This is a genomic window from Enterococcus sp. DIV0755f (genome assembly GCF_051713725.1).
Lineage (GTDB): Bacteria > Bacillota > Bacilli > Lactobacillales > Enterococcaceae > Enterococcus_D > Enterococcus_D casseliflavus.
Map to the genome: position 1 here is coordinate 2,982,113 of NZ_JBIOQL010000001.1, position 115,343 is coordinate 3,097,455.

Below are 115,343 nucleotides of genomic sequence, written 5' to 3' on the forward strand. Positions count from 1 at the left end.
AGATACGGTGCCTGAGAATTTTGTCAGCAAAGGAAACAGCTACCCATTTTTTGAGATAAGCAATCTAGTTTATAAAACAAAAAACCGTCACGCATAAGACATCCTCTCATGCGTGATCGGCATTCTACTTAGTCATTGCTTTTTAGAAATAGATCGAACGATTTTTTAGAACTTAGTTGCTGACTCTGGGTGTCACAACAGAAAATCTATTAGCAATAAACTAACTTTGTTCTGTTCTTACACTCTGGTCACTCATTGCTCATTTGAGTCATAAAACCTCAATAAACGCTTGTGCTCGTTCAATACAGTCCCTGCTCCAAATAATCCACCAACGGACCCAAGTACTTTTTATCTGTCCAATCACAATCTTGTCCGTTGGCTTCCATGAGTGCCTTCGTCTGTGGGTCATAGGTGTGCGGCGCTTTCTTAGCCGCAGCTTTTCTTAACATTTTCACTAAGTTTCGTTCAAAGAAATTCATTTTGCTTTCCTGCCATTGTCCTCTGCCGTAAAAAAGGGGGATGTCTTTTAGCGGACCCGTGAGATTCTGTTCTCTGAGTTTTTTCACAACATCTTCTTCAGGAGCAGAGGCTCCCACACAAAAGATAAGTATCTCTTTGTCTTTTAGCTGGTTGGTATTCTTTTTTAAAAAGGACAGTCCAGCAATACCCGATGCATAGATTCCCCCACAGAAGATAATTGTGTCATAATCCATTACTTCAGCTATTTTCGCTTTTGGGGTTTCTAGGCTGGAAAAACCTGTTGCATCTTGAAGCCAGTGGACATACTTTTTGACAGCGCCGTATTTCGATTGATAAACAATAATGCCGTTTTTCATGGGGGAACTCCTCTCTGCAGTTAGGACTGCACCTTATGGTTTTGTGCCAGCTATTGCTTGTTCTAAAAACGTTTCGTACGCTTTTTCCTGTTGTGCATAGATTTCATCTAGTGGAATACCAGGTGTCGTTACTGAGAAAATCGTACCGATTCCGATCGTGTAAATGAGCATATGCATGTGTAGCTGTTTGGCGGTTTCTATACTGATAGTCAAATCGGCGGCAATCCTTTGGGCTACTTGAGGATTCGTCTCCAACTGATACAGATCTTCTAATGACGAAACATTCGCTCTTTTTTGTAAGACAAAAATACTCAAAATATGAGGTTCTTCTTTCGCCAATTGCAAATACGCGTGTCCGGTACTGCGAAACAGATCCTGGGGGTCGCTATGGGCTTCTAGATACGCTTGTAAAAATTGCCGTGCTTTCTGCTCTACCTCTGTTCGCAGGCCCTCCATATTGGTGCAGTAACTATAGATGGGCTGGACTGAACAGCCTAACTTCTCGGCAATGTTCTTGACGATCACGTGCTCCATACCGCCTTTTCGTGCAATCTCAAAGGCGGCATCAACCACCATTTCCTTTGTTATTCGTTGTTTCGGCATTCATTGCCCTCCCTAAGCACAAGTTGCGTTATATAAACTCTTTATATAAATCGATTATATTATTTAGTTCCTTCGAAGTCAATTGGGTCCAGGCCACTATCCCTCGCTCTTTCTATTGAATAAAGAGTTGTCTATTTCTCAAAAATCATCGTTCATAGGTTGTAAATCTTCCGTTACTTTCCAATGATTGCTGGCTCTTTTATCCGCACAAAAAAGGTACAGCCCACAGAAAAAGGCTGTACCGTAGATAATACGTATGGACTCTTTTACACTCGAAGCTGCTACACTTTTGGGGTGTCCTCTGGTGGCGCTTCGGGGATCGGTTCTTCCTCTTCATACAAGGAGGAAACCCGCGTATACCATTCAAACACATGGGTAATGACCACTTTAGCTGCCGCATACACAGGAATCCCTAAAATGACCCCAACAAGGCCAAACAGTTTTCCTGAAGTCAAGAGGACTAACAGGATCGTGACAGGATGAATCGACAACTCGTTTCCTAGAACTAATGGCGAAATCAAGCGGCCTTCAATGGTCTGCTCAATGACAAAGACGATCAGCACTTGGATCAGTAACACGGGTCCACCGACGATTCCTAAAAAGACCGCAGGGATCATGGCCAAAAAAGATCCTAAATAAGGGATTAAATTTAGAAATCCCGCTGCAATCCCCAGTGTGATGGCATAATCTAAGCCAATGATACTAAACCCGATCATAAACATCACTGCGACCGCAAACGCCACCGTCAGTTGTCCCCGAATATAGGAGGATACTTGATCGTTCATCTCTTTTAAGACGACCAGTGATGGCTGGCGCATTTTGGTTGGCAGAAATTTAACAAAATAAGGGGCTAGTTTACGGCCATCTTTCAGTAGGTAGAACAAAATAAATGGCATGGTAATGACCGCTAAAACGATCGTTGCAACGGCGCCGAAGAAACTGCCTAGATTTTGAATCGTGCTGCGGGAAAGGTTTTGGACGATATCCGTCAAAGAAGAAATCAGCTTCTCATTGGAGGCTTCGATCTGCTCTTGGACTTGTGAGAAGATTGGATCAGAGAGAATCTCATTCACCTTATTCTCGATGATCGTCAAGTAGCCTGGCAAATTATCCGCAAAGCTCATGGATTGCTCTTGGATCTTAGGGATGATCACCACCACACCCCAGACGATCAGACCAACCACTAAAATAAAGAGACCAAAAATACTGTAGATTCGTTTGATTCCCTTGCGTTCTAAGTAGTCGACGGTGGGGTTCATCAAGTAATACAAGATCCCCGCCAAAATGATTGGCAATCCGACGATGGCTAAAAATTGCCAGACGGGTTCAAACAAATACGACACTTTCGTAAAGAGCAACAAAATCAAGAGAATCAATAAAATGACCAGCAAGCTGGTCACTGCTTGATTGTTTAAAAACCATTTCCAAAACCAGGAATGCGGCTTTTTCTGCGTTTCTTTCATGACATTCTTTGCCTCCTAGTCGTACGTCACCTGCATGCCGACTTCTAGTTTCGGCAGAACAGTTGGCGTTAAATAAATCGCACTTGAAAGCTGATCTTCAGCCGGCACTTCGTCAAAGACAAAGGTCACATGCTGGATCGTTTGCAGGATTTGGTTTACGACCGTCCCTACATATTGGACTTGATAGGTCTGATCACCAAAAGTGATCTGGTCCCCTTTTGTGACGACTAACGCTTGCGAATCAGGAATCGTTTGAATGACTGAATATTCTCGCAGTGTGTCGGTCGCTTCTTCCCCAAAAAAGATGATCATTCTTTCTTGCGAATCGATCGCTTGTGGACCGATTTCTTTGATCGTCCCTTTTTTCATATGACAAACTCCCCTTTCTATCTTCTTGTTTATTATAACATAAAGAGTTTTTCTACCCGCCCAAAACCGCATTCTATGGTAGAATTAAATAGGAATGAAACTATTAGGAGGTTTTTTTATGTTGCAAACGATTTATTTAGGTACGTACACTCGTCGCGAAAGTAAAGGGATCTATTCGATCGCTTTAGATACGGAAAAAGGAACACTGACCGATTTGACCTTATGCGCGGAAGAAAAAAGTCCGACTTATCTTGCCCGCAGTAAAAAAGAAGCAGTTTACAGCGTCACAGAAGTAGATGGCAACGGCGGCGCAGCTGCTTATACCCCAGACTTTACCTTGCTGAATACCGCAACGGAAGAAGGCGCACCACTTTGCTATGTAGCAGTTGATGAAACCCGTCAGCTTTTATATGGTGCCAACTACCATAAAGGTGAAGTGAATGTTTATAAAATTCTAGAGGATGGCAGCATCGAAGCAACGGACAGCATCTACCATGATGAACCCGTCGGCTCTCATGAAAACCAAGACAAACCTCATGTCCACTATACTGACTTAACACCAGACCAACGTTTAGCAGTTTGTGACCTTGGAACAGACCGGGTATATACTTATGATATTTCAGAAGATGGCAAACTGACAGAAGTTTCCGTTTACGTGGCAGAAGACGGAACTGGTCCACGTCATTTGGTCTTCCATCCAAATAACCAATACGCTTACTTAGTGGGCGAATTAGACAGCTCATTGACTGTTTTACGCTACAATGAAGCAGATGGCAGTTTTGAGAAAATCCAAAAGGTGCCAACGATCCCTGCGGACTTTACGGATTTCAACAGTGGCGCTGCGGTACGTATCTCGAACGATGGCCGTTTTGTTTACAGCTCAAATCGCGGCCATAATTCAATCGCTGTTTTTGAAGTAACCGATGAAGGCGCTGGCCTGACTTTTGTTCAATCAATCTCGACTGAAGGCGACTTCCCTCGCGATTTCCATTTGGACCCGACAAACGATTATCTCGTTTGTGCCAACCAAAATTCTGATAACCTAACGTTATACAAACGCGATGAAGCCACTGGCAAATTGACTGTCTTAGAAAAAGACATCTACGCACCAGAATGTGTCTGCGTCTTATTCAAAAAATAAAGTTTTGGAGGATTCCCCCATGTTTGATAAAACACCAAAGGAACTTGTGCTCAAAGATTTTTCTAATATCTACAATAAATGTCAATCAACCTTTGAACTAGTGACGAGCCGCAAATACAATGAATCATTGGTCCTATTAACGACTGCAGAAACGTATGCGATTGCTGAAAAAGCCTATATTCGCTGCGATACTGCCAAAGAGCTGCAAACAGCGGAAGTCATTGCTTTCTTTGATGCTTTTGAGATCTATTATTTTGAATTAAAACAAGTCCTTTTTCATGATGACGATGATTTTGTTTCTTTAAAAAATCGTTTAGAAAAAATGAAAGACACTTACGAAGCATTGACAGCCTCATTTCATTTGTTATGATGAAATCAAATCAAATGTGAAAAAGGTGACGTTATGAACCAAGAACAAGTGTTGGATCGTTTACGAGAAGAATTGGCCATGCCGTTTTTCGAAGCAAAACTAGAAGACAAAGAGTATTCCGAAGAAGACTATCAACAAGTCAAAGCGGATTTGGTAAAATACTTTGATGACTATGTACGCAATGTAGAAAATTAAGAAACAGCCTGCGATGATTCCTTCATCGCAGGCTGTTTTACTGTTATAACGTCACTAGAAAGTTTTGATTCGTCGTAGCTTCGATTTGAGGATGCTGTTTTAAATAGTCAGCAATCAGTTCCGTCATATCGACTTGAATCTCACGAACGATTTTTTCGGCAGAAAACATGGCGTAGTTGCCGCCACCTACTGCACGGTATTGGTTAATGACGATCTCTAATTCTTGATCCATCGCAATGGCTTTTTCTTCAAAGTCCAAGCGGGTGATTCGCTGACCGACGGGTTGACTAAGATCGATCGTATACTCGATGCCTTCATACATATCGTAGTTATAATATTGCGGTTTTGGCTCAATAAAAGCAGGATTGAAGACGATCTGACCGTCAACAACGGCTAAATAATCCGCCGTTTGTTCTAAAGCGGCTTTTAATTCGGCACCTGTTATTTTGACTACAGCTAACGTATTTGGGTAAATATAATTAGTGATCACATCTCGCATCGTGATTGTTGCGCCAAAGCCTTTGCCCTCATTGTTGAAAAGAGCAGTACCAGAAATTTTGGCGCCGCTGGCAGCCATCTGAACACGATTGATAAATTCAATATAAGGGTGCTCTTTCAAGCGTGCCCCCATCGGATCGGTGATTCGCATATCCCCACTGACTTTGCCTAACGGCTGATCTAGCCAGGTTTGTAATTCTTCTTCGATGGGTGCTAACAAAGCCAACGTCTCTTGATCTGGGACAGCATCTGCAACAGGGATCAACGCAGCCGTACTGTTTGTGACATAAACCCCTGTCTGATTTTTTTCAACCGTCAATTCGATGGCGCCGATAAAGCTTCCACGATAACCGGGCTGTACAACGGGGACACCATTGATTTTTGTGGCGATCTCACGGTGCTGGTGTCCTGTGAAGAACGCATCGATTCCTGAGACTTCCTGCAATAATTGATAGCCCTCATTTTCACCAGTCAATAATTCGGTCGGTTCTCCAGTGACTAAATCACGCTCGAAGCCGCCATGGTAGCTGACGACAACGATATCGGCTTTTTCTCTTAAGTAAGGCACATAGTTTTTCGCTGTCTCAACGATGCTGACAAACTGCATCCCGCGAATCGTCGCAGGCTGTTCCCAATGAGGAATATATGGCGTCACCATTCCTAAGATCGCGATCTTTACCCCTTCTTTTTCAATGATGGTGTAAGCTTGGCCAAAGAATGGTTCTCCCGCTTCATTTAAAATATTCGCTGCGAGTACTGGTGTTTGGTAGCTGGCGATCGCTTCTTGCAAATAAGGCAGACCGTAGTTGAACTCATGATTGCCTAAGACATGGACATCAACGTCCAGGTGGTTGACGACAGCGGTCAATGCGGCAACGGAGTGCTGGCTTTTGGCGATGTAATAGCTTAAGGGCGAGCCTTGGATAAAGTCGCCATTTTCGATCGTTACGACCGGTCCGGTGGCTGCTTGACGTAGCTCTTTCATTTTGGTAGCAATTTTTGCCACGCCGAATCCTTGTTCCGTGTCATCGGCAAAATTGGTTGGATAGACATAGCCATGCATATCGCTCGTTTCTAAAAACGTGATTTTCATTCAAAAGACTCCTTTTCCCCTCAATAGACCAAAAGGGCATGCGCATAAGTCGAAAACCCTCGAAAGCTAGCATTTTCTGCTTCCTTGTGTCTTCAAACCTTATGGCACAAACCCTTTTGTCTTTCATTCTCAGGTGTTTCCTTGATTATACCCTATTTTGACGAAGAAATTCAGAATTATTGGTTCCAAGCATCTTCTAATTGTGGTTTTGCGTTTTCAATCAATTGATCGACATCTTGATCTGTATTAGACAAAATGTTTTCCATGATTGAACGCATTTCATTGTAAGCAGGATCAGCATTTTCAATCACTGGGATCGAGAACAATTCTTTGGTTGCATCTTCTAATTTGGCAGCGACTTTTGTTTCAGGATTGTTTTTGTATTCATCGCTTTCCAAAACAGATTCAACAACTGGCATGTAGCCGGTATCGATCGCCCATGTTTTTTGCGCTTCTGGCGAAGTTAGGTATTTCATGTATTCAAAAGCAGCGGTGCGTTGCTCTGGTGTTGCGCTGTTGAACATATACAAGTCAGTTCCTTGTTGCAAGTTGATTGGTTCTGGACGTGCTGCTACGTCATATTCAAATTTGCCTTCGGTATCTTTTTTAACAAAGCCTTCCCCTGCGATTGAGCCGACATACATTGCGATTTGCTCGTTGGCAAATGGACCAGACAAGTATTTGTCAGAACCAGCGATTCGGAAGTAGCCGTCTTTAACACCATCTAGGTAGTAGTTGATGACTTCTTTTGATTCATCGCTGTCTAATTGCAAGTCTTTGTCAAAATCAACGCCTTGATTTTTCATTGCGATGGCATAGTAGTTGTTTAATGAGTCAAAACCAGCACCTACGACTTCACCGTTTGATTTTTCATAGATTTCTTGAGAAGCTTCTTTTAATTCTTCCAGGTTTGTTGGTACGTCAATACCATACTCGTCTAACATGTCTGCATTGTAAAACAGCATTTCTGTAGATTTGTTGAAAGGAATCCCGTATTGCACGCCGTCGATTTGTGCACCATCTAAAAGGGCACTGCGGATCTCTTCTTGGTCACCCCAACCGATAGTATCATCGTTGATGTATTCGCCAAGGTCAACTAGCATGTCATCTTGGGCAGCATTCCATAACCAACCAGGATATGCTTGGGTGATAGTTGGCAGATCTTTTGGTGAAGGCAAGGTTGAATTCACCTTTGCTTGCAAATCAGGATAGCTTGATTGGTTCTGCAATTCGATCTTGATGTTTGGATTTTCGTCCATGAATTGCTCGGTCAATTTCGTCAATGATTCTTCTTGCGCACCATTCATTGCATGCCAAAAGGTGACAGTCGTATCTTCGCTTAGTTCTGTAACGATTTCATCACTTTCGGTAGAACCAGATGAATCGTTGTTGTTTCCACAAGCCCCTAATACCAATGTCGCGGCTGCAGCTGCTGCAAATGCAAGTTTCTTTGTTTTCATTTTTTCCTCTCCTCTATCACTCTAAAATAATTTTTTCACCGCGCTGCGGCAATATTCTTTCACCATACGGATTCACCAGATTTTCTGGTTTCAGCGTATGGATTGGAACCAATCGTTGGGGCTCGATCCATGCAATGATCTGATCTAAATCAGCTGGTTTCGCATGTCCCGAGTTTGGCAAACGGACAAATTCGATCTCCAGTGCTGCCAATTGATCCAAAAAGACTTGATAAGCTGGATCAAAATCGCCTAACGGCTGCGCATCACTGTGAATATACAAACCACCCGTCTGCAAGTTTTCAAAATGCGCGACTGCTTGCCAAAGGTACTGGCTCGTGTCGGCACATAATGCCTGATAAGAAATGGCGAAGGCTGGATCGAGAGTCGCTGGTACTTGATTATCGATCGTATAGAACGGTACATCTTTATTGAAAATTTCTTTCAACAAAGCAGCTTGCGTCGCCTCTAAAACAACCGTCCGCGGCGCGGCTTCAACAAGCGCCATAAAGCGCTCGACATTGGCTGGATAGCCATTGAAAGTAATTTGTCGTTGGGGATTTTCTTTGACCAGACGCACGAAGGTCTCGATCAATTCTGTTTCACTTTCCACTGTGATCGCTTTGGGGTCCGGTTCTCTTTCTGGAAAGCTGATGCTGACCCCTTCCATCATCAATAGATCCGTGTGTTTGGCTAACTGACAGAATTCTTTGGTACGCTCTGGATGATAGCCATGCAAACGCAAATCACCGGTATAAGCGATAAAATGATCTGGCGTGCGAATCAACAAAGCTGCCGCACCGTACGCATCATGATCGACTGGAATGATCTCGACTTCGATTTCCCCGACCCGAATCACATCATGGGGTTCTAAGCCGATCAATTCACGGACAAAGCTTTTTTCTTCATGAGGAACGGGCAGCAAGAAGTCCCCTTTTTGATTCAACACTTCGAGGATCGCTTTGGTTTCCTTCAAGGTGTACATAGGAATATTTGGGTCTAAAAAGTTGATCATCTTGGAATGATCCAGATGGGCGTGGGAAAGAAAGACTGCTGTTTCTTGGTATTCTTTCGTTTCGCTTCCTTGGTACGTGTAATCTAAGCGTGGATCGTAGACATTTTTCAGTTCTGGTATCCAGCGATGCGCAACTAACGTTTGTAATTCTTCATCTGGTAAGGGTGTTTCTGGATGATACTCCGAACCGAAGTCAAAAAAGATATGGGCATCTTTGTACGCAACTTCGATGACGGTCCCTCCAATCGTTAAGATCCCGCTATGAAAGGTAATCGTCGTTTTATCCTTTGATGCCATCTTTAGCCACTCCTTTGATAATTTCTTTTCTAAAGATCAAGTAAATGATCAGAATTGGAATGACGGTCAAGGTCGCTGCCGCCATCTGTAAATGAACATCGCTGCCGCTTTCTGTGGTAAAGGCAGCCAACCCATTATTTAAGAGGCGGTATTTTTTCTCATTGGTTACTAGCAACGGCCATAAGAAGGAATTCCAGCTAGAGATGAACGTCAGAATCCCGACTGTCACCAAGGCTGGTTTAGACATGGGGATCAAAATTCGGCGGATATAAGCTAGGTCGCTGGCACCGTCAATTTTGGCTGCCTTATAAAAGGTATTAGAAATACTCTGTAAATAACCGTTTAAATAATAGATGTAAAAAATACTGGTCAGAAAGGGAATGATCAACGCACTATACGTATTCAATAAGCCCATTCGCGCAATCGTATTGTAATTGGTGAAAATGATCGATTCATAAGGAACCATCAATAACGAGATCATCAATCCGATAACTAACCGTTTGTATTTGAATTCAAGACTAGTCAATGCAAAGGCAGCTAGAATCGCAGTGATCAGCGTCGCGATAGTCGTCACCGCGGAAACGAAGACCGTATTAAAGAAGTAGCGTAAAAACGGTGCTCGGGTAAAAACTTCCCCGTAGTTGCTCCACTGGAAAGACTCTGGCATGATCGTCGGTGGAATACTGGTTGCTTCACTGTAGGTCATTAGACCAGCTAAAATCATATAGACAAAGGGAAACAGCGTGATCACTGCTAAAATTGCTAAAAACAGCATCGAAACAATCGTGACAATTTTTTTCATTCGTTTATTCGCCCACTTTCTTCAAAAGTTTATTTTGGATAAAGGTGACGAGCAAAATAATGATGAACAAGATCACGGTTGCCGCCATTGCAATCCCCGGACGTCCGGCGATATGGAATTTGTCATAAATATAAAAGACTGCCGTGGTTGCACTGCGGGCGATCCCTGGCTGTCCGCCAAACAAGGCATATACTTGAGTATAGACTTTAAAGGCACTGATCAGATTGACCGTTAACAAGAAGGCAAAAGTCGGGATCAACTGCGGAAAGGTGATTTTCCGAAAAATCTCGCCATCGGTGGCGCCAAACATTTTTGCGATTTTGTAGTGTTCTTTGTCGATGTTGCGCATTCCTGCCAACAAGATAATAATGTTGAAGGCGAGGCTCGTCCAAACGCCAAAGATGATCAAGGTCGTCATACTCATATTGACATTATCCAGCCAGTTGACTGGTGGAATGCCGACAAGACTCAACAAATAGTTGATGATCCCGTAAGAGCCATTGAAAAAGTAGCGAAACACGATCCCGATGGCAATCGTACTCGTGACATAAGGCATAAAAAAGATCGTTTCAAAAAAACTTTTGTATTTGACTTTTTCAAAAATGATCCACGCAATCGCTAAAGAAAGGATCAACGCGATCGGTACGACCGCAAAAGCAAAGAGCGCCGTATTTTGCAGTGCTCGAAAGAAGACTGGGTCCGTTAAAACCCTTTGATAGTTCTCAAGCCCAGCATACTGTTGGTTAATCAAGGTTCCTTTTTGGAAACTCATGATGAAGGAACGAAACAGCGGATATACACTGAATAAGAAAATAATGACCAATGAAGGCAGTAAAAACAGCCATGCTTTCGGTTGGTTCTCAGGGTTATAATTTTTTTTGAACATTAGTAGACCCGCTCTCCTTTTTCATCAAAGATAAAGGCTTTTTTGTAATGAAAATCAAATGACACTTGCGCGCCTTCTTCAATGATTTCTTCAATACTAACGATCGATTTCATATGTTTGTCAGCCAGATCAAAGTTCAAGATTCGTTCTCTTCCGATCAGCTCCACACTCTTGACTTCCGTTTGGAACAAACCTGCTTGCAAGGTGGTCAGCACATCTTCTGGACGAATGCCTAACGTGTATTGGCCGTCTGTTAATGGTTTCTTGAAGCGAAGGTCAGTAAAACGGTCAACTGGTACAGTGAAGGCAGGATGGATCATTTGACCCTCTTTGACTTCTACTGGCAAGATGTTGATGATTGGATTACCGATGAATTTCGCTACAAAAAGATTGTTTGGTTCTAAGTAAAGGTTTTGCGGATCATCATTTTGTTGAATGATCCCCTCGTTCATCAAGATGATCTTATCACTGATAGAAAGAGCTTCTTCTTGGTCATGGGTCACGAAGATCGTGGTGATGCCCACTTCTTTGACTAACCGACGGATCTCTTCACGGATCTTCAAGCGCAAACGGGCATCTAAATTACTTAATGGTTCATCCAGTAGTAAGACTTCTGGACTTTGCACCAAGGCACGCGTGATCGCTACCCGTTGCTGCTGTCCGCCAGAAAGGGTTCCTGGTTTTTTCTGACTTAACTCTTCAATATTGGTCAGTTTCATGAACTTTTCAGCAATTTTCTGTGCTTCGTTTTTCTTGATCTTTTTCTCTCCGACTGTCAGTGGAAACATGACATTTTCTAAAACAGTCATATGGGGATAAAGGGCATAATTCTGAAAAACAAACCCGATATTGCGGTCTTTTGGCTCGGTCTTAACAACGGAAGAACCATTAAAGCGGATATCACCATCGGTGGGACTCAACAACCCCGCGATCAAATTCAATATCGTCGATTTCCCACAACCACTTGGTCCCAACAAACAAACCAAATCGCCTTTTTCTATTGTAAAATCTACTGCTTTCAAGGCTTCAAACTTATTATCGAAAACCTTCTTCAACCCGACTACTTCTATCAAAACTGCCCCTCCATTTTCTCTTTTTCCTCCGAATAGTTGACTGGCATTTCAAGTCACAAAAAAAACGAACTCTTGATGTTTCGGTCAAACGCTCAAAGAAATTCGATTTTAATCATAACAAACGAATGTTTTTATTCGATACCATTATTGTAAATGTTTTGTAAAAATCATTGGGAATTATGAAAGAATTTTTAATTAATTTACCTTTTAATGAGAAAACAATGAGCCAAACAACGCAGTTTCTAGCCAGTAAACACGAACATTTTAACGTTTTTAGAAAATTTTCATGAAAAACGGGTAAAAATTATCAATCCTTTAGTATCCATTGATGTTAACACTATTTTTACGCGACTTTTTGTCCAAAAGCACCTTTAGTAATTGTTTACTAAGACCATCAGTATTTCTTCTTTTAAAATAACAAAAAAAGGATGATTATTAAAAAAACAATCGTCCTTTTTTTCATTCTATCCTTCGCCTCAGTCACCCGTCAGCGTCAGCAATTTCGTTGAAACTTGCTCAAGAAAATAACGGTCGTGTTCAATGATCAGCATAGAAGGCTCCACCAAATGGATCACTTCCTCTAATTGCTTTTGATTGAAGACGTCCAAATAATTTAGCGGTTCATCCCAGATAAACAATTCTGCTGGTGTTGCTAATGATTTGGCTAGTTCCACGCGTTTACGCTGCCCCATGCTCATTTGCTGGATCGGCGTTTGAAAGACAGCTCTTTCCAAGCCAAGCTTTTTTAAGTTATTTAGCAGATCTTGATAATTCAAGCCATGCTCTTGGGCAAATTCTGTCAGCATCCCACAGTTGTCCTCGTAGTTTTGTCGGACATAACTGATGGTGATCCCATGGGCTGTTTTGATCGTCCCTGTCTGCTGTCCATCGAAAGTACCTAAAATACTCGCAATCAAACTGGACTTGCCAGATCCGTTGGCCCCTTGAATCCCCAAGCGCTCTTTTTGACGGATCGCAAACGTCAGCGGTTTAAACAAAGGCTGCTCATAGCCAAGCTGAAAATGCTCTGCTTCCAGCAACACATCATGATGGCTAACAAGCGGAGTCATTTTCAGAGGATCAATCCACTCAATGTCTTTTAACAACGCAGACTTGTCTTGAATTTGATCTTCCATCCGTTTAACGATCGCTTTCGAGCGCTTCATGGTCCGTGCCGCTCGGGCACCGATCGCCCCCGTATCATAGATTGCCCCGCTGCCTTTTTTGGTCGGCGACCCTAATTTGTCCCGTTCGCGTCCTCGGGACCACTCCGCTTTCTCGGCTGCCGTCTGCTTCAAACGACCGATTTCTTTTTTCAACTTGCTGTTTTGTTCTTGCTCATACGCATCTTTTTGCTGCTTTTGCAGCTCATAGACTGAATAATTCCCTTTGTACAGCACCAAGCGGCTTTTTTCGATCGCCAATACATGATCGACGACGTCATCGACAAACTGTCGATCATGGCTCACAACGATAAACCCGGTTTTTTGCTGCAAATAGCGGGCAACATGTTCGCGAGCAGTCACATCCAAATGGTTGGTTGGTTCATCGATCAAAGGAAAATTCTCTTCATCAACGAACAACCGCGCCAACAGGACTTTCGTTTGCTCGCCGCCAGATAAAGTGGCAAAGGGCCGCCAAAGAACTTCTGGATCAAGCTGCAGCAGGTTCAATTCCCGTTCCAAACGCCACTGCTCAAATTCGCCAGATTCCTGTAAAACAAAAAGCGTCAGTTGCTGATCGTCAGCGACGGGTAAGGGAAAATAAACGAATTGCTGCTCATGGGTAATCGAGCCGCTATAAGGCAATTCATTGAGCAGCAGACGCAGCAAGGTCGTTTTGCCGCGACCATTTCTGCCAATCAACCCTAATTTCCATTGTGTATCAAGGTTCAAGTTGGCATCCTCAAAAAGCAACCGTTCTTGGCTGTCAAAGCCAAAAGTTAAATGATTAATACTGATATTCGACATAAATATACCTCGTCTCTATTCACGGAATAGAGTAGACCTAAAGCTATTTTCAGAATCAGTTTTTAGAGGTACACAAAAAGATCCCCCATCGAAAAAGTCAACCAATCCTGAAAATCTGCAGACTATCCCCTTGGAGGAACAGTTTCATGCAGCTTTCAACAAATTGGTTAATTTTTCAATGGAGGATCCCTCATTTCGTTTAATAGTGCCCTAAGTATAGCATTGATCGGCAAAAAAGCGCAAGTTCAGTACCCCCTGCTGCTTTTCCTTTATATTTTATTCACAAACTAAACCCGTTGTCGCTGGAAACGTTTCATTAAAAAACACTTGAAACACAAAAAAACCATCAGGTTGGTTAGTCCTGATGGCAAAAGGAGTAAAATGAAAAATAAAAAGGTTGTTGGTTGTGAATTCATTATACCTCCGATAAAAAAACTTTACATGTGAAAAACATAACAGTTAAATTAAATAACTCTTGTTTAACTTGAATGTTTATCATTTTTTTAACAATAAAGCCGTCATCCGTTGAATGGCAAAAGAAATTTCGTCGGTTGCTTCATCTTGCTTGGCTTCTGCCGCATCAAAGGCTTCTTGGTCGATTTTGTTATCGAGACTCAAAATCATCTCATCACAGCCAGCAACATATTTCATATACGCCCGTTCGAATTTTTTATGGATCCCCATCACATTCGCTGGGGGACGCAATTTGCTGATTTTTTCCAGCATCAAGCGGTATTTGTCCGTGCCTTCTTTAAAAATTCTGGTAATCTCAGCTAGCCGCTCAGGTGTTACCTCGGCTTCTTTCTTCTCGTCGATCGCTTTGCGGATCTCTTCATAATTGGGATTCATTTTCTCCCCGATCGCTTCTGTTTCTTTGACAAGATCGTTGATTGTTTGTACATAAAAACCTAAGTTTGGTCGCACAGTGGGTCCCCTACTTTCTTTGTTATTATCTCCTATTTTACCGTTTCTTACTGCAAATGAAAAGGTCAAGTAACAGCCGCAGGGTTTATCGAAAATAAGCCAGCAAAAAATGGCCTGCTGCCCAGGGAGAAGGACAGCAGACCATTGATTGTTTTTCCGTTTATTTTTGGCTTATTTGCGTCCCATTGCTCGTTGGATCGCTTTGACGATCTCAACGACTGGAATGATCGCAAAGGAGGCGCCTAAAACGATGCCCCATTGATACAAGTCAAGGTGTGCAACACGGAAGATATCATTTAATCCTGGCACGATGAAAATCACCAGCATCAACGCAAAGGACAACAGGATCGCCCAGTTGAAGGCTTTGTTTCTAAATGCCCCTACTTTAAAGAGCGACTGATGGATCGATTTGACGTTGAAGGCATGGAACAACTGCATCAATCCTAACGTGGCAAAGGCCATCGTTAAGGCATCGGCATGGATCGCATCGTACGTATTGTGAACGGGCCATTGGATCGCTGACCAATAAACGAACAGCACGGTTGCCGCTTCCAAGATCCCTTGGTAGATGATACTGCTCATCACACCACCAGAGAAGAAATTGGAACTGCGTCCCCGCGGTGCATGTTTCATTAGATCTTTTTCAGCAGGCTCCATTCCTAAAGCAATTGCTGGGAATGTATCCGTTACTAGGTTGATCCAAAGCAAGTGGATCGGCAATAGCGAGTCCCAACCCCACAAGGTTGCTAAGAACAAGGTCAAAACTTCCCCTAGGTTAGCGGCTAGCAAGTATTGAATCGCTTTTTGAATATTGGAGAAGACTTTTCGTCCTTCTTCCACTGCTACGACGATCGTAGCGAAGTTGTCATCTGCTAGGACCATATCGGAAGCACCTTTAGAAACTTCGGTACCTGTGATCCCCATGCCAACACCAATATCGGCTTGCTTCAGTGACGGTGCATCGTTGACCCCGTCACCAGTCATGGCAACGACTTTGCCTTCTTGTTGCCAAGCTTTGACGATCCGAACTTTATGTTCAGGTGATACCCGTGCATAGACTGAGTAGTTCGCTACCTTTTGGGCAAACTCTTCTTCGCTCATTTTATTGAGTTCAGCGCCAGTCAAGACGGCATCATCATCGCCCGGTTTGATGATCCCTAAACGTCCCGCAATGGCTTCAGCTGTATCGCGGTGGTCTCCGGTGATCATGATTGGACGAATCCCAGCTTCTTTGGCTAAACGTACCGCATCGGCTGCTTCTGCCCGTTCTGGGTCGATCATTCCGACTAAGCCAGCAAAGACCAAATCATTTTCGACGATTTCTGATTCTAAGTTTTCTGGTACTTGGTCTACATATTTGTAGGCCATCCCCAATACCCGCAGTGCTTGTTTTGCCATATCGGTATTGTTGAATAAGATTTTTTCTTTTTCTTCATTGGTCATCGGCAGCTCTTGGCCGTCCAGTAGTACTTTTGAGGTTCTGCCTAGCAAGACATCTGGTGCGCCTTTGACAGCAACTAAATAGCGACCGTCTTCTTGTTGGTGGATCGTACTCATAAGTTTTCGGTCAGAATCAAATGGCAGATCTGCTACCCGTGGTTCTTGATTGACAAGATCTCGCACATGGAATCCTTGATCCATCCCGAATTGCACCAATGCGGTCTCAGTCGGATCACCGATCAAGTTGCCTTCTTCACCAAATTTTGTATCATTGGCAAAGTTCATGACTTTTAATGCCATGTTGTCTAACGGAATATCTTCTGAAGCAGCATGTTGCTTGTCATTGACATACAATTTTTCCACGGTCATTTGATTCAACGTCAACGTACCAGTTTTATCAGAAGCGATAATATCGGTTGCCCCAAGGGTTTCAACCGCTGGCAATTTACGGATCACTGCATTTCGTTTCGCCATTACTTGCGTACCTAAGGCTAAGATGATCGTTACGATCGCTGGCAGCCCTTCTGGGATCGCCGCTACTGCTAATGAGATCGAAGTCAATAGCATGTCGACCCATGACGTATTGTTAAAGATCGTTCCAACAAAGAACATGATCACTGCAATGATAATGATGGCGATCGTCAGGAATTTTCCTAGTTCATTTAAGTTACGCTTCAATGGTGTTTCGGTTTCTTGGGCGCTAGCCAGCATGCCAGCGATTTTCCCAACTTCAGTTCCCATCCCTGTATTGACCACGACCCCTTTGCCGCGGCCATAGGTCACATTACTGTTTGAATATGCCATATTGACGCGATCGCCGATCCCGACATCCGTCCCTTCGATGACGGTCAATTCTTTTTCGACTGGTACGGACTCACCGGTCAAAGCAGCTTCTTCAATTTTTAACGAGCTTGCTTCTAAAAGGCGTAAATCTGCTGGTACGACATCGCCAGCTTCTAATAGAACAATATCCCCTGGAACCAATTCATCGCTCTTGATGGTGACGGTATGACCATTACGCAACACATTGGCATTTGGTGTAGACATTTCTCTTAGTGCTTCGATCGCCTGCTCCGCCTTCGCCTCTTGAACGACACCCATGATCGCGTTGATAATGACAACTGCTAAAATAATAATTGAGTCCACGACTTCATGGGAAACGACTGCTGAGATAATCGCCGCCGCTAGCAAAACGATGATCATCAAATCTTTGAATTGTTCAAAGAATTTTTGTACCATCGATTTCTTTTTGCCTTCTTCTAATTCGTTGGGACCATACTCAGATAAGCGTTTTTGTGCTTCATCGTTCGTTAATCCATTGGCATCTGTTTGCATTTCTTCCAGAACATGCTGCGCTTCTTGCGCATAAAACGCCTGCGATAGCTGTTCCTTTTTGTTTTCTTCTGACATGTTTCTCCTCCTTTTATATTTACTCTTCCTTTATTGTACATGATATGAAAAAAAATAGACTTATGTATGCACTGTCTAAGCATACATAAGTCTCACTGTTTAAGACAGCACCAGAAATTTCTTTCAGGATGGTGATACTGCCGCAGATAAAATCCGCCAATTACTCCCTCATGTTCATGTCAATAACCTACATTATACAAAAACTTTTCAGGTCTGGCAATTTTATTTTTGCTGAAACTAGCAGAAGGATTTCTCCTAAGAATCAGGCGATGATCGAGCCGTTTGGCATGCCTTTTGGTGCTTCCACGATTTGCAGACGACCGTCATTGTCTTCTGCTGAAAGGATCATTCCTTGGCTGACTTGTCCCCGCATTTTCCGCGGTTTCAAGTTAGCAACGATCACGACTTTTTTACCGATCAAATCTTGCGGTTCTGGATAAAATTCAGCGATCCCCGATAAAATTTGACGATCTTGATCATCTCCCGCAGCTAAGCGGAATTGCAGCAGCTTGTCGGCGCCTTTGACTTTTTGACAGTCAACGACTTCTGCCACTTTTAATTCGATCTTGTCGAAGTCTTCGTATTTGATCTCAGCTTTTTCGGATTGCAATGTGGTTTCTTCTGGATTCCATTTGACTGTTTCTTCTGGACTTTGCGTCCCTTCAGCCATTTTCTTTTGGATGTAGGCTACTTCTGTTTCAAGTTCCAAACGAGGGAAAATCGGTGTGCCTTTGGCAACGACTTTCGTGCCGCTTGGAAATTCACCAAAGCGTAAATCTTTCAGATCCATGGCAACAGAAGCCAGTCCTAATTGTTGGAAAATATTGGCTGGTGTTTCTGTCATCACCGGTTGCAATAAGATCGCAACGATGCGTAAGCTTTCCGCTAAATGAACCATTACACTGTTTAATTCAGCACGCTTTTCTTCTTCTTTGGCTAATACCCATGGTTGAGTTTCGTCAATGTATTTGTTGGCACGGGAGATCAATGTCCAAACTTCTGACAATGCCGTACTGAATTCCATTTTATCCATGGCTTCATGGTAACGACCAACCACATTGGCCGCAGTCGTTGACAGCTCGCTATCAAAAGGCGTCACTTTTGAGGCATAATCTGGGACTAAGCCATCACAATATTTATTGATCATAGCGATCGTCCGATTCAACAGGTTGCCTAAGTCATTGGCTAGATCGTAGTTCAAACGAGAAACGAAATCTTCTGGTGTAAATACACCATCGCTACCAAAAGGAACCGCCCGTAATAGATAATAACGCAACGCATCTAAACTGTAGCGCTCCACTAACATTTCTGGATAAACGACATTGCCTTTAGATTTCGACATCTTGCCGTCTTTCATCATCAACCAGCCATGACCAAAGATTTTTTTCGGCAATGGCAAGTCTAATGCCATCAGCATGATTGGCCAATAGATCGTATGGAAACGCACGATTTCTTTCCCAACCATATGCACGTCAGCTGGCCAGTATTTTTGGAACAAGGAATCGTCGTCTGAGCCATAGCCTAATGCCGTAATATAGTTGGATAACGCATCGATCCACACATACACCACGTGTTCAGGGCTAGCAGTGACTGGGATACCCCATTTAAAGGTCGTTCTGGAAACAGCCAGGTCTTCTAAGCCTGGTTTGATGAAATTATTCAGCATTTCATTTTTACGTGATTCTGGTTGAATGAACTCTGGGTGCTCATCATAGTATTCAACCAAACGATCGGCATATTTGCTCATGCGGAAGAAATAAGAAGATTCCTTCACCAATTCTACCTCATGACCGCTTGGCGCTTTACCGCCGATGACTTTGCCCTCTTCATCTCGGTAAACTTCTGCTAATTGCGTTTCAGTAAAGTATTCTTCATCAGAAACGGAATACCACCCTTCATATTCACCAAGATAGATATCTCCTTGATCAAGCAATTGCTGGAAGATTTTTTGAACGGCTTTTTTATGGTAATCATCCGTTGTACGGATAAATTTATCGTAACTGATGTCTAGTGTGTTCCATAGTTTCTTGACGTCAGCTGCCATTTTGTCGACGTATTCTTGCGGATCTACGCCAAGTTCTTCTGCTTTTTTCTCGATTTTTTGACCGTGCTCATCGACACCCGTCAAATAAAAGACATCAAAGCCCATCAATCGTTTGTATCGTGCTACCGCATCACAAGCGATCGTCGTGTAAGAATTCCCGATGTGCAGCTTGCCGCTTGGATAATAAATTGGCGTCGTAATATAGAATGTTTCTTTTTCAGCCATGGACGCAAGTCCTCCTTTTCACTAGTAAAGTGTATACTTAGGTAGTATACAGTTCGCAACCCAAAAATGCTATAATTTTAATCAAAAAAGCGGATAACCTAAGACCTTTTTCCATGGTCTACAAGGAACAAAGGAATCGTTTTGGTACTTAATACGCAGCAAATAAACCAGCAGATTTGAGCATTTCTTTTCTACTAGTTATCATAGCGCAGATAGCCGTTCACTTCAATGTTCTAGGGGAAGAATCTGATCCTGACAACGAATCTCTTAGGAAATAAAGGTGTTTTATCTCTCTTTGATTAACAGGTGCTTCTTTTGCTATAATGAGGAAGACTTCACTTATAGAAAGGAACGCTATGACTCGAAAAAACAAACAGCATTTTTTGCTTTTAACTGTGCTTTCTGTGGGACACTTGCTTTTTTCAACCACAAGTTACCCCTTTTTGTTTGCGTACTTCAATAGCCATGATTATGCTGCGCTCTTTGCAACAGCGATGGCAGTCCTCCGTGTACTTTTTTTGCTCTGGATCGCTCTTTGGGGCTATTCAGCACTCAAAGAACACCCGCCGTCTTCTTGGCTTTATCTCGCATTATTTTTCCTTAATTTGATCGTTCCTTATTTTTTCCGTTAAGGAAAACCGTCGCGTTCAGCTACTTACTTTATCTAAGGCAGGAGAAACCAATGAAAGAATTTACCTCAAAATCAGCTGAAAAACACTACTATGAAAAAGAAGCGTCAGAAGCAGAGTTTCTTACATGGTATCAGGCGCAAGATCAGCCGAAATACGAGAAACCTTCCGTAACCGTCGATATGGTTTTGATGTGTTACAACAAAGAAGAAGAACAATTAAAAATTGCGCTGATCCAAAGAAAAGGCCACCCTTTCCGTAATTCTTGGGCATTGCCGGGAGGCTTCGTCAATCCCAATGAATCGACGGGGCAAAGTGTGATCCGTGAGACGCAAGAAGAGATCGGGGTCACCATCTCCAAGCAAAACATCGAACAGCTGCATACCTTCAGCACCCCAGATCGCGATCCTCGCGGTTGGGTGATCACCGTCAGCTATTTGGCTTTTATCGGTGAAGAACCCTTAAGTGCCGGTGACGATGCGAACCAAGTACGCTGGTTCTCTTTAGAAAGAAAAGCCAATCAAATTTATTTGACCAGCGGCGAGATCGAGATCATTCTTGACCTAGTGACTGGCGCCTCTGTTGGAAAAGATACGTTGGCTTTTGACCACAGCGCGATCATCCTCAAAGCTTTCAAACGGGTTGCCAACAAGATGGAACACGAGCCACAAGTGCTGCTCGTGTTAGGCAAAGACTTTACGATCACGGAAGCCCGTAAAGTATTCGCCAAGTTTTTAGGGATCGATTTTAAAATGATCGATCATTCCAACTTCAAAAAATCCATGCTCCAATATTTTACGGAAGTTGGCGAAAAGCCCGTCGGCATCGGGCGTCCCTCAAAGATCTATCGCTTAAATGACGCATTTTTAGGTGACAAAATGTAAAAAAATACAACCCCCTGTCAGACCGTAGTTTGGCAGGGGGTTGCTGGTTAATCATAATTAGTGAACGTGGTTCCTAGAAACAAAAATCAGAAAGATTTTTTCTATACCCTAGGCGATCCCTGGCGTTCCTTCCAGTTCAAGCGGCTCAGCTGCTCATTTCGCCTGAGAGCCGTTCTAGCTTCTGTTGGTCCTGCGTATCCAACGTGACAAACCGCAGTTCTTTGCCGTACCACTGCGCTTTGTACTGGATTTTGCGAACGAATTGATGCCAATCACTGATGCTGTAATGACCAGCTTTTAAAACCGTATCTTCTGCGATTTGTTCCAAATAGATCGTATCGTACTGTTTTACGAGATGGTAGCTGACTTGATCAATGAATTCCCGCTTTTGACAGCAGTGAAAACGATAAAGGCGAGCGACCTTTCCTTTTAGCTTCTGATAATTTCGCGCCTGGGTCAAAAGGATTTTCTTCCGTTTGACCGCCGTCGCTTTCACCTGAAGTTTGCGTTCTGCTCGCGTCAGCTTTTGCTTCGTTTGGATGGCATGCTCACAGGTGATGGGTATCGGCTGGTTGGCTTTGACCAACTGCTGCGGATCATAAACAACAGCGACAGAGGCTTGCTGCTTCGGCAATGGCGGGATCTCTTCCAAACAAAGGATCGAGATGTAAAACTCTTCGTTGTTTTTTGCTGAGATCGTTGCCGATTTGATCTTGCCTTTGATCGCCCGATGCTTTTTTACGGGAACCAATGTTTTAAGCTTTGGCAGTTTGATTTGATCGTCTTCAAAATAAATGGTGTGCTGCTGATTATTGGTGGTATACGATTGCCAGATACTTTTTTTGGTTTTCATTTTTGGAAAGCCAGCCCGCTTTTGAAAGTAATTTCGAAACGCTCGGTCCAGATTCCGTTGTGCATTCGCCAATGCCAAACTATCGGTCTCCTTCAAAAAAGGATACTCCTTTTTTAGTTTGGCTGGCGTCAACCCTTGCTTTGCTTCATTGTTGGCCAGCTCCTCCATCTTTGCCTCTAGCAGTTGATTGTACGTAAAACGTACACAGCCGAAGGTTTCGATGAAAAACTGTTTTTGCTGTCCATTAGGATAGATCCGAAATTTGTATGCTTTTAAAACACCCAGTTTCATCTCCTCCTAACACTCCCTATACCTTTGACGCTAGTTCCCCTTTTTTTGTGCTAACTTTTCTTGATAGATCTTGGCTTCTTTTTTTGTGGCATAAACGAAATGTCCTGGTGCGATCTCTTCCATTGCTCGTTCTTGGTTATCGTTTGGTTCGCTGACGTATTTGATCCGCTTGCGTTGACGCTCATGGTCAGGATCTGGCAGCGGAATCGCTGATAAAAGACTTTCAGTATACGGATGGACCCCGTAATGATAGATTTCATCGCTGGTGCCTACTTCTAGCAGTTTGCCGTTGTGCATCACGCCGATCCGATCGCTGATGTGTTTGACCATCGATAAATCATGGGCGATAAACAAGTACGTCAATTTATGTTCTTCTTGCAGATCTTGCAGCAAGTTGACGACTTGGGCTTGGATCGAAACATCCAATGCCGAGATTGGTTCATCACAGATGATGAATTTTGGATCGACAGCTAACGCGCGGGCGATCCCGATCCGCTGACGTTGTCCACCTGAAAATTCATGGGGATAACGGGTCCCGTGACTTGGGTTTAGTCCGACCGTTTGCAAAAGTTCATCCACCCGATCATTGCGTTCTTTTTCATTTTTGGCTAGTCCGTTGATATCGATCCCTTCGGCAATAATGTCCCGAACTTTCATCCGTGGATTCAAGGAAGCATAAGGATCTTGGAAGACCATTTGAACTTCCCGGCGAAAATCAGCCAGCGGTTTCTTGCCTTTGATTTTCATAACATCTTGTCCATCAAAAAGAACTTCGCCTCCGGTAGGGTTATTCAAGCGAATCACTGTCCGTCCAGTCGTCGATTTTCCGCTTCCGGATTCACCGACTAGACCAAAGGTTTCTCCTTCATAGATTTGGAAGGAGATATCATCGACGGCTTTGACTTCGTCTTTGCGGCCAACGTTAAAATATTGTTTGAGATTCTTTACTTCAAGTAAAACTTTTTCCAACCGTTTCTCCTCCTTTAGACAGATGCCTGAGTATTTTTTTCTTGGAATTTTTTCCAGCGAATCAAGATCTCATCCGGCGGAGTCACTTTCGGTGCTTGTGACGCTAACAGCCAAGTGGCCGCTTTGTGCGTCGGTGAGACGTCAAAGAATGGCGGTTGCTGTTCAGCATCGATCTGCAAGGCAAACTCGTTCCGTGGATAAAAAGCATCACCTGTTGGCGGATCTAACAAATCTGGAGGTGAACCAGGAATCGCGTACAAGCGATCGCCTGTTCCTTCTAACGTCGGCATCGAACCTAACAAGCCCCAAGTGTATGGATGTTGTGGGTTATAGAAGATCTCTTCTGCGGTCCCCACTTCGACGATTTTCCCACCGTACATCACGGCCACCCGATCCGCCACATTGGCAACGACCCCTAAGTCATGGGTAATGAAGACGATGGAGGAATTGATTTTCTTCTGGATATCTTTTAATAACTCTAAGATTTGTGCTTGGATCGTTACATCCAATGCAGTCGTTGGTTCATCTGCAATCAAGATCTGCGGGTAACAGATCAACGCGATCGCAATGACGATCCGCTGCCGCTGACCACCAGAAAATTGATGCGGATAATTTTTCAAGCGTTTCTCAGCATTCGGGATGCCGACAAGGTTCAATAGTTCCAACGCTTGTCGCAAGCCTTCTTTTTTACTGATTTTGTTGTGCTTCATCAATGATTCTGCCACTTGCTTGCCAATCGGCATCGTTGGGTCCAATGAAGTCATTGGATCTTGGAAAATCATGGCGATTTCCTTGCCACGGATTTTTTGCAGTTCTTTTTCGGATTTTTTCAAAATGTCCGTCCCATTGAAGAGGATCTGGCCATTATCGACATTGGCATTGCTGGCTAACAACCCCATGATACTGCGGGTCGTCACGGACTTGCCGCTCCCAGATTCGCCCACGATCGCCAAGGTTTCTCCTTTGTATAGATCGAAACTGACATCGCGGATCGCTTGGACTTTCCCAGCAAAGGTGTCAAAAGAAATTTCTAAGTTTTTCACTTCTAAGACTTTTTTCATAGCAATCACTCTTTCATTTTCGGATCAAAGGCATCACGCAAACCGTCTGCCAGCAAGTTGAACCCAATCATAATCACAGACAAGGTCACAGCTGGTACCCACATTTGGTAAGGCAGGAACAAGAAGGTTTTGTAGCCATCGCTTAGTAACATCCCTAAAGATGCTGAAGGTGGTTTTAATCCTAGCCCAATAAAGCTTAGGAAGGCCTCGAAGAAAATCGCCGAGGGGATACTGAACATCATTTGTACGATGATCACGCTGGAAATATTCGGTAATACGTGTTTCATCGCAATCTTGAGGCGACTTTCCCCCAGCGTCGTTGCGGCTAAAACGAATTCTTGATCTTTTAGTTTCATCGTTTGGGCCCGTACAATCCGCGCCATTGGAATCCAGTTAGTGATCGCCATTGCTGCCACGATCGAGAAGATCCCAGGTTCAAAAACCACCAACATCAAGATCATTACCACTAAGTTGGGAATACCAGATAAGATTTCTAGAAAACGTTGCATCACATTATCGATCCGTCCACCTAAAAGACCAGAGATCAGGCCATAGGTTACACCAAAGATGATGTCAAGCATTGCCGCGATAAACGCGATCAACAAGGAAATACGTGTCCCTACGAATAGACGACTCAATAGGTCACGACCCAAGCCATCCGTTCCTAAAAGGAAATACGTCCCGTCAGGAACATTGGCAGCTGCATACTTATCTACTAGCTCGCCTCCCACCATCGCATAGCCGTTTAAGCCATTGATGTTGATACCAGGAATTTTCGGCGGCAGATTTGTAAAGGTTACATTTTGCGCGGTTGGATCATGCGGCGAGACAAAAATCGTAATGATTGAGATCGCGATAATGATCAGCAACAAAATGATTGAGAAGACCGCGGCTTTGTTCTTTTTCAGACGACGCCATGAATCTTGGAAAAACGTTAATGAAGGGGTTGCGATCGCTTCACGCTCTTCATTGGTATTTTTTTGTAACGGTTGAAATTTGGCTGCATCGATGGCAGCAACATCATTTGCTGTGTAAGGTTTCTCTGCCATTAGCCACGACTCCCTTCTGAAACTCGGATCCGCGGATCAACGATTCCATATAAAATATCAACAACAAGAATAACAAAGACCAACATCGCGGAATAAAGAATTGTTACCGCCATGATCGTTGGATAGTCATTGGTCATGATTGATTTTACGAACTGTTCACCGATACCTGGGATCGCAAAAATATTTTCTACGACAAGAGAACCCGTCATCAAACCGACAGCTAGCGGTCCTAACAGCGTCAATAACGGAATCAAACTATTCCGCAAACCATGCTTGAAGGCAATTTCCCAGCGGCTCAACCCTTTTGCTCGTGCCAACTCGACATAATCACTATGCAGCACTTCCACCATCTCGGTTCGAATAAACCTGGCGGAATCCGCTAACGGCGACATCGCCAAGGCGACGGTCGGTAGGATCGTGCTGGCAAAGGTCTCCCACTTAGCAATCGGTAAGATCCCTAGTTTGATGGCAAAAATGTATTGCAGCAACACGGCAAAGACAAAGTTAGGGATCGAACGTCCTAAGATCGCCACTAAGGTAGACGTTGTATCGATCCAAGTATTTTGTTTCATCGCAGAGATCGTTCCTAAAATGATCCCAAAGAACGTACCAAAGATGATCGCTTGTAGCCCTAGTTGCAGTGAAGGTCCGATTCTTCCTGATAATAAATTCGCTACTGGCTGGTTTTTAAATTGGAAAGAGATCCCAAAGTCACCTTTTAGTAAATTGGTCAAATAAAGCCAATATTGGGTAATGATCGGTTTGTCCAATCCTGCTTGCTCATTTAGCAAGGCAATTTGTTCTGGACTTAATTTTTCAGCATTCGTATATGGTGTTCCTGGCAAAAATTGCATCAAGAAAAAGGTGATCGTGGCAATCAGCCATAATGTTAAGACCATGTAGAACACTCGTTTCAATAAATATTTCAAAAAGCTGTTCACGCAGTTTCCCCCTTAAGTATTTTGACTTCTATTCAATAATTATGTAAATTAACATAGTACGAATCATTAAAAAGGAGTCAGATCATGAAAATAAAAAAAAGTAGTGGGCTCATACCCCTCCTATGCCTCGCAATTTCTGGCGGATGGTTAGCCATAAAAAATGAATTTTCCATAGCAGCTCTTTCAGATGCCCTTTTCTTGTGGGCGCTGTTCTTTTTGATCATTGGCGGTTTTTTATGGGTATTTGCTTCTGGTTTCTTTGACCATTTTCAATACTCCATGAAGAAAGCTTTTTCCAAAAATAAAACAGATTATCTGAAATTATCCCAAGTCGGCAAACAGAGCTACGCCTTTTGGTTATGGCCTGGTGTCTTCTTGTTATTCCTTTCATTGCTCTTTTTAATGATTGCTACTAGTTAATTTCATTCTTATAGTTTTACTCATTGAAATGAGAAGCAAAAGGCTGAGACAAGAAATTGTCCCAGCCTTTTCTTCGGCATTTCAAGTCAACTACTCGTGATTATTCGATTGATGTCCACTTGTAGTCGTATTGTGCGCCCGCTGCGTGAGCAACAACACCTTTGACTTTTGTTGCACGTAAGTGTGCTTCCGCTTTTTGATAAACTGGAATGACACCTTGTTCATTCATAATGATTTTTTCTGCATTGACTAGGTCTTCCCAACGTTTGTCAGGGTCATTGGCATTGGTTGTACCCGCTGCTTCAACGGCTGCATCGTATTCTTCGTTGCTCCATTGTCCACGGTTGTATGAGTTGCCTGTCGTAAACAAGTCAGTAAAGCTACTTGCATCGGCATAGTCAGCACCCCAACCGCCCATTACTGTATCAAAATCACCAGCGTTTGAACGATCCAAACGAACAGAGAATGGTACTGGACTTAACGTGACTTTCACACCGTCCAATGTTTTTTCGATCGTATCTTGCAAGTACTCAATGATTTTCTTCGTTGAGTCTGTATCAGAAGCTAAGATATCAAATTCTAATGAATCGATCCCTAATTCTTCTTTGGCTTTTTCCCAATGTTCTTTGGCTTGCTCTTCATTGTATTCAATGACACTGCCAGCTGCTTCCGTGAAGTCCGTATGATCGCCAGGGCTGAAGGTCATACCTTCTGGTACCAACCCAGTTGAAGCAATCGAACCATCCCCTAAGATCGATGTCACTAAGGCATCACGATCGATCGCATAAGAGATCGCTTTACGTAAGTTTTCGTTACGGAAAGGTGAATCTTCATCACGTTGGTTCAATTCTAGGTAAGAAGTCGTTGCTTCTGGTTGAGAAACGAAGGCTTCATCGTTAGCCATTTGTTGCGCTAATTCACCTGTTAGGATGACATCATCTGCTTGACCATCTTGGAAAAGGTTCAAGGCAGTTGAGGATTCTTTCACGACGCTTACGTTGATCGTTTGTAATTTAACAGTATCTTTGTCCCAATATTGGTCGTTCTTTTCATAAGCCCATTCCGTATCCGTTCCTGGTCCATCAAACCCAGTCAAGACAAACGGTCCATTATAGACAGCATTGTCGCTAGTTGACGCATATTGATCGCCATTTTCTTCTACCACTTTTTGATTTTGTGGGAAGAAGGATGGGAATGCTAATAAATAGTCAAAGTAAGGTGTTGCTTTTGCTAGGGTGATTTCTAATTCATAATCCCCCACTGCTTTGATGCCTAGCTCTGATGGATCCGTATCGCCTGCTGTGATGGCATCTGCGTTCTTAACTGGTGAAAATAGATACGCGTATTCTGATGCTGTTTCAGGTTTGACTGTCCGTTGCCAACCATAGACATAATCCGCTGCTGTAACAGGGTCACCATTTGACCATTTCGCATCTTCACGTAATTTGATCTTGTAAGTCAGTCCATCCTCGCTGACTTCAGCTGCTTCAGCTGCACCAGCAGGTTGTGGTGTACTGTCAGCATCCAAACGATACAGACCTTCATATACATTGTTCAATGCACTGAAGCTGATCGTATCGGTTGCTAATGAGAGATCCGCACTTGGCATTTCTTGTGAAACCACTACGTTAAACACTTGTTCTGCACTGCTGTCGCCGCTTGCTGCTGTGTCATTGCTTGAACTATTTGTTCCGCCCGTTGTACAACCGGCTAACGCCACGCCACACACAGCCACTAAACCATAGGCCCATTTATTCTTCATCCTGTCCTACCCCTTAATTGAATTAATTTTCAGAATAATCATGCGATTTCTGAAGTTAGATAAGATTTTAATTAATAATTATTAAAAAAGCAATCCTTTTTTCGATAAAAAACACCTCTGACAGAAAGTTTTCTTGGTATTTACTTACCTTAATCTCATCAAACATTCGTTAAATGCTATTTTTCCTTTCTTTATTTATAAGAAATAAAGCAAAAAAAATAATAAAAAAACATGGTTAAATGTAACTTACATTCGTTTTCCGTCTTTCTTTTTCATTTGATCCGTCAAAATGAGAAATGTCTGATAGAAGGGTAAACATACAGAAATCGCCAATGATTTTTATCAAAATAGTCCAAAAAAAGACCTGATCGCATGCTTGCTGATCAGGTCTTCTCGCCTTAAAGACATTCGTTTCATCCCCGAAAGGATGTCCTCTTTAATGATTAATGGATCGCGCCGCCAATTGCTTTTAGATCTTCTTTGTCGGCATAATCAACGATGGCTTCCACCGCTGCAGTCAATCCTTTGGCGATGTCTTCGATGCTCATTGCAGGCTGTCCTGCTTTATCGACGACTTGCTGAGGAATAAACGGCACGTGGATAAAACCGCCCTTCATTTCAGGGTATTTTGTATCAATCATGTATTGTACTTGATACATGATGTGGTTGCAGACGAAGGTTCCAGCAGTATTAGAAACGGCTGCCGGTATTCCTGCTTTTTTCATATTTTCTACCATTGCTTTGATCGGCAGTTGTGTGAAGTAGGCAGGCTTGCCTTCTGTTTGGATCACTTCATCGACGGGTTGATTGCCTTCGTTATCAGGAATCCGGGCATCATCCACATTGATCGCCACTCGTTCTGGTGAGATGGCAAACCGTCCACCCGCTTGGCCAATGTTTAAAACGACATCTGGGTGGATCTCTTCAATTTTCTCTGCGACGATCGCTGCTGATTTCCCAAATACAGTGGGGATCTCTGCTTTCACAATCTGTGCACCATGAATTGTATCTGGCAACAATTTCACTGCTTCTAAGGCAGGATTGATTGCTTCTCCGCCAAATGGATCAAATCCGGTAATTAGTAGTTTCATTTCCATCATCCTTCCCTCTTTGTTTTACCACTAAAATGCCCAAAAGTACATTAAAGCGATGTGGATCACTAACAATAATAAAGCAATTGGGGCTTGTGCTTTAATGACGCCATTGGGGTCTTTCATCTCTAACAAGGCCACTGGCAGTGCATTGAAATTGGCTGCCATCGGAGTCAGCAATGTGCCACAAAAACCAGCGGTCATTGCCAACGCACCAGCAACGACTGGGTCGCCGCCTTGCGCCATCACAAAAGGTACACCGATGCCTGCAGTAATAACGGTAAATGCCGCAAAACCATTTCCCATAATCATAGTAAAGATCATCATTCCTAAACAGTAAGCCACGACACCGATAAAACGATTGCCTTCTGGCACGACACCAGAGATTCCTTGAGAAATCACATCACCGACACCAGCAGCGTTAAAAATGACACCTAGTGCTGCTAATAACTGCGGCAAGATACCGGCAGTTCCGACTTGACGAAGCATCCGGTCGGAATCGTCCAGCACTGTTTTCGGTTTAGCGGAAGTCAACACGACTGCCAACAAGAGCGCTAAGATCGATGCGATCCCGATTCCAACTTGGCCTCCTAATGGTGTATAAGAAATCACCACAGCGATCAATGCTAAGCTGATACATGGCACGAAGATCGTACTACCGATCCGTTTAGCCGATGCTTCTGCTTTTTCATCATCCACGTCCACGATTTTACCAATCTGCACTTGTTTGAAGAAGGTCAAACAGCCCATCAAAACGATCAAAATCCCGTCCACAAGATACGGCAAGAAATTCCCGAAAGCAAAGACGATCCCTAGCAGTAACCAAAAAGCAGAGGTGCCTAATCGGGTGGGATGATCCGCTTCGCGAAAAACCCGTACAGCCGTCATGATCGACAGCAATCCGATCAAGATATAAAAGAATTCCAGTAATCCGTTAACGATTCCTTCCATCTATTTGTCCTCCTTCTTGCCATATTTTTTTGCTAATTTACGATCAAAGAGCAAGTTCGACAACGTAGCAATGACTAAGACGATCAATGCGATCGGCAATGAGGCTTGCGCGATCGAACTAGCTGCCACATCGTAGCCAAGAGATTGCAATGTTCCTACGATCAATAGCACACCAGAAGCAGCCACAAAGGTATTTTGGGCAAAGAAATTCCCGAAGTTTTCGTTAGCGGCAGCCCGAGCTTTGATTTTTTCCTGATCTTTTTCATCCAGTTCCCCAAATTTGTTTTCCCCAGCAGCTTGCGCCATCGGGTTAACGATCGGGCGGATAAATTGTGTATGTCCTTGGATCCGAATAGAGAAAAAGCCAGCAAGTTCTCGAATAAACAAGTACAAGCTCAAGAACTTCCCTGGTGTTAAGCCTTTGATCTTTTCAATCAATATGACTGCCTGCTGCTTCAAGCCAAAACGTTCTGACAAGCCGACCATCGGTAGTGTCAGTAAGAACAGCGTAACGAGTCGATTATTGACAAACGCTTCTCCTAACATTGTTAAAAAATCAACAACAGAAATCCCCGACACAAGCGCGGTGACAAAACCAGCAACGATTACGACAGCAATAGTATCTAGCTTCAGCAAAAAGCCGACTAAAATAACTAGAATACCAATTAATTTAATCCATTCCATCAAATCATCCTTTCACGATAAGTTATTTTTAATGGATACCAGCTTTTAGTATAATCTATTTTTTTCTTGTAAAACAATGTTTTTTGAATTTTCTTTCGAGGAATACGCTTTCTTTAATGTGTTTTTTAATTACTTTGATAGTAAATAAAAAAAGAAGAACTGCGCTTGTGCAGTCCTTCTTTTGCTTTTTACGTTTAAGAAGCGGAGGCTTCTTTTTTCATTTGTTTGCTTCGCAGCTGTCCGCAAGCTGCGTCGATATCTGTCCCGTGTTCTTTACGGATCACGCAATTGATGCCGTTTTTCTTTAAAATGTCATAAAAGGCTAGCACATCGGCTTTTTTACTTCGAGCGTATTGGTCATGCTCACTCACTGGGTTATATGGGATCAAATTGACGTATGACAATTTCTTTTTATCCTTCAATAAAGCAGCCAACTGACGGGCATGTTCTGGCCGGTCATTGACATGATCCAGCATGATGTACTCAAATGTGATCCGACGATTGGTTTTTTCTAAATAATAGTCGACCGCTGCCATCAGCTTTTCAATCGGGAAACTCCGATTGATCCGCATCATGGAGGTTCTGACTTCGTTATTTGGGGCATGCAGCGAAATCGCTAGGTTCACTTGCAAGCCGTTCTCCGCAAACTCTCTAATTTTATGCGCTAAGCCGCTGGTTGACACAGTAATATGCCGCGCGCCGATCGCTAAGCCTTTCGGGTCATTGATGATCTGTAAGAAATGCATCACATTGTCATAGTTATCAAAGGGTTCGCCGATCCCCATGACCACCACGTGAGAGACTCGTTCCCCCTCATTGCGTTCATCAAAATAGTGTTGTACTAACATGATTTGAGCCACGATCTCGCCTGCCGTTAAGTCTCGTTGCTTCTTTAATAACCCACTGGCACAAAACGTACAGCCGATGTTGCAGCCGACTTGGGTCGTCACACAAACGGACATGCCATATTCTTGACGCATCAAGACCGTTTCAATCATGTGATTGTCTGGCAATTGGAATAAATACTTGACGGTTCCGTCACTGGCTTCTTGTACCACCATCTGTTTCAGGGGATTGATCACAAAGGCTGCCGACAGTTTCTCAATCAAAGGTTTCGGTAGGTTGGTCATTTCTTCAAAGCTGGTTACTCGTTTTTCATAGAGCCACTCCCACACTTGGTTGGCACGGAATTTCTTTTCTTTTTGTTCAGTTATCCACAAAGATAGATCTGATTTGGTAAGTCCATAAATCGATGGGTTCACTTTTTTCCCTCTTTTCAAACTAGTCGCTACATACTATAACTGAATTCTTTGTGAAAAGCAACCGTACATTGGCTGATCTTCAAAGCATTCTAGCCCCACGCTTTTGTGGTATTCCTCTTTTTTGAAGATGCTCTTTCTTCCATTCATTGAATCTTTGTCCATAGGAAACCTCTCACAAAGACCTGCATGAAAAAAACAAGCAGTGACAGAACCTGCTCCGATGTACGAAACAAAGCGGCTCTTTCCTGCTTGTTTTCATGAGGGGGCTGTTTCCTCGTGCGCGTTACTTTCATTACATGATCACATTTCAAAAGAAAGCACTCTGCCTTCTTTGGCGGTCAACATGCCCCGTTGCGGCGGCTGCAGTTGCAAATAAAGTTGTAGCGACATTTCTAGTATCAGCTCTTTGTCTCCCTGCTGAAAAACGCCGTAATAATGTGTCTGTTCCCGCTTTTCTTCATATGTATGACTCACAAGATAATATCCTTGTTCCATGGTTTCGTTGCGCTTTTTTGTTTCTGAAAGAAAACGGCGAATATGTTTATACGTAAAGAAACTCAATAAAATGACAACTGCTATTAATACTACATACCCCATTGACAGATTTACACCTCGATCGTTGATGTGGCAAAAGTCGGCTCAACACCAATACTGATCATCAAGGCAGCATCGACTTCACACATCACTTTATCGTCTAAGTGACAAACCTTTTCTTTCAAACGGCTTTTGTCGATCGTGCGAATCTGTTCCATCAAAATGACGGAGTCTTTGCCAATCCCTGTGCAGGAAGCAGAAATCCCAATATGCGTTGGTAATTTCGGCTTCGCCATTTTTGCCGTGATCGCCGCAATGATCACAGTGGGACTGAAGTGATTCCCTAAGTCATTTTGAATGATCAAGACTGGACGTATCCCGCCTTGCTCCGATCCAACCACTGGTGAAAGATCGGCAAAATAAATATCTCCCCTTTTTACCATAGGACCACCCTAACTTTTATATTCTCGCGGAACCCTTGCTGAAAGGGTACACGCTACTTCATAGTGAATCGTTTCTAACTGATCTGCAACATCCTGCATCGTAATTTGTTCCCCATGATTCTCACCGATCAAGGTGACTGGTGTACCGACAGCAAATGCCCGCGGCAAACGAATCATCAATTGATCCATACACACTCGACCGACGATCTCACAACGCTCGCCTTCTACTAAGATCGAGAAGCCTTGCATTTTTCGTAACCAGCCGTCAGCATAACCGATAGGCACGGTGCCGATCCATTCCTGACGTGGAGTGATATATGTTTCACCATAGCCAATCCCCGCTCCTTTTTCAAGTAATTTCACTTGTATCAGTTCAGAAACGAGCGAAAGCGCAGGTTTTAAGGAAAATGGTTCGCTCAGCGCATGACCTGATGGGTTCAACCCATACATTGCGATCCCAAAACGGACCATATTTCCTACTGCTTCTTTGTGCCATAAAGAGGTTGCGCTATTGCCTGTATGTATATATGTCGGCAAATAGGGCAAAACAGTTAAGACTTCTTTAAAACGTTGATGCTGGGTTTCCCAATAGCTCGTGTCTACTTGATCCGCTGTGGAGAAATGGGTAAAGATCCCTTCCCACTCAAAAGAGGGGTGATCTTCTAACCAAAGAACGGCTTGGCGCACTTCTTCGACAGTCAAAAAGCCGATTCTCCCCATACCAGTATCCACCTTGATATGCACTTTAAGCGGCTTATTTAGAGGGTTCTCCTCTAAATAAGCGCCTGCTTCTATCAGCCAGTCCATCGAAGCGACTGGAAATGACAAATCATAGGTCGTCAGCAAGGTAATATCACACACATTCACGACACCTAAGATCAAAATCGGGTCAGTAATCCCTGCTTCTCTCAATTCGATCGCTTCATCGATCGTCGCAACGCAAAAACCATCTGCGCCGCCTTCTTTGGCTGCAAGAGCGGTTTGAACCGCTCCGTGTCCGTAACCATTCGCTTTGACCACCGCAAAAAGAAATGTCTCGCTTGGTAAGTGAGCAATCTCATGTTTGATGTTCTCGGTAATCGCAGTTGTATCAATTATCGCTTTCGTTGGTCTATGGTAAGCAACCACCATTTCCAGTTCCTTCTTTCTACTAGTGCTTGATCAGACGAACAAATTAAGTTGGTTTTATGTAGTCGGCTGTTTGTCCATGAAGTATCAAAGTCTTCTTGACTGACAGACTACTTCAACTTGGTTTATTCACTATCTAGTACTTCTAAAATAATTTGTGCAAAAGCAGTATCATTTGTATGGGTGATACTGACAAACGTTTTTTCTAAAGGATGCGGTGCTTTAGTAACGATCGGGGCACCGAATTCATTGGTCAAGACTTCAATATCATGAAAAGAAACTTTGCCGATCCCTGTCCCCCAAGCTTTCGAGAACGCTTCTTTGCAGGCATAGCGCCCGCCAAGGAACTCTACCTGACGTTTCAGCGGCAAGCGTGCAAATAATTTTGCTTCCTTCTCTGTTAAAATACGCGTTATAAACTGAGGTTTTTTTTCAATTAATTCTTTCATTCGAGGCAGCTCGACTGCATCGATCCCGATTCCTTTGATCATTCTTTTCTCTACCTTCACCTAAGATAGGGTTTTCCAAATTGGAAATACCCCTTGTTCAGCTAGTTACCATTCTACCAAAAAAATGGCGAATTACCATTCAAATCTGACGAGTTTATACGGAGATTAAGATTTTTAATCGTTCGTATTTGTTTTTTATATAAAAAAAGACCTTGCAAGTTTCCTTACAAGGTCCACAAACTTAATTAGTCTTGGTTATTTCTGATTACGAAACCGCGTTTTTTGTCGTTGCTGCGGCGATTGTTTTTACGGGCACCATCTTTTGAATAGTTGCCGCGGGCTTTATTGCCGTTGCCGCCGCCACGGTTCCCACCGTTTTCTTTGCGGTTACGATTGCCGTTGCTATTGTTGCTGCGACGACCATTTTTGTTGAATGATTTTTTCCCTTGAGGCAATGGACGCTCTGGTGTGATCTTCACTGGTGCTAAATCAGCAGGATCTTTTGCCATAGTTTTTAGAAGCAATGCTGCTAAATCTTGTGCAGAATAACGTTCTAATAGATCGTCGGCTGCTTGCAAGTATTTATCTAAGCCATTTTCATCCAATTTGGTTTCAACAGATTCGATTGCGGCACCTAATTGACCTTTGAACGCTTCTTTTTCGGTCGGTGGGCGCATTGGTGTCATCCGTTTTTTCGTTAAGTTTTCAATGACGTGCAGATAGCTCATTTCGTTTGGTGTAACGAAAGTCACAGACATTCCACCTTTTCCAGCACGGCCAGTACGTCCAATCCGGTGAACATAGCTTTCAGGGTCTTGAGGGATATCGTAGTTGTAAACGTGTGTAACACCAGAGATATCTAATCCACGAGCTGCAACGTCTGTGGCAACTAAGATATCTAGTTGACCACTCTTGAATGAACGCAAAACGCTCATTCGTTTTTGTTGAGAAAGGTCTCCATGAATGCCTTCTGCTTTATAGCCGCGGGCTTCTAAGCCGCGCGCCAATTCATCGACACGACGTTTCGTACGACCGAAAACGATGGTCAATTCTGGCGTTTGCACATCCAATAAGCGAGTCATGATATCAAATTTTTCGTAGTCTTTTGAACGAACATAGTATTGATCGATCAAATCAGCGGTCATTTCTTTGGCTTTGATCTGTACATGTTCAGGCTCTTTCATGAATTTCACGCCGATGTTTTTGATTGCTGGCGGCATTGTTGCTGAAAATAGCAATGTTTGACGAACATCTGGTACTTGGCTGATGATTTTTTCAATATCTTCCAAGAAGCCCATGTTCAACATTTCATCCGCTTCATCTAATACAAGCGTTTCAACGGTGCCTAATTTCAAGGTGTGGCGGTTGATATGGTCTAACATACGACCTGGTGTACCAACCACGATGTGGGGACGATCTTTTAGTTGACGGATTTGACGGCCGATATCGGCTCCACCGTAAACTGCTTGTACACGAATTTTTTTGTCTTTACCAAGACGGTACAATTCTTCTTGGGTTTGGATCGCTAATTCACGGGTTGGGGCAATCACTAATCCTTGTAGTTGATGGTTCGTTGGGTCAATTTTTTCTAACATTGGCAAACCAAATGCGGCGGTTTTACCAGTACCGGTCTGTGCTTGACCGATCACGTCTTTGCCTGCTAAGGCTAATGGAATCGTTGCTTCTTGGATGGGTGTTGCTTCTTCAAAGCCGGCACGCTCAACAGAAGTCAATAATTCGTTGGATAATTCTAGATCTTTAAATTTCAAATGGATCCTCCTAGGCTGGTCATCTTTTCGATGCCTGTTTTTCTATCATCGAAGCGTAGGTTAGTTCTTCAGAAACACAAGAGTAGTCCCATTTACTCTTATCTTTCTCTCGGTACCGAAAAACCGCTTCACGAAGGCATTATAAAAGGCTAAAACAAGTGTTGTTTGTCTCAGCCATCATTTTATCTCAAAACGTCAATGTTTTTTACAGTAATCATTCTGTGCTTCATCTTTCGGCGTTAGATAAGTATAACACGCTTTGAAAGTTTCAGCAAGATTTCAACTCCCTTTTACATTCCTTTTAGTGCATCAACGACTTCACTCAGGCCCATGCCATTGCTGCCTTTGATCACTAGGCTATCGGAAGGTTCTAAAGTTTCTATTAAGGAGGCGATCAGCTGTGGTTTTTCATCGATCGCAAAATAGCGCACCTTGTCAGCAAGGGCGGTGTTCGCTAGTCGTTTTTGCAATGCCTGCATTTCTTTGCCATAAAGGAAAACTAGCTGGAACGAGTCATCCAAGTGTGCGGTCATCTGCTCGTGCATTTGTGGAGAATCTGGTCCTAATTCAAGCATATCTGCCAATACGGCGATCCGTCGTCCTGCTAAAGGCAATTTGCGGAAGCTATCCAATACAAGACCCATGGCCGTCGGATTGGCATTGTAAATATCGCTCAAAATCGCTGCCCCATTACCAGCAGTCACCCATTGGGTCCGATTTTTCGTCAATTGAAAATGCGCCAAGCCTTCCTTGATCGCTTCATCTGCTACACCAAAATGACGTCCTATCCCAATCGCGATCAAGGCATTTTTGACATTATAGCCGCCTAAGACCGGTAAGGTAAAGGTGGTACCTGCTACCGTAAAAATCGTCTGATCTTGCGATTCCTCCACGATGTCTCCTTGTAGATCTCCCTCAGTTAAGCCAAAAGTTTCAATGGTCTGCGTTAAATTGGGAACAAAGGGCTCTAACAATGGTTCATCAGCTGGCATCATAAAGAAGCCGTCTTTTTTCAATCCTGCGGTGATCTCCATTTTGGCTTTGGCGATCCCTTCTCTGGACCCTAAGTTTTCAATGTGGGCTTCGCCAATCAACGTGATAGCGGCAGCGTCAGGTTCTGCTAAGCGTGAAAGGACTTCGATTTCACCTGCATGATCCATTCCCATTTCTAAAATCAATACTTGGGTATCTTCTGGCGCATGCAAGATAGTCAAAGGCACGCCTAGTTCATTGTTGTGGTTGCCTTGGGTTTTATAGGTCTGGTACTTTTGGGCCATGACCGCTTCCACCATATCTTTGGTGGTCGTTTTCCCGTTACTTCCAGTAATACCGATGATTTTCGGTGCAAGCTTTTCTTTATACGCTCGTGCCAATTGTTGGAACGCTTTGACGGTATCCGTGACAGGAATCACAAGGATGTCTTGCGGCGGTTCGATCGTAGGGTGGCTCCACAGTGTGGCGATCGCCCCATTGTCTTTGGCTTGTTGGGCAAATTCATGTCCGTCACGGGTCCCCGCTAAGGGAACAAAAAGACTGTTTTCTTTGATCAGACGGCTGTCGAATTCCACAGAGGCAAGTGGTGTTTCATTTACAATTTGCTGACCAAATACGGCAGCGGCTTCTTTTACAGTAAAATTCATCAGGTTCGCTCCTTTTTTCTAAAAAAAGAAAGCACAAGATCGCTTCAAGTATTTTCCTTGAGTTGAGCTGGCTTTCTTCCTGCTATTTATTCTGCTTCGTTTTCGTTTTCTGCTTCTTTTTCTGTTGCTTCTACATTGGTCAAGAACGAACGTCTTTGATTGAAACGATTCATCCCTAATTGGATCAATTCTTCAATCAAATCCCCATAAGGCAAGCCGGTCTTCTCCCATAGCAGTGGGTACATGCTGAATTCAGTGAACCCTGGCATCGTGTTCAGCTCATTTAAAAAGAGCTCATTTTTATTGGTCAAAAAGAAATCACAACGGCTCAATCCGCTGCCGCCTAACATCGTATAGGCTTTTTTCGCAAACTCTTGAGCTTTGGCTTGTGTTTCTTCTGGAATTTGTGCAGGAATCTGCATCTCGATTCGGTTGTCAATGTATTTGGAATTGTAATCATAAAAGGCAACATCTTTTACGATTTCTCCCGGCATTGTGGTCCGAACGTCTTCGTTTCCAAGAACGGCTACTTCGATCTCACGAGCTTCGATTCCTTGTTCAACGATCGCTCGGGTATCGTAGCGATACGCTTCTTGTAGCGCATTTTGCAGTTCTTCACGGTTCTCGGCTTTCGAGATACCGACACTTGAGCCCATGTTGGCAGGTTTGACAAACATTGGATAAAGCAGACTACCTTCACATTGATCGAAAATCTTTTTCGGATTTTCTTTCCACGCATTTTTCAAGACTGGTACATAGGGAACTTGCGGAATCCCCGCAGCTTGCAAGATATACTTGGTCATGATTTTGTCCATCCCACAGGCACTAGTCAAGACACCGGCTCCGACATAAGGCATTCCGATGGTTTCTAAAAACCCTTGGATCGTGCCGTCTTCGCCATTTGGTCCGTGAAGTAAAGGAAAGACGATCGCGTCTTCTTCGTAGATTGCCCCAGGTGAAATTTCTTCCCCTTTGGTTTCTTCATTGGTCAATGCCAAAGTATCTGGAGACGTTGGCGCCTCAGTCAATAATGGGCCTTTTAACCAGCGTCCTTCTTTGGTGATCATTACTAATTGAACTTGGTAGTAATTATAATATACAGCATTAACAACTGAAAAAGCGGATAACAGTGATACCTCATGTTCTGCACTGCGTCCCCCGTATAATAAAATGATTTTCAAAAGAATTTCCTCCTGTATTCATTGATTCTACCAAACTAAGTCTTCCACATTTTAGCACAAAATCGACCAACCGGCATTAAATCTTGCAGAAATTTCTTTAAGCTTACACAGTCGTTAGTTGAATGTTTTTCATTTTGTCAGTACTATGAATATATCACGGCACGTTTAAAGAGGTGGGACCTATGACAGAACAAACCGCTCCTTCTAGAAAAGGACGATTAAAACAAATCGTTCAAGTCTTTTTGAAATACAAAGTCGTTCAAAATATCAGCAAACAGCAGCACCCCGAAATGGTGCGTCAAGCGTTTGAAGAATTAGGACCAACATTTATCAAAATCGGGCAGATGCTTTCGGTCCGCAATGATCTGCTTTCCAGCACCTTTGTCGATGAATTCAAGCAGCTGCAGGACAATGTCAAAAGCGATCCATTTCCCAAGGTCAAAGCACTGCTGGAAACAGAACTGCAGCAACCGCTAACGGAAGTTTTTTCCGCTTTTGATGAAATTCCAGTCGCCTCAGCTTCCATCGGACAAGCTCATCGAGCAAACTTGATCAGCGGCAAAGAAGTGATCGTCAAAGTACAGCATCCAGGGATCATTGCGGCAATTCAAGTGGATCTCGATCTTTTTGAAAAAGCCCTGCCGTTGGTTCGCGCAATTCCAGAAGCCAATGTGGTGGATTTAAAAAGCGTGCTAAGCGAAGTCCGACGATCACTTGCCAATGAAACGAATTTTTTGCAAGAGATGAAAAACGCACAGGAATTCTACCGCAACAATCACCAAGATCCGCAGTTGGCATTGCCAAAAGTTTATCCCGAATGGTGTACCCAAAAAGTATTAGTCATGGATTACATGGCAGGTGAAAGCTTGAATTGCTTACTGACCCGCAAAAATCAAGACATCGTATATGACAATCAGTCCGTGAAAGCCGTGAAAAAACAAGTGGGGACGCTATTAGTCGAAAACTTTATGAAACAAGTCTTTGAAGATGGCTTCTTTCACGCTGATCCACATCCTGGCAATCTTTTCTTGCATGTCTTCACGAATCAAGCCAACCGCCCACAACCATTTCAAGTCAAGCAGCGCGTCGGTGTCCTCGGCGGGGTCGATTACTCGTTGAAATGGCAAGAAGAAGCTGTCATGCCGCCTTACCAAGTGATTTTCTTGGACTTTGGGATGATGGGTCATTTGGATCAGTCTTTACGCAGCCGTTTAGCCGATGCGTTGATTGCTCTTTATACCCAAGACACCCAAGAAGTCGGCAAAGCCGTCTTGCGGTTGTGCAACAGCAGCGGCAGTTCCTTTGACGAAGTCGCCTTCTACCAAGACCTGCAAAAATTTGTTGAAAACTACTATAATATGCCGCTAAAGGATATCGACTTGCAAAAAGTGATGGCGGAAGTCATCACGATCTGCCATGATAACCAACTGCAGATGCATCGAGACATCACCTTGCTGATCAAGGCTTTTGGTACCTTGGAAGGTGTGATCAAAGCCTTAGATCCCGAATTATCAATGATGGAAGTCACTCAGCCTTTTGCACAAAAATATTTCCTGCAGCAGCTGAGTATTGAAGACGAGGTGAAAAAAAGCGCCTTGGCAACCGCAAAAAGCTTGCGGGCACTTAGCCATCTTCCCGATCGGACCTTGGCTGTCTTAGACACTTTTGCGACTGGTAAACACCGATTGAATCTAGAGATCCGCGAACAAAAGCAGCTATTGGACCGCTTTGATCAGATGGTCAATCGACTGGTGATCGGTATTATTCTAGCTGCGGTCATCCTTGGCTCTTCCTTATTGGTGGTCGCCAGCCCGCAACAAGGAGCCTTCGTCCATCAGATGGGGATCTTCGGATATACCTTAGCATTTTTCGCGATCGTGGCTTTAGTCAGCAAATACTTCTATGATCGTTTTCGCAAGAAATAAATAAGCACCTTCAATTCCCGTGGTTCATGCAGAAGCTGGGTCTTGAGGGTGCTTATTTTGCAAGGGTCTGTCGCAATTCGTTTTCAAAGATTCGTTTGAAGGCTTCCCGATCCTCTTTCGTAAAGGGCTTCGGTCCTTTTGTACGCTTGCCTGCTTTACGCATCTGCGCACCTAAGTAGCGTTGTCCAAGTAAAAAATCGATCGTTTCTGGCAAATACTCTGTGCCGTTATGGTGAAAAACCCGCGCTTTTTTCGGCAAGACCAAAGAGGCTAACCCATAATCTTGGGTAACAAGAAAATCACCGGGCTCTATTTCCTTCACGATTTCATAATCCGCACGATCCGAGCCTTTGTCGACATAGACAAAGTGAACATGGGCAGGATAATCTTTGGTCGTGTAATGATCGACACTGGTGACGATCACCACCGGCAGCTGATATTGCTGAGCCAGCTCAATCACTTCGTTTTTCACTGGCGATCCATCGCCGTCAATAAAAAGTCGCATCTCCACACTCCCCTCACAAGTTTCTTCGTTTACAATTACTTCTATTGTAAGAGGAGCAAGGCGAAGATGCAAGCAGACTTTACAGCCGTTTCCTTGAGGATGTATTTAAAGCCTCAGGAAGAGCAACTGCCTCCGCCCTAATAACTAGCAGCTACCCTAAGCAAGGCTTATCCCTCAACTTTAGCAAAGGCTCGCTCTTTTAGCTCATAAACGACATCGCAAGCCTTGGCTACTTCTTGTTCATGGGTCACTAAGATAATACATTTTTTTTGCTCATGAGCAATTTCTTGAAATAGTTTGACGATCTCTTTGGACGTCGTTTCATCCAAGTTTCCAGTCGGTTCATCGGCTACGATCAGCTCATGCTCACAGCACAATGCGCGAACGATCGCCACCCGCTGCTGCTGCCCACCCGATAATTGGGTCACTTTTTTCAGTGCCAGCTCTTCCGTGATGCCAACTTTGGCTAAGTTTGCTAAAGCGTAGGCCTTTTTATCGGCTTGCTGCGACTTCGCGATCGCCATCGCTGTCACCACATTGTCCAATGCCGACAGATAAGGCAATAGATTATAGGCTTGGAACACGATGGACACATCTTTGCGGCGGTACTCCCGCAGCCCGATTTTTGCTAACGTTTCTTCGTTGTAGAAAATCTTTCCTTCTTTCGGGGTATCTAGGCCTGTGATCAGCGACAGGAAGGTCGTTTTCCCCGATCCGCTGGAACCTAAGATCGCATACATCTTGCCAGGCTCGAAGGTCAAGTCAACGCCACGAAACAGGGCTTCTGCTTCGCTTTGATACCAATAGCCTAATTGTTCTGTTCGTAATGTCATGTCGTTCCTCCTAAGAAACCAAGATTTTTTTCGGGTTCAGCCGCAAAATGCCCGCCGACGAGAGTAAGATCGAGCCAAAGCTGATCCCTAGACCGAGTAATGCCAATAGACCAATTTGTTGAGGGGAAACGGTAATTTCTAAGGACTCCACTTCTGCTGATTGGGTGAAGGATGGGAAAGAACCGCCACGGTTGCCGCCCATTTGCGGCATCTCTCCGCCTCCAGGTCCAGCGTTTTCAGCAGCTGCCTGATCCGTCGTCGTTTCGGTTTGCTGTGCCAATAATTGCTCTCCGACGGCATTACCGACAAGATTGCCGCTAGCGGCCGCGATCCCTAAAGCAAATACCATGCAGACAAAAATCTCTGTGAAAAACTGTAGGATCACTTTGGCTCGTGACTCGCCTAAAGAGAGCAATACGCCAATCTCATAGCGACGTTCCCGAATCGACATCATCACGATCAACGTCAAAATAATGATACCGGCAGCAGCAACTAAGACAATAATATTTTTGGCAAAGCTCGCGACATTATTCAACGGTGTCAGCATCGATTGATACATCTGATCATTGGTTTGGATGCTATAGGTTTCTGTATCGATCAATCCTTCTGCTTCTTCCACGAATGCCGTCATTTCAGACGGATCACTCAAGGTATAGGTTGCTGAATCAATGGTGTCCTCATTGCCGCTCAACGTATTGGCAAGGGTATAAGAGGCAATGATCGTGTTGGCCGGGTTGAGAAAGTTAAACATTTGGCTCATGCTGTTGCCAACTTCACTCGTTTCATAGATTCCTTTGACCGTCACTTCTACTTCATTGTCCTCTGCATTAGTAATTGAAAACGTATCTCCGACCGCCAAATCATTCGCTTCAGCTAGTGAGGATTCAATCAAGACTTGGTTTGTGCCTTCGTCCTCAGAAGTAATTCCTTCTCCATCCGTGATCGTCGCTGTTCCTTCCGAAAAAGTCGTATACGCCGCACTGGTTGATACGCCAGTGATTTGGAAATCACCTGTACTCATACTCCCACCAGGCATACCGCCTGGCATACCGCCCATTTGCCCCGACTCGCTGCTATCGGTTGCTTCTGACTCTGTCGAGGAGTCACTGCTAGAGATCGGTTCGATCCCGCTGACGGCATCAGCCGAGGTACTGACTTCAAAACTATATGAAGCAACCCCGTCTAAATCAGCGATTGCTTGGGCATCTGTGATCGCTACGGGTGTCGATTGAAAACTCCCTGGATCTGGACGTGTGCTCTGGTCATCGCTGTCAGATGAAGAACTTCTTTGCTGAAAAGCCTGCTCACGGTTGGCTTGCAACGTCACGGTTGCGCCGACACTTTTCTGAGCATTTTCAGTCGCTACTAGCGCTGCACTGCGAATCGTCAAACCCGCCAATACAAAAATCAAGATTGCAGAAAATACGGCGATCAGCAGCAGACTCCGGCCTTTTTTCGCCCATAAACTTTGGAGCCCTCGTTTCAAAAAATTCATCTTTGTTCCTCCTGAATGGCAAATTATTGTATTTCGACTATAAGAACCTTAGCTTAAATTGAACTTAAATCTTCCCCTGATTTTTCAAAACGTTGGAACAGACCGCAGCTGTCTTCTGCGATCTGCACGTTTTATTGATGACCCCCAGGGAATGATCGAGGAACCTTCAACTAACGGCCAAAGCCGCCGCCCATTTGATTGGTTGTCGCTGTCGCTCCTGATTGGGTCAAGTTGGCGATCGTTTCCGTGACGGGCAACGTTCCTAATTCCGTCCCATCACTAAGGGTCCCACCAGCATAATAACCAGAAACAGCTTGCGCATCATTCGTTCCCCCACTGACCAATGTATAGCTGCTATCCGTCAAATCTGGGCTAGAAAGAACCACATGTTGGTAGCTTTTACTTGGTGCATAGGACAAGATCGTCTGTCCTTGACTATCCTTTAAGGTCACAAGGGTCTCTGCTGCTTGGGTTTGATCGAAACTGATCCCGATCGACTGTTGACTTCCCCCACTGACATTCATGGCCATATCGGTCGTACCAGCAGCTAACAAGACACCGCCAGTGATTTCAAACGTCCCGTTATAATCCAAAGCGCCATTGCCACCGGTCGTTGGACCATTTACGATGACGACCCCATCACTCATAGTGACATTGCCGTTACTGTCCAGGCCATCCCCTTCGGCATCGACCACCAACGTCCCACCAGTGATTGTGATTTGTTTGCTGTCATCTGCGGTATCGCCACCGCCAGGACCGCCACCAAAGCTGTCTTGCCCAAATTGGCCAGTGGTTTCCTCTGTATCACTGCCGCCACCGGCATTGATCCCGTCATCGCTAGCCACGACGTGTGTAGTACCACCAGCAATCGTGATCACACTTGCTTCTAGTCCTTCATAGGATTCTTCGATAGCAATCGTCCCATCGGAGATCGTCAATTCATTGTCCGCATGTATGCCGTCGTCACCACTGTTGGCAGTGATCGTACCACCTGTGATGTTGATGGTATCGTTGGCATGCAGGCTATCATCTGCACTATCGATCGCAAAGGTACCGCTGCTGATGGTCATCACACCGCCAGCTTTCAATCCTTTGTAGCTTTCATCCGTCACTAGCGACTGACTTTGTGCCCCGTCAGCCGTTTTGATCGTGAGATCGGCTGATTGGATGCTTAAATTTGTTTCTGCTTGGATGCCATCACGCCCACTTTGGATCGTAAAGGTACCGCCATCGATCGCAACGTAGCCTTTTTCCGCATCTTCCGAATTATTCGCTTGGATGCCATCTCCTTCAGTGGTGTTCAGTGTGTAGTTCCCTGCCAAGATCGACACGGAATCTTTTCCTTTGATGGCATTGTTTTTCGCTGTGATCTCAATCGTGCCACCAGCTAAAACCAAATCATCTTTGCTGCGCAGCCCGTTGCTGTAATTTCCTGTGATCACCAACGTTCCATCACCGTTGATGGACAAATCTTCTTTACTATAAAAAGCGGCATCTGGTTCCGTCTCACCTTCCGCCAAGGTGTAGCTGCTGCCATCTTTCAGAGTATTTGTCGTATCACTGGCTAAGGTCGTGATGACTTTTTCTGCTTGTTCGATGACGACTGCCGCCCCGTCTTCATTGGTGATCGTGACACCCGCAAAGATCAGATGGACTTTTTCTTCTTTATTGACGTTGACAACCAGTTGACCATTACTTAAGGAACCGCTGACGACATAGGTACCAGCTTGCGTGATCGTCACCGTTTGGTCTTCCGCTGCAACGCCATCAACAGCCGTCGTATCGCCGTCATTCAATTCAAGTTGCGTGGCGGTCGCCTCATCGTAGGAGGCATCCACGTCTTCTTCTTCGTAACTGCCATAATAGTCCGTAGCATCATCAAGAGTCGTTGCAACGTTGGTCACTGCGGCAGAACCTGAAACAGCCGCTGCAGAACTGGAGCTGCTGCTCGTGCTACTACTATCGGTTTGCCCACAAGCGCCTAGGAGCAGCGATGAGAGTAAGAGCGGATAAATGAGTTTTTTCATAAGAGGTTCCTCCTTCTACAGCTCATCGCGGTTAGCGGTGAGCTTGCCTAAAACAACGGGTAAATTGCCATTACGAACCCGAACTTCATCAATGATTTGTTTTTCTTGCGCTTGGTCTTTTAACAGCAACTGATAACGCAACTCATATAAGCTCCCCATCGTGGTCGTTCGAACCGATGTCAGTTTGGCAGAATGCGTATATTTTTCAAAGAGATCATCGAATAGTTGCGGATAATCCAAATCTTCTGGAATCGTGACTTTCAGTTCTCGTTCACTCGTGGCTTGTCGATCGCCAAAGGGCACCGTGTATAAAAGGGTCAAGAAAAGCGCCACGATGATGGAAAAAATCACGACATAGCCGACATAGCCCATCCCAGTTGCCAGACCGATCCCCATCGACCAAAAGACGCTGGTGATCTCTCTAGACCCTCCTGGAACCGAGCGGAAACGAATCAAACTGAAGGCGCCTAAGATCGCCACACCTGTGCCAAGATTGCCGTTGACTAGCATGATCACGGATTGAACGAGGATCGGTAAAACAGCCAAGGTAATGACGAAGTTTTTTGTGTAGACATTGCGGATCATATGGATCGCAGCTACCAATATTCCTAAAAGCAATGAGGCGGCGATACAGATCAATAAGCTACGCCATTCAAGGGTACTCGTATCGCCAGAAAACAGACTAGATAACATGTAACCATTCCTCCTTCTTGAACAAATGCCGTTGATACGTTTGGGCATATTTCGAAAAGCTACCTTTGCGCACGCTGTATTTGTTCAACAGCTCCACAAACCATAACGGATAAGCACCGAGGGCTTTCACTTCCATCAACACCCCGATTTCAGGTGCTACCAGCGCCCCCTCACTGCCAGAACCGAACATAAGATCATAGGTGCGAAAGCGAATGTTTTGGTCGAATGTCACGCGAAATTCACTATCATCATCAATAAACAGCGACAAGCGATCATAGGCAATCAACACTTTCGGCAGCAAGTCTGGGTTTTGCTTAAATAGCCAGTGAATCTCTGCAGCGATTTGCGGTGCTTCTGCCATTGACGGCAAGACCCCTGTTTGCAACCAGCCGCAATAGTCAGCATAGGGCATCGGGACTCGGCGTTTGTAGACCACGCCATTGACTTTCTTTTTGATCTCTAAAAAAATTAACTGCTGCTCTGTCGGTATGCCATAGCTGCGGACCCGAAATTTTTCTTTGTATTTCGGTTTGTCCATCGAATGACGAATAAAGCGGTAATCGTGGGTATCGTAATACAAGGACATAATCGTGTGCTGCCCATATTCATCGATCGCCATTCTTTGCTGAAGCTCAGCAAGAAATGCAGGAAATTGCTCCTTGGCTATTAAATATTTTGTCTCTTTTCTTTGAAAGACTTTTTTCAATTTCATAAAAATGTTCCTCCCTTGAAATCCATGCACTGAATTTACGGCAGCTATCTTAAATGCAGCTTAAGGCAAAACAGTTTTTTTAAGCATTTTTTATGCTATTCGTGCTATTCTTATCCTTAAAGAGGTGGGAACATGATTAAACTATTAGTGATCGAAGATGACAAAACATTATCTGATAATATGAAAGAAATCGTCAGCGAGATCGGTGACGTCACACAAGCCTATGATGGCAGTGAAGGCTTATACGAGGCAGAAACAGGGATCTATGATTTGATTATTCTCGACTTGATGATGCCAGAGATGAACGGTTATGAGGTGCTTTCTGCCCTAAGAAAAAAAGGACTCCAAACACCCGTCCTGATTTTAACAGCCAAAGACGGCTTAGAAGACAAAGTGACTGGTTTTCAAAAAGGGGCAGATGATTATTTGACCAAGCCTTTTTATCGGGAAGAATTATTGATGCGGATCAAAGCGTTGCTAAAACGCTCCTTAGGTTTGTTCAATGAAAATACACTGGAATATAACGGATTGCTGTGCAACCTTGGCACCAATGAGGTCAGTTACCAAGGGCAGCTTTTGCCGATCCAAGGGAAAGAATTTGAGCTGCTGCTTTATTTTCTACAAAATAGAAACATTATTTTGACTAAGGAACAGATTTTTGATCGCATCTGGGGATTTGATTCAGAAACGACCTTGACTGTCGTCGAAGTCTATATGAGCAATCTGCGGAAACACTTGCGCCAGACAGGGATCGACAAAGAGATCCGTACGTTGCGAAATGTCGGCTATATTATGCAAGGAGCCTAGTCTATGAATAAAGAACGCTCTAAGAGACAACGGCTGCACTCCTTTCTCCTAAATGTCAGTGCCTTTGCGTTGGTTTTCTTACTTTTAGGAACCATCGTCCTCCAATTGTTCAACCAATCGGCTTATCGGCAAACCGACATTTCTTTGGAACAAGCAGTCAAAGATACCCGCTTGATCCAAGCAGAGATCAGCGCTTCGCAATCCAATCTAGAGGTATTGCCACCAGATAGTGCCATGCCAAAGATCCCTGGGACCAATCGCTTCAATACCCAGTTGATTCTCTGGTCTGAAGACGGTGAGATATTAAACAAGCAGACCTTGGGCGGCCGCTTTTCACAACTGGCAAGTTTATCTTTAGATACAAGCCACTTAGACAGTATCACATCTTTTTCAGTGGTGGATCAGTCCTTGTCAGAGGAAGAAGAGACCCTTTTGTTTCGTTCGATCACCACCAAAGCACCAACAAATGATGCTGGTGTCGGCTATATCCAAGTCTTGGCGAACACTAACCAAATCAAAAATGCGATGAACAATTTCCAAACGATTTTGATTTTATCGATGATCTTTTTCTGGATTCTTTCGATCGGGATCAGCTATTTGCTTTCCAGCTTGAACATGCGCCCCATTTTAGCCTCCTGGAAAAAACAGCAGGAATTTGTCGAAAATGCATCCCATGAGCTGCGCACACCATTGACGATCATTCAAAACAGTCTGGAACGCCTGTTTACCAAGCCCAATCATACGATCATTGAAGAATCTGAAAGCATCGCCCAAGCGTTAGCGGAAACTCGGCGGCTGACTGGATTAACGGCGGATTTGCTGACGATCGCCCGCAGTGACTCCAATCAATTGCTTTTGACAAAAGAAACCATCGAGCTAGCTCCTTTTATCGATGACTTAGTCAAACCTTTCAAAGAAATTGCCGAATTGGATCAAAAACACTTTGTTGTCGAAAACTTTGCCAAAACGACCGCTTGCTTTGACCAAAAGAAAATCCATCAAGTCCTCGTGATCCTCCTAGATAATGCCTTAAAATATACCAGCAGTGGTGATAAAATCACCCTCTTATCGGAGATTTCTAACAAGCAATGGCTGATCGAGGTCAAAAACACAGGACCAGCCATTTCCGATGAAGAAAAAGCCCGTATCTTTGACCGTTTCTACCGCGAGGATCGTTCCCGCTCCAAAGAGACCGGCGGCTATGGTTTAGGCTTAGCGATCGCCAAGCAAATCGTTGAAGAGCACAAGGGACAAATCCAGGTCAAAGATTTGCAGCCACGAGGGGTTATTTTTCAGATTCGTTTACCTAAAGAAGGATAAAGGAGAAAAACAAATGCAGGTCATCACCCTTAAAGAACACCCTGACTACTTAGCAGAAGCCATTCGTTACTTCCAAAAACAGTGGGCTGGTCCCGACTCCCTCATGGTTTATGAGGATAGCCTGACCCATAGTTTTTCAGCAAATCCTTTGCCGCAATGGCTGCTGCTGGTCAACGAAGAAATCGCAGCAGACGGACGTTATCAAATCATCGGCTGCGGTGGCTTGATCCCCAACGACTTCATCAGTCGGATGGATTTGACCCCTTGGCTTTGCGCCTTGTATGTGGACCCTTTGTGGCGTGGCCAAGGCGGTGCCCGCCTTTTGATCGAAACAGCCAAGCAACGTGCTGCTGGAGCTGGTTTTGATTCTCTGTATCTATGTACGGATCTTTCTACTTTTTATGAGAAATTTGCTTTTGAACCGATCGGAACGGGCTACCATCCTTGGGGAGAGTCTTCCACCATCTATCGCTGTTCTCTCACCTAAATGAACAAAAAAAAGCTGTGAACAAAAATGTTCACAGCTTTCTTTACTCGCAGTACTATTGCTAGTAGAATACCCTATCTCCACAAAAGGAATATTCCGACACCCTACAAATCCGGTAGGTTGCTTACGCGGTGTGCCTCTGCTATCAATCTGGTCAGCTAATGCTAGACCTTCTCGACTCGTCGCATGAGGATTACTTTACCATAAAACTAGTCGGAATACTACTGTTTTTTATAAAATTAAAACTGCTGATAAGCATTTCTCAAGAAAGAGTGCCTATCAGCAGTTTTTCATGAATCAATTGTTACTTTTCAAATAGAAACATTCCAATTGATGGATAAAAAAACTTAGGATAAGAAGGTCGCTACTTTGGTCGTAATCAAATCGATGGCTACGTGGTTTTCGCCGCCTTCTGGTACGATGACATCGGCATACCGCTTGGTCGGTTCGATGAATTGATGATACATCGGTTTTACCACCGTCAAGTATTGTTCGATCACAGAATCCAATGTCCGGCCACGTTCTTCCATGTCACGTTTGATTCGGCGAATGATTCGAATATCATCGTCTGTATCAACATAAAGTTTAATATCCATTAAATTACGCAATCGCTCATCTTCTAGAATCAAGATCCCTTCCAAGATAATGACTTCTTTGGGTTCTTGAATGATCGTTGCTTCGCTGCGGGTATGCGCGACATAATCATAGACGGGTTTTTCGATCGTTTGATATGCAAGCAGCTGTTGCAAGTGATCGATCAACAAATCAGTATCAAATGCAAAAGGATGGTCATAGTTGGTGTTCAACCGTTCTTCAAAGCTCAGATCACTTTGGTCTTTATAGTAGGAGTCTTGTTCAAGCATCATAATAGAATGATTGGGGAAATGATTAAAGATCGCCCGACTCACGCTTGTTTTTCCACTACCTGATCCACCTGTCACACCAATAATAATGGGCTTGCCATTCGTCATTCAATTAACCTCTTTCATCTTAAAAAATTCACACTGGTTCTATTATAGCGAAAATTCGGCAAATTACTACTGTTTCTGTAGAATCAGTGCTGCAATAAAGGAAGTAATTGCTGCAAACGTTCGATCTCATAAGTAGGCTGAATCTCACCACTGTTTTTTTTCTTTGGATTGAACCAAATCGTATCGATCCCTGCCAGTTGTCCGCCTAAGATATCTGAAGCCAGCGAATCGCCAATGATGACTGTTTCTTGTTTTTTAACGTTTGGTATGCGAGCAAACACATAGTCAAAATATTCTTTCATTGGTTTTTGATACCCTGTATCTTCTGAAACAAAAATATCAAGGAAATACGGCTTTAATTTGGCATCTTCCAAGCGGCGATATTGGGTTTCAGAAACCCCGTTCGTCACCACGTATAGGTCAAAATGCTGCGCCAACTCCGCTAAGATCTCATCACTGTTGTCTAACAGTTTATGTCCTTCATTTAGAAATTCCCGATAGGCCAATTCAACTGCTGGACTATCGACCTGAATGCCTTGCGTTTCAAAAAACAAACCGAAACGCTCATTGATGACTTGGTCTCTCGTAATTTTCCCTTGCTCAAACTGCTGCCACAAATCATGATTGATCGTTTGATAGCTTTGTTTGCGCTCTGGGGTCATTTCCAAGCCATGAGCTTCAAATAGTGCTTTTAAGGCTTGATCTTCGGTATCTTGAAAGTCGAGGATCGTGTCATCGACATCAAATAATAATGTTTTATACTTCATTTTCTCCCTCTTTCTCAGCGGAAATGCGCCGCCAGTCCTCTTAATTCTTCTTGCGTCAGCGAGCGATAACTGCCCACTGCTAAATCATCTGGTAGAACTAGCGAACCCATCGCTGTTCGTTTCAGCTGAATGACTTTTTTCCCTCGGGCTAAAAACATCTTTTTCACTTGATGGAACTTGCCTTCAGCAATTTCTAACGAAACAAAGGAACGAGCCGCTCGGGCATCGATGATCGTTAGGGCAGCTGGTTTGCAAGTGACACCACCATGAAAGGTGATCCCTGTGGCAAATGCCGCCACATCTTCAGGAGTCACCAAGTCATTGACCACCACTTCATATCGCTTGGTCACCTTTTTCGTGGGATGCAGCAAGTCATAGCCTAACTGACCATTCGTCGTAACTAATACCAACCCTTCCGTGTCCCGATCCAATCGACCGACGGCATAAAGATCTGGGTGCTGGTCCTTTGGTGCAATCAAATCGATCACTGTCTGGTGCTGTTGATCAACATTCGCTGTAACAACACCATTGGGCTTGTTGACGATATAATAGCGTTCCTGCGTCTCCAACTGACGACCCGCAACGATGATTTGATGGATGGCGCTATCGACATTGCGCTCAGGTCGCCCTTCAATCCTTTGGTCCACGAGGACTTTTCCTTGCTGAAACAACCGTTTCATCTCTTTACGAGAAGTATTCAATTGTTGCTCGATCACTTTATCTAAACGCATAAATTTTTCTCCATAGTGGCTATTATAGCTCAGGATCTAGCGAAAGGAAACTGCCAGGATTTCAAATGATTTGACTTTCTTTGTCTTTTTGCGTAAGGTTAAAGAGTAAAGTAAATATAGTTTCTCATACACAGCGTTATGACCTGGTGGAGAAAAGTTGAACCAAAACTTTCTGGGGCAGTTGTGTACACAACTGCCCTTTTGCGTGTTTTCACTCACGTACCACTTAATGTGCAGAGTTAACAAAATTTGCTTAAAAAATCTCGTTATTAACGAGAAAATTTTAGGAGGAATTGAGTTATGTCAGTATCATTAGAAGTTACGAAAAGAGAAGTTCGCCCACGTTCTTTACGGAACAAGTTGCGCCACGAAGGAAAAGTACCTGCAATTGTCAATGGGTACAAAGTAGAAAGCACACCGATTGCTGTCAATGCAGCAGAATTAGAAAAAATCTTGCGTGAAAATGGATTGAATACCGTAATCACGATCAGTTTAGAAGGCAAAAAAGTCAATACACTGATCAAAGAGTATCAATCAGATACCTTCACACGCAATTTAACCCACGTTGAATTCCTATCTGTCGATATGAATGAAGAAACAGAAGTAGAAGCAGAAGTAACCTTAATTGGCGAATCTGCTGGTGTCAAAGCTGGTGGTGTTCTAGCACAAAACTTGTATACAGTCGTTGTATCAGCAACACCAGACAAATTGCCTGAACGTGTTGAGATCGATGTAACGTCATTAGAGATCGGCGATTCATTAACAGTGGCTGATCTGCCTAAGAACGACGAGTACACGATCGTGACCGATCCAGAAGAACAAATCGTTGCGGTTACTGAACCACAAGAAATCACTGAAGATGAAGAAGCTGGCGAAGCTGCTGAACCAGCAGTTATCGGTGAAGACGAAGAATAATCATAGAACATCGTTCTTAAGATCGCGTCTTCAATCAACAGACACTTCTAAGAAATGCAAGACTCTTGAAGGGCTTTTCCTTTAAGAGTCTTTTTCATTCTTACGAAGAGCTGGTGAGCTGCAACTGACTATTTTCCACTGAAAGACGCCATGGGAAAGCTTGGTCCAGCCAACCCAACAAATTTTTAAGAAAATAGTTAAAATGCGCCGCTGCCCAAAAAGAAAAGCAGAAGTAGTTGCATTTTTGACGGTTCTTCATTATGATAAATAGACAAATTTGATGTTATTGGCAAGCCTACTTGAAGGAGGGGTTTTTATGTTTGAAACATTTGATGATCACCGCAGCCGCTACGCTTCTGGCGGGATTGTTCAAACACTGCCTGGCGAACTGATCGATAGTATTTGGTTAATCATCGATCTCGATTTAAAAGGGTTTATTCCGTTGACAAATCTGCTCACCTTTGAAGTCCAAAACAATCACGGTCGTGTCACACTGCTTTTTTCTCAAGCACAAAGTCAAATCGAACTCGGCGTTGATCTGCCTTACCGTTATTCCGACCTCTATCCCCAAAAAGTCTATGTGTATGACGATGGGCAGCGGCAAACGATTTTATTGCCTAGCGAGACTCGTTAACAGCGCTTCGTGTTTCTCTTTTTATAACGTTACTTACATAAAAAACCACCCTTTTTATTTTAAAAGGTGGTTTTTTTTGATTCCTTTCTCTCATTTAATTCCATATTATAAAGGGTTCGAGGAAGCAACCAATGAATCCCCCGTTTTTTATTACGTTTTATTGACTATTTTTTGTATGTTAAAATAACGTGTGAAGTTCCCTTATAATAAGGACAGTTGCAAAATTCAGCTGAAAGAGGTGCCTGGTTTTGAAAAATATCCTTGAAAAAGATATTATGCAAATGCTGCGTCTGTCCACGATGCTCTTGAGCGAAAATCCCCTTCCTTTGAATAAAGCTGCTGCCGATCAAAATCTTTCCGTCAAAACGATCCGTCGGCTACTGTCCAGTTGTTTAAACGAGGACCCTTCCTTCCATTATGATGTGCAGCAAGGACACATTCGTGCCTTTCATGATTTGCAGCAGCCCCTAGCCAGCGAAAACTTCCCCCATACAGAAATGCTTGCTGCATTGTTTAATAAAAGTACAAACTATCAGTTGCTCTTGTTACTGTTAAAAATGCCGACCATTTCCTTTGCAGACCTCCACAAGCGGTATTACCTGAGCCCCTCCAGTTTGCATCGGCGCTTTTTGTCCTTTTCCTTTTTTTTGGCACCTTATCATCTAAGGATCGACCGTCGCAGTTTTCCTTTGATTACTGGCAATGAACGGCAACTGCGCTATGTTTTTTTTCGACTCACCCTCTTAGCAAGCCCGACGCTTTCTTCTAATCAAGCGTTTCAAGAAGTGAAGCAGATTCATCAGTTGCGGGCAAACGCTTTTTATCCCAACACCCCCGCCACGTTTACTCAGCAAGTTTATCCAACATGTTTTGTGCCGCGTTTTTATTTAGTTGGTGAACGCAGCTATTTATTTTTGTGGCAACAGCTGCTAACACTGGAGCCTTTTTATGTGCCAACAGAAGAAGCCTTCCTTTTGCGACGAATCATCACGCCGATTTTGTCGGAGCATCCGCTCCAGCAGCCATTAGAAGTGCTTTTGTCGAAAATTTTCCAAGCCCATCTTTTGGGCGCCTTACTGGAAGGCAATTTATTTGTCTATCCGCCACTAAATCCTTGCCTATCTGAACGTTCCCAACGCTTGGTCCAGGCTTTTTTGACTCAGCTTCCCCATTACGAAAAACTCTTAAAAAAGCATCCCGAGTTACCCTTACTCTATGAATGCATTTGGCAAGAGCTCTCTTTTTTCCAACCGATCATTGCCTTTCCGAAAAAAAAAGAGCGTCCGCTTCAGTAGCGACACGCTCTTTTGAGGTTCATTTAGTTGGCAGTGAATTATTTAGCGTCAGCATCAACGATTTTCACTGAACCTTGCCATTGTTCTTCCACAAAGTCTTTGATTTCGTCTGAATGCAGCACTTCGATCAATTTCTTGATTTTGTCGCTATCTTCGTCACCACTGCGGACAGCGATCACGTTGACATAAGGCGAATTATCCGCTTCTAATAAAACAGAATCATCCGCTGGGTTCAAATCGATCCCGAATGCGAAGTTCGCATTGATGGCGATTAGGTCTGCTTCGTCGTTTTGATAAGCAGTCGCCAAAAGAGATGGATCGACGTCATGTTTAAATTCTAAGTTTTTCGGATTTTCAGCAATATCATCAAAGGTTGCCGTTTCTGTATCAACGCCGTCTTTTAAAGTGATCAAGTCAGCATCTTGTAAAATCGTTAGGATACGACCCCAGTCAGATTCAGAAGTGGAAGTAAGAACCGTTGCACCATCTTCTAGTTCTGAAATATCAGAGATTCGTTTTGAGTAAAGCCCCATTGGCTCGATATGGATCGCACCAGCATTGACAAAATCATAGCCATTGTCTGCGATTTGTTTGTTCAAGTAAGGAATGTGTTGGAAGTAATTGGCATCGATATCGCCATTTTCCAATGCTTTGTTTGGCAACACATAATCATCGAAGGTTTTGATTTCAAGATCAATGCCTTCTTCTGCTAGTAAAGGTTTGGCTTGTTCTAAAATTTCCGCATGAGGCGTAACTGATGCACCGATCACTAATTTTGTTGATTCTCCCTCAGCCGCAGATGAGTCAGAGCTTCCTGAATTTGAGCCTGTGCCACAAGCAGCTAAAGCGGCAGTTAACAATAAGGTTGTTGCAATACCAAAAATCTTTTTCATATCCATTTCCTCCCATATTTTCCACTTTTTGTTCTTCGTTTCATTTACCGTTTATCGGTGGCTTTCGCAAGGAAATCGCCGATTCCTTGGATAATGAAAACGATAATTAAAATAATCACTGTTGCAACAAGCGTAACAGTGTAATTTCCACGTTGAAATCCTTCTTGCCAAGCCAAAGCGCCTAGCCCGCCGGCACCGATCGCGCCTGCCATAGCAGTATAACCAATCATTGAAATCGTTGTGACCGTCAGTCCTGAAATCAATGCTGGAACACTTTCGGGAATCACGATCTTGTAGATGATCTCCCAGTAACTAGCACCCATCGCTTCCGCTGCTTCAATCACACCAGGATTGACTTCACGAAAAGCAATTTCCACCATCCGAGCATAAAACGGTGCCGCCGATAAAACTAATGCTGGGATCGCTGCTTTTGCCCCTAGGAATGAACCGACTAATAATGTTGTAAACGGAATGATCAAGACCATCAAAATCATGAATGGCGTTGAACGAAAGGCGTTACTGATGATGGAAACCACGTTATAGAAAATGTTGGCTCCCGCTGTTTGTTTACGACCTAGTGAATAAAGCGCCAATCCTAGAAGTAAACCGATCACAACCACTAAAACCATGGAGAAGAAAGTCATAAACAAGGTGTCTAGGGTTGCTTGCTGCATATTGGCCCAGTCGACCTTTTCAAAATTAAAATAGGTTTCTACAAATGACTTATCCACGTTCAATCACCTCCACGCCTACTTGCTGCTCTTTGAAAAAGGCGATCGCTTTTTCGATCTCACTTGCTTCACCTGTCAATAAAACCGTCAAGCCGCCAAAGGATCCCTCATTGGTTTGTTGGATCTTTCCGTAAACGACATTGACATCGATCTGGAAGCGACGGATTGCTTGTGAAATCACTGGTTCATTGGCGTTGTCTTGTGTGAATGTTAAAGTCACTAAATGCCCTTGCGGATTTTCTCGTAGGAAGGCTTGCCGTAATTCTTCAGCATCTTCTTCTGGCTCCAAATCTTGCTGAACAAAACGTTTGGTCACTTCCTGCTGTGGGTTACGGAAAACCGATTGTACTGACCCTTCTTCCACGATCTGCCCATGCTCCATCACCGCGACCTTATTACAGATTTTGCGAATGACGTTCATTTCATGGGTAATCAGGACGATTGTCAAATGCAATTTTTTATTGATGGAAAGCAAGAGATCCAACACTTCTTCTGTTGTTTGTGGATCTAACGCACTCGTTGCTTCATCACACAGCAAAATTTCTGGTTCATTCGCTAATGCACGAGCAATCCCGACTCTTTGCTTTTGTCCGCCAGACAATTGTGCCGGATAGGCATTCTCCCGTCCTTCCAACCCAACTAATTTAATCAGCTCTTGCGCTCGTTGACGGCGTTTTGCTTTTTCAACGCCAGCCAACTCCAATGGCAATTCAATGTTTTCCGCCACCGTTCGAGACCATAAGAGATTAAAGTGCTGAAAAATCATGCCGATTTTTTTGCGGAAGTTTCTCAATTCTTTGTTTTTCAATGCCAAAATGTTTTGACCGTTAATGACTACATCTCCTGCTGTCGGCAATTCTAAGCCGTTCAACAAACGTACTAATGTACTTTTCCCAGCACCAGAGTAACCGACGATTCCGTAGATATCGCCTTTTTCCACTTGCAGTGAAACATCATTGACGGCGTGGACAGCCGTTTGCTTTTTGCCGAATGACTTTTTTACATGCGACAATTCGATTAATGCCATGTTATTCCCATCTTTCCTCTTTGGTTGGTTAAACACAAAAAAAGCTTTCATCCTCTGTACATTATACTGTTACAAAGGACGAAAGCACAACTTCCGCGTTACCACCTTGATTTACTGTCGATTCGCATCAACAGCCTCGCTCAGTACTTGAATTGCTTCGCATACTGCTGCACTGTAACGGGTGCCTCCCGTGATAGGCTTGTTTCCACTCACCTATCATGCTCAAAGACCATCTTCCATCCTCTCTCCGTTGCCCATTTGCACCAAACAGGGCTCTCTGTGTACGTTAAGAACATGTACTCTTCTTTTCAAAGCATTCATTTATTGAGCAAATTATAGCAACGTCTTATCCGACTGTCAATTCTTTTTGAAAAAATAGTCGTTTTTACAGCTTTGACTTACAAGGCTTCAAATTGACTTGGGTCAACCTCTTTGAAGCTGACCAGCCAAGCGTTCATTTCGTCTTCATCATTTAAGGTATCAATCGATTGATCAATTTTTTCATTTACGGAAGAAATCACGCCCGTCAATGGACTTGGAAATTCACTGACTGCTTTTTCCGCTTCCAGCTCAACAAGGGTCTCTCCTTGTTTTAAAGCAGTTCCTGCTTTTTGAATCGAAGCAAACGTGACCGCACCAAGTTCTTCTTGCGCTTCTTTTGTTAAACCGACACAATATTCTTTCCCGTTAAACAAAACCCACAAATTATCTTTTTTTCTTAAGCATTTCTTTTCCATGATTCTAGTAAGACTCCTTCATATTCATTTTCTTTAAATCCATTAATCAAAAAGCGGTCGCCGCTAACCAGCAGTGGGCGCTTGATCAACATACCATCGGTTGCCAGCACATCGGCTGCGTCTTGGGCAGTCATGGTCGGCACTTTTTCTTTTAATTGCAATTCACGGTATTTCATGCCGCTTGTGTTAAAGAAACGGGTTAACGGTGCTTCGCTTGATTGGATCCAAGCCAGCAATTGTTCCGGTTGAGGCGGTGTAGCTACCATATCGATCGCTTCAAAGGGAATCTCGTGCTCTTCTAACCAACGCTTCGCATTTCGGCATGTACTGCATTTTGGGTACCAATAAAATGTAATCATGTGAACTCCTTAAAGTGTTTTTGGTGCGGTCTCAGCTTGATAGCGCATCGATAAAATCAAACCGATCCCAATCATATTGCTTAATAGGGCAGATCCTCCTTGGCTGATAAACGGCAGTGGAATCCCCGTCAACGGTAAGAGACCGATGTTTGCGCCAATGTTTTCAAACACATGGAAGAGAATCATCATAATGATCCCAGTTGCCAAGTAGGCATAAAATTCATTGTTGGTATCGAAACATACGCGGATCATTCGATAGATCAAAATAAAATACAATAAAATGACAAACGCGCTGCCAATAAACCCAAAATTCTCACCGATCACCGAAAAAATCATATCGGATTCTCGGACTGGTACATACACATCGCTGACATTAAATCCTTTCCCGAACATCCCGCCAGAGGCGATCGCCATCAGAGCATACGCCAATTGGAAGGATTGCCCTTGGGTATCATGAAAAGGATCTAGCCACGAATCGATACGGGCGAATTGGTATTCTTTAAAGATTCCTGTATTGTACAGAAACTCGCGACCAACATCGGTAGTCACTAAGAAAATCGTTCCACCGCCGAGAATCACAAATGCCGCAATCACTGGCACGATGATTCGCCATGAGATTCCTGACATCAAGAAGACCCCACCGAAAATCGCTAGAAAGACCAACATCGTACCAAAGTCATTTTGTAAGGTGATCAGGATCAGGACTGGGATCGTGACGGCCAACATTTTTGCAATCAGTAACCCATCTGTTTTCAGATCCCGTTCCCGATGCTTGACATTGTGCTGCGTGACGACTAACGCCAACATCATGATATAGGCGATCTTCATCAATTCTGAAGGTTGCAAGGTAAAGGGACCAAAACTAAACCAGTTTTTCGACCCTGTCGAGGCAGCCATCGTCCGGTTGTAAAATTTCAGCAGCGCCAGCATAACGGCTAGCCCAGCTCCATAAATATAGGGCGTCAATTTCCAGAGCCATTTTGATTTGATCTGCATGATAATGATCACGGCAACAACGCCTAACACATACCATAAAGCTTGAAACCCTAACATTCGCAGCATATTCGGATTATTCGGATCGTGTGTCAGCGCCACATACAGGGACGCCAAACCAATCAGACATAATAAAAATACGGGTAGAATCACACCGTAGTCAATTCGATTATCGTTCGTTTTTATTCGTGAATTTTCCATGTCCACACTCTCTTCTGTAGAATCTTTATCCATTATAGTGATAATTGAGGAGAAAAGAAAGGATTGTCCATGAGCATTCACAAAAAATTTAGAAACTTTAATGATTTTCGGGAAAAGAGGGTTAAAAACAATCCAAAATTGTTTAGAATTACAACGAAATAATCGCTGAATTCGTCCATTCTTCTTATTAATCAAATACCTTATTCTATGTATTCTTCTTTATTTTTGATAAATCTTTGCTCTATGTAACAGAATAAAGCAACTTTAACTCCATGATAGATCCCCGCCTAGTTTTCGTTTCAAATAAATAGCAACAAATGACTACTTTTTACAAAATATAAATTGATATACGACAATCGTATTTACCACATTAATGTGGTAATGAAATGTTATTTACGCCACCATATAATTTCACTAGAATACAATTAAGGAAGCGCTTCCGGAGGTGAACCAATGATTTTAAGTAATCGAGAACAGCTACTGTTGCAATTGCTATTAGAACAAAAGGAGTTTCGCCCTGCATCTTTTTTTCAAAAGCAGTTAAATGTATCCCAAAAAACGGTTTATAACAATTTAACGACTTTAGAAAAGAAACTAAAAGATTCGGGACTAGCTATCAAAAAAGTACCAAGAAAAGGAATCTTTTTATCTGGTTCTGAATCAGCGAAACAGAATGGATATCGATTGTTAGCAAAAAAAGAGACTAAACTCGAACTATTTTCACCTAATTATCGTAAAATCTTTATTTTCGCTAACTATCTGTTTTCAGCAAAGCCAATGCACTATCAGGAATTCTCTGAATATTTTTATATTAGCAACCAGTCAATAAAGAAAGATGTTGATGAAATCGTTGCTTTCTGTCGATTCCATCACGTATCTACAAAAATGACTACAAGCGGACTCAAACTAACCTCAGTTGAATCTGCTACTCAAAACGTATTCAAATCTTTTTTAGAGAAGTATACCGACGCCAAAGCCAGTGAAAATCTTTTGGTCAACAATCTCTTTGACTCTAAGGTACTTGAATTAACGAAGAAATTTGTCTCAGATATGACTCAAACAATCGGCCATCCAGTCAATAATTATTCTATTGAATCCTTGAAGCTTTCATTGCGAATTTTTCTTTCAAGACTTCTTATAGATAAACACATTGAAAAACAAGAGCATCTAGTATTTGACGAACTTAGACGAATGAAATTCTATATGATCGCGGTTGATTTTTCTGAAATGATCCAACAGCAACTACCTGTTCAATTTAGTGATACAGATATTCAATATGTATGTTCCCTGTTATTAGCACACGGTATCGAACCTTTTGGACAAATGGATGAGCCTCACGAATCTACTATCACAAATTGTACGAAACAAATTATTCAAAAAATGTCACATATGTTAAACGCAGATCTGACACAAGATAAATTATTACTGCAAACATTATTGGCTCATATCGTTCCCATGATCCATCGATCAAAGACAGGCATTTTATTGAAAAACCCACTGATAAAAAGTATCAAAAAACAATACTCAACAATGTATACATTGACCAAATATGCAATTGGAGATTTAGAGGAGCGATTTCAAATCTTATTAACAGAAGACGAAGTTTCTTTTCTGACGATCCATTTTCAGTTAGCCTTTGAAAAGATAAAAATTACTAACCATATACTAATTGTTTGCCAATCAGGTTTTGCTACATCGGAGTTGATTTTTAACCGTATCAAACAGACGATCGCTGCTGATACCGTATTGGAGATCATTCCTTTAAGTAGACTGGCCAGTACATCTCTTGAGACTGTTGATCTGATCATATCAACTATTCCATTGGACATTACAGCACCGCCAGTTATTTATATTTCGCCGCTTCCTACTACCGAAGAAATAGGAAGAATCTCTGCAAAGATATCTAATCTTAATGAGAATGAGAAAAATTTTTACTCAAAAAAATACCAGAAAACGACTTTATTACAAAAATATTTAGATCCTACTTTCCTTTTTGTCAAAAAAAAGTTTCGAACAAAAAAAGATGTACTAGATTTTTTAGCAGATGATTATCTGAAAAAAAAGCTTGTTACAACAAAATTTAAGCATTCTCTATTTGAACGAGAGGAACTAGGAAGCACTGGCTTAAAGACGGGAGTAGCCATTCCACATGCTGATCCACATACAGTGAAAGAAACAAAACTTGCTTTTCTCACCCTCGATGCGCCAATTACTTGGGGAGACACAAAAATCCAACTAATTGTTTTGCTTGCGATTGCTGAAGAAAACATGATCGAGGCAAAAGAGTTGATCGCTTCGATTTACGGATTGTTTAACTCAGCCGAAGAAATTCAATGGATCGTTAATAGTCAAACGCAAGAAGAACTGTATCAAAGATTGTTAAGAGGAGGAAATTGATCATGTTTTTTGATCACCAAATCGTGTTACTTGAAAAAGATTCTAAAACCAAAGAGGAAGCTTTTCGACTATTAGCAGACGAACTCATCAAAACTCATTGTGTAAATGATCAGTTCTATCAAAATATCGTACAGCGAGAAGAAACCTTTCCTACAGGTTTAAAAATCAACGGCATTGGGGTAGCGATCCCACACACGGACAGCAAATTTGTTTTACGATCCCAAGTCGCTTTTATGTCACTTGCCTCTCCCCTTTCATTTATTGAAATGGGTTCACAAGAAAAGAAAATCGATGTATCCCTGTTGTTCATGCTTGCACTGAAGGAACCACATGAGCAATTGGGTATGCTGCAAAATCTTATCTCTATGTTTCAAACACCCGGGGTTTTGGAAGCCCTATCCTCAGTAACGACTAAAGAAGCGTATCTTTCGATTATTGAAAAAAATGGACTGCAATAAAAAGGAGGAACAATTATGTTAAATGCATTACAGTGGTTCGTTGATCTAGGTTCAATCGTTGTTTTGCCGATTTTAATTTTTATTTTTGGAATAATTTTGGGGACAAAACCTAGCAAAGCCTTTACTTCAGCCTTAACTGTTGGTGTTGGGTTTGTTGGATTGAATTTGGTGATTGACCTTCTAAGCAGCAGTTTGGGTCCCGCAGCACAGCATATGGTTGAACGTTTAGGATTAAATTTGACAACGATTGATGTCGGATGGCCTGCCGCAGCGGCAATTTCTTACGGGACGATTTTAGGAAGTCTTGCGATTCCGATTGGTGTGGTCCTAAATGTTCTACTCATCATTTTAGGGCTGACTAAAGTATTGAATGTAGATATTTGGAATATTTGGCACGCAGCCTTCATCTCTTCTCTGATTTATGCCCTCACTGGAGATTTTGCAATGGGAATCGCGGCGACCGTCATCTATTTGATGATGATTCTTTTAATGGGAGATATTTTAGGTCCGATCATTAATAAGTTCTACGGATTTCCTAATATTACTTTTCCTCATGGTACCGCCGCACCAGGATTCATCTTTGCACTACCTATGAATTGGCTCTTTGATCGTATTCCAGGACTAAAAGATTGGAAAGCAGATCCAGAAACCATTCAGAAAAAATTTGGTGTCTTTGGCGACTCTACTGTTATGGGCTTTTTGATTGGTCTTATCATGGGAATACTTGCCGGATATGACACAGCAGGTGTCGGCCAATTAGCCGTCCAAACAGGCGCTGTGATGGTTTTGATGCCCAAAATGGTGGCTTTACTGATGGAAGGTCTAACGCCTATTTCTGAATCTGCAAATGAATTCGTCAAAAAACGGTTTCCTGGAAGAGAGCTTTACATCGGTATGGATGCAGCATTATCGGTTGGTCATCCAGCTGTTCTATCTTCCTCATTGCTTTTAGTTCCGATCACTATTTTGTTAGCCGTAGTTCTACCTGGCAATACGACCTTGCCTTTTGGTGATTTAGCAACTATTCCCTTTCTGATTTGCTTGATGGCTGCTGTTTTTGGAGGAAACATCATTCGAACAGTAATTGCTGGAACGATTTATATGGTAAGCATTCTATATATTACTTCGTGGGCAGCACCGCTTGTCACTACTGCTGCTCGATCCGCAAACTTTGATCTACAAGGAAACTCTATGATCACTGCTATGGCTGAAGGTGGTTTATGGACCACATTCCTTTATGTCGGCTTAACCAAAATATTAAGCTGGGGCGGTTTAGCCATAATTGGCGTCTCTGTTTTGTTTGGATTGATTTATGTAAATAAAATTCGTCCCAAGAAACAAACATCGAAATAATAGGAGGAAATGATAATGAAAAAATTACTGATTATGTGTGGTACAGGTGTTGCAACTTCAACAATTGTAACAAATAAGGTAAAAGAATGGCTGAAAGAAAAAGGATTAACTAATCAAGTGAAACTGTATCAATCCAAAGTGGCAGATGAGATGAATAAAATTGATAACTATGACATCGTGGTGAGTACAACGGTTGTTCCAGACTCAATCAAAGATCGTGTAATTATGGGGCTACCGCTCTTAACAGGGATTGGTACAGAAGAGATGTACGCGGAAATCGAAAAGAAAATCAAAGAGTAAGGAGAATGCCCTATGTTGGTCACAACAAAAGAACTATTCGCACATGCAGAAAAACACAACTATGCATTACCCGCAGCAAATTTTTTCGACTTAACTAGTGCAAGAACATACGCGGAAACTGCTGAAAGTTTGAACAAACCTTTGATATTGGCCTTCGCTCAATCCCATATGAACATGTTGACTTTAGAAGAGGCTGCCATGATTGGAAAATTTTTAGCAAAAAAAAGCACTACACCTATCGCTCTGCACCTAGATCACGGTACCGATGAAGAGGTCATCAAAAGAGCCATTCATTTAGGTTTTACTTCCGTAATGATTGACGCTTCTGAGGAGTCATTCGAAGAAAATGTCCGTCGGTCAAAGGAGATCGCCGATTACGCTCATAAAAATGGTGTCGTTGTTGAAGCGGAAATCGGGCACGTTGGGTCGGAAAACAGTCTGGAATCAGCCCTAAATAGTCAATCTATTTACACAGAACCTTCTGAGGCTGTTGCATTTGCCAAATTAACCGGTGTTGATTCGTTGGCAGTTTCTATTGGCACCTCTCACGGACATTATCAAGGGATACCCAAAATAAATTTTGACGTTTTAAATGAAATACACCATGCCGTCAATGTTCCTCTTGTTCTGCATGGCGGATCCTCTTCTGGCGATGAAAACCTTGAAAAATGTGCCTTAGAAGGTATCCGTAAAATAAATATTTTTACGGACTTCGTCACTGCTGCTATGAATGAAATTCACAAAAATCAACCAAATGACTATTTCGATCTACTTCACTCAGCAAGCAATGGAATGTCCAAGACACTCGAGCACTATTTTACAGTCTTTCATACCAAATCTTATCGTGAAGGAGAAAGCTAATGAAAAAAAGAACTTTAAGAACGCCATTCTTTGTCGTCAATCCCAAAGCCTATCTTTATGGAAAACAAGCATTGGCATTGGCAAAAGCTGCTGATGAGTTGTCGTCTTTATATGACATCGACATTCTATTTACTGTGCAACAAGCAGACGTTTCTCTAATTAAACAGGCAACAACACATTTATTCATCACTGTTCAACATTTAGACGGAATCGAAATCGGTCGAGGAATGGGTTATGTTTTACCCGAAGCAGTGGCAGAAGCCGGTGCTGAAGCTACCTTTTTAAACCATGCTGAACACCCCATGACATTGCAAGAACTGACTAAAGCGATGCAACGCTCAAATGAATTGGGAATTTTAACAATTGTTTGTGCGAATTCATTGACTGAAGCAAGAGCCGCAGCTTCCCTAAAACCCGATGTGATGGTTTGCGAGCCAACAGAACTAATTGGGACAGGACAAACCAGTGATCTTCAATACATGACGGAAACAAATCGTGTTGTTCGTGAAATTGATCCAGAAATCCTAATTCTGCAGGCAGCTGGTATATCTAGTGCTGCCGATGTTGAAAAAGCTTTGTCGTCAGGGGCTGATGGCACTGGGGGGACAAGCGGCATTGTGCAAGCAGAAGATCCAGTTCAAACCCTTACAGAAATGATCAAACAAGCGGTGAAGTATAAAAAGGAGGATTAACACTGTGAAATTTTTAAAAGAGCAACTGACGTTAACTTCTAACGGGAATCGAGTGTCTTACCACAACATCACAGAAGAAGTGAAAACGATGGTTGAAAAAAGTGGAATTTCAAATGGAATCTGTCTCGTACAGTCTCCTCATACGACCTGTTCGGTTATCTTTGAAGAATACATGCATGATACAGACTTTAACGGAGATGAATTTCTTCAAGTTGATTTAAACCGAATTCTCGATAAGATTATTCCTCGTGAGTTATCAGAAAATACCGATTACCGTTATCCTGGACCAAAGCATTTAGAATTTTTGATGAGTCTGGACGATCCAAACTACCCAACAGATCCAGCAACGATTTTAAACGGCGATGCACATATTCGCTCGAGTTTTTTCGGTGCAAGCGAAAGCTTTATTTTAAGTAACGGCAAGCTAGAGATCGGTTCCGTAGGCTATATCTATTTTGTTGATTTCGATCAAAATCGTGTGCGAAATAGGACATGCCATGTAATGCTAATGGGCGAATAAAAACAGTTACCGGGTAAACCAGAAAAAATTGAGATTACTTATCGCATGCAAAAGAAAAACCATGAATCCTCTAAAAGAAGATTCATGGTTTTTCTTTTCTTATGCCAGCTGCAGGATTCGAACCTGTGACCTACGCGTTACGAGTGCGTTGCTCTACCAACTGAGCTAAGCTGGCGTTGTATGGCACAAAGAAAATTATATGCAAAAACGGTTGTTTTGTAAAGAGGTCTGCTGAAAAAAATCTACTTACTGAAATTTTCCGAAAATTGTGATATAATAGAAGTATCAAGGAGGTTTTTACATGGCAACATTTGGTAAATTCGAAACAACAATTGTCCCGTCACAAGAAGGTTCAACGTTTGAGGTCGCTACTCCTGTCATGTTCACGTTCCATGGGAAGAAACAAACTGGTACCATCACAAAGCAGTTGAAAAACTCTGCGGTGGTCGAGCTGAACGAAACCCCAGAAAACCAGAAATTAGTTTCGCAAAGTAATGGTGTATTGATCATCAATTACAAACAATTAACCAAACTATAACCCGTTTAATGCAAGGAGAAAATCAGTTGATTTTCTCCTTTTTTCATTGTCTGATTTTATGAAAAGCTAAAAAAAGCCATGGATAACCGATCGAACCGTTTTGGCTGTCGATCTTCTTCCATGGCATCATTGACGAGGCAAAACTTCAGGTGCCTTTGTCTTATTTGTATTGATTTATTTTGTACCGAATAGACGGTCACCGGCATCGCCCAAACCAGGAACGATATAGCCGTGTTCATTTAGGCGTTCATCAAGATTTGCAGTATAGATGTCAACATCTGGATGGGCATCTTGCAATGCTTTCACGCCTTCTGGTGCAGCAACTAAGCAGACGAATTTCATGTTTGAAGCGCCGCGTTTTTTCAGTGCGTCGATCGCCATGATCGCTGAACCGCCCGTAGCTAACATTGGGTCAACGATAAATAATTGACGTTCATCGATGTCTTCAGGTAATTTTACGAAGTATTCGTGTGGTTCTAGCGTTTCTTCATCACGGTACATCCCGATATGACCAACTTTTGCGGCTGGGATCAATTCAAGGATACCATCAACCATGCCTAGACCTGCGCGCAGGATCGGAATGATCGCTACCTTTTTACCAGATAGTGTTTTTTGTGTTGATTCTTCAATTGGTGTTTCAATCACTAGATCTTCAAGCGGCATGTCGCGAGACACTTCATACGCCATCAACATTGCGATTTCATTAACAACTTCACGGAAAACCTTTGTTCCACAGTTCTTGTCGCGGATCATTGTTAATTTGTGTTGGATCAGCGGGTGATCGATTACTTGAAATTTACCCATTTAAAAAAATCTCCTTTGGTTTTTCTCTTATTTTAAAGCAAATCGGCTCTTGTTACAACCATCTGCCACAGGCAATACTGCTTTTCCTCAAAAAAAGGATTGCGTTAGAAGGAAGGAGACAAGACGGCATGAGAAGCGCCTCTGCGTTCATTCTAGCCCCTTTTTCACTTTCGGTGATCAAAGAGCTATAGCGCAGGAAAAACGCGTGAGACGTCTTGTCTGACCTTAACTTCTGTCACAGTCCCCTTTTATTTATTTTTATAAAGTGGATAGTTGTCCGTCAATTCTTTGACTTGCGCCGTGACTTCTGCCAAAACGGCTTCATCATTTGGTTTTTCTAAAACTTTGACGATCAATTTCGCCACTTCGACACAATCTTCTTCTTTAAAGCCACGACTAGTGATCGCTGGTGTCCCCACGCGAATCCCACTCGTTTTGAAAGGACTTAATGATTCGAAAGGAATCGAGTTTTTATTGACGGTGATATTGACTTGATCCAGCAAAGCTTCTGCTTCTTTGCCGTTCAAATCAAAGCCGCGCACATCGATCAATAATAGGTGATTGTCTGTTGCACCAGAGACCAAGCGGGCTTGTGGTGCTTGGTTGAAGACTTTCGCCATTGCTTGTGCATTGCGGATGACTTGCTCAGAGTACTCTTTGAACGACTCATCTTGTGCTTCTTTAAAAGCAACAGCTTTCGCTGCGATCACGTGCTCTAATGGGCCGCCTTGGATACCAGGGAAAACGGCACTATTGATTTTTTTCGCTAAGTCTTCATCATTTGTTAAAATCAAGCCGCCTCGAGGGCCGCGTAATGTTTTATGGGTCGTAGAAGTCGTGATGTCCGCATAAGGAACTGGGTTTGGATGAAGACCAGCCGCTACTAAACCAGCGATATGCGCCATATCCACCATCAATTTTGCGCCAACTTCATCAGCGATTTCACGGAACTTCGCAAAATCGATCGTACGTGAGTAAGCACTGGCACCAGCAACGATCAGTTTCGGTTGATGCTTACGCGCCAAAATACGAACGACATTGTAGTCGATGACTTCTGTTGCAGGATCAACACCATAACTAACAAAATTATAGGTCTTGCCGCTGAAATTCACTGGTGAGCCATGAGTCAAATGACCGCCTGCGGAAAGATCCATCCCTAATACTGTATCGCCTGTTTCGATCAACGCTAAATAAGCTGCTGTGTTGGCTTGAGAACCAGAATGCGGTTGAACATTGGCATATGCCGCACCGAAAATACTTTTCGCCCGTTCAATTGCTAAGTTTTCTACCACATCAACAAATTCACAACCGCCATAGTAACGACGACCTGGATAACCCTCAGCGTATTTATTTGTCAAAATACTACCTTGCGCAGCCATTACACCTTCTGAAACGATATTTTCAGACGCAATCAATTCCAAATTGTTTTGTTGACGATTCGTTTCTTTTTCGATCGCTTGCCACAATTCGGGATCAAACGTTTGATAATCCATGCTTACAACACCCCTTTACCTTAATGGTAGCATTGTATCACATTTCTTCATAAGCTACCTATAATGAATTCTGGTTTTTTGCTAATTTTCTTGAAAGAAACTTTGATTTGCAGCTTTTTTCAACCGATTCATATAAGCAGCCCCTAAGCCGCTTTCTGGAAACGTGGGTGCAAATAAGACATCTAACTCAGCAATCGATTCATCTAACGCCCGTAAACCAGCAAACAGCCCTTTTGTCGCGGCTTCCACACTGTCATCAAAAAATAAATAGATGGCTGCAGCTTCAAAGCGGACTTGCTCGGCGATCGTTGGTCCAGCTAAAACCCCTACCTTAAACTGCTGTTCTTTTGCCCAAGCCATGGCTGCCGGCCAATCTTGGTCATTGACCATCATGACGTTGGTATTCGGTGCATAGTGCTTGTATTTCATGCCCGGCGCTTTGGGTGCTTCACTTTCTGTTACTAAGTGCTGATCGACGAGGACTTTTGTTTGTAAAACTGCTTCAAGCTGTTCTTTAGAGATCGCACCAGGACGTAAGATGATCGGCGGCGCCGTTGGGTCACTCAAATCTAAGACCGTTGATTCGACACCGATCTGCGTCACCCCATCATCCAAGATGCCAGCGATTTTGCCTGCCAGATCATGCTGAACATGCGCAGCTGATGTTGGGCTTGGTTTACCAGAAGTATTCGCGCTAGGGCCAACCAATGGCTGTTGGGCTTGTTTGATCAACGCTAACGTCTTGGTGTTGTTTGGCATCCGAAAAGCCGCTGTGGATAAGCCGCCAGTAACAATGCTAGGTAAACTGTCTTTTTTGATCGAAAAGATCAAGGTTAAGGGCCCAGGCCAGAAAGTTTCCATCAATTTATCAGCAAAAGGATGCTTGTTATCCACAAACGGTTCCAACTGCTCTGGTTCGGCAATATGAACGATCAAAGGGTTGTCACTAGGTCGCCCTTTGACTTGATATACTTGCGCAACAGCCGTGGGCAAAAGCGCGCTAGCCCCTAGTCCATAGACGGTTTCCGTCGGGAACGCCACCAATCCCCCCTCAGCTAAAATAGCTGCGGCTTCGTTCAACTGTGTTTGATCAAAAATTTTTGTTTCCACAATTTATCCACATCCTTTTTTGAGAAGTTTCCACACTTATCAACATTTTCTCGTTTCTTTTCCACATTTTGTGGATAAGTCGTTTGTCAAGTGTGGATAACCCTGTTTATAACTCGGTTTATTTAGAAGTCGTTCATTTCATAAGGTTTTTGCAATTTTTCTGTAGCAAAAAAAAATTATTTATCCACATCTTGTGGATGACTGACGAACACCATCCGGTCTTGACCCGCAAGATCTTTTACTACGGTGACTTCTTTGTTGGGAAAAGCGGCTGCAAAAAGCTGTTGAACAGCTAATCCTTGCTGAAAGCCGATTTCTAGCGCCATTTGCCCGTTAGGCGCCAAACAATTCGGTGCTTGCTGTGCCAATTGCTTATAGATCGCCAATCCTTGTTCTTGAGCAAAAAGCGCCATTTTAGGCTCTTTTTCTCTTACGCTGATATCCATCAGCGGCCACTCTTCAGCGCTGATATACGGTGGGTTGGAAACGATCAGATCCCATTGCTGATCTGCCACGGGCTCTAAGGTATCTCCTTGGAAAAAGCGAATCTCCGCGCCTAAGGCTGCCGCATTTTCTTTAGCAACGGCTAATGCCTCTGCTGAAAGATCCACGGCACTTACGGCCCACTGCGGACGTGCCAATTTTAAGGCAATGGCGATCGCTCCAGTACCTGTGCCGATGTCTACGACTCGCAGCGGCTGATCTGCTGGTAATTTTGCCAAACACTTTTCCACCAGCTCTTCGGTTTCTGGACGCGGGATCAAGGTTGCAGGGGTCACTTTTAAGCGATGCCCATAAAATTCTTCATACCCTAATAAATATTGCGGTGGTTCATGCTGCAGCAGCTGCTCAAGATCTGCTGTGATCTGTGCCTCATCTTCCCTTAAGATGGGTTGGTCCATCTGCAGCAGCCAATCGAGTTGCTGCCAGTTTTTTCGCTGTAAAAACAGGTATTGGATCGCATACCCGTCCAGCCCTTTCGTTTCTAAAAAAGAAGAAGCCCGTGAAAGGACTTCTCGATAGGTTTTAGCCATTTTGCATCTCATCTAATTTTGATGTTTGATCGTAAACGATCAGTGCATCAACAATTTCATCGAGTTTTCCAGCTAAAATTTGATCCAATTTTTGAATAGTCAACCCGATACGGTGATCTGTTACGCGGTTTTGCGGGAAGTTATAGGTGCGAATCCGTTCAGAACGATCGCCGGTACCCACTGCTGATTTACGGTTTGCATCGTATTCACTTTGTGCTTCTTGCTGCATTTGGTCATAGACCCGCGCCCGCAAGACTTTCATCGCTTTCTCACGGTTTTTCAGCTGTGAACGCTCATCTTGCATCGCAACAGCGATCCCTGTTGGCAAGTGCGTCAGACGAACAGCAGAGGCTGTTTTGTTGACGTGCTGACCACCAGCACCAGAGGCATGGTAAATATCGGTCCGAATATCTTTGTCTGCGATATCGATTTCGACTTCTTCAGCTTCGGGCATAACCACGACCGTTGCCGTAGACGTATGGATTCGGCCTTGTGATTCGGTAGACGGTACCCGCTGCACTCGGTGGGCGCCGCTCTCATATTTCAATTTTGAAAAGACGTTGTCGCCAGTGATCATCATGATGACTTCTTTGTACCCACCGATCCCAGTGACGTTGGCATCCATGACTTCGACTTTCCAGCCTTGGTTTTCCGCATATTTTTGATACATATTGAAAAGATTGCCAGCAAATAAGGCTGCTTCATCGCCGCCTGCTGCACCACGGATCTCCATGATGATGTTTTTGTCATCATTCGGATCTTTGGGCAATAACAAGATTTTGATGCGTTCTTCTAAAACATCTTTTTCTTTTTTCAAGTCAGAGAGTTCTTCTTTGGCCATCTCTGCCATTTCCGCATCAAGGTTTTCCCCGAGCATTTCTTCGGTATCCTTGATTCCCTCAACGACTTCTTTGTAACGACGGTAGACTTCCACCGTTTCCCGTGTATTGGCTTCTTCTTTTGAAAGCTGCATGAAGCGTTTGGTGTCAGAGATCACGGCTGGATCACTTAGTAATTCGCCTAATTCTTCGTAACGGTCTTCGATTGCTTGTAACTGATCGTACATTGATTATTCTCCTTCTTTTTTCATTCCCGGGTGAAAGTAATGTTTGCGGCAAACAGGATAATACGCTTCGTTACCGCCGATTTGTACTTGGTCGCCCTCGTAAACGGGTTTTCCGTCGATATAGTGCAAGTTCATGGTTGCTTTTTTATGACAGAACCAGCAGATGGTTTTCATCTCTTCGATTTTATCTGCGTAAAGCAACAAGTATTTTGAGCCTTCAAATAATTCATTGCGGAAATCATTTTTCAAACCAAAGGCCATCACAGGGATACCTAACTCGTCCACGATTTTGGTGAAAGCCAGCACATGATGCTTCTTTAGGAACTGTGCTTCGTCGATCAAAATACAATAAGGTTTGTAACCGAGGTCTTTGATCAAATGGAACAGATCCGTTTCATCAAAAATCGGGATCGCGTCTCGTTCTAAGCCGATGCGACTTGAAACATTTCCCACACCGCTTCTCGTGTCCAATCCACTTGTCATGATCACGACTGGTTTGTCTTGTTCTTCATAGTTGTGAGCAACTTTCAGTATCTCGATCGTTTTCCCACTATTCATTGCGCCATATTTAAAAAAAAGCTGTGCCATCTCGCCCATCCTTCCTCATACTCCTTTGGTATTATACTTGAAAAAGGAGAATTTTTACAGACTTAAATTCGACACCTGCCGCCTTTTACGCAAGAGTTTTACGAAAAATTAACGGATTTTTTGCCGCCGCCATCTCTTACTCGTTTCTGGCTTTTTGAGCAACTTCTGCCAATACTTGACAAGCCAGCGAATATTCTGGATTTTCATTCCCATTGATATCCGTTGCAATGATCACAAATTCGAGCTGCTGATAGAGCGTGATTGCTGCATGGCTCCAGGTTTGCGTATGAAGATACATCGGCTCGTTGGCTGCCTCCAAGACAGAAACGACTTGCGTGACCAAGCCGCGAGCGATCCCTTGACGTTGAGCTTGCGGCATTACTGCTACCCAATGGACTAGTGGAACCGGTGTGCCGTCTTGCTTGGCTTTTTTCCAAGCGGTAGCCGTACCGACCGGTGTACCTGATTGATCAAGGGCAAAAAACATTCGCTGTCCTAGCTGTGCTTGCTCAGGCATAAATTCTTTTTCAAAATACGCCAATGCCTCGGCCTCATTGTCAAACTCTCCGACGGATGTTTCGATCCGTGCCCAGTGCCTTTCGTCTCCTGCTTGGTAGCTGCGTAATGAATAGTTATCGGATTGAACAGGCTGGATCGGTGTGCTTTTGTGCGCTCGCTTCATCCAGATTTCTGCATATGGAATTGATTTATCTAACATTGGTTGTGCCTCTCTTTCATTGTTTTTTTCCTTGTTCAAAGGTTTATTTGAGAATCAATTTGGAATCAATCATGTAATTTCTTTACTAGAAAAATTTCTGTTAGCTGATTTTGCGTATGGGCGATTCTCCCAATTTCATCATAGCCCAATCGCTGATAAAAATCAGGCGCTTGAAAATCAAAGGTTGCCGTCTGACAATTTTCACAGCTAATGCTTTCAACTGCTGTTCAAGAGCAGTAAGAATCTGCTTACCATACCCTTTCCCCCGCTCGGATGCTTTGACCCACAGGATGTCAAGATAACCGATGTGATACATCGAGGCATAGCCAATGCCACCAGCAATCACCATCCCCTCTTTTTTGATTACACAACTGAAGCTCTGATAGGTTTCTGTTTGCGTAAATGGTTTTTGGTGCTTTGTATACGCTGTTAACGCTGATTCTAAAGCAGCCAATTCTTGCTCGTTTCCTTGTTCAATGACTAGCGCCACAGTCAATCCCGCCTTCTTATTTCTTCATAGTCAGCCATGATCTGATTGACCGTTTCTGCTATCGTTTGCCCTTCTTTAATCAGCCTTTCCTTTAAAGACTCCTGCGGGAAAAGCAAGTCACGCTCAAGCCACCATTCACGCATGTTCTCCTCGGAAAAATGGTCTCGCTGCATTCGGGTCTGATGTCTTTTGACCGTTTCCTCAAAAGAAAGATCAAAATAATAAACGAGATTACTTTCGGGAAAGAGTTGAATCAGAAAGTCGAGAAAGTCTTGGTATTTTTCACGAGAATAAATTCCTTCAACAAGTACCAATGGCACTTTCCCCTTCGCATACAAGACGGCTTCTTTCATCAAACCGATTGCTAAATTATTGGGGCTATCTTTGACACAAAAAATTTCTCTGCGAAAAACATCTTGTGAAATCAACACTGCTTTCTCACCGAAAATGTGTTGAACAGCTCTGGCAATAGTGGTTTTGCCGCTGCCAGAATTACCTCGAAGTAAAATCAAAATACTTTCCATGCAAACTTCCTTTCTTCATTGCCCTGTTTTCTAAGCATATCTCTTGTTTTTCTCTACTAGAAGCATACCATAGAAGCAAAGGAGGAATACCTATGAAAGATACGGCAATTTTTGCTGGCGGTTGTTTTTGGTGCATGGTGAAACCTTTTGACTCGCAGCCAGGCATCCTCAAAGTAGTTTCTGGCTTTACTGGCGGCCATGTGCCTAACCCAACCTACCAACAAGTAACGACAGGAACCACCGGGCACACCGAAGCAGTTGAGATTACCTTTGATCCTGAGGTCATCTCTTATGAAGAATTGGTTGCCATTTATTGGCAGCAGACAGACCCCACGGATGCGTTTGGTCAGTTTGCCGACCGTGGTGATTCCTATCGTCCAGTAATTTTTTACAATAGTGAAAAACAAAAAGCGATTGCGGAAAAATCAAAGGCGCAGTTGCAAGCTAGCGGCCGCTTTGACCGTCCGATCGTAACGAAGATCGAACCAGCAGAACCTTTTTATCCTGCAGAAGACTACCATCAAGATTTTTACAAGAAAAATGCAGCCCATTACAATGCTTATAGCGAAGGCTCCGGTCGAGCTGGCTTTATTCGCCAAAACTGGGCCTAACATTTTTGGAGCATGCCTCCCGATTCATCATTAACAGCCGATTTGCTCCCAAGGCAGATCGGCTGTTTTCTGTTTCTTTTGCCAAAAGGAAATTGACAGTCAGGGCATTTTCGCGATACACTGATTAGAAAATTCTGACGATTATAAAGGAGTGTTTGTTTGATGTTAGCCAATGAAGTCCGTCCAGGTCCTAATCGATATATTACTGGCGATGGGGTCTTATCTGATTTGCCAGAGTATTTAAGTGAGTTCCAAGAAGTTGCTGTGATCACTGGGGAGCAGTCATTCGATGTGTTTTCAGCCTATTACCCCCATTCATTTGACTACCCGATCTACCGCTACGATGGATCATCGAGTTATGAAAATGCGCAAGCCTTAGCTGAAGCGATCCAGCAAGCGGATGCCGTGGTGGCAATCGGCGGCGGCAAGGTCGCTGATACAGCAAAAATCACCGCCCAAACCCTTGGCGCAGAATTGATCGTGATCCCTACATTGGTTTCCAACTGTGCACCCTTTACCCCGGTGATCGTCGCCTATTACCCCGATCATACGATTTGTAAAATCGACTATGCCAAAAAAGGTGCCTACATGACGATCGTCGACACCCGTTTTTTACTAGCTACACCCGTTGATTACTTTATCGCTGGGATCGCTGATACGTTAGCCAAATATTATGAAATGGAAGCCATCGTCCGCAACATGGCAGAAGACGACAAGACTGCCTTAGTACGGCTAGGTTTCCAAAGCGCTCTTTTGATCAAAAACTTGTTGATTGCCGATGCGATCCAAGCTGTCAAAGACCTAGAAGTCGGGCAGCTGACCCCCGCCTTTGCCCGCATCACCGATGCGATCATTGCTTTGGCAGGCGAAGTTGGTGGTTTTGCAGTCGAATTTGGCCGTACGTCTGGTGCGCATGCGCTGCATGACGGCTTGTCTTATTTGAGTGAGACCCATAGTGTCTTGCACGGCAATAAAGTCGCCTACTGCATTTGGGTCCAGCTTGCCTATACCAATGATTTTGATGTGATTGAAGAATTACGGCCATTTTACGAAGCTTTGCACTTGCCAATGAAGCTGAAGGATCTCCACGTGACACGCCTTGATCGGGATTACTTCTCCTCGGTTCTGACCTATGCTGTCAAAGAAGATGAAACCTTTATTTTGATCGATCCTGCGATCACACCCGAAAAAGTCTATCAGGCGATCGAAGCGGTGGAGGCGCTGTAAACCGTACACATTGCTAAACAGCTTTATATCAAAAAAACTGTTTCCCTAATACATTTCGGAAACAGTTTTTTTATTTGATCAAACAGACACGCAGTAGCGATCCTGGCTGCGCATATTCTTAGCGGGCGACAGCAACTGGCGCATTGCCCATCACTGCACGACTTCACCCAGCAACCCGTTTTCTAAGCAGTAATGATAAATGCCTTCCTCGGCTACGTGACCGATCACTTCATCGGCGATTGCTTTTAACTCATCCGAGGCATTATTCATTGCGAGACCCCAGCCGACTGCCTCCAGCATCTCAATGTCATTGTTGCCATCGCCAAAGGCAATGGCTTCAGATTTATCCAAGCCATAGTAAGCCAGCATTTTGGCAATGCCGCTTCCTTTCCCACTGCTGGCTGGAATAATATCGACTGCGCGATCCCACCAGGCGGTGATTATCGCCTCCGTGGTATTTGCCATCACTTTGGCGTAGTCTTCTTTCCCTGAGCCTAGCATCACTTGAAAAATGTCTTGCTGTTGGATCACCTCATCAAAATCTTCTGCCACGATCACTTCTTGGTGGGCAAAGGAAAAATACTCAACTAAATCAGCATCTTTGCCATTGGCAACCGTTCGGTCCTTCGTAGCGATCGCTACTGGACGCTTGAGTGCCGTCGCATTTTCAATGATTTGCTGAACATCTTTTTTAGGAATGGGGTTTTGGTGGATCCCCTCGGCTTGATTAAAACAATACGACCCGTTAAAGGTCAAAAACGCATCGAAGGTCACGCCTTCAAATTGCGGCAACGCGATGGGACTTCTGCCAGTCGCAATGCACAACAGGATCCCTTGCTTCTTCAAGGCTTTTAATGTGGCTAACATTCTTTCAGAGATTTGCTTTTTGCTCATATCGATCAGTGTGCCATCAACATCGAAAAAAATAATTTTTACGTCTTTCATGATACTCCCCATTTCCGTCTCGATTTTCAAAAAATTTGATGCGCTTTTTTGTCCGCTTTCTCGCTATTGTTCCGTGCGGATCGTCGCTGCTATCTTTTTCTTCTTTTATCTTCTCATAAATTGCCAGCGTTTTCTTCTGAAATCGTGAAATCCTTACTGATTTGCTTCGAGTTTTTAAGTTTCTTAAGCAATCAAGCTGCCGCAAGAACCACAGCCTGATCGTGTCCTCTAACCCAACGATACTTTCCAAAAGCTTTTCCTTGCACAATTTCTGCTGCTCATGAATTCTATCCTGCTTTCTTTCAAATCTACTTGGTTCTTTGGTATACTGGGGATAGTTTATTTAGTGAGGGGTTTTTTGTAATGAACTTTACCCGCTTTGCCCGCTTGACGCAGCGCAGGAGCAAGACGTTTATTTCCCAGAACGTGTCTTCAATCCAAGTGATTGTTTTTTATTATATCGTGATGACGGTGGTCTCTTTGGGGCTTTTTTCACTCCCCTTCTTTCGAGAACCCGGCTCTCATGTCGCGTTTATCGATCTGTTCTTTATGGCGGTCAGCACGGTCAGTGTCACTGGGCTGACTACTTTTCCGATCAATGACGTGTTTAACGACCACGGGGTCATCTTATTGGAAGTCCTCTTTCAAGTCGGCGGTTTAGGGATCATGATGATCTCGACCTTTTTTGCGATCGTCTCACGGCGCAAAATCAGTTTAAAGCAGCGCCAGTTGATCATGACGGATATGAATCAGCCAAAGCTTAGTGGGATCGTTCGGATGATTCGAACGACGTTTACAATCATCTTGCTTTGTCAGGTGGTAGCAGGCACGATCTTTGCTGTTTATTTTCATCTTTACGGCTATTATGACAATTGGCGAGATGCGATCTTTTATGGATTTTATCAAGCGATCTCTGCTGTGACCAACTCAGGGTTTGATGTGACGGGCAATTCCATCTTGCCGTTTTCTCATGATTATTTCTTCCTGACGTGTATCATGATTTTGATTTTTATCGGGGGGATCGGATTTCCAGTAATTATGGACTTTCGGGAATGGGTCCTTTTTAAAATGAAAAAACAACGCCGCCGCTTGCCGTTTCGCTTTTCATTATTCACAAAAATTGCTGTTTTGGCTTTCGTGATCCTCTTTGTCGGCGGTACATTAGCGATCTTTTTCCTTGAGAAAGATTATTTGTTCAAAGATTACAGCTTTAGCGGTATGTGGATGAACAGCATGTTTTATTCCATGACAACGCGGAATGCTGGCCTGCAGATCCATGACTTAGGCAACTTTCAAACCACGACGTTGATCGTTTTCTCCTTGCTGATGTTTATTGGTTGTAGTCCCAGCTCTGTTGGCGGGGGGATTCGGACGACGACCATTGCCATCATTGGGCTGTACCTCTATGCCTTCTTGAAAAGTGAGGACAATATCAATATCTTCGGTCGCCGCATCGATCAAGATGACGTCCGCAAATCAGTGGTAGTCTTCATGCTTTCGATGGGTATGTGCTTCTTTTGTGTCTTATTCTTGACCGCCATCGAGGATATCCCTTTGATCGCCATCATTGTTGAAGTTTCCTCGGCATTTGGAACCACAGGGCTTTCTTTAGGAATCACGGGCGATTTATCAACCATCGGCAAACTCGTGATTGCTCTTTTGATGTTTATCGGCCGTGTCGGTATGCTGTACACCTTGATGTTATTCGTACCAAAAGAAACACGTGACTTAGGCTACGAGTACCCAACGGAAAAAATCATTATCGGTTAAAGCAGCAGCAAACCTGGCAGAAGGTTTGCTGTTTTGCTTTTCAAGCCTTTGATCATCGCAAGTAAAAGAGCCATTTATCAGGATGGTCTTTGCAGAAATTTAAAGAATCGCAAAAGCAATTTAACCTTTTTCTTGGTATATGGTATGATAAATTGAATTTGCACAATGAAAGCATTCGCTCTAATGGAGGGTTACATTATGGGAATACGAAGTCATCTGGCTGTTTCAGTCGGTAAGACCTCTCAATGGGTATTAAAGAACTTTTTCAAAGGCGGCTCAAGCCTGCCTGGTAAATTAGCATTAAAAGTTGATCCACATATATTAGATCATTTGGCGAAAGATTACCAAGTCGTCGTGATCACAGGCACCAACGGCAAAACATTGACGACTGCCTTGACTGTCAATATTTTGCGCCAAGAATTTGATGAAGTATTGACGAACCCCACCGGCGCCAATATGGTCCAAGGGATCGTTTCAACCTTTCTATCGGCACGCCCTAAAAAAGGCAAAAAATTCGCGGTTTTAGAAATCGATGAAGCCAGTCTCAGCAAAGTAACGAAGTACATCAAACCGGAATTGTTCGTTTTCACTAATATTTTCCGCGATCAAATGGACCGTTATGGCGAGATCTATACGACCTATAAAATGATCGTTGAAGGTGCCGCAAACTCACCAGAAGCTACGATCCTCTGCAATGGGGATTCGCCACTGTTCAATTCGGTAGCAACTGTCAATCCGCGGAAATACTATGGATTTGATCATTTGCCAGATGAAGAGCAGATGGCCCATTACAATACGGATGGCGTGTTGTGTCCTGAGTGTCATCACATTTTACACTATAAAATGATCACCTATGCCAATCTTGGAAAATACTACTGCCCAAATTGCGGCTTCCATCGACCAGAATTGGATTATAAACTGACGGAAATGACCGCAATGGACAACACCTCTGCTGATTTTGTGATCGATGGCAATGACTATCGCATCGAAGTTGGTGGGATGTACAATGTCTACAATGCGCTGGCGGCAACTGCGGTTGCGGAATATTATGGCGTAGCACCTGCAAAAATCAAATCTGGTTTGGCCTATGACGAAAAAGTCTTTGGTCGTCAAGAAGTGATCCGCATTGGGGACAAAGAATGTACGTTAGTCTTAGTTAAAAACCCTGTTGGTTTGAACCAAGTCATCGATATGATCGGCCTGTCGCCCTATCCTTTCTCGCTAGTCAGCTTGTTGAATGCCAACTACGCAGATGGGATCGACGTCAGCTGGATTTGGGATGGCGACCATGAAGCGTTTGCCGATATGGGGATTCCTCAAGTGATCGCTGGTGGTGATCGTCACAAAGATATGGCGTTGCGGCTAAAAGTTGCGGGGATCCCTGAAGAAAAAATCATTGAAACCCCTGAACTTGATGACGTCATCAAGCAAATCGCAGACTTACCAACAGAAAAAGTCTATATTTTAGCGACTTACACTGCAGTCTTGCAGCTACGCAAAAAGCTTGCGGAAAAAGGCTATATCAAAGGAGGAATGAGTCGTGACTAAGTATCAACTGAATGTTGCCCACTTGTATGGAAATCTTTTGAATACTTATGGCGACAACGGCAATCTCTTGATGCTGCGCTACGTGGCCGAAAAACTAGGCGTGACCTTCAACGCAGAAGTCGTCAGCATTCACGAGCCCTTCGATCCTGAAAAATATGATCTCGTCTTCTTCGGTGGCGGACAAGATTTTGAACAAGTGATCGTTTCACAAGATATCCAATCAAAAAAAGAAGCCCTGACCAGCTATATCGAAAATGATGGCGTCATGCTGGCGATCTGCGGCGGCTATCAATTGCTGGGTCATTACTACATCGGTGCCAACGGTGAGAAAATCAATGGGATCGGCGCCTTGGATCATTACACCTTAAGCCAAGAAAACAACCGATTCATCGGTGACATCGTGATCCACAATGAAGAATTCGATGAGACCTATTATGGCTTTGAAAACCATAATGGCCGTACTTTCTTAGGTAAAGGGGAAAAACCATTGGGGAAAGTCATCCAAGGACAAGGAAACAATGGCGAAGACCAAACCGAAGGCGTGGTTTACCGCAATGTGTTCGGCTCTTACTTCCACGGACCGCTCCTTGCAAGAAATGAGCATTTGGCAGAGCGCTTGATCCGCACCGCCCTTGCCAATCGTTATGGCAACGTCGAAATTTAAATACACGTACGTAGCAAACAAACCTGTTTTTCGCAGGTTTGTTTTTTTATGGGAAATTTCCCCGCAGTTGCCACTTTTTCTCTTTGTTTGCTTCTACGTTCCTATGCTTCCTCGCTTTATTGTAACCGCTATCTTTCTTTTCTATACTGAGGTTGTAGTAAAAATTGAAAGGAGATGTTAAGAAATTATGATGGAAAAAGTTCAGCGGTTTGGCGGTGCGATGTTTACCCCGGTCCTCTTGTTTTCCTTTTCAGGGATCATGGTCGCGCTGTGTATTATTTTTAAAAATCCGATGCTTGTGGGGAGCATCGCCACTGAAGGCTCTACTTGGTACAACATTTGGACGATCATTGAAAACGGAGCGTGGACGGTCTTCAACCAAATGGAATTATTATTTGTCATTGGATTACCGATCGGTCTCGCAAAAAAAGCCAATGCGCGAGCGGCAATGGAAGCCTTTGTCGTCTATATTACTTGTAATTATTTTATTTCTGGCATGATCGAGTACTTTGGTAACTTCTTCGGTGTCAACTTTGCAGCTGATCCCGGCGGTGAGAGTGGCTTGAAAATGATCGCTGGCATCAAAACATTAGATACTGGTATTATCGGAGCAATTTTTATTTCGGCGATCGTCGTCTATCTTCACAACAAGTTTTTCGATACGAAGCTGCCTGATTTTCTCGGAATCTTCCAAGGCTCTTCCTTTGTCGTGATCCTCGGTTTCTTTTTAATGCTGCCAGTTGCTTTCTTGATCGCATTGATTTGGCCGAAAGTCCAAGCTGGCATTGGGTCCATGCAAGGGTTTCTAGCAAGTGCTGGGGTCTTTGGGGTCTGGCTCTATACTTTCTTAGAGCGAATATTGATTCCCACAGGTCTCCATCATTTCGTGTATACCCCCTTTGTTTTTGGTCCCGCTGTCGTCGAAGAAGGAATCTCCAAATACTGGATGGCACATTTACAAGAATTTGCCCAATCCACCAGACCATTGAAAGAGCTTTTCCCTGAAGGGGGCTTTGCTTTACATGGCAATTCTAAGATCTTTGCTGCACCGGGGATCGCTGCTGCTTTTTATTTCACAGCCAAGCCTGAAAACAAAAAGAAGGTCTTAGCGATTTTGATCCCTGCCACTTTAACTGCCGTTTTAGCTGGTATCACCGAGCCATTGGAATTCACCTTCCTCTTTATCTCACCACCCCTCTTTGCGGTGCACGCTGTGTTAGCAGCGACCATGGCGGCAACGATGTTTGCCTTCGGGGTCGTTGGAGATATGGGGGGCGGCTTGATTGATCTGTTGGCGAAGGTCTGGATTCCGCTATTTCAAAATCATCGCAGTATGATCTTCACGCAGCTGGTGATCGGGTTAGCCTTTACTGCCCTTTATTTCCTTGTTTTCCGCTTCTTGATCCTCAAGTTTAAGTTAGCCACACCAGGACGGGAAGAAAACAATAGCGAAGTCAAACTGTACACCAAAAAAGATTACAAAGAAAAACAAGCCAACACTGGAACGCCAGTGATGGCTGGTGCCAATCGCTACACCGAACAAGCCGCAGTCTACTTAGAAGGGTTTAGCGGTCGCGACAACATTGATAAAGTCACTAATTGTGCCACTCGCCTAAGAATCACCGTCAAAGATCAAGACCAAGTGCTGCCAGATGACATCTTTAAAGGCGCTGGTGCCCATGGTGTCGTTCGCAACGGCAACGCCTTCCAAGTGATCGTTGGCCTGGATGTGCCACAAGTGAGAGAACAATTCGAAAAATTATTAGCTGTATCAGACTAAGGAGGAAACAAAAATGAAAAAATTTTCAATCGTGATCGCCGGAGGCGGCAGTACCTTTACCCCAGGAATCGTCTTGATGCTTTTGGAACACTTGGATCGTTTCCCGATTCGCCAAATCAAGTTTTACGACAATTTGGAAGAACGACAAGAAAAAGTTGCACAAGCTTGCGAGATTTTATTAAAAGAACGCGCACCAGAAATCAGCTTTTTAGCAACCACTGATCCCGAAACCGCATTTCAGGATGTCGATTTTGTGATGGCGCATATCCGAGTTGGCTTGTATGCGATGCGCGAAAAGGATGAAAAAATCCCTTTGAAATATGGTGTGGTCGGCCAAGAAACTTGTGGTCCTGGCGGGATCGCTTATGGGATGCGTTCTATCGGCGGTGTATTGGAGTTAGTCGATTACATGGAAAAATATTCCCCTGATGCATGGATGTTGAATTATTCCAATCCTGCAGCGATCGTCGCAGAAGCGACTCGTAAATTGCGCCCTGATGCCAAGATCATTAATATTTGTGATATGCCAGTGGGAATCGAAGAACGGATGGCGCAAGCGATCGGTTTAGCTTCTCGCAAAGAGTTGGTGGTTCGCTATTATGGCTTGAATCACTTTGGCTGGTGGACAGATATACGAGACAAAGCTGGCAATGATTTGCTGCCGCAGATCCAGGCGCATGTGGCAAAATACGGCTATTCATTGCCAGAAGAAATCGAAGCGAGCCAACATGCTGATGCCAGCTGGATGCACACCTTTGCCAAAGCAAAAGAAGTGTACGAAGTTGATCCATCCACTTTGCCAAATACCTACTTGAAATATTACTTTTTCCCTCAAGATGAAGTGGCGCACACCAACCCATCTTTTACACGGGCAAATGAAGTCATGGCTGGCCGCGAAAAACACGTCTTTGGTGAATGCCAACGCATCGTAGAAAACCAGACAGCGACTGACACCACGCTTGAAGTGGATGAACACGCCAGCTACATCGTGGACCTTGCACGAGCGATCGCTTATAACACGCAAGAACGGATGCTGTTGATCGTGCCTAACGAAGGAGCGATCGTCAACTTTGATGAGCAGGCAATGGTGGAAGTGCCTTGTATCGTCGGCAGTAACGGGGCAGAACCAATCACACAAGGCAAGATCCCTCGCTTCCAAAAAGGATTGATGGAGCAACAAGTCGCCGTAGAAAAATTAGTCGTGGAGGCTTGGGCAGAGGGTTCTTACCAGAAATTATGGCAAGCACTGATTCTTTCAAAAGTGGTTCCAAATGCCCGTGTAGCCAAAGAATTACTCGATGAATTGATTGAAGCAAATCAAGCCTTTTGGCCAGAATTACACTAGCCAGCGTTCTTCGCCTCCCCTCCTGGCTTTTCAGCTATACTTAATCAATAAGGAGGGGTTTTTGTGAAATTACAGTATTTGATTCAACAGCACCAATCAGAGTTAAGTGAACTTGATCGTGGCATTCTAAACTACATTCTTTCCAACGGCGACACCGTTCTATCTATGGGGATCGTCGAGCTATCCGAGCAGGTTCACGTCTCCAAGTCTTCTATTTTACGGTTGACGAAAAAACTTGGTTTTTCTGGCTATTCCGAGTTCAAATATTTTCTACGGCATCAGCAAGAACAGACAACAACGATTTCGCAGCAAAAAACGATTTTTGAAAAGCAACAAGAGGATATTTTCGCCACCCTCAACTATGTAAAAACGGTAGACTTAGCTGCCCTCAACCGCTTGTTTGACCGCAGCAAAACCATCTACTGCTACCCGACTGGGTTTTCCCAAAAGAAAGCACTGGAGGAGTTTTCCAAAATGATGCTTTCTATGGAAAAACGAGTGATCGTATTGCCGAACAAAACGGAATTTGATATGGTCATGCCGATGATCACTGCCGAAGATTGTGTGATCATCGCCTCACTGAGCGGCGAAACAGAAAACGTCAAAGAGAATCTGACGACTTTTGCGATTCGTCAGATTCCCGTTTTGACATTGAGTGCGCCAGGAGATAATTATTTTGCTCGCCATTCAACGTTTCACCTGACCTATTATTGCGATTTTTTTCAAATCGGTCGCAAGAAAATCCCTAGCCAGTCTTTGATTGGACTAAGCTGCTTGATTGATTATTTGATCCGTTCCTACGGACTATTCACTTTACAGGAGGGCAACCATGACTAAACGAAAATGGGCGTTTCCATTGATTTTACTGAGTTATTGGCTTTTGATCGCCGGTGCTTACTATCTTTATCTTTCCTTGACTGCCTTCAACCATGGGATGACCTTTGCCCAGTACCTCAACTCGCAACCGTTAGCCGCTTTAGGGGTCTTGTTAAGTAGTCTCCTTTTGCTGCAAGGGGCTTGCCTGTACTTTATTCAACGGTTTTCCATGAGTAAAAAAGGCCTTTTGGGTCAGTATTTATTCCTGATCTTCTTCCAGCAGTTGCTGACAGCGAATGTCATCGGCGCAGGACTCGTCTTTTTTACAAGAAGAAGTCTTTCAAGTCAGGAGGAAAACGCAACTTGGGGCGAAAAGAGTTTTACCTATGGGGCATTAGCATTCATTCTTTTATTGAGTTTATTCTTTTTCCTCCTTGTTCGATCAGCGATTTAACTTCTCCAAAAAGAAAAGCAGTGCCAGTTGGCACTGCTTTTTTGCTGTCGCTTCTGCTAGTTTGGCTCTGTTTTTGAAGCAAAAACCACTTTGATTCCAAAGTGATCGCTGACGATCGGAGTACGCGTTCCGTCAAAAACGACTTCATATTCCGTTGCTTGCAGGTCATTGGATGCAAAAACATAATCGATCCGCAATGCTTCTCGATTGTCTTGCCAACCATCAATGGCTTTAACGACAGAGGCTTCACCGATCGTTTCGGCAGCCGTTAAAAAGCTGTCTTGCAGCTGTAAGGAGCTGTCAAGGACGAGTTGATGACCAGAACTGGCCGCATCGTTGTTGAAATCTCCTAGGATCAATAAGGTATTTGCCCGTTCTGCTAAAAATGCTTCTGTCTGTTGCCACTCGTAGGCAAATTTACCGTCTTGCCACCAAGAAAAATGACAGCTAACGACTTGTACGATCTGTCCATCGGCTTCAGTCACGCCGCTCAGGTTTTTGCGTGTGGTATGATCCCAGACATCCGTGGCTTGTGAAGCAAGGTATTCTTTGGCAATGATGGGCTGTTTGGACAATAAGGCATTGCCTTCGTGGTAAATGTCATAGCCTACGTGACTGTAGGTCCATGACCAGTAGTAATCACAGTCTAACAGTTGCAGTTCTTCCACTAGGCGTAAAGCAAAATTGTCCTCCTTGATTTCCACCAGCGTATCTGTGGGGCAATATAGCCCATCAGGAACGATGGTTTGAGCAGCGATCGTTTGGTTGACTTCTTGCAAGGCGATGATGTCATAGTCGCCTGTTGCAATCTCTTTTGCGATCATCTTGCATTTTTCGAGCTGATTTTCTTCTAACCAGCTATGGGTGTTCAATGTTAATACCTTCATGAATAAGGCTCCTTCTCTCGGTTTGCTTGTACGATTCCTTTAAAAAATAAAAGAGAGCGGGTCAACAAAAGAGTCGACCCGCTTGTCATTTTATTATAGTTTTACGATTCCAACAACTGCGGCTGCTTGTTGCTTGCCGATTTGGGTCAATTCAAAGGAATCGATTTGATCGCTGTTGGTCAACACTACAACGATGGTGGTGTCTTTGCCAGCAGCACTTACTGCAGCGAGATCCATCTCCGCTAACTTGTCACCCACCGCCACTTGTTGTCCTTCAGTGACAGCTACCGTAAAGGGGGCACCGTTTAAGTCAACGGTATCTAAGCCCATGTGAACCAATACTTCGATGCCTTCATCAGAAAGCAAGCCAATCGCATGTTTCGTTGGGAAGATGTTGGTGACTTTCCCGCTGATTGGTGCGACAACTGTCGTCTGCTCTGGACGCACGCCATAACCGTCACCCATCATTTTTTCCGCAAATACTTGGTCTTTGACAGAGGTGATCGGCATCACTTCTCCAGTGGCAACGGCAGCTAGTTCAGCTGTGACGCCTTGGCTTTGATGGGTAGTGGTTTCTACTGGTGCTTGACTAGCCGTCGGTTCGGGAATCGTGACACCAGAATCTAAGATATCTTGAATGTCTGATTTTAAAACATCTGCTTTCGGTCCATAGACTGCTTGCACGCCGTTGTCTTTTACGATCAAGCCTAAAGCCCCTGCGGCTTTCCATGCTTTTTCATCGCCGACCGCTTCTCGATTTTTCACAGAGACCCGTAAACGGGTCATACATGCATCAACGTCGGCGATATTTTCACGTCCGCCTAATAAATGAATGATTTTCACGACTTGCGAATCTGGGTTCAAATTGCCATCCGCCGAAGCTGTTGCTGGCGCATCGCTGGCTCCTTCTGTTTCGTAGTTGCCGTTTCTACCTGGTGTTGCAAAGTTGAATTTTTTGATCAAGAAGTTGGCCAAGAAATACATCCCAACACCAAAGACGATAGTCACTAACACAAAGTTGATCAAATCTTGTCCTAAGCCGGCATTGATCGCCATTGGGGTACGGGTCAACAACTCGATATTCCCAAAAGAGTGGACCCGTAAGTTGACGATATCCGCCATCGCAAACGCAGCCCCTTGTACGACTGCATAAACGATGTAAAGCGGTACGGCAGCAAACATAAACATGAACTCCAACGGTTCCGTTACCCCTGTCAAGAAGACAGCGATGGCAGCTGATAAATACATAGAGGTATATTTGTGCCGTTTGTCCGCATCGACATTGCGATACATGGCATAAGACAAGCCCATCAAGATCCCAGATGAACCAATCATTTGTCCAACTTTAAAGCGGGCAGGAACAAAGTTTTCCAATAAAAATTGATATTGTGACGTATCGCCAGCATTGCGCATGTTCACTAGATCCGTTGCCCAAGCAAGCCATAATGGGTCTTGTCCAAAGACTTGGGTGCCGGCTTGTGCGCCAGAAAGAATCGTGTAAGTTCCACCTAATTCGGTGTAATTGATCGGGATCGTCAACATGTGATGCAGCCCGAATGGTAAGAGCAGCCGCTCCAAGGTTCCAAATAAGAACGGTGCTAAAACGGGCGCACTTTCTTGTGATTGCGCGATCCATAAACCGAAGTTGTTGATGCCTGCCTGAATATAGGGCCAAACGATCGATAACACTAATGCGACGACTACTGAACGAGCAATCACTACGAAAGGTACGAAGCGTTTGCCGTTAAAGAAGGAAAGCGCATCCGGTAATTTGCGGAAATTATAGTATTTGTTGTAAGCTGTTGCTCCCACAAAACCGGCGATGATCCCGACAAAGACACCCATGTTCAAAGCAGGTGCTTCTAATACACTAGTAAAGAAGCCGTCGATCATGATCTTCGTCCCAAATAACGTATGGGTAAAGGCGCCTTCTTCGGTTAACATCGCGCTCGTCACGCCAAAGATCGAACCAGTGATCCGATTGATCAAAATAAAGGCGATCCCAGCAGCAAATGCCCCACCAGCTCGCTCTTTAGCCCAACTACCACCAATAGCTAATGCAAATAATAAATGCAGGTTACCAATAATTGCCCAACCAATGTTTTCAATGACGCCTCCTGTAGTGATCAAAAATGCCCAGTCGGCATTGATCATTGGGATCGTTTTCCCAATACTGATCATCAAACCAGCGGCTGGCATAACAGCGACAACCACCATTAGCGCTTTTCCGAATTTTTGCCAAAATTCGAAGCTCAATAATTTTTTCATCTTCCTTCTTCCTTCCCTGAATCGATTTACGCAATCGGTTTCTTAATGATTTCATTCTAACGGAGAAAAAAGATTTTGTAAACCCAGAAATATCAAAAGGGATTCTATTCGCTTTTTCACCTTTATATAACTGAATCTCTCTTTCTCGATGTTTCCTTACAGGAAATTCTTTAAACGCAACAACTTTCACTTGACGATGCAATCGTTTGCGCTTATGATAGAGATATCAAAAAGATTCTGGAGGGACTTTCATGAAAAAAATCCAACGATTGTTCGAGATCGATCCATGGAAAATCGCGACATCTACCTTAGATAAAGAAAATCGTCGACTGCAAGAGTCGCTAACAAGTATCGGGAATGGCTACATGGGAATGCGCGGCAACTTTGAAGAACAATACAGCGGCGATCATCACTTAGGTACTTATATCGCTGGTGTCTGGTACCCAGACAAAACCCGTGTCGGCTGGTGGAAAAACGGCTACCCTGACTATTTTGGCAAAGTGATCAACGCGGTCAACTTTATTGCAATGGACCTATTTGTCAATGACCAATTAGTCGACTTAGCAAAAATCAGCCCAAGTGATTTCCGTTTAGAACTAGACATGGAAACCGGGATTTTACGCCGCAACTTTACTGTCACTTTGGCAGGCGCCACCGTAAAATTCTCTTTTGAACGCTTCTTGAGCATCGTAAAACGTGAACTTGCCCTCATTAAGATGGACGCTGAGATCATTGAAGGCGACGCTGAGATCAAAGTCGTTTCTAAACTAGATAACAATGTCCATAATGAAGACAGCAACTACGACGAACGTTTCTGGGAAGAATTGGCTCATGGTCAAACCGAAACTTTCCATTACTTGACCACTCGGACCGTAGAAAATAATTTTGACATTGAACGCTTTACTGTCACTTCTGCTATGCGTCATAGCCAAACACCGATCGATTCCGTGAAAAGCGAGCTTTGCGTTGCTGATACCTTTGCCTTTTCTGGAACAGCCGGTGACACCTTCTCATTGATCAAAGAAGTCTTGATCGTTACGAGTCGTGATGTTCCCGCTCATGATCATCCAGCAAAAGTCACCGAATTAGGCACTTTATACAAAGCAGATTATGATGCGTTGCGTGCAGAACAAGTCGCTGCTTGGAAAGCCCGCTGGGATTTAGCCGATGTGATCATTGAAGGCGATGCTGCGGCGCAACAAGGGATTCGTTTCAACCTGTTCCAATTGTTTTCAACCTATTATGGCGAAGACGAGCGCTTGAACATTGGACCGAAAGGCTTTACTGGTGAAAAATATGGCGGTGCGACTTACTGGGATACCGAAGCCTATGCAGTTCCATTGTATTTGGCATTAGCAAAACCAGAAGTGACCCGTAACTTGTTGAAATACCGTCACAACCAATTGCCGCAAGCCCATATCAATGCGCAAAAACAAGGCTTAGCAGGTGCCCTTTACCCAATGGTGACCTTCACTGGGATCGAATGCCACAATGAGTGGGAGATCACTTTCGAAGAAATCCACCGAAACGGTGCCATCGCTTATGCCATCTACAACTATACGAATTATACTGGCGATACAAGTTACCTGAAAAAAGAAGGATTAGAAGTGTTAAGCGCGATTTCACGTTTCTGGGCAGATCGTGTCCACTATTCAAAACGCCAGCAAAAATACATGATCCATGGCGTTACAGGACCAAACGAATACGAAAACAATATCAATAACAACTGGTACACCAATAAAATGGCTACTTGGGTCTTAGCTTATACCTTAGCCAGCTATGAAACCTTCAAAGACGAAGCGACGGTCACGATCTCTGACGAAGAACAAGCCAAATGGCAAGACATCATCGACAATATGTACTTCCCAGAAGACCAAGAGCTTGGTGTGTTCGTCCAGCATGATACCTTCTTAGACAAAGACTTGATGCCCGTTTCCGATCTTGATCCAAAACATTTGCCGTTGAACCAAAATTGGTCGTGGGATCATATCTTGCGCTCTTGCTTTATCAAACAAGCCGATGTTTTGCAAGGTATCTACTTCTTCGGCGATCAATTTAGCAAAGAAGAAAAACAACGGAACTTTGATTTCTATGAGCCGATGACAGTGCATGAATCTTCCCTTTCTCCAAGTATCCATGCGATTTTAGCAGCGGAATTAGGCATGGAAGAAAAAGCGTTGGAAATGTATGAGCGGACTGCTCGTCTTGATTTGGACAATTACAACAATGATACCGATGATGGCTTGCACATCACTTCTATGACCGGCAGCTGGTTAGCGATCGTTCAAGGTTTTGCTCAAATGAAAACTGATCACGATCACTTAGGGTTTGCGCCATTCTTACCTAAAACGTGGAGCCGCTACGCCTTCCACATCAACTATCGTGGACGTCCGCTCTTTGTTTCCGTCAATGAGTCAACGGTGACATTGAAGAAAATCAGCGGTGAGGCATTGCCAATCAAGTTGTATGGCAAAGACTATGTTTTAGAAGACGAAATCAGTACAGCGATCAACTAAACAAGCCTTCTGAAAGAAGAAATGTCTGCATTTCTTCTTTCTTTTGATTGGCTCTACCCTTGTGCCGACACTTTGTGATACTATAAGCTAAAAAAGGAGGGAAATCAGTGAGCATTACGGTCAAAGATGTCGCCAAAAAGGCTGGCGTCGCTACATCCACGGTTTCTCGTGTCGTAAACGATCATCCCAGCATTTCTGAAGATACCAAGAAGAAAGTGCGCAAAGTAATGGCAGAAATGGGCTATGTCCCCAATCTTGCGGCTCGAAATCTCGGCAAACAGATATCCAGTGCCATTGGCGTGATCTTGCCGCCTCTTGATTCGAAAGAACGACTAGGAAACCCCTTTTATTTAGAAACGATCGAAGCCATCAATGAAGAGGCCCGCCATCATCAAATGACGGTTGCCGTTGCCTCCGCCCGTGACTTTGCTACATTACTAAAAAACGTGGAACGGATGCACCTGCAAAAACAAGTAGATGGCTTTATCTTGGTCTATTCCGATGAAAAAGACCCCATCATCGACTATCTGGTCGAAAAAGAAGTCCCTTTTACCTTGATTGGTCAACCATACAGCAATGAAGACAAAATCGTTTTTGTCGATAATGACAACCAGTTGTTAGGCAAGCAAGCAACTGAGCATCTGATCGCCCAAGGGCATACGAAGATATTATTTGCTACCAATACGACCCATGAAAACCTGTATTTCGAGCGTTTCTTCGGCTACCAAAAAGCCATGATGCTGGCAAATCTCCCCTTTTACCCAGCATTGACCTTTGAAAAAGCGGAAGATTACGTCACGTTTGAAGAAACGATCAAAGAATCCCAAGCAACGGCCATCGTCGTGATCGATGATCTGTTCGCTGTGCGGATCATTCAATTAGCGACGATGTATGGCTACAAAGTCCCCGACGATTTATCCATCATCAGTTTCAACAATTCGATCTTTGCTACTTTGACCCATCCGTATTTGACTAGTATCGATATCAACGTGTTGTCCTTAGGAAAAATCGCTACCGAACGGCTGATGGCGCAATTGAATCATGAAGATTCAAACGGCGTACAGCTGGTCGTACCACATAAGCTGATCAAACGAGAAACGGTCTTAAACCGCAACCAGTTGAACTGATCCGCTGGGTCTGATCCACTTCCCCTTACATGCAAAAGCACCCGCCGTCCCTAAGGATAGCGGGTGCTTTTCATATTTTTATTTATACTCTTTGCTTTCCAGGCGGAACAATGGACTCATTGGTGTATTTTCGTGAATGCGGCGAACGGCTTCCCCCATCAATTCGGCACAAGAAATGTAGTGCAGTTTTTCTGGATGGCGTTCTACGCTGGTCCAGCAAGAATCGGTGACACAAATACTTTCAATCGCTGATTGATCCAAAATTTCTTTAGCAGGCGGTGAAAGCAAGGCGTGAGAGACACAAGCATACACTTCGCTGGCACCAGCTTCCTTCAACAAGTCTGCCGCTTTTGCCAATGTATGGCCGGTATTTAAAATGTCATCAACCAAAATACATTTTTTCCCAACGACATCACCGATCACATAGCCGCCATCGGCTTCATCTTGATCGACGATCGCGATCGCTGTATCTAAGTATTCTGCCAAACTACGGGTCCGTTGGACACCGCTGTTTTTTGGTGAAACTACGACATAGTCGTCACCCGTCATTTTTTGTTCGCGATAGTAATGGGCAAACAATGGGATCGTAAAGAGATTATCCACTGGGATGTCGAAAAATCCTTGAACTTGGACGGCATGCAGATCAAGCGTCAAGATTCGAGAAGCCCCTGCTTCCACCAGCATATTGGCAATCAATTTTGCAGTGATCGGCTCATGCGGGTTGGCGGTTCGGTCTTGCCGCGCATATGCGTAATAAGGCAAAACGACATTGATGGTCTTCGCACTAGCCCGTTTCATCGCATCGATCATGATCAATAGCTCTAAATAGTGATCATTGACGGGTTCATTCGTCGATTGAATGATATAAATATGGTCGCCCCGCACACTTTCTTCGATATTGATGGCAATCTCTCCATCACTAAACTGTGTCACTTTTGACTTCCCTAGTTCTGTACCGAAAACTTTCGCAATGTTTTCTGCTAATGGTAAATTTCCATTTAAACTAAAAATTTTCAACGAACTATCTTTATAACTTTCGCCCATGATTGCCTCCAATGAATGTGGTTGTTTTCTTCTATTCTAGCACAAAGTGACTGTTTTTTTAACCGTCTCGTTCAAGGAAGTGTGACGGTACCGTTTACCCAACTGGCGGGAATCACTTTTTTGTAGTTGCCCCAGTTGTCATGAACTTTAAAATAGCGTTCTCCGCTGGCGGTTTCAGCGTAGGCGTAAGCCACGACCCAATGATTGCCATACGTGCTGCCTAAAGGCTTCAAAATACCGATGATCACCGGTTTGCCTTCATCGATTCGTTTGCACGCTCGATGCCAGCCGCCAACAACAGTCGCACGTCCGCGGTAAGGCAATTGGAATTGATCGAAAAACCGAGTCAATCCATGACTGACCTGCCAAGCGATCGTCGGCAACCCATGAGGCTGAATCAGCACCCGCAGCATTTCCGTCACTACTGTCAGATCCCGCTGTTTTTTTCTACGAAACGCTTTCGGGATGATCGTTTCATCGATGTAATCTTGATAGTAGGCCAAAAAGACGGCTGCCGCATAGGTGCCGCATAAATACCCTGAAGGAGTGACCCACTGCTTATACGGACGAAACCGCTCTTCGGCGATCCCTTTCCACTCTACTTGTTCCATCTCGTTCACCTGCCTTTTTTCTTATTATACCTTAGATTCTCCTCCTACTTGGATCAAAACCCTTTTTCGTCTAGAAAACTTTTCTTTGCGTCCTTACAGATTTTGTTTCATAATAGTAGAAAGCGAGAGGAGCGAAAGACATGACAACCTTGTTAAAAGATGATTTTTATGACTATGTAAATGGCGAGTGGCTGGAGACCGCTGTTATTCCAGCAGATAAACCCGCTACGGGTGGATTCCAAGATCTCGTTGACGGAATCGATTCCTTAATGATCGCAGAATTTGAAAATATGGCACACGATCCCCATGCTACGCCAAAAGGCCGCATGAAGGATGCTGTGGCTTTTTACCGCTTAGCCAGCGATTTTGCCCAACGAGAGGCAGCTGGCGCTACTGAAGCAAATGCACTATTAGCAAAAATCGAAGCGTTGCCTTCTTACGAGGAATTGAATCAGCAACTGGCAAGTTTCGTTTTAGAGGGCATTGCCTTGCCTTTCCAACTAGATGTCGATGCAGACATGAAAAATGCGCAAATGAATACTTTGTCGGTCTATCCGCCTGCTACTATTTTACCGGATAAAACCTATTACACAGAAAATCCCCAAGCAAGCGAAATGCTGCAAGTCTACTTTGAGATGGCCGTCAACGTTTTAGTTGCTTATGGAAAAGACCAAGCAGAAGCGGAATCGTTGGTAGAGCAAGCGATCGCTTTTGATAAATTGATCGCCCCTCATGTCCGCAGTGCGGAAGAAAGTGCGGATTATAGCAAAAATTACAATCCTCGCTCCTTGGAAGAATTTGCAAAGCAAGCCAGCAAGATCGATTTTACACAACTCTTGACGGCCCTTTTACCAGGGACACCAGAAGAGCTGATCGTAACGGAACCCGCTTACTTTGAAGCCTTTGACATTATTGTTTCTGATAGCCATTTTGAACTCTTGAAAGGCTGGATGATCGTCAACCAAAGCTTGCGCTATACTAGCTATCTGAGTGAAGAATTGCGTCAGTTAGGCGGAACCTACAGCCGCTACTTATCAGGGATCGATGAAGCGGCTCCCCAACAAAAAGCGGCTTATTACTTAACGATGGGTCATTTTAGTCAAGTGATCGGTGATTATTATGGACGCAAGTACTTTGGGGAAACGGCGAAAAAAGACGTCAAACACATGGTGGAAACAATGATTGCTGTCTACCAAGATCGTTTGCGCAACAACACGTGGTTAAGTGAAGAAACTCGCCAAAAAGCGATCATCAAATTGAATCGTTTAGGCATCCATGTCGGGTACCCTGATCAAGTTCCTGCCATTTATGACCAATTGCATACCGATGAAGAGAAAAGTCTGCTGGCAAATGCCCTGCATTTCAATCGTTTGTTCCGAGAAGATGCCTTCAAAAAATGGCAGCAGCCCGTGGATCGCGAGGAATGGGAAATGTCCGCCGCTACCGTGAATGCCTACTATCACCCATTTAAAAACGTGATCGTTTTCCCAGCGGCAATCTTACAAGCACCTTTTTATAGTTTGGAACAATCCACCAGCGCAAATTATGGGGGGATCGGCGCGGTCATTGCTCATGAGATCTCCCACGCCTTTGACAACAACGGGGCAAAATTTGATGAATATGGTAATTTAAACAATTGGTGGACAGAAGAAGATTTGGCCCACTTTGAACGCTTAGCTCAAGCGATGATCGACGAGTTTGATGGCCTGCCCTTTGCCGGCGGTACCGTAAATGGAACGTTGACTGTTTCTGAAAACATCGCCGATGCAGGCGGACTAAGCTGTGCGCTAGAAGCAGCGCAAAAAGAAAGCGATGTTTCTTTAGCAGACTTCTTCACCAATTGGGCGAAGATCTGGCGTACAAAAGCCAAAGAACAATACCAACAGCTCTTACTGTCGATCGATGTCCACGGACCAGCGAAACTACGTGCCAATATCCAAGTTCAAAACATCGATGAATTCTATACAACCTTTGATATCAAACCTGGTGACCCTATGTATCGTGCACCAGAAGATCGTGTGCAGATCTGGTAAACAATAGCGTAAGAAAAAGACAAACCATAGATAGCTAGGGTTTGTCTTTTTGCTATGGATTTTTTAGAAGTGATAGATGAACGAGACAACTAACGAAAGAACCCCTAGGAGAATATGAATGATACCTATGCCTACGAAAAAACAAAGCAAGACATGGTACATCCTGCATTTTCTATCTTCATAATAAAAGGCTTTATAATAGTCGAATGCCAATACACACCGCAGTAAAACATAGAACATCATAAAAAAATGAAGAAAGTAGAGCCGTTCCAGATGGTAGGTGATTTTCTCTAAGGGTATCGTTCGGGATAGTAAACCAATCAAGGGATCGGCAGTGAAAATCAAGATAAAAAAACCAGCCAAGAAGAAGAAAAAGTGCTCAATTCCAGCGAGATGCTTTTTGTATTCAGGAACAAGCTCATGACGGTTTAAACTTGAAGTTGTATTCCAGGCTAGTATCATAATCATTGCACTCACAGCCGTTAACCCAATCTCTCGAATATCTGAAGTTCCAAGAGTTCCAATAGGTCTGATTGGGGGTCTATAAGGCCTGAGTGGGAATCTATGATATTTCTCAAAAATTATTGCGCTCCCAAAGATTACATAATCAATGATGGAATAGATCTTCCCTTTTCGCTGATAACTATCAAGGGGTTGATATCTTTTTTTCAACACATTAAAAACCTCCTCACAATTTAAATAAAGCAATCCTGTAACAAACTTATTCGATTGAAAGACAATCTTTTAATCAGCTGAGTCTTGTCTTTTGCTAATGGATTTTTTAGAAGTGATAAATGAACGAGACAACTAACGAAAGAACCCCTAGAAGAACACGTGTGATAACTATGCCTACGAAAAAACAAAGCAAGACATAATACATCCTGCATTTTCTATCTTCATAATATAAGGCTTGATAATAATCGAATGCCAATACACACCGCACCAAAACATAGAACATCATAAAAAAATGAAGAAAGTAGAGCCGTTCCAGATGATAGGTGATTTTCTCTACCGGTATCGTTCGAGATAGTAAACCAATCAAGGGATCGGCAGTGAAAATCAAGATAAAAAAACCAACCAAGAAGAAGAAAAAGTGCTCAATTCCAGCGATATGCTTTTTGTATTCAGGAACAAGCTCATGACGGTTTAAACTTAAAGTTGTCTCCCAAGCTAGCAAAAACACCATTGCGCTCACAGCCGACAACCCAATCCCACGAATATCTGATCTCCCACGAATTATAGGTCTAATTGGGGAGCTATGATATGTTTCAATTAATATTGCAGCCCCCATAATTATATGATCAATGATGGAATAGATTTTTCCTTTTCGCTTGTATAACGTCACTTGATCCGTTTTCCCCAATACAAAGCCCCCTATGCTATTCATAACTGAGTATATTTTTGAAAAAACTTTTCCTACGGCACTGAGGTATGGACGTAAACTCCGAAGACACTATTTGCGAAATAAAAAGTTTATGGACATGATCCACATATAGAAGAGTGCACCTCCTACTAGAAATAAAAAGCTGTATACATAAATATAGCCCATGTAGCATTTTCTTTTTTTGTAATAAAAGGCTTGATAGTAATCAAAAGCGAATAAACACCGTATCAAAGCGAACAGTAACATACGTAGATTGAGAAAATACAATCGATCTAAGTGATACATAATCTGTTCCAAAGGTAATTGGTTTCGAAAAAGCAAATGATTAATTAAGCTTTCTGATCTGAATAAAAGCAAAATAAAAGAGACGAGTAAGCCGAGAAAAAAACTGATTTCTATACTATGTTTTTTTTCTTTAGGAATGTTTTTATGCGCATTCAACAAATAGGTCTTATAAAGAGAGTAGGACATTAATACGCTAAATAAGCCACCTACCATATACTCGTTCGTCCCCGGAATATGTAAATACTTAGGAATCGTAAGCGGAAAAGAATGATATGCACTAAAACAAAGGGCTGAGGTGATCACTAGATAATCAATCAAAGCATACAATTTTCCTTTAGTTGTATCATCGTCGAATATCTTGAATTTTTTCACTTCCCTCCTCTTTTAGCAAGCAAGGTTATCTGCTTAGGGATACCTTCAAAAATTAAGGCGAAATAACTAATCCTACATTTTTTAAACAAATTAATCAAATTTAAATAAAATAATTCATTTTTGTCTTTTTATATGATAAATTTAACTTGTATAACACGTGTTGTCAAACTTTAATTATGAGGAGGAATTGAAATGAAGCAAAAATTGAAGCAAAAATATTCAGTTATATTGTTACTTGTCATTTTACTGAGTGGTTTTTTCTCACCAATCACGGCATATGCTGTCAGTGAGAGTGGCAATTTTGCAGATGTTCCTGATGACCATTACGAAAAAGCGAATCTATTGGTCGCCCTTGAAGAAGAGCTAGTAGAAATCGGTTTATCTTTGGAAATCTTTGCTAATACGAGTATCGATTTTGAAAATTTACAGTACCAGTCACTAATGCCAACAGAGGAGCGTTCAGAAAGAAATTTACCAGCTGTTACGCCGGTCGTTCCTTTTGAGTTTCCTAAAGTCAAACAATTTGCCACCAGAATTTACGGGAACAATCCCACCAATGATCAACTTATGCACACATTTATGCTTTATTATTTTGATGTGCATGATTATGATCGCAATGCTGGGCTGGTGGGTGACAGACTTCCCCTTCGTTACTACCCTGAATATTACACCTTCAATGACACCAACGCTTACAATGCCTTTCTTAGAACCACTACGGGAACCAAGTACTTGAATTTTGCGTTATCATCTTATGATACGGTAACTAGTCTCAAAGATTATTTTTCAAATCTAGATATCTATAACCTTAAAAATCATGTCTCTAACGTAAAAAAATCCATTGCGGGATATAAGACCTTAGAACATGGAGCCTCTTTTATTGATGCTATTCATAAATATTTCACTGAAGAAAAACCTTCATTAGAATCCATAAACTCCCCAGAAAAATTCATGGAAGAAATTTCCAAGATGATCGATACACAAGAAACCATCGATCAAGCTTCGAAAAAGGCTTTAAAAGGGATGTATGACACCGTTTTAGACTCTGTCTTTCTTCTACTTATGGGTGCAAATCCAATTGGGATAGCGGGAATCGCTACCATGTATGTTACCGCTATGGCGACAATGTACGTATCTATTATTGATCTTGCTGCCATCAATACTTTAGCGGGTACACGAAACAGCCGGCTAAACTTTAGACAGCTTAATAATTGGGGTATGTGGTAGCAAATAAAAATCAATTTGTTACATAACCCACCAATTAATATATAAAGAAGGAGCCTTCGAAAATCAATTGATTTTCGAAGGCTCCTTCTTCTATCGTTGTTTATTTCTGTAAAGCTTTTTTCATCATACTGATCACAGAATCAAATTGGGAATGCACATTGACGACTTGATCGGCTTTTTGCCGATTGGGGCGGTCTTTTAGAAAGTCGAAGATTTGGTTTTCATTCTGGATGCCTAATTTAGCCATAAACTCATCCAAGTTCTGAAAATCCGTATACTTTTGTAAGAAGTCATTGTTCAACAACGCCTTCACATCTAGATCCCCTTTTTGATACGCTTGATAAAGGCTAATCAGTTCACTGAAACTGAAATTTGCTTTTAATTGATCCATCCATCCCATTTATGCTTCCTCCTTCGCAGAAATGATTTTCGCGCCCAGGGTATTTTCAAAATGGCGTAGTGCCCATTCATGTCCGACCGCGTCAAAGCTGGCAACGGTATCTGCATCGATCACCAGTTGGTAGCCTAAATTATAGGCATCCACTGCTGTATGCAAGACACAGATGTCGGTACAAACGCCGGTCAGGTACAATTCCGTAATCCCTCTTTCCCGCAGACGGATGTCCAAGTCGGTACCGCTAAAGGCGGAGTAATGACGCTTGTCGATCCAATAGACATTTGGCGCTTCCTGATAGTTTTCATAAAGCGGTGCTAGACGGCCGTAAAGATGTCGCCCCGTACTGCCCGCAAGATTGTGGGGTGGGAACAAGCGGTTTTCAGGATGATAGTTGTCTGTTTCCTCATGACGATCAATGGCAAAAACGACATACTCACCGGCTTCGATAAAGGCTTGCGTCCGAGCCACTAAGGCAGCTTCAATCGCTTGCCCAGCAGCACCCGTGGTCAATCGTCCCTCATCTGCAACAAAATCAAACGTATAATCAATGGATAGTAATGCTCTCATGCTTCCTTCCTCCTCTTACGAATCGGCTCTCTTGTTTTTTAAGTTACTTTAATGTTTCAACGAATGCCAAGACCATTTCAGCGGAACGCTTGCCAGCTTCTAAGATAAACTCATCAAAAGAGACGGTTGCTGCGTGGTCGGCGGTGTCGCTGATCGCGCGCACGATCAAGAAAGGAATATTGAATTGCTGCGCGGTCTGTGCGATCGCGGCGCCTTCCATCTCACAAGCCAAGGCATCTGGAAAATGTCCTAAAATCTCCTGTACTTTTTGCGGGTCATGAATGAAGCTGTCACCGGTAACGATCAGTCCCTTTTTCACGGTATGATGAGTCGCTTCTGCGGCTTTCGTCATCTCACTGATCAAATAGCGGCTGGCTTCATAATACAAAGGCATCCCGCCAGGCAGCTGGCCATATTCATAACCAAAGCCCGTCACATCGACATCAAAATAGGCCACTTTATCTGAAATCACTAAATCCCCTACTTGTAAGCCGGCACCGATCCCACCAGCTGATCCAGTATTGATCACCATATTGACCCCATATTGTTGGATCAATAAACTAGTGGTGATCGATGCCAGAACTTTGCCAATACCTGAACGAACGACGATCACTTCATGATTGCCGATACTTCCTGAAATAAATAGTGCGCCGCCGCGTTCCCAAGAAAGCGGTGAAATCAACTGTTCCCGCAACGCCTTGATTTCTTCCTCCATTGCACCAATAATACCAATTTTCATGTGTTTGCCTCCTGCTTCTCGTTTATTTTTCATCCTTTAAAATGAAAAACAACAGAAATTCCCACGTATCTACTGACGTGTTTTTCTCCTTTCATGATAAACTAGTTTTGACGAAACGAACAGTTTTTTGTCATTATAAAAGGAGGCACTTATGTCTGAAATTTTCAACGTCATGGCAGCAAAATACGATACCCCTGAACGGATCGCGTTAGCACAATTAGTCACCCAAACCCTTGAACCTTATTTTAAAGACAACCAGCACCAAACTCTGATCGATATCGGCGGCGGTACCGGCCTAGTAAGTCTGCCCTTAGCAGCTTATGTCCAGCACTTAGCCATCTGGGATACTGCCCCTAACATGATCGAGGTTTCTGAAAAAAAAATCAACCAACTGCAGCTGGCCAATGCTTCTGCAACTGTCCACGATCTGCTGCAAGAATCCTTACAAGCAAAAGCAGACGCGGTGCTGCTATCTCTCGTCTTGCTGCATATTCCTGACACAGCCGCTATGATGGAAAAACTATACGCCTTGCTACAGCCAGGAGGAACCCTTTATCTAGTGGATTTCCTCAAAAATCCCGCCGTGTCTCACCCGCTCGTTCATAATGGGTTCGATCCTGCCGCATTGACTCAACTGGCAGAGACAACTGGGTTTACTGCCACTTCCTTTACCGTTTTTCATGAAGCGGATCATTTGTTCATGAATCAGCCAGCGGCCATGTTTTTAGCTATTTTGAAAAAGCCGACCGAATAACAAAAAAAGCCGCACTTGCAGAAGATGCAGGGGCGGCTTTTTCTTAGTACTAGAAGAATCACAACAAAAAGATCGCCAAACCGACGACGACTAACAATAAAGTGACGATCACAATGGCTTTCATTAAAAAACGGTTCAAATCCCGAGATTTCTGGTTCTCACCGGCACGGGTCTTCGTGATTTCTTTGTTTTTCTTGCGCACTTTGCGGTAGTGGTTATCAATTTGTTTTTCTTTTTGTTTCCATTCTTTCTTGCTTTGCTTTTCTACGATTTGCTGATTGCGTTCAGCTGCTGCTTGTTCTTCTTCGCGTCTGCGTCGAAGCTCACTGCGGGTGATCAATGGTTCTTTAGGCAAGTCCGTTCCTCCGTTTCAATTCCAGCAACTCCCAAAATTGGATCGCAAACACGGTCTTCGCATCACAGATCGTTCCATCAGCGATAGCGGCTTGTGCTTGCTCTAAGGTCAATTCATAGACTTCCAGCACTTCATCTTCGTCTTGCGGTAAGGGATTTGTCACTTTTTCCAGCTCTTTGGCATAATAGACGTGCAAGAGCTCATTAGCAAAGCCTGGTGAAAGGTACATAGAAGAAACGTGCTCCAGCGTTTTTGCACGATAGCCGGTCTCTTCTTCTAATTCCCGGGCGCCAGTCAAATCTGGACGAGCGCCTTCTCCTGGATCGATTTTTCCTGCTGGTATCTCTAAAATCACTCGCTCTAACGGTTTTCTGAATTGGCGAACAAACAGCATTTTGTTCTCACTTGTCAAGGCGATCACGGCAACACCACCAGGATGAAAGACTAGTTCGCGTTTACTGGTCCCGCCATTTGGCAAGGAGACATCATCAACGACCACATCAATGATCTTGCCATGGAAAATTTCATTCCGTTGGATCGTTTTTTCTTCAAAATCTTTAAATTCTAACATCTATCGACACCTAACTTTCCTCATACGTCTTATCTATCAAACACTTTAGCATAATTTAGAAAAAATATCTTCTTAAGAAATAGCAAGAAAGCTTATGAATTTACTAAAAATCGGAAAATCCACCCCAAGTCTGATATTTTTCTTTTAGTGAACATGCTAAAATAAAGATGTCGAATAACCCAATCTACTTGTCCAAGAGATTTTTAGGAGGAGGAAAAATGAAAAAAAACATCTGGCTGATCGTTGGTGCGATCGTCCTCATCAGTATTATTTTTAACGTAGTAGGCGATTCATTTGCGAGCCTATTATTAATCGTCGGTGCGATTTTAGTCTACGTCGGTATTAGAGGGCGTAAAGTTCCAGCAGCCGATCCACAAGTTTTGCCTTCTTTAACGAGAGAACGAGAAGCCCATTACTTGAAAAGCGGAATGACTGCTCGTGAGATCGAATTGTTCCGTGAAACGATGAATCAGACGAAACACCAAATCGATAAATACCAAAAAAATATCACTAGCAATAACAAGTTAAAAGCCATTGACTTGCGTCACGATGCCTTGCGTGCCTCAAAAGCTCTTTTCAAAGAACTCGTGAAAGAACCGACCAAACTGCCTTTGGCAAGTCATTTCCTTTATACCCACTTGCCCAACATGGTCGATTTGACCGATAAGTTCATTGAAATCAATAGCCATGAGATCAAAAGTCGTGAGACCTATGATAAAATCGAGGAAAGCACCCAAATCATCGAGCAAATGGCTTCCTTGATCGCCAAAGACTACTCCCAATTTGTAGCAGACGATCTTGATGACATGGATGTTGAGTTATCCATTGCCAAACAAAGCATAAAACGAGATAATGAATAGGGATAGATTCTGATTGGCAACAAGAAAAGAATCTAAAAAAAATCTAGCCTGGGCTAGATTTTTTTCGAAAGCAGACAATTATTAGGAGGAGTTATTATGAGTGAAACACCAAATCAAGCAAAACCCGTAACGGATACGCTTGACGATTTATTGAACAACCCATTTTCAACCCCTGTCGACACTTTGACCACCACTCAACAAGCGGAAATCAGTCAGCTGAAAGAACAGCAAACGGCACCGCGTTTGATTGATAAATTACCGCCAGAGCGTCAAGCACAGGCCCAAGAATTAGCCAGCAAGATCGATGCGACCGACCAGCAAGCGGTCATCACCTATGGTGCAGCTGCCCAAACCAAACTTGGAGAGTTTTCCCAATCCATGTTGAACCATGTCCAAGCAGCTGATATCGGCCCTGTGGGCGACTCATTAACGGAGTTGATGTATCGCTTGCAAGAAGCCAATCCAGACGAACTGCGTGCAGGGGAAGGCAACTTATTCAAGCGAATGTTTGGTAAAGTAAAACAATCCATTTTTGAAATCACCGCTAAATACCAAAAAATCGGTGCCCAAATCGACAAGATCGCCGTCAAATTGGATAAAGAAAAAGACGGTTTGCTAAAAGACAACATGATGTTGGAACAGTTGTATCAAAAGAACAAAGATTACTTTGATGCATTGAACATCTACATTGCCGCTGGCGAGTTGAAGATGCAAGAATTACAAACCAAAATCATTCCTGAAGCCATGAAAAAAGCAGAAGAAACGAATGATCAAATGGACGTACAGATCGCCAACGATTACACGCAATTTCTTGATCGTTTAGACAAACGGACTCATGACTTGCGCTTGGCACGTCAAATCACGATCCAACAGGCACCGCAAATTCGCCTGATCCAAAACACGAACCAAGCGTTAGCAGAAAAAATCCAAGCTTCTGTCAATACAGCGATCCCACTATGGAAAAACCAAGTGGTCATTGCCTTGACTTTATTGCGTCAAAAAGATGCAGTTACGGCACAACGCCAAGTTTCTGAGACCACCAATGATCTATTGAAGAAAAACTCAGAAATGTTGAAAGTTTCTGCTATTGAAACAGCGAAAGAAAACGAGCGCGGCATCGTCGATATCGAAACCTTGCAAAAAACACAAAACGACCTTGTGGAAACGATCCAAGAAACATTACGGATCCAAAAAGAAGGAAAAGAAAAACGTCGTGCTGCCGAAGTGGAATTGGGTCATCTAGAAGAAGACTTGAAAGACCGCTTATTGGATTTAACCAGCAACAAGTAAACGAAACGCCACGTATTAAAGAAAGCCCCTCTTTGGTGACCTAAATGGTCAGCCAAAGAGGGGCTTTCGATGTTGAAAGTAGGAACTGCATTGAGCGTCTACCTATTTTTTCACCAACTCTAATGGTGAATCGATTTGTTCAGCGACTGTTTTTCCTTGGAAATGGTCAAACGCTGCCTGCAATGCAAGGCGGCCCATTTCTTCTGGTTTTTGAGCGATCGTTGCCGTCATTCTACCTTCTTCGATGGCTTTGAGGCCGTCTTCAGTACCGTCAAACCCGACAATCACTACGCCTTCTCGGTTTCCCATCGCTTCGGCTGCCCCTAAAGCCATTTCATCGTTTTGAGCAAAGACGCCTTGAATGTCATTGTTGGCTTGGAGGATATTTTCCATAACCGTTAATCCTTCTGCTCGATTGAAGTTTGCGGATTGCTTTTCAACAACATCCAGTTTGTCTTTAGCATAATCATCAAAGCCTTTTCCTCGCTCTCTGGTTGCAGAAGCGCCAGGGACGCCTTCAAGTTCTACCACTTTTGCGTTTTCCCCTAATTGTTCGAGAATAAATTCTGCTGCCATTTTCCCACCTTCTTCGTTATTGGAGGCAACCGTCGTCAAAAGCGTTCCTCCATCGCTACTACGGTCGATGGCAATAACTGGGATGTTGGCATTATTAGCGGCTTCAACAGCTGGGACGATAGCAGCAGAATCAACGGGATTGATCAAAAGCACATCCACGCCTTGTTGGATCAAATCATCAATATCATTGCTTTGCTTGGCAGTATCATCTTGGGCATCAACAAAGCGTACATCGGTGTCATTTTCCTCAGCCAATTGATTGATCCCCTCTTGCATGGAAACAAAAAACGGGTTATTGAGGGTGGAGATCGATACACCAACTGTCAATTCTGAAGCTGCTTTTTCCTCACTTTGTGTCTCACTACTGCCGCCGTTGTCCAATGTTGCCGCTCCACAGCCAGAAAGTACCAATAAGCCTGCTGCCAATAAAAACATTTTTTTCATAATAGATCCTCCTATTTTTTATTTCCTTTTCCGATCCAGTAACACTGCAATTACGATCACGATCCCTTTAACGATTTGTTGATAAAAACTTGAGACACCCAATAGATTTAGACCATTGTTCAACGTACCAATGATCAATGCCCCGATCAACGTGCCAAAAATTCTGCCTCTTCCACCAGATAAGCTCGTACCACCTAAAACGACTGCTGCAATCGCATCCATTTCATAGGCTTGCCCTGCTGTTGGTTGCGCAGAATTCAACCTAGAAGTGATGATCATGCCACTGATTGAAGCCATCAATCCAGAGATCGAATAAATGATCAGTTTTATCTTATCGATTTTCACCCCAGCAATAAAAGCGGCCTTTTCATTGCCACCGATGGCATAGGTTTTTCGTCCGAAGGCGGTGCGATGAAGCAACAAGAACAAAAGAAAGAACACGAGAAACATCAATACGACTGGAAAAGGAATCCCGAAAAGATACCCCCGACCAATAAAGCTGAATAGAAAGCTGTCACCTAGTCCAGTGATTGGATTTCCATTGGTGTACACTAAGGTAGCGCCCCGATAGATCGTCATCGTTGCTAAGGTTGCGATAAACGGCGCCATTTTTCCTTTTGAAATCAGTAGTCCATTCAACGCACCAAGGATCGCTCCGCTTAGTAACCCAATCAAAATAGCGACTAAAGATGACACCCCATTGGCCATCATTCCTGCTGTCAAGGCACTGGAAAGTGCTAAGGTGGACCCTACAGACAAATCAATGCCCCCAGTCAAAATGACAAAGGTCATTCCGAATGCAATAAAGCCATTCGCTGCGACTTGCCGCAAAAGATTCAACAAATTACTGGGCGATAAAAAGCTTGGATTTAAGGCAGTGACAGCAGCCACTAGAGCAATCAAAGCGAGTAAAGGTCCCAATTTACTAATTGATTCCGAGAGTTGTTTTGTTTTCATACCACTTTTTTCCATATTAGTTTCCTCCTGTCGCATACGTCATGATCTTCTCTTGTGTGGCTTCTTGCCGAGAGAGTTCCCCTGATATTTTTCCTTCGTGTAAAACAATGATGCGATCGCTGACACCTAGCACTTCTGGTAGATCACTAGAAACCATCAAAATCGCAATACCACGTTCCGCTAACTCATTCATCAGCTGATAAATCTCTCGTTTGGCACCTACGTCTACTCCGCGTGTCGGTTCATCTAAAATCAATACTTTGGGTCCGACACCGATCCACTTCGCCAAAACCACTTTTTGCTGATTTCCACCAGAAAGCTCGCTGGCTAAATTCTGGGCACTCATCGTTTTGATGCGTAAGCGCTCGATCATTAACGCAACGAAACTGGCTTCAGTCTTGCTATCGACCATGCCTGTTTTGACAAAATTATCAATGCTGGGCAAACTGATATTATCGGTCAGGGAAAAGTCTAAGACCAAGCCTTCCGTTTTCCGATTTTCTGTTAGAAAGCCAAAGCCATTGGCGATTGCCTTTGAAGGCGAAGAATTTTTCACTTCTTGCCCTTCGACGATTAAGGTACCGCTTTCAATTTCGTCTAAACCAAATATTCCTCGCATGACTTCTGTGCGTCCAGCACCCATTAAACCTGAGAAACCAAGGATCTCACCTGCTCTGACTTGAAAATTGATGCCTTGGTAAACTTTAGAAGCTGCTGTTAAATTTTTTACTTCAAAAACGACTTCACCGATCTGCGCTTGTTTTTCTGGATAATAATCAGCTAACTCTCTACCGACCATTTTCTTCACGACCTCTTCCATCGTCGTATCCTGCGTCTTTTTCGTATCGATCGATAGACCATCCCGCATCACAGTGATCTTGTCACTTATTTTGAAAATCTCCTCCATTCGGTGAGAGATATAAACGATCGCTACGCCGTTTTCTTTCAAGCGACGAATGATTTGAAACAAATTATTAATTTCCTTATCCGACAAGGCAGCAGTCGGTTCATCCATGATCAACACCTTGGCATCAGTCATCAGCGCTTTCGTGATCTCGATCATTTGCTGTTGCCCGACTGAAAGTTCATCCACTTCTTTTTGAAGGGGGATCTGAATCCCTAACTGTTCAAAGACTGCCTGCGCTTTGCTTGCCATTTTCTTCGTATCTAGTAGCCCAAAGGTGGTTTTCAATTCCCGATTCAAGAATAAGTTATCCAATACAGTCATCTGTTCCCAGTTATTCATTTCTTGATGGATAAAGCTCACACCGGCTTGTTCGGCTTCCTTCGGATCGGCATAGTTCGTTTCTTTACCATCGATCAAAATCGTCCCTGCATCTTTGGCATGTAACCCAGTTAAAATGTTCATCAACGTTGACTTGCCTGCCCCATTTTCTCCCATTAGGGCATGGATTTCTCCAGGGTACAATGTTAGTGAGACATCTCTTAACACTTGATTCTTCCCAAAGGATTTCTCAATATTGCTCATCTCGACTTGCACATGATTTCCTCCTGTCTCTTTAGAAGATAACGGCTGCTTGTAAAATAATGTTTGAATAGGGTGTCGCTTCCCCTGTTCGAATAATGGCTTTGCTTTCCTTTGTTTCTTCTTTGAATGCCTCATGTGGAACAAAACGAATCGGAACATTCGGGAACGTTTTTTGAATCAATTGCCACTGCTCCGCATTCTCCGTTTTTATTTCCTCTGCTAAAACGATCGCCTCGACTGCCATCTCTTGTTGCATTACCGATAACACCTCTTCAAAACTCGGACTACCTAGTTTTAATGCCAGATCGATTTTTTTCACCCCTGTGGGTACTGGCAACCCCAAGTCCCCGATCGTAAGCTGATCAGTGTGGCCTAAATCCGCCAATAATTTGTCGATCTCACTATTTAATGCCCCATGCTTCTTCATACAATGGACTCTCCTTCATTTCCTTTAATGTAGGCATTCCGCCTTGAGCACCATATCCTTTGACGGAGATTGCTGCTGCTAAGTTGGCAAAGGCAATGGCGTTTTCTAAGGGAACACCTGCTAAAATCCCTACTGCTAATGCACCATTGAAGGTATCACCAGCTCCCGTAGTATCGACCGCAGCAACTGGAAAGGCAGGAACTAAGACCTCCGACTTCCCGTTGTGGAAAATCGCTCCTTTGGCACCTAGGGTAACGATCAATCGATTAGGGTAGGCTGCTAAAACGTCAGCAAGCTTTTGATTGGGGAAAAGTAACTTAAACTCATGTTCATTAGGGGTCAGATACCCTACCTTAGATAACATACGCGGATTGAGCTTTCTCGCAGGTGCTGGATTATATAAAACAGGGATTTTTGCTTCCCAACACCAGTCGATGATGGCTTCATTGGCTTCTTGGGGAATCTCGTTTTGCAAAATCACTAAATCAGCCTCTGTGATGTTTCCTTTTATTTCGGAAAAGCGAGCTAAATCAAGCGCATTATTGGCACCGGGTATGACAATGATGCTATTGTCATTTTCATGCAAAATGATATGCGCGGCACCAGATGGAAAATGTGTAACGGGTTCCACATTCTCCGTAGAAACGCCATTCACGTTTAAGTTTTCGACGATTTCATTTCCGAAACGATCGGTTCCTACATGGCCTAGCATTGCTACTTCTGCGCCTAAACGGCTAGCGGCGATGGCTTGGTTTGCTCCTTTGCCGCCAAAATTCGTGTCAAATTTTTCCCCAAAAACCGTTTCTCCTTGATTGGGTTTCACCTTCGTAGTGACTACAAAATCTGTTGCCATACTACCAATGACGATGATCTTATTCAATTGGCGTTCCTCCATTTCTTACTGTCTCTCTTTCTTCTAAATGAACAGGAAGGATGATTTTTTTCTGTTCAATAAATTGATCGTTGATCAATGCAAAGAGCATTTCTGCTCCTTTGTAACCTACTTGATAAGCAGGCTGATGGATCGTCGTCAAGCGTGGCACCACCAATTTACTGATGGGAATATCGTCATAGCCGATCACTTGAAGTTGTTCTGGAATCTTTACGCCATGATGATAAGCCTCTTGCATGATGGCAATCGCATGGGTATCACTTGGGGCAATCACACTATCGACAGTGGGATGTTCTAAAAAAACTTGTTTCGCTGTCAAGGTCGCATCCTCTAAGAGAAAGGATGTGGATTTCACTAGTGCATAAGGAACTTGTGCTTTTTTCAATGTGTATTCAACACTCAATAAACGATCCCGAGCACGGGTGACAGATTCAGGACCAGCAATCACGACTACCTTTTTGGGGTCACCTTTTAAGATCGCTTCAGCAGCAAGTTCGCCGCCTTGAAGGTCATCCGAATAAACCCCATATTCGACATCTTGATCGATCCGATCCAAGACGACCGTCGGAATATTGCTTTGGGTACGATTTTTATTTTCGACAGCGGAAAGAATCCCCGCCACATTGTTTTGCTCAAACGCACGTAAATATTCATTGGCTTTCTCATTGTCTTCTTGAATGTTGCCAAGGATGACTTGATAGCCTTTTTTTTGTAGAAAGTCTTCGACGCCTTTGGCTACTAGCGGAAAAAACGGGTTGGATATATCAGGAAGTAGCAAACCAATCAATTTTGACTTTTTCTGATACAGCGAACGTGCGACTTCATTGGGGGAATAATTCAATTCATTGATCGCCTGATGGATTTTCTCACGGGCTTTTTCGCTCACATAGCCAGTCCCATTCATGGCTCTTGAAACTGTCGCCACGGAAAGTCCAGCTAAATTGGCGACATCTTTAATTGTTGGCATGTTGCTCCCCTCCTGTGTAACCGATTACACACCTATCATAGCCGAACTTTGTGAAAATTGCAAGGAGAAATAAAAAAACTTTTTTCCCTTGGTGTCCCCTTCTCCTAAAAAATGCGTTTTGCTGCATAAATAGCCGCATTTCGAGAAAGCGAAACTTTCTTCGAAATGCGGCAAAAGATTTGATGAGCGCAGCGACATATCTTTTATTTCCTAACGGTAAAGCTCATTTTTCAATGAAATAAAACTTCAAAGTGATTGACGCCCTCTTGATCCACCGTCAAACTGATTTGTGCCTGCAGCATTTCTGTGATGGCTTTGGCGATGGCTAAACCTAACCCATAGCCACCGTCTTGATGGTTGCGAGAAGGATCCCCGCGGTAGAAGCGATCAAAGACATAGGGAATTTTTTCTTCAGGGATCGGGCAACCACTGTTGGACACTTGCAGCACCGTTTTTCGTTGGCGTTCAACGAGAGCCACTGTGACGGTTTCTCCAGTAGGTGTATATTTCAAGGCATTGTCTACCAAAATCATGGTCAATTGCCTCAAGGCTTGCTCATTGCTTTCAAGGCGCACCTGTTTAGCGATCTGTTCCTGATAGTGGATCCCTTTTTCCAGCGCAATGGCCTCCATGCTTTGATAAACACTTTGCACGACTTGGCTGGCATCGATCACCGAACGCATGACTTCTTGCTCGGCACTTTCGAATTTGGTCAGCATCAATAAGCTATTTACTAGCTCATCCATCCGTTCGGAACCTAACTGGATGTTTTCCAGCCATTTCATTTGGCTTTCCAAGGTTTCTTCTGGACTGCCAGCTAATACCTCAGCATTGACTTGAATGATCGCCAGTGGTGTTTTCAACTCATGGGAAGCGTTAGAAACAAACTCTTTTTGTTTGCGCCAAGCCAGCTCAACTGGTCGCAATGCCCGATTGGCGACATAAAAGCTAGCGATATAAATACTGACTAAGGCTAAGACCCCGATGAGCAAAAGCGTGGTTCTTAAGTTGCTTAGACTGGTTTTGTAGTCGGTGACATCAAAGAACAGCACTTGATAAAAAGGCTCGTAATTATTGATGCTGGTGGAATATTCCCCCGTCGAATCATGATTGATCGAATAATGACTAATGGAAGTTACCAAAAAGAGCGCATACCGCCAGTCTCGGTCATTTACCTTCACTTCATTGGGAATCTCCTCTTGTTTCGTTGCGGCATCGACCAAGGCTTCATAAAGATCACTCTCATCGACACCCTCATCAATACTTTGAATCACGACATCCATTTGATCCACGTCGACTAGAGCGATCTCTCTGAACTCACTGGTACTATTCGTGATGGTCAATATCATTGGATACTCTGGGTCTGTCAGTGATTGCCGGGCCTCCTCCTCATCCAACGGTACCGCAGCTAAGGTGTTGGCTTCTTGCGAAATCAATGATTGGATCTCGTTTTCAATTTGGGTGGCATTCAAAATATAGATAAAGGTAAAGGCACCTAAGACAATGATTGAGATCAACGCCATATTAAACCACAGCATTTTATTCCGTAATTTTTTTAACATGGCGGCTCCTTGCTCTGCAAAATATACCCCGCATTGCGGATCGTGCGAATGCCGATATCCGCTTCAAGCAGCGTCAGTTTTTTCCGCAGCAACGACACATAGATCTCAACGCGGTTTTCTTCCACATCGGGATCAAAGCCCCAAATCTTATTGATGATGGTTTCTTTTGATAAAATCACTTTAGGTCTGGATAAAAATAGCTCCATCAGTTTCATTTCTTTGGGTGACAGCACCACTTGATTGGTCGTCGTAGCCAACTGCAGCTCATTACGCGCCAAGACCACATTGCCAAATGCTAACTGGTCTTCTTGATAATCCAAGTCTTTTCTTCTACTTAATGAACGAATCCGTGCCAGCAGCTCTTTCATTTGAAAGGGTTTCGTCAAGTAATCATCTGCCCCTGCATCCAAGCCGAGCACTTTGTCATCGACATCGCTTTTGGCCGTCAACATAATAATCGGCGTGCGAATATTTTGCTTGCGTAACGTCTTTAGTAATGTGATCCCATCGATTTTTGGCAGCATGATATCCAAAACGAGAAGGTCATACACCCCACTTGCTGCGTAGTCCAACCCAGTCTCGCCATCATACGCCAAATCAACGGAATAATGCTGTTTTTTCAATAAGCTGGCAACCGCTTCTGCGATCGATGGCTCATCTTCTACGAATAAGATCCGCATCGGTCAGTCCCCCTTTTACACTCATCATTTCTTTTTTTCAATCACTTTTCGGTAAGCACAATCATTTTTGTAGAATCATTCCAATTGTTCTCCAATAAACCGTTCTGTTGAAACGATCCGCACGTGTTCGCTGGATTGATGAATCCACATGTGTAGCAACAATGCTACCATACCGCTTAACAAAAAGACAAACAGCTTTTTCCTAAGGTCTTGAAAATTCTCTTGATGACGCATGGGTTTCCTCCTTTTTGCAGGTCATCGATAAATCCGCTCGGCTATTCTGGATCAGTAGCCGCTGGGGCTGTCTGATTGCCTAAGCTGATATCGAAGGTGATCGTATCTTCTAACGGTAAAAACTGATTGAACTTGCTCATCCCCACGATTGTCCCGTAGGGTTCTGCTGAATTGACATAACGGACTTGATAGCTGATGTTCGCCCCTTTTGAACGGAATTCATCAAAGAAAAGTTTTTGCAGATCCCCTTCAAGGAGCTCGCTTCGACGGTAATCTTTGATATACGGTTGACCTGCTGAATAGACGACTTCAATGCCTTGGTCATCTTTGCTGGTTAAAACGGTCCCGGCGGTCTCACTTTGCGAGATCAATTGTCCGTAAGGCAGACTCTGAGTAAACTGCATCCGCATCCGCACAGTGACACCCTCAACAGCGGCCTGGGCATCATCTGGTAAAATCGTTGAAAAGTCTGGTACGGTGACCCCTTTCCCTAGAGAAATCGTTACTTGAAACGCATCCCGTTTCGCGATTTTTTCTTTTGGTGCCACGCTTTGTTCAATGACTT

114 protein-coding genes, 1 tRNA gene and 1 other annotated feature (1 of these 116 cut by a window edge) are annotated in these 115,343 nt (G+C 43.5%); of the genes, 37 read left to right on the forward strand and 78 right to left on the reverse strand.

Annotated elements, in window-relative coordinates:
- Positions 1–299: 299 nt before the first annotated feature.
- From IGI73_RS13685 to IGI73_RS13700, 4 genes are all read right to left on the reverse strand, one after another.
- Positions 300–836, reverse strand: coding sequence for a flavodoxin domain-containing protein (locus IGI73_RS13685; protein WP_428206759.1), 537 nt, complete (start codon positions 834–836; stop codon positions 300–302).
- Positions 837–869: 33 nt separating this feature from the next.
- Positions 870–1,439, reverse strand: a complete 570-nt coding sequence (locus tag IGI73_RS13690) for a TetR/AcrR family transcriptional regulator (protein WP_010749120.1) — start codon at positions 1,437–1,439, stop codon at positions 870–872.
- A 281-nt stretch (positions 1,440–1,720) separates the two neighbouring features.
- A complete protein-coding gene (locus tag IGI73_RS13695) occupies positions 1,721–2,902 on the reverse strand; it encodes an AI-2E family transporter (protein ID WP_428206760.1) in 1,182 nt (393 codons plus the stop codon).
- Between the two features lie 15 nt (positions 2,903–2,917).
- Entirely contained in the window at positions 2,918–3,271 is a 354-nt protein-coding gene (locus IGI73_RS13700) for a PTS glucitol/sorbitol transporter subunit IIA (RefSeq protein ID WP_005228025.1), read from the reverse strand.
- 118 nt (positions 3,272–3,389) lie between these two features.
- Here IGI73_RS13700 and IGI73_RS13705 point away from each other — a divergent pair, with 118 nt between their 5' ends.
- Genes IGI73_RS13705 through IGI73_RS13715 form a run of 3 tightly spaced genes read left to right on the forward strand, consistent with a single transcriptional unit; the run spans position 3,390 to position 4,977 of the window.
- Entirely contained in the window at positions 3,390–4,412 is a 1,023-nt protein-coding gene (locus tag IGI73_RS13705) for a lactonase family protein (RefSeq protein WP_428206761.1), read from the forward strand.
- A 19-nt stretch (positions 4,413–4,431) separates the two neighbouring features.
- A complete protein-coding gene (locus IGI73_RS13710) occupies positions 4,432–4,782 on the forward strand; it encodes a hypothetical protein (protein ID WP_005233740.1) in 351 nt (116 codons plus the stop codon).
- A 33-nt stretch (positions 4,783–4,815) separates the two neighbouring features.
- Positions 4,816–4,977 (forward strand): hypothetical protein, encoded by a 162-nt coding sequence (locus IGI73_RS13715; RefSeq protein ID WP_005228019.1) that lies wholly within the window; start codon positions 4,816–4,818, stop codon positions 4,975–4,977.
- 43 nt (positions 4,978–5,020) lie between these two features.
- Here IGI73_RS13715 and IGI73_RS13720 read toward each other — a convergent pair whose 3' ends face one another.
- The 10 genes from IGI73_RS13720 to metG all read right to left on the reverse strand — a co-directional run bounded on the left by IGI73_RS13720 (position 5,021) and on the right by metG (position 20,111).
- A complete protein-coding gene (locus tag IGI73_RS13720) occupies positions 5,021–6,568 on the reverse strand; it encodes a bifunctional metallophosphatase/5'-nucleotidase (RefSeq protein ID WP_438759262.1) in 1,548 nt (515 codons plus the stop codon).
- Positions 6,569–6,744: 176 nt separating this feature from the next.
- A complete protein-coding gene (locus IGI73_RS13725; protein WP_016609876.1) occupies positions 6,745–8,028 on the reverse strand; it encodes an ABC transporter substrate-binding protein in 1,284 nt (427 codons plus the stop codon).
- 16 nt (positions 8,029–8,044) lie between these two features.
- The gene (locus IGI73_RS13730) at positions 8,045–9,337 is read right to left on the reverse strand and encodes an MBL fold metallo-hydrolase (RefSeq protein ID WP_438759263.1); all 1,293 of its coding nucleotides are present in this window, start codon (positions 9,335–9,337) and stop codon (positions 8,045–8,047) included.
- Positions 9,321–10,139, reverse strand: coding sequence for a carbohydrate ABC transporter permease (locus tag IGI73_RS13735; protein ID WP_005228015.1), 819 nt, complete (start codon positions 10,137–10,139; stop codon positions 9,321–9,323). Before IGI73_RS13735 ends, IGI73_RS13730 begins: the two co-directional genes overlap by 17 nt.
- Before the next feature lie 4 nt (positions 10,140–10,143).
- Positions 10,144–11,025, reverse strand: coding sequence for a carbohydrate ABC transporter permease (locus tag IGI73_RS13740; RefSeq protein ID WP_005228014.1), 882 nt, complete (start codon positions 11,023–11,025; stop codon positions 10,144–10,146).
- Positions 11,025–12,098: an ABC transporter ATP-binding protein gene (locus tag IGI73_RS13745; RefSeq protein ID WP_151195592.1), complete on the reverse strand. Its 1,074-nt coding sequence runs from the start codon at positions 12,096–12,098 to the stop codon at positions 11,025–11,027. The genes IGI73_RS13740 and IGI73_RS13745 overlap by 1 nt, the downstream gene beginning before the upstream one ends.
- A gap of 476 nt (positions 12,099–12,574) precedes the next feature.
- Positions 12,575–14,068: a ribosomal protection-like ABC-F family protein gene (abc-f, locus tag IGI73_RS13750; RefSeq protein WP_074934082.1), complete on the reverse strand. Its 1,494-nt coding sequence runs from the start codon at positions 14,066–14,068 to the stop codon at positions 12,575–12,577.
- Positions 14,069–14,563: 495 nt separating this feature from the next.
- Positions 14,564–14,992 (reverse strand): hypothetical protein, encoded by a 429-nt coding sequence (locus IGI73_RS13755; RefSeq protein WP_005228008.1) that lies wholly within the window; start codon positions 14,990–14,992, stop codon positions 14,564–14,566.
- 171 nt (positions 14,993–15,163) lie between these two features.
- Positions 15,164–17,842, reverse strand: coding sequence for a cation-translocating P-type ATPase (locus IGI73_RS13760; RefSeq protein ID WP_005228006.1), 2,679 nt, complete (start codon positions 17,840–17,842; stop codon positions 15,164–15,166).
- A gap of 262 nt (positions 17,843–18,104) precedes the next feature.
- Positions 18,105–20,111 (reverse strand): methionine--tRNA ligase, encoded by a 2,007-nt coding sequence (gene metG / locus IGI73_RS13765; protein WP_005228005.1) that lies wholly within the window; start codon positions 20,109–20,111, stop codon positions 18,105–18,107.
- A gap of 356 nt (positions 20,112–20,467) precedes the next feature.
- Here metG and IGI73_RS13770 point away from each other — a divergent pair, with 356 nt between their 5' ends.
- Together IGI73_RS13770 and IGI73_RS13775 are read left to right on the forward strand one after the other, a co-directional pair.
- On the forward strand, positions 20,468–20,743 hold the full coding sequence (locus IGI73_RS13770; protein ID WP_005228003.1) for a hypothetical protein: 276 nt from the start codon (positions 20,468–20,470) through the stop codon (positions 20,741–20,743).
- Between the two features lie 50 nt (positions 20,744–20,793).
- A complete protein-coding gene (locus IGI73_RS13775) occupies positions 20,794–21,624 on the forward strand; it encodes an NUDIX domain-containing protein (RefSeq protein WP_005228002.1) in 831 nt (276 codons plus the stop codon).
- A gap of 145 nt (positions 21,625–21,769) precedes the next feature.
- Here IGI73_RS13775 and IGI73_RS13780 read toward each other — a convergent pair whose 3' ends face one another.
- From IGI73_RS13780 to opp3b, 5 genes are read right to left on the reverse strand one after another with little or no spacing between them, the layout of a single operon-like run.
- On the reverse strand, positions 21,770–22,768 hold the full coding sequence (locus IGI73_RS13780; RefSeq protein WP_010749109.1) for an RNA-guided endonuclease TnpB family protein: 999 nt from the start codon (positions 22,766–22,768) through the stop codon (positions 21,770–21,772).
- 30 nt (positions 22,769–22,798) lie between these two features.
- Positions 22,799–23,737, reverse strand: a complete 939-nt coding sequence (locus IGI73_RS13785) for an ABC transporter ATP-binding protein (RefSeq protein WP_428206763.1) — start codon at positions 23,735–23,737, stop codon at positions 22,799–22,801.
- Positions 23,738–23,751: 14 nt separating this feature from the next.
- Positions 23,752–24,804 (reverse strand): ABC transporter ATP-binding protein, encoded by a 1,053-nt coding sequence (locus IGI73_RS13790; protein WP_428206816.1) that lies wholly within the window; start codon positions 24,802–24,804, stop codon positions 23,752–23,754.
- Positions 24,804–25,847 (reverse strand): ABC transporter permease, encoded by a 1,044-nt coding sequence (locus tag IGI73_RS13795; RefSeq protein WP_005227994.1) that lies wholly within the window; start codon positions 25,845–25,847, stop codon positions 24,804–24,806. Before IGI73_RS13795 ends, IGI73_RS13790 begins: the two co-directional genes overlap by 1 nt.
- Positions 25,847–26,788: an oligopeptide ABC transporter permease gene (gene opp3b, locus IGI73_RS13800; RefSeq protein ID WP_005227991.1), complete on the reverse strand. Its 942-nt coding sequence runs from the start codon at positions 26,786–26,788 to the stop codon at positions 25,847–25,849. Before opp3b ends, IGI73_RS13795 begins: the two co-directional genes overlap by 1 nt.
- Positions 26,789–26,872: 84 nt before the next feature.
- Between opp3b and IGI73_RS13805 the strand changes: the two genes are divergently transcribed.
- Positions 26,873–27,208: a DUF3899 domain-containing protein gene (locus IGI73_RS13805; RefSeq protein WP_005227990.1), complete on the forward strand. Its 336-nt coding sequence runs from the start codon at positions 26,873–26,875 to the stop codon at positions 27,206–27,208.
- 100 nt (positions 27,209–27,308) lie between these two features.
- On the opposite strand, the gene IGI73_RS13810 is transcribed toward IGI73_RS13805, so the two are convergent.
- The 12 genes from IGI73_RS13810 to IGI73_RS13865 all read right to left on the reverse strand — a co-directional run bounded on the left by IGI73_RS13810 (position 27,309) and on the right by IGI73_RS13865 (position 40,102).
- Positions 27,309–28,970, reverse strand: coding sequence for a peptide ABC transporter substrate-binding protein (locus IGI73_RS13810; RefSeq protein WP_005227982.1), 1,662 nt, complete (start codon positions 28,968–28,970; stop codon positions 27,309–27,311).
- A gap of 443 nt (positions 28,971–29,413) precedes the next feature.
- On the reverse strand, positions 29,414–30,061 hold the full coding sequence (gene pcp, locus IGI73_RS13815) for a pyroglutamyl-peptidase I (RefSeq protein ID WP_167821420.1): 648 nt from the start codon (positions 30,059–30,061) through the stop codon (positions 29,414–29,416).
- 30 nt (positions 30,062–30,091) lie between these two features.
- The gene (locus IGI73_RS13820; protein WP_005227977.1) at positions 30,092–31,012 is read right to left on the reverse strand and encodes a DUF979 domain-containing protein; all 921 of its coding nucleotides are present in this window, start codon (positions 31,010–31,012) and stop codon (positions 30,092–30,094) included.
- Positions 31,013–31,696 carry a DUF969 domain-containing protein gene (locus tag IGI73_RS13825; RefSeq protein ID WP_010749105.1) on the reverse strand — a complete coding sequence of 228 codons (684 nt, stop codon included), beginning with the start codon at positions 31,694–31,696 and terminating at the stop codon, positions 31,013–31,015. It abuts the gene before it with no gap.
- Positions 31,697–31,890: 194 nt separating this feature from the next.
- Positions 31,891–32,958: a 23S rRNA (adenine(2503)-C(2))-methyltransferase RlmN gene (gene rlmN / locus IGI73_RS13830; protein ID WP_231435901.1), complete on the reverse strand. Its 1,068-nt coding sequence runs from the start codon at positions 32,956–32,958 to the stop codon at positions 31,891–31,893.
- A 300-nt stretch (positions 32,959–33,258) separates the two neighbouring features.
- Positions 33,259–33,555 (reverse strand): hypothetical protein, encoded by a 297-nt coding sequence (locus IGI73_RS13835; protein WP_005227970.1) that lies wholly within the window; start codon positions 33,553–33,555, stop codon positions 33,259–33,261.
- Positions 33,556–33,563: 8 nt separating this feature from the next.
- Complete coding sequence (locus IGI73_RS13840; RefSeq protein ID WP_005227961.1) at positions 33,564–33,935, reverse strand: type II toxin-antitoxin system PemK/MazF family toxin; 372 nt, start codon at positions 33,933–33,935, stop codon at positions 33,564–33,566.
- 9 nt (positions 33,936–33,944) lie between these two features.
- Positions 33,945–35,066 carry an alanine racemase gene (gene alr / locus IGI73_RS13845; RefSeq protein ID WP_074536114.1) on the reverse strand — a complete coding sequence of 374 codons (1,122 nt, stop codon included), beginning with the start codon at positions 35,064–35,066 and terminating at the stop codon, positions 33,945–33,947.
- Positions 35,067–35,188: 122 nt separating this feature from the next.
- The gene (acpS, locus tag IGI73_RS13850; protein ID WP_015510424.1) at positions 35,189–35,554 is read right to left on the reverse strand and encodes a holo-ACP synthase; all 366 of its coding nucleotides are present in this window, start codon (positions 35,552–35,554) and stop codon (positions 35,189–35,191) included.
- A gap of 203 nt (positions 35,555–35,757) precedes the next feature.
- Positions 35,758–37,281 carry a degradosome RNA helicase CshA gene (gene cshA, locus IGI73_RS13855; RefSeq protein ID WP_005227956.1) on the reverse strand — a complete coding sequence of 508 codons (1,524 nt, stop codon included), beginning with the start codon at positions 37,279–37,281 and terminating at the stop codon, positions 35,758–35,760.
- Between the two features lie 290 nt (positions 37,282–37,571).
- Positions 37,572–38,921, reverse strand: coding sequence for a UDP-N-acetylmuramoyl-tripeptide--D-alanyl-D-alanine ligase (locus tag IGI73_RS13860; RefSeq protein ID WP_438759264.1), 1,350 nt, complete (start codon positions 38,919–38,921; stop codon positions 37,572–37,574).
- 86 nt (positions 38,922–39,007) lie between these two features.
- Positions 39,008–40,102, reverse strand: a complete 1,095-nt coding sequence (locus IGI73_RS13865; RefSeq protein WP_115232835.1) for a D-alanine--D-alanine ligase — start codon at positions 40,100–40,102, stop codon at positions 39,008–39,010.
- 182 nt (positions 40,103–40,284) lie between these two features.
- Between IGI73_RS13865 and IGI73_RS13870 the strand changes: the two genes are divergently transcribed.
- Positions 40,285–42,027: an ABC1 kinase family protein gene (locus tag IGI73_RS13870; RefSeq protein WP_428206766.1), complete on the forward strand. Its 1,743-nt coding sequence runs from the start codon at positions 40,285–40,287 to the stop codon at positions 42,025–42,027.
- 52 nt (positions 42,028–42,079) lie between these two features.
- Here IGI73_RS13870 and IGI73_RS13875 read toward each other — a convergent pair whose 3' ends face one another.
- The 6 genes from IGI73_RS13875 to IGI73_RS13900 form a co-directional block, all read right to left on the reverse strand.
- Entirely contained in the window at positions 42,080–42,532 is a 453-nt protein-coding gene (locus IGI73_RS13875; RefSeq protein WP_015510428.1) for a YaiI/YqxD family protein, read from the reverse strand.
- Between the two features lie 167 nt (positions 42,533–42,699).
- Positions 42,700–43,365: an ABC transporter ATP-binding protein gene (locus IGI73_RS13880; RefSeq protein WP_121260673.1), complete on the reverse strand. Its 666-nt coding sequence runs from the start codon at positions 43,363–43,365 to the stop codon at positions 42,700–42,702.
- A gap of 10 nt (positions 43,366–43,375) precedes the next feature.
- The gene (locus IGI73_RS13885; RefSeq protein WP_262119969.1) at positions 43,376–44,860 is read right to left on the reverse strand and encodes an ABC transporter permease; all 1,485 of its coding nucleotides are present in this window, start codon (positions 44,858–44,860) and stop codon (positions 43,376–43,378) included.
- A 170-nt stretch (positions 44,861–45,030) separates the two neighbouring features.
- Positions 45,031–46,887 carry a carbohydrate-binding domain-containing protein gene (locus tag IGI73_RS13890; RefSeq protein WP_428206767.1) on the reverse strand — a complete coding sequence of 619 codons (1,857 nt, stop codon included), beginning with the start codon at positions 46,885–46,887 and terminating at the stop codon, positions 45,031–45,033.
- A gap of 15 nt (positions 46,888–46,902) precedes the next feature.
- A complete protein-coding gene (locus tag IGI73_RS13895) occupies positions 46,903–47,580 on the reverse strand; it encodes a DUF4956 domain-containing protein (protein WP_005227945.1) in 678 nt (225 codons plus the stop codon).
- Positions 47,570–48,292, reverse strand: a complete 723-nt coding sequence (locus tag IGI73_RS13900) for a polyphosphate polymerase domain-containing protein (protein ID WP_015510432.1) — start codon at positions 48,290–48,292, stop codon at positions 47,570–47,572. The genes IGI73_RS13895 and IGI73_RS13900 overlap by 11 nt, the downstream gene beginning before the upstream one ends.
- A gap of 132 nt (positions 48,293–48,424) precedes the next feature.
- On the opposite strand from IGI73_RS13900, the gene IGI73_RS13905 reads away from it, so the two are divergent.
- The 3 genes from IGI73_RS13905 to IGI73_RS13915 are packed head-to-tail and all read left to right on the forward strand — an operon-like array spanning position 48,425 to position 50,906.
- Entirely contained in the window at positions 48,425–49,099 is a 675-nt protein-coding gene (locus tag IGI73_RS13905) for a response regulator transcription factor (protein ID WP_005227933.1), read from the forward strand.
- 3 nt (positions 49,100–49,102) lie between these two features.
- Positions 49,103–50,419, forward strand: a complete 1,317-nt coding sequence (locus IGI73_RS13910) for a sensor histidine kinase (protein WP_005227932.1) — start codon at positions 49,103–49,105, stop codon at positions 50,417–50,419.
- A gap of 13 nt (positions 50,420–50,432) precedes the next feature.
- A complete protein-coding gene (locus IGI73_RS13915) occupies positions 50,433–50,906 on the forward strand; it encodes a GNAT family N-acetyltransferase (protein ID WP_005227930.1) in 474 nt (157 codons plus the stop codon).
- A gap of 347 nt (positions 50,907–51,253) precedes the next feature.
- On the opposite strand, the gene udk is transcribed toward IGI73_RS13915, so the two are convergent.
- From udk to IGI73_RS13930, 3 genes are all read right to left on the reverse strand, one after another.
- Positions 51,254–51,877 (reverse strand): uridine kinase, encoded by a 624-nt coding sequence (udk, locus tag IGI73_RS13920; RefSeq protein WP_005227927.1) that lies wholly within the window; start codon positions 51,875–51,877, stop codon positions 51,254–51,256.
- A gap of 83 nt (positions 51,878–51,960) precedes the next feature.
- Positions 51,961–52,644, reverse strand: coding sequence for a YjjG family noncanonical pyrimidine nucleotidase (locus tag IGI73_RS13925; RefSeq protein WP_428206769.1), 684 nt, complete (start codon positions 52,642–52,644; stop codon positions 51,961–51,963).
- Between the two features lie 14 nt (positions 52,645–52,658).
- Positions 52,659–53,375, reverse strand: a complete 717-nt coding sequence (locus IGI73_RS13930; RefSeq protein WP_016609902.1) for a 16S rRNA pseudouridine(516) synthase — start codon at positions 53,373–53,375, stop codon at positions 52,659–52,661.
- A 300-nt stretch (positions 53,376–53,675) separates the two neighbouring features.
- Between IGI73_RS13930 and IGI73_RS13935 the strand changes: the two genes are divergently transcribed.
- From IGI73_RS13935 to IGI73_RS13945, 3 genes are all read left to right on the forward strand, one after another.
- The gene (locus IGI73_RS13935) at positions 53,676–54,290 is read left to right on the forward strand and encodes a 50S ribosomal protein L25/general stress protein Ctc (protein WP_015510436.1); all 615 of its coding nucleotides are present in this window, start codon (positions 53,676–53,678) and stop codon (positions 54,288–54,290) included.
- Between the two features lie 316 nt (positions 54,291–54,606).
- A complete protein-coding gene (locus tag IGI73_RS13940; RefSeq protein WP_005227922.1) occupies positions 54,607–54,924 on the forward strand; it encodes a DUF960 domain-containing protein in 318 nt (105 codons plus the stop codon).
- Positions 54,925–55,172: 248 nt separating this feature from the next.
- On the forward strand, positions 55,173–56,219 hold the full coding sequence (locus IGI73_RS13945) for a helix-turn-helix domain-containing protein (protein ID WP_428206770.1): 1,047 nt from the start codon (positions 55,173–55,175) through the stop codon (positions 56,217–56,219).
- 38 nt (positions 56,220–56,257) lie between these two features.
- Here the strand turns inward: IGI73_RS13945 and IGI73_RS13950 are convergent, their stop codons facing one another.
- From IGI73_RS13950 to IGI73_RS13975, 6 genes are all read right to left on the reverse strand, one after another.
- Complete coding sequence (locus tag IGI73_RS13950; RefSeq protein ID WP_010749087.1) at positions 56,258–57,112, reverse strand: MetQ/NlpA family ABC transporter substrate-binding protein; 855 nt, start codon at positions 57,110–57,112, stop codon at positions 56,258–56,260.
- 44 nt (positions 57,113–57,156) lie between these two features.
- Entirely contained in the window at positions 57,157–57,843 is a 687-nt protein-coding gene (locus IGI73_RS13955; protein WP_005227919.1) for a methionine ABC transporter permease, read from the reverse strand.
- A complete protein-coding gene (locus IGI73_RS13960; RefSeq protein WP_005227918.1) occupies positions 57,836–58,870 on the reverse strand; it encodes a methionine ABC transporter ATP-binding protein in 1,035 nt (344 codons plus the stop codon). The genes IGI73_RS13955 and IGI73_RS13960 overlap by 8 nt, the downstream gene beginning before the upstream one ends.
- 71 nt (positions 58,871–58,941) lie before the next feature.
- Positions 58,942–59,191: a binding site (T-box leader), on the reverse strand.
- A 77-nt stretch (positions 59,192–59,268) separates the two neighbouring features.
- Positions 59,269–59,607 carry a glycine cleavage system protein H gene (locus tag IGI73_RS13965; RefSeq protein ID WP_010749086.1) on the reverse strand — a complete coding sequence of 113 codons (339 nt, stop codon included), beginning with the start codon at positions 59,605–59,607 and terminating at the stop codon, positions 59,269–59,271.
- Positions 59,589–59,966 carry an arsenate reductase family protein gene (locus IGI73_RS13970; protein WP_010749085.1) on the reverse strand — a complete coding sequence of 126 codons (378 nt, stop codon included), beginning with the start codon at positions 59,964–59,966 and terminating at the stop codon, positions 59,589–59,591. The genes IGI73_RS13965 and IGI73_RS13970 overlap by 19 nt, the downstream gene beginning before the upstream one ends.
- A gap of 9 nt (positions 59,967–59,975) precedes the next feature.
- Complete coding sequence (locus IGI73_RS13975) at positions 59,976–61,160, reverse strand: FtsW/RodA/SpoVE family cell cycle protein (protein WP_010749084.1); 1,185 nt, start codon at positions 61,158–61,160, stop codon at positions 59,976–59,978.
- A gap of 453 nt (positions 61,161–61,613) precedes the next feature.
- On the opposite strand from IGI73_RS13975, the gene IGI73_RS13980 reads away from it, so the two are divergent.
- Genes IGI73_RS13980 through IGI73_RS14010 form a run of 7 tightly spaced genes read left to right on the forward strand, consistent with a single transcriptional unit; the run spans position 61,614 to position 67,741 of the window.
- A complete protein-coding gene (locus IGI73_RS13980; RefSeq protein ID WP_428206773.1) occupies positions 61,614–63,557 on the forward strand; it encodes a BglG family transcription antiterminator in 1,944 nt (647 codons plus the stop codon).
- Between the two features lie 2 nt (positions 63,558–63,559).
- Positions 63,560–64,015: a PTS sugar transporter subunit IIA gene (locus IGI73_RS13985; RefSeq protein WP_005233600.1), complete on the forward strand. Its 456-nt coding sequence runs from the start codon at positions 63,560–63,562 to the stop codon at positions 64,013–64,015.
- A 15-nt stretch (positions 64,016–64,030) separates the two neighbouring features.
- Entirely contained in the window at positions 64,031–65,368 is a 1,338-nt protein-coding gene (locus tag IGI73_RS13990; protein WP_010749081.1) for a PTS galactitol transporter subunit IIC, read from the forward strand.
- A gap of 15 nt (positions 65,369–65,383) precedes the next feature.
- Positions 65,384–65,668, forward strand: coding sequence for a PTS sugar transporter subunit IIB (locus IGI73_RS13995; RefSeq protein ID WP_428206776.1), 285 nt, complete (start codon positions 65,384–65,386; stop codon positions 65,666–65,668).
- 12 nt (positions 65,669–65,680) lie between these two features.
- Positions 65,681–66,529 (forward strand): class II fructose-bisphosphate aldolase, encoded by an 849-nt coding sequence (locus IGI73_RS14000; protein WP_225001289.1) that lies wholly within the window; start codon positions 65,681–65,683, stop codon positions 66,527–66,529.
- Positions 66,529–67,221, forward strand: a complete 693-nt coding sequence (locus tag IGI73_RS14005; protein WP_249850389.1) for a triose-phosphate isomerase — start codon at positions 66,529–66,531, stop codon at positions 67,219–67,221. The genes IGI73_RS14000 and IGI73_RS14005 overlap by 1 nt, the downstream gene beginning before the upstream one ends.
- Before the next feature lie 4 nt (positions 67,222–67,225).
- Positions 67,226–67,741, forward strand: coding sequence for a YjbQ family protein (locus IGI73_RS14010; protein ID WP_005227898.1), 516 nt, complete (start codon positions 67,226–67,228; stop codon positions 67,739–67,741).
- Between the two features lie 102 nt (positions 67,742–67,843).
- Here IGI73_RS14010 and IGI73_RS14015 read toward each other — a convergent pair.
- A tRNA-Thr gene (locus IGI73_RS14015) sits at positions 67,844–67,916 on the reverse strand.
- A gap of 126 nt (positions 67,917–68,042) precedes the next feature.
- Here IGI73_RS14015 and IGI73_RS14020 point away from each other — a divergent pair.
- Positions 68,043–68,279 (forward strand): hypothetical protein, encoded by a 237-nt coding sequence (locus tag IGI73_RS14020; RefSeq protein ID WP_005227896.1) that lies wholly within the window; start codon positions 68,043–68,045, stop codon positions 68,277–68,279.
- Positions 68,280–68,453: 174 nt separating this feature from the next.
- On the opposite strand, the gene upp is transcribed toward IGI73_RS14020, so the two are convergent.
- From upp to IGI73_RS14065, 9 genes are all read right to left on the reverse strand, one after another.
- The gene (upp, locus tag IGI73_RS14025) at positions 68,454–69,083 is read right to left on the reverse strand and encodes a uracil phosphoribosyltransferase (protein ID WP_005227894.1); all 630 of its coding nucleotides are present in this window, start codon (positions 69,081–69,083) and stop codon (positions 68,454–68,456) included.
- A gap of 248 nt (positions 69,084–69,331) precedes the next feature.
- Positions 69,332–70,576, reverse strand: coding sequence for a serine hydroxymethyltransferase (gene glyA / locus IGI73_RS14030; protein ID WP_005227890.1), 1,245 nt, complete (start codon positions 70,574–70,576; stop codon positions 69,332–69,334).
- An 81-nt stretch (positions 70,577–70,657) separates the two neighbouring features.
- Entirely contained in the window at positions 70,658–71,686 is a 1,029-nt protein-coding gene (locus IGI73_RS14035) for an L-threonylcarbamoyladenylate synthase (protein ID WP_016609911.1), read from the reverse strand.
- 176 nt (positions 71,687–71,862) lie between these two features.
- Entirely contained in the window at positions 71,863–72,720 is an 858-nt protein-coding gene (gene prmC, locus IGI73_RS14040) for a peptide chain release factor N(5)-glutamine methyltransferase (RefSeq protein ID WP_428206777.1), read from the reverse strand.
- On the reverse strand, positions 72,713–73,786 hold the full coding sequence (gene prfA, locus IGI73_RS14045; RefSeq protein ID WP_428206778.1) for a peptide chain release factor 1: 1,074 nt from the start codon (positions 73,784–73,786) through the stop codon (positions 72,713–72,715). The genes prmC and prfA overlap by 8 nt, the downstream gene beginning before the upstream one ends.
- A 3-nt stretch (positions 73,787–73,789) precedes the next feature.
- A complete protein-coding gene (locus tag IGI73_RS14050) occupies positions 73,790–74,374 on the reverse strand; it encodes a thymidine kinase (protein WP_005227882.1) in 585 nt (194 codons plus the stop codon).
- A gap of 136 nt (positions 74,375–74,510) precedes the next feature.
- Positions 74,511–75,092 (reverse strand): GNAT family N-acetyltransferase, encoded by a 582-nt coding sequence (locus IGI73_RS14055; RefSeq protein WP_428206780.1) that lies wholly within the window; start codon positions 75,090–75,092, stop codon positions 74,511–74,513.
- 100 nt (positions 75,093–75,192) lie between these two features.
- Positions 75,193–75,582 (reverse strand): GNAT family N-acetyltransferase, encoded by a 390-nt coding sequence (locus IGI73_RS14060; protein WP_428206781.1) that lies wholly within the window; start codon positions 75,580–75,582, stop codon positions 75,193–75,195.
- Positions 75,583–75,584: 2 nt separating this feature from the next.
- Positions 75,585–76,106, reverse strand: coding sequence for an AAA family ATPase (locus IGI73_RS14065; RefSeq protein ID WP_284590727.1), 522 nt, complete (start codon positions 76,104–76,106; stop codon positions 75,585–75,587).
- Positions 76,107–76,198: 92 nt separating this feature from the next.
- On the opposite strand from IGI73_RS14065, the gene msrA reads away from it, so the two are divergent.
- Positions 76,199–76,717: a peptide-methionine (S)-S-oxide reductase MsrA gene (msrA, locus tag IGI73_RS14070; protein ID WP_428206783.1), complete on the forward strand. Its 519-nt coding sequence runs from the start codon at positions 76,199–76,201 to the stop codon at positions 76,715–76,717.
- 162 nt (positions 76,718–76,879) lie between these two features.
- A complete protein-coding gene (locus tag IGI73_RS14075) occupies positions 76,880–77,944 on the forward strand; it encodes an iron-containing alcohol dehydrogenase family protein (protein WP_428206784.1) in 1,065 nt (354 codons plus the stop codon).
- 150 nt (positions 77,945–78,094) lie between these two features.
- Here the strand turns inward: IGI73_RS14075 and IGI73_RS14080 are convergent, their stop codons facing one another.
- Positions 78,095–78,889 (reverse strand): HAD family hydrolase, encoded by a 795-nt coding sequence (locus IGI73_RS14080; protein ID WP_428206785.1) that lies wholly within the window; start codon positions 78,887–78,889, stop codon positions 78,095–78,097.
- Positions 78,890–79,201: 312 nt separating this feature from the next.
- Between IGI73_RS14080 and IGI73_RS14085 the strand changes: the two genes are divergently transcribed.
- The 7 genes from IGI73_RS14085 (at position 79,202) to IGI73_RS14115 (ending at position 87,266) form a co-directional block, all read left to right on the forward strand.
- The gene (locus tag IGI73_RS14085; RefSeq protein WP_223597487.1) at positions 79,202–80,659 is read left to right on the forward strand and encodes a TrkH family potassium uptake protein; all 1,458 of its coding nucleotides are present in this window, start codon (positions 79,202–79,204) and stop codon (positions 80,657–80,659) included.
- A gap of 198 nt (positions 80,660–80,857) precedes the next feature.
- Positions 80,858–82,207: a Mur ligase family protein gene (locus tag IGI73_RS14090; protein WP_005227862.1), complete on the forward strand. Its 1,350-nt coding sequence runs from the start codon at positions 80,858–80,860 to the stop codon at positions 82,205–82,207.
- Positions 82,200–82,871: a type 1 glutamine amidotransferase gene (locus IGI73_RS14095; RefSeq protein ID WP_005227859.1), complete on the forward strand. Its 672-nt coding sequence runs from the start codon at positions 82,200–82,202 to the stop codon at positions 82,869–82,871. The genes IGI73_RS14090 and IGI73_RS14095 overlap by 8 nt, the downstream gene beginning before the upstream one ends.
- Before the next feature lie 187 nt (positions 82,872–83,058).
- Positions 83,059–84,651: an alpha-glucoside-specific PTS transporter subunit IIBC gene (locus tag IGI73_RS14100; RefSeq protein ID WP_428206786.1), complete on the forward strand. Its 1,593-nt coding sequence runs from the start codon at positions 83,059–83,061 to the stop codon at positions 84,649–84,651.
- A gap of 13 nt (positions 84,652–84,664) precedes the next feature.
- A complete protein-coding gene (locus IGI73_RS14105; RefSeq protein ID WP_008379332.1) occupies positions 84,665–85,996 on the forward strand; it encodes a 6-phospho-alpha-glucosidase in 1,332 nt (443 codons plus the stop codon).
- Positions 85,997–86,059: 63 nt separating this feature from the next.
- Positions 86,060–86,833, forward strand: a complete 774-nt coding sequence (locus tag IGI73_RS14110) for a MurR/RpiR family transcriptional regulator (RefSeq protein WP_194193487.1) — start codon at positions 86,060–86,062, stop codon at positions 86,831–86,833.
- Positions 86,826–87,266, forward strand: a complete 441-nt coding sequence (locus IGI73_RS14115) for a hypothetical protein (RefSeq protein WP_005233546.1) — start codon at positions 86,826–86,828, stop codon at positions 87,264–87,266. Before IGI73_RS14110 ends, IGI73_RS14115 begins: the two co-directional genes overlap by 8 nt.
- 56 nt (positions 87,267–87,322) lie before the next feature.
- Here the strand turns inward: IGI73_RS14115 and IGI73_RS14120 are convergent, their stop codons facing one another.
- Both IGI73_RS14120 and IGI73_RS14125 read right to left on the reverse strand, forming a co-directional pair.
- Positions 87,323–88,153, reverse strand: a complete 831-nt coding sequence (locus IGI73_RS14120) for an endonuclease/exonuclease/phosphatase family protein (RefSeq protein ID WP_428206789.1) — start codon at positions 88,151–88,153, stop codon at positions 87,323–87,325.
- Positions 88,154–88,246: 93 nt separating this feature from the next.
- Positions 88,247–90,421, reverse strand: coding sequence for a PTS transporter subunit IIBC (locus IGI73_RS14125; RefSeq protein WP_005227848.1), 2,175 nt, complete (start codon positions 90,419–90,421; stop codon positions 88,247–88,249).
- A 251-nt stretch (positions 90,422–90,672) separates the two neighbouring features.
- On the opposite strand from IGI73_RS14125, the gene IGI73_RS14130 reads away from it, so the two are divergent.
- Together IGI73_RS14130 and IGI73_RS14135 are read left to right on the forward strand one after the other, a co-directional pair.
- On the forward strand, positions 90,673–92,937 hold the full coding sequence (locus IGI73_RS14130; protein WP_438759265.1) for a glycoside hydrolase family 65 protein: 2,265 nt from the start codon (positions 90,673–90,675) through the stop codon (positions 92,935–92,937).
- 107 nt (positions 92,938–93,044) lie between these two features.
- Entirely contained in the window at positions 93,045–94,064 is a 1,020-nt protein-coding gene (locus IGI73_RS14135) for a LacI family DNA-binding transcriptional regulator (RefSeq protein WP_005227844.1), read from the forward strand.
- Between the two features lie 78 nt (positions 94,065–94,142).
- On the opposite strand, the gene IGI73_RS14140 is transcribed toward IGI73_RS14135, so the two are convergent.
- A complete protein-coding gene (locus tag IGI73_RS14140; protein ID WP_428206791.1) occupies positions 94,143–95,108 on the reverse strand; it encodes a ribose-phosphate diphosphokinase in 966 nt (321 codons plus the stop codon).
- Positions 95,109–95,179: 71 nt separating this feature from the next.
- Positions 95,180–95,719, reverse strand: coding sequence for a C39 family peptidase (locus tag IGI73_RS14145; RefSeq protein WP_005233534.1), 540 nt, complete (start codon positions 95,717–95,719; stop codon positions 95,180–95,182).
- A 140-nt stretch (positions 95,720–95,859) separates the two neighbouring features.
- On the opposite strand from IGI73_RS14145, the gene IGI73_RS14150 reads away from it, so the two are divergent.
- Positions 95,860–97,752, forward strand: a complete 1,893-nt coding sequence (locus tag IGI73_RS14150; RefSeq protein ID WP_128488007.1) for a M13 family metallopeptidase — start codon at positions 95,860–95,862, stop codon at positions 97,750–97,752.
- 63 nt (positions 97,753–97,815) lie between these two features.
- Here IGI73_RS14150 and IGI73_RS14155 read toward each other — a convergent pair whose 3' ends face one another.
- Together IGI73_RS14155 and IGI73_RS14160 are read right to left on the reverse strand one after the other, a co-directional pair.
- Positions 97,816–98,427 (reverse strand): hypothetical protein, encoded by a 612-nt coding sequence (locus IGI73_RS14155; RefSeq protein WP_428206792.1) that lies wholly within the window; start codon positions 98,425–98,427, stop codon positions 97,816–97,818.
- Between the two features lie 106 nt (positions 98,428–98,533).
- On the reverse strand, positions 98,534–99,115 hold the full coding sequence (locus tag IGI73_RS14160; RefSeq protein ID WP_428206793.1) for a hypothetical protein: 582 nt from the start codon (positions 99,113–99,115) through the stop codon (positions 98,534–98,536).
- 870 nt (positions 99,116–99,985) lie between these two features.
- Here IGI73_RS14160 and IGI73_RS14165 point away from each other — a divergent pair.
- A complete protein-coding gene (locus tag IGI73_RS14165; protein ID WP_428206794.1) occupies positions 99,986–101,017 on the forward strand; it encodes a hypothetical protein in 1,032 nt (343 codons plus the stop codon).
- A 100-nt stretch (positions 101,018–101,117) separates the two neighbouring features.
- On the opposite strand, the gene IGI73_RS14170 is transcribed toward IGI73_RS14165, so the two are convergent.
- Genes IGI73_RS14170 through IGI73_RS14180 form a run of 3 tightly spaced genes read right to left on the reverse strand, consistent with a single transcriptional unit; the run spans position 101,118 to position 102,720 of the window.
- The gene (locus IGI73_RS14170) at positions 101,118–101,417 is read right to left on the reverse strand and encodes a hypothetical protein (protein WP_428206795.1); all 300 of its coding nucleotides are present in this window, start codon (positions 101,415–101,417) and stop codon (positions 101,118–101,120) included.
- Positions 101,418–101,981 (reverse strand): cysteine hydrolase family protein, encoded by a 564-nt coding sequence (locus IGI73_RS14175; protein WP_005227824.1) that lies wholly within the window; start codon positions 101,979–101,981, stop codon positions 101,418–101,420.
- Between the two features lie 43 nt (positions 101,982–102,024).
- Complete coding sequence (locus IGI73_RS14180; protein WP_005227823.1) at positions 102,025–102,720, reverse strand: 5'-methylthioadenosine/adenosylhomocysteine nucleosidase; 696 nt, start codon at positions 102,718–102,720, stop codon at positions 102,025–102,027.
- A 151-nt stretch (positions 102,721–102,871) separates the two neighbouring features.
- Between IGI73_RS14180 and IGI73_RS14185 the strand changes: the two genes are divergently transcribed.
- Entirely contained in the window at positions 102,872–103,474 is a 603-nt protein-coding gene (locus IGI73_RS14185) for a class I SAM-dependent methyltransferase (protein ID WP_438759266.1), read from the forward strand.
- A gap of 58 nt (positions 103,475–103,532) precedes the next feature.
- Here IGI73_RS14185 and macP read toward each other — a convergent pair whose 3' ends face one another.
- Together macP and IGI73_RS14195 are read right to left on the reverse strand one after the other, a co-directional pair.
- On the reverse strand, positions 103,533–103,829 hold the full coding sequence (gene macP, locus IGI73_RS14190) for a cell wall synthase accessory phosphoprotein MacP (protein ID WP_005227820.1): 297 nt from the start codon (positions 103,827–103,829) through the stop codon (positions 103,533–103,535).
- A complete protein-coding gene (locus tag IGI73_RS14195; RefSeq protein ID WP_005227818.1) occupies positions 103,822–104,400 on the reverse strand; it encodes an NUDIX hydrolase in 579 nt (192 codons plus the stop codon). Before IGI73_RS14195 ends, macP begins: the two co-directional genes overlap by 8 nt.
- Before the next feature lie 218 nt (positions 104,401–104,618).
- Here IGI73_RS14195 and IGI73_RS14200 point away from each other — a divergent pair, with 218 nt between their 5' ends.
- Positions 104,619–105,260, forward strand: coding sequence for a 5-bromo-4-chloroindolyl phosphate hydrolysis family protein (locus IGI73_RS14200; protein ID WP_010749055.1), 642 nt, complete (start codon positions 104,619–104,621; stop codon positions 105,258–105,260).
- Positions 105,261–105,356: 96 nt separating this feature from the next.
- Positions 105,357–106,550: a toxic anion resistance protein gene (locus tag IGI73_RS14205; RefSeq protein WP_060792554.1), complete on the forward strand. Its 1,194-nt coding sequence runs from the start codon at positions 105,357–105,359 to the stop codon at positions 106,548–106,550.
- 102 nt (positions 106,551–106,652) lie between these two features.
- Here IGI73_RS14205 and IGI73_RS14210 read toward each other — a convergent pair whose 3' ends face one another.
- The 10 genes from IGI73_RS14210 to IGI73_RS14255 all read right to left on the reverse strand — a co-directional run.
- Positions 106,653–107,570, reverse strand: coding sequence for a D-ribose ABC transporter substrate-binding protein (locus IGI73_RS14210; protein WP_016609995.1), 918 nt, complete (start codon positions 107,568–107,570; stop codon positions 106,653–106,655).
- Between the two features lie 18 nt (positions 107,571–107,588).
- Positions 107,589–108,542, reverse strand: coding sequence for an ABC transporter permease (locus IGI73_RS14215; protein ID WP_428206798.1), 954 nt, complete (start codon positions 108,540–108,542; stop codon positions 107,589–107,591).
- A 1-nt stretch (position 108,543) separates the two neighbouring features.
- Positions 108,544–110,028, reverse strand: a complete 1,485-nt coding sequence (locus IGI73_RS14220) for a sugar ABC transporter ATP-binding protein (protein ID WP_428206799.1) — start codon at positions 110,026–110,028, stop codon at positions 108,544–108,546.
- Positions 110,029–110,047: 19 nt separating this feature from the next.
- Positions 110,048–110,443: a D-ribose pyranase gene (gene rbsD, locus IGI73_RS14225; RefSeq protein WP_060792556.1), complete on the reverse strand. Its 396-nt coding sequence runs from the start codon at positions 110,441–110,443 to the stop codon at positions 110,048–110,050.
- Positions 110,418–111,323 carry a ribokinase gene (rbsK, locus tag IGI73_RS14230; protein WP_034857599.1) on the reverse strand — a complete coding sequence of 302 codons (906 nt, stop codon included), beginning with the start codon at positions 111,321–111,323 and terminating at the stop codon, positions 110,418–110,420. The genes rbsD and rbsK overlap by 26 nt, the downstream gene beginning before the upstream one ends.
- Positions 111,316–112,302 (reverse strand): LacI family DNA-binding transcriptional regulator, encoded by a 987-nt coding sequence (locus IGI73_RS14235; protein ID WP_060792557.1) that lies wholly within the window; start codon positions 112,300–112,302, stop codon positions 111,316–111,318. The genes rbsK and IGI73_RS14235 overlap by 8 nt, the downstream gene beginning before the upstream one ends.
- 230 nt (positions 112,303–112,532) lie before the next feature.
- Positions 112,533–113,864, reverse strand: coding sequence for a sensor histidine kinase (locus tag IGI73_RS14240; RefSeq protein WP_428206800.1), 1,332 nt, complete (start codon positions 113,862–113,864; stop codon positions 112,533–112,535).
- Positions 113,858–114,544: a response regulator transcription factor gene (locus IGI73_RS14245; RefSeq protein WP_428206801.1), complete on the reverse strand. Its 687-nt coding sequence runs from the start codon at positions 114,542–114,544 to the stop codon at positions 113,858–113,860. The genes IGI73_RS14240 and IGI73_RS14245 overlap by 7 nt, the downstream gene beginning before the upstream one ends.
- Before the next feature lie 75 nt (positions 114,545–114,619).
- Entirely contained in the window at positions 114,620–114,778 is a 159-nt protein-coding gene (locus IGI73_RS14250) for a hypothetical protein (RefSeq protein ID WP_005233508.1), read from the reverse strand.
- Positions 114,779–114,819: 41 nt separating this feature from the next.
- Positions 114,820–115,343, reverse strand: partial view of a PASTA domain-containing protein gene (locus tag IGI73_RS14255; protein ID WP_005227808.1) — the final stretch only. Its footprint extends 790 nt past the window's final position; 524 of the gene's 1,314 nt are visible here — the last part of the coding sequence; its start codon lies off the right edge, out of view; the stop codon is at positions 114,820–114,822.

Coding starts and splice junctions, on each gene's coding strand:
- IGI73_RS13685 (WP_428206759.1), bottom strand. CDS start 836: ATGAAAAACGGCATTATTGTTTATCAATCGAAATACGGCGCTGTCAAA.
- IGI73_RS13690 (WP_010749120.1), bottom strand. CDS start 1,439: ATGCCGAAACAACGAATAACAAAGGAAATGGTGGTTGATGCCGCCTTT.
- IGI73_RS13695 (WP_428206760.1), bottom strand. CDS start 2,902: ATGAAAGAAACGCAGAAAAAGCCGCATTCCTGGTTTTGGAAATGGTTT.
- IGI73_RS13700 (WP_005228025.1), bottom strand. CDS start 3,271: ATGAAAAAAGGGACGATCAAAGAAATCGGTCCACAAGCGATCGATTCG.
- IGI73_RS13705 (WP_428206761.1), top strand. CDS start 3,390: ATGTTGCAAACGATTTATTTAGGTACGTACACTCGTCGCGAAAGTAAA.
- IGI73_RS13710 (WP_005233740.1), top strand. CDS start 4,432: ATGTTTGATAAAACACCAAAGGAACTTGTGCTCAAAGATTTTTCTAAT.
- IGI73_RS13715 (WP_005228019.1), top strand. CDS start 4,816: ATGAACCAAGAACAAGTGTTGGATCGTTTACGAGAAGAATTGGCCATG.
- IGI73_RS13720 (WP_438759262.1), bottom strand. CDS start 6,568: ATGAAAATCACGTTTTTAGAAACGAGCGATATGCATGGCTATGTCTAT.
- IGI73_RS13725 (WP_016609876.1), bottom strand. CDS start 8,028: ATGAAAACAAAGAAACTTGCATTTGCAGCAGCTGCAGCCGCGACATTG.
- IGI73_RS13730 (WP_438759263.1), bottom strand. CDS start 9,337: ATGGCATCAAAGGATAAAACGACGATTACCTTTCATAGCGGGATCTTA.
- IGI73_RS13735 (WP_005228015.1), bottom strand. CDS start 10,139: ATGAAAAAAATTGTCACGATTGTTTCGATGCTGTTTTTAGCAATTTTA.
- IGI73_RS13740 (WP_005228014.1), bottom strand. CDS start 11,025: ATGTTCAAAAAAAATTATAACCCTGAGAACCAACCGAAAGCATGGCTG.
- abc-f (WP_074934082.1), bottom strand. CDS start 14,068: ATGTCGAATATCAGTATTAATCATTTAACTTTTGGCTTTGACAGCCAA.
- IGI73_RS13760 (WP_005228006.1), bottom strand. CDS start 17,842: ATGTCAGAAGAAAACAAAAAGGAACAGCTATCGCAGGCGTTTTATGCG.
- metG (WP_005228005.1), bottom strand. CDS start 20,111: ATGGCTGAAAAAGAAACATTCTATATTACGACGCCAATTTATTATCCA.
- IGI73_RS13770 (WP_005228003.1), top strand. CDS start 20,468: ATGACTCGAAAAAACAAACAGCATTTTTTGCTTTTAACTGTGCTTTCT.
- IGI73_RS13775 (WP_005228002.1), top strand. CDS start 20,794: ATGAAAGAATTTACCTCAAAATCAGCTGAAAAACACTACTATGAAAAA.
- IGI73_RS13780 (WP_010749109.1), bottom strand. CDS start 22,768: ATGAAACTGGGTGTTTTAAAAGCATACAAATTTCGGATCTATCCTAAT.
- IGI73_RS13795 (WP_005227994.1), bottom strand. CDS start 25,847: ATGGCAGAGAAACCTTACACAGCAAATGATGTTGCTGCCATCGATGCA.
- IGI73_RS13805 (WP_005227990.1), top strand. CDS start 26,873: ATGAAAATAAAAAAAAGTAGTGGGCTCATACCCCTCCTATGCCTCGCA.
- IGI73_RS13810 (WP_005227982.1), bottom strand. CDS start 28,970: ATGAAGAATAAATGGGCCTATGGTTTAGTGGCTGTGTGTGGCGTGGCG.
- pcp (WP_167821420.1), bottom strand. CDS start 30,061: ATGAAACTACTAATTACCGGATTTGATCCATTTGGCGGAGAAGCAATC.
- IGI73_RS13820 (WP_005227977.1), bottom strand. CDS start 31,012: ATGGAAGGAATCGTTAACGGATTACTGGAATTCTTTTATATCTTGATC.
- IGI73_RS13825 (WP_010749105.1), bottom strand. CDS start 31,696: ATGGAATGGATTAAATTAATTGGTATTCTAGTTATTTTAGTCGGCTTT.
- IGI73_RS13835 (WP_005227970.1), bottom strand. CDS start 33,555: ATGGGGTATGTAGTATTAATAGCAGTTGTCATTTTATTGAGTTTCTTT.
- IGI73_RS13840 (WP_005227961.1), bottom strand. CDS start 33,935: ATGGTAAAAAGGGGAGATATTTATTTTGCCGATCTTTCACCAGTGGTT.
- alr (WP_074536114.1), bottom strand. CDS start 35,066: ATGGTGGTTGCTTACCATAGACCAACGAAAGCGATAATTGATACAACT.
- acpS (WP_015510424.1), bottom strand. CDS start 35,554: ATGATCAAAGGAATCGGGATCGATGCAGTCGAGCTGCCTCGAATGAAA.
- IGI73_RS13860 (WP_438759264.1), bottom strand. CDS start 38,921: ATGAATTTTACTGTAAAAGAAGCCGCTGCCGTATTTGGTCAGCAAATT.
- IGI73_RS13870 (WP_428206766.1), top strand. CDS start 40,285: ATGACAGAACAAACCGCTCCTTCTAGAAAAGGACGATTAAAACAAATC.
- IGI73_RS13875 (WP_015510428.1), bottom strand. CDS start 42,532: ATGCGACTTTTTATTGACGGCGATGGATCGCCAGTGAAAAACGAAGTG.
- IGI73_RS13880 (WP_121260673.1), bottom strand. CDS start 43,365: ATGACATTACGAACAGAACAATTAGGCTATTGGTATCAAAGCGAAGCA.
- IGI73_RS13885 (WP_262119969.1), bottom strand. CDS start 44,860: ATGAATTTTTTGAAACGAGGGCTCCAAAGTTTATGGGCGAAAAAAGGC.
- IGI73_RS13890 (WP_428206767.1), bottom strand. CDS start 46,887: ATGAAAAAACTCATTTATCCGCTCTTACTCTCATCGCTGCTCCTAGGC.
- IGI73_RS13895 (WP_005227945.1), bottom strand. CDS start 47,580: ATGTTATCTAGTCTGTTTTCTGGCGATACGAGTACCCTTGAATGGCGT.
- IGI73_RS13900 (WP_015510432.1), bottom strand. CDS start 48,292: ATGAAATTGAAAAAAGTCTTTCAAAGAAAAGAGACAAAATATTTAATA.
- IGI73_RS13905 (WP_005227933.1), top strand. CDS start 48,425: ATGATTAAACTATTAGTGATCGAAGATGACAAAACATTATCTGATAAT.
- IGI73_RS13910 (WP_005227932.1), top strand. CDS start 49,103: ATGAATAAAGAACGCTCTAAGAGACAACGGCTGCACTCCTTTCTCCTA.
- IGI73_RS13915 (WP_005227930.1), top strand. CDS start 50,433: ATGCAGGTCATCACCCTTAAAGAACACCCTGACTACTTAGCAGAAGCC.
- udk (WP_005227927.1), bottom strand. CDS start 51,877: ATGACGAATGGCAAGCCCATTATTATTGGTGTGACAGGTGGATCAGGT.
- IGI73_RS13925 (WP_428206769.1), bottom strand. CDS start 52,644: ATGAAGTATAAAACATTATTATTTGATGTCGATGACACGATCCTCGAC.
- IGI73_RS13930 (WP_016609902.1), bottom strand. CDS start 53,375: ATGCGTTTAGATAAAGTGATCGAGCAACAATTGAATACTTCTCGTAAA.
- IGI73_RS13935 (WP_015510436.1), top strand. CDS start 53,676: ATGTCAGTATCATTAGAAGTTACGAAAAGAGAAGTTCGCCCACGTTCT.
- IGI73_RS13940 (WP_005227922.1), top strand. CDS start 54,607: ATGTTTGAAACATTTGATGATCACCGCAGCCGCTACGCTTCTGGCGGG.
- IGI73_RS13950 (WP_010749087.1), bottom strand. CDS start 57,112: ATGAAAAAGATTTTTGGTATTGCAACAACCTTATTGTTAACTGCCGCT.
- IGI73_RS13960 (WP_005227918.1), bottom strand. CDS start 58,870: ATGGCATTAATCGAATTGTCGCATGTAAAAAAGTCATTCGGCAAAAAG.
- IGI73_RS13965 (WP_010749086.1), bottom strand. CDS start 59,607: ATGGAAAAGAAATGCTTAAGAAAAAAAGATAATTTGTGGGTTTTGTTT.
- IGI73_RS13970 (WP_010749085.1), bottom strand. CDS start 59,966: ATGATTACATTTTATTGGTACCCAAAATGCAGTACATGCCGAAATGCG.
- IGI73_RS13975 (WP_010749084.1), bottom strand. CDS start 61,160: ATGGAAAATTCACGAATAAAAACGAACGATAATCGAATTGACTACGGT.
- IGI73_RS13980 (WP_428206773.1), top strand. CDS start 61,614: ATGATTTTAAGTAATCGAGAACAGCTACTGTTGCAATTGCTATTAGAA.
- IGI73_RS13985 (WP_005233600.1), top strand. CDS start 63,560: ATGTTTTTTGATCACCAAATCGTGTTACTTGAAAAAGATTCTAAAACC.
- IGI73_RS13990 (WP_010749081.1), top strand. CDS start 64,031: ATGTTAAATGCATTACAGTGGTTCGTTGATCTAGGTTCAATCGTTGTT.
- IGI73_RS13995 (WP_428206776.1), top strand. CDS start 65,384: ATGAAAAAATTACTGATTATGTGTGGTACAGGTGTTGCAACTTCAACA.
- IGI73_RS14000 (WP_225001289.1), top strand. CDS start 65,681: ATGTTGGTCACAACAAAAGAACTATTCGCACATGCAGAAAAACACAAC.
- IGI73_RS14005 (WP_249850389.1), top strand. CDS start 66,529: ATGAAAAAAAGAACTTTAAGAACGCCATTCTTTGTCGTCAATCCCAAA.
- IGI73_RS14020 (WP_005227896.1), top strand. CDS start 68,043: ATGGCAACATTTGGTAAATTCGAAACAACAATTGTCCCGTCACAAGAA.
- upp (WP_005227894.1), bottom strand. CDS start 69,083: ATGGGTAAATTTCAAGTAATCGATCACCCGCTGATCCAACACAAATTA.
- glyA (WP_005227890.1), bottom strand. CDS start 70,576: ATGGATTATCAAACGTTTGATCCCGAATTGTGGCAAGCGATCGAAAAA.
- prmC (WP_428206777.1), bottom strand. CDS start 72,720: ATGGCTAAAACCTATCGAGAAGTCCTTTCACGGGCTTCTTCTTTTTTA.
- prfA (WP_428206778.1), bottom strand. CDS start 73,786: ATGTACGATCAGTTACAAGCAATCGAAGACCGTTACGAAGAATTAGGC.
- IGI73_RS14050 (WP_005227882.1), bottom strand. CDS start 74,374: ATGGCACAGCTTTTTTTTAAATATGGCGCAATGAATAGTGGGAAAACG.
- IGI73_RS14055 (WP_428206780.1), bottom strand. CDS start 75,092: ATGTTAGATAAATCAATTCCATATGCAGAAATCTGGATGAAGCGAGCG.
- IGI73_RS14065 (WP_284590727.1), bottom strand. CDS start 76,106: ATGGAAAGTATTTTGATTTTACTTCGAGGTAATTCTGGCAGCGGCAAA.
- msrA (WP_428206783.1), top strand. CDS start 76,199: ATGAAAGATACGGCAATTTTTGCTGGCGGTTGTTTTTGGTGCATGGTG.
- IGI73_RS14075 (WP_428206784.1), top strand. CDS start 76,880: ATGTTAGCCAATGAAGTCCGTCCAGGTCCTAATCGATATATTACTGGC.
- IGI73_RS14080 (WP_428206785.1), bottom strand. CDS start 78,889: ATGAAAGACGTAAAAATTATTTTTTTCGATGTTGATGGCACACTGATC.
- IGI73_RS14090 (WP_005227862.1), top strand. CDS start 80,858: ATGGGAATACGAAGTCATCTGGCTGTTTCAGTCGGTAAGACCTCTCAA.
- IGI73_RS14100 (WP_428206786.1), top strand. CDS start 83,059: ATGATGGAAAAAGTTCAGCGGTTTGGCGGTGCGATGTTTACCCCGGTC.
- IGI73_RS14105 (WP_008379332.1), top strand. CDS start 84,665: ATGAAAAAATTTTCAATCGTGATCGCCGGAGGCGGCAGTACCTTTACC.
- IGI73_RS14115 (WP_005233546.1), top strand. CDS start 86,826: ATGACTAAACGAAAATGGGCGTTTCCATTGATTTTACTGAGTTATTGG.
- IGI73_RS14120 (WP_428206789.1), bottom strand. CDS start 88,153: ATGAAGGTATTAACATTGAACACCCATAGCTGGTTAGAAGAAAATCAG.
- IGI73_RS14125 (WP_005227848.1), bottom strand. CDS start 90,421: ATGAAAAAATTATTGAGCTTCGAATTTTGGCAAAAATTCGGAAAAGCG.
- IGI73_RS14130 (WP_438759265.1), top strand. CDS start 90,673: ATGAAAAAAATCCAACGATTGTTCGAGATCGATCCATGGAAAATCGCG.
- IGI73_RS14140 (WP_428206791.1), bottom strand. CDS start 95,108: ATGGGCGAAAGTTATAAAGATAGTTCGTTGAAAATTTTTAGTTTAAAT.
- IGI73_RS14145 (WP_005233534.1), bottom strand. CDS start 95,719: ATGGAACAAGTAGAGTGGAAAGGGATCGCCGAAGAGCGGTTTCGTCCG.
- IGI73_RS14150 (WP_128488007.1), top strand. CDS start 95,860: ATGACAACCTTGTTAAAAGATGATTTTTATGACTATGTAAATGGCGAG.
- IGI73_RS14165 (WP_428206794.1), top strand. CDS start 99,986: ATGAAGCAAAAATTGAAGCAAAAATATTCAGTTATATTGTTACTTGTC.
- IGI73_RS14170 (WP_428206795.1), bottom strand. CDS start 101,417: ATGGGATGGATGGATCAATTAAAAGCAAATTTCAGTTTCAGTGAACTG.
- IGI73_RS14175 (WP_005227824.1), bottom strand. CDS start 101,981: ATGAGAGCATTACTATCCATTGATTATACGTTTGATTTTGTTGCAGAT.
- IGI73_RS14180 (WP_005227823.1), bottom strand. CDS start 102,720: ATGAAAATTGGTATTATTGGTGCAATGGAGGAAGAAATCAAGGCGTTG.
- IGI73_RS14185 (WP_438759266.1), top strand. CDS start 102,872: ATGTCTGAAATTTTCAACGTCATGGCAGCAAAATACGATACCCCTGAA.
- IGI73_RS14195 (WP_005227818.1), bottom strand. CDS start 104,400: ATGTTAGAATTTAAAGATTTTGAAGAAAAAACGATCCAACGGAATGAA.
- IGI73_RS14200 (WP_010749055.1), top strand. CDS start 104,619: ATGAAAAAAAACATCTGGCTGATCGTTGGTGCGATCGTCCTCATCAGT.
- IGI73_RS14205 (WP_060792554.1), top strand. CDS start 105,357: ATGAGTGAAACACCAAATCAAGCAAAACCCGTAACGGATACGCTTGAC.
- IGI73_RS14210 (WP_016609995.1), bottom strand. CDS start 107,570: ATGAAAAAAATGTTTTTATTGGCAGCAGGCTTATTGGTACTTTCTGGC.
- IGI73_RS14215 (WP_428206798.1), bottom strand. CDS start 108,542: ATGGAAAAAAGTGGTATGAAAACAAAACAACTCTCGGAATCAATTAGT.
- rbsD (WP_060792556.1), bottom strand. CDS start 110,443: ATGAAGAAGCATGGGGCATTAAATAGTGAGATCGACAAATTATTGGCG.
- IGI73_RS14235 (WP_060792557.1), bottom strand. CDS start 112,302: ATGCCAACAATTAAAGATGTCGCCAATTTAGCTGGACTTTCCGTGGCG.
- IGI73_RS14240 (WP_428206800.1), bottom strand. CDS start 113,864: ATGTTAAAAAAATTACGGAATAAAATGCTGTGGTTTAATATGGCGTTG.
- IGI73_RS14245 (WP_428206801.1), bottom strand. CDS start 114,544: ATGCGGATCTTATTCGTAGAAGATGAGCCATCGATCGCAGAAGCGGTT.
- IGI73_RS14250 (WP_005233508.1), bottom strand. CDS start 114,778: ATGCGTCATCAAGAGAATTTTCAAGACCTTAGGAAAAAGCTGTTTGTC.